113 protein-coding genes and 3 tRNA genes are annotated in these 110,875 nt (G+C 64.0%); 45 read left to right on the top strand and 71 right to left on the bottom strand.

What is annotated here, in order from left to right:
- Positions 1-61 precede the first annotated feature (61 nt).
- The 5 genes from Q0687_RS32865 to Q0687_RS32845 form a co-directional block, all read right to left on the bottom strand.
- Positions 62-1,249, bottom strand: coding sequence for an ABC transporter permease (locus tag Q0687_RS32865; RefSeq protein ID WP_298886093.1), 1,188 nt, complete (start codon positions 1,247-1,249; stop codon positions 62-64).
- A 4-nt stretch (positions 1,250-1,253) separates the two neighbouring features.
- Positions 1,254-2,414, bottom strand: coding sequence for an FtsX-like permease family protein (locus Q0687_RS32860; RefSeq protein ID WP_298886090.1), 1,161 nt, complete (start codon positions 2,412-2,414; stop codon positions 1,254-1,256).
- Entirely contained in the window at positions 2,411-3,091 is a 681-nt protein-coding gene (locus tag Q0687_RS32855; RefSeq protein WP_298886182.1) for an ABC transporter ATP-binding protein, read from the bottom strand. The genes Q0687_RS32860 and Q0687_RS32855 overlap by 4 nt, the downstream gene beginning before the upstream one ends.
- A gap of 49 nt (positions 3,092-3,140) precedes the next feature.
- On the bottom strand, positions 3,141-4,208 hold the full coding sequence (locus Q0687_RS32850) for an efflux RND transporter periplasmic adaptor subunit (RefSeq protein WP_298886087.1): 1,068 nt from the start codon (positions 4,206-4,208) through the stop codon (positions 3,141-3,143).
- Between the two features lie 64 nt (positions 4,209-4,272).
- Complete coding sequence (locus Q0687_RS32845; protein WP_298886084.1) at positions 4,273-5,436, bottom strand: helix-turn-helix domain-containing protein; 1,164 nt, start codon at positions 5,434-5,436, stop codon at positions 4,273-4,275.
- 298 nt (positions 5,437-5,734) lie between these two features.
- On the opposite strand from Q0687_RS32845, the gene Q0687_RS32840 reads away from it, so the two are divergent.
- The 6 genes from Q0687_RS32840 to Q0687_RS32815 all read left to right on the top strand — a co-directional run bounded on the left by Q0687_RS32840 (position 5,735) and on the right by Q0687_RS32815 (position 11,452).
- Positions 5,735-5,896, top strand: a complete 162-nt coding sequence (locus Q0687_RS32840) for a hypothetical protein (RefSeq protein ID WP_298886082.1) — start codon at positions 5,735-5,737, stop codon at positions 5,894-5,896.
- 370 nt (positions 5,897-6,266) lie between these two features.
- A complete protein-coding gene (locus Q0687_RS32835) occupies positions 6,267-6,953 on the top strand; it encodes a bacterial transcriptional activator domain-containing protein (RefSeq protein WP_298886079.1) in 687 nt (228 codons plus the stop codon).
- Between the two features lie 208 nt (positions 6,954-7,161).
- A complete protein-coding gene (locus Q0687_RS32830) occupies positions 7,162-7,410 on the top strand; it encodes a hypothetical protein (RefSeq protein ID WP_298886077.1) in 249 nt (82 codons plus the stop codon).
- Between the two features lie 61 nt (positions 7,411-7,471).
- A complete protein-coding gene (locus Q0687_RS32825; protein ID WP_298886075.1) occupies positions 7,472-8,839 on the top strand; it encodes a hypothetical protein in 1,368 nt (455 codons plus the stop codon).
- A gap of 12 nt (positions 8,840-8,851) precedes the next feature.
- The gene (locus tag Q0687_RS32820) at positions 8,852-10,705 is read left to right on the top strand and encodes a TIGR02594 family protein (protein WP_298886072.1); all 1,854 of its coding nucleotides are present in this window, start codon (positions 8,852-8,854) and stop codon (positions 10,703-10,705) included.
- Positions 10,706-10,735: 30 nt separating this feature from the next.
- Entirely contained in the window at positions 10,736-11,452 is a 717-nt protein-coding gene (locus Q0687_RS32815) for a hypothetical protein (RefSeq protein ID WP_298886070.1), read from the top strand.
- Between the two features lie 58 nt (positions 11,453-11,510).
- Here Q0687_RS32815 and Q0687_RS32810 read toward each other — a convergent pair.
- The 12 genes from Q0687_RS32810 to Q0687_RS32755 form a co-directional block, all read right to left on the bottom strand.
- Positions 11,511-11,586: transfer RNA gene (locus Q0687_RS32810), tRNA-Phe, on the bottom strand.
- A 183-nt stretch (positions 11,587-11,769) separates the two neighbouring features.
- Positions 11,770-11,952 (bottom strand): DNA gyrase inhibitor YacG, encoded by a 183-nt coding sequence (yacG, locus tag Q0687_RS32805; RefSeq protein WP_298886068.1) that lies wholly within the window; start codon positions 11,950-11,952, stop codon positions 11,770-11,772.
- A gap of 126 nt (positions 11,953-12,078) precedes the next feature.
- Entirely contained in the window at positions 12,079-12,708 is a 630-nt protein-coding gene (locus Q0687_RS32800; protein ID WP_188098821.1) for a Maf-like protein, read from the bottom strand.
- A 157-nt stretch (positions 12,709-12,865) separates the two neighbouring features.
- Positions 12,866-13,333 carry a low molecular weight phosphatase family protein gene (locus Q0687_RS32795; RefSeq protein ID WP_298886057.1) on the bottom strand — a complete coding sequence of 156 codons (468 nt, stop codon included), beginning with the start codon at positions 13,331-13,333 and terminating at the stop codon, positions 12,866-12,868.
- A 5-nt stretch (positions 13,334-13,338) separates the two neighbouring features.
- Complete coding sequence (locus tag Q0687_RS32790) at positions 13,339-13,836, bottom strand: UPF0262 family protein (protein WP_209965924.1); 498 nt, start codon at positions 13,834-13,836, stop codon at positions 13,339-13,341.
- Positions 13,833-15,128, bottom strand: coding sequence for a histidinol dehydrogenase (gene hisD / locus Q0687_RS32785; protein ID WP_298886050.1), 1,296 nt, complete (start codon positions 15,126-15,128; stop codon positions 13,833-13,835). Before hisD ends, Q0687_RS32790 begins: the two co-directional genes overlap by 4 nt.
- A 141-nt stretch (positions 15,129-15,269) precedes the next feature.
- Positions 15,270-15,719 carry a DUF2948 family protein gene (locus tag Q0687_RS32780; RefSeq protein WP_298886047.1) on the bottom strand — a complete coding sequence of 150 codons (450 nt, stop codon included), beginning with the start codon at positions 15,717-15,719 and terminating at the stop codon, positions 15,270-15,272.
- Positions 15,720-15,875: 156 nt separating this feature from the next.
- Positions 15,876-16,700, bottom strand: a complete 825-nt coding sequence (locus Q0687_RS32775) for an alpha/beta hydrolase (RefSeq protein ID WP_298886044.1) — start codon at positions 16,698-16,700, stop codon at positions 15,876-15,878.
- 131 nt (positions 16,701-16,831) lie between these two features.
- Positions 16,832-17,341 (bottom strand): hypothetical protein, encoded by a 510-nt coding sequence (locus Q0687_RS32770; protein ID WP_298886042.1) that lies wholly within the window; start codon positions 17,339-17,341, stop codon positions 16,832-16,834.
- Between the two features lie 196 nt (positions 17,342-17,537).
- Positions 17,538-17,846, bottom strand: coding sequence for an EthD family reductase (locus tag Q0687_RS32765; protein WP_100175035.1), 309 nt, complete (start codon positions 17,844-17,846; stop codon positions 17,538-17,540).
- Positions 17,847-17,965: 119 nt separating this feature from the next.
- Entirely contained in the window at positions 17,966-19,672 is a 1,707-nt protein-coding gene (locus Q0687_RS32760) for an FAD-dependent oxidoreductase (protein ID WP_298886179.1), read from the bottom strand.
- Positions 19,673-19,697: 25 nt separating this feature from the next.
- Positions 19,698-19,886: a hypothetical protein gene (locus Q0687_RS32755; RefSeq protein ID WP_298886036.1), complete on the bottom strand. Its 189-nt coding sequence runs from the start codon at positions 19,884-19,886 to the stop codon at positions 19,698-19,700.
- A gap of 315 nt (positions 19,887-20,201) precedes the next feature.
- Here Q0687_RS32755 and Q0687_RS32750 point away from each other — a divergent pair.
- The 3 genes from Q0687_RS32750 (at position 20,202) to Q0687_RS32740 (ending at position 21,900) form a co-directional block, all read left to right on the top strand.
- Positions 20,202-20,276: transfer RNA gene (locus Q0687_RS32750), tRNA-Thr, on the top strand.
- Between the two features lie 537 nt (positions 20,277-20,813).
- Positions 20,814-20,987 carry a hypothetical protein gene (locus tag Q0687_RS32745; protein ID WP_298886034.1) on the top strand — a complete coding sequence of 58 codons (174 nt, stop codon included), beginning with the start codon at positions 20,814-20,816 and terminating at the stop codon, positions 20,985-20,987.
- Between the two features lie 40 nt (positions 20,988-21,027).
- Positions 21,028-21,900: a dienelactone hydrolase family protein gene (locus Q0687_RS32740; RefSeq protein ID WP_298886032.1), complete on the top strand. Its 873-nt coding sequence runs from the start codon at positions 21,028-21,030 to the stop codon at positions 21,898-21,900.
- A gap of 217 nt (positions 21,901-22,117) precedes the next feature.
- Here Q0687_RS32740 and Q0687_RS32735 read toward each other — a convergent pair whose 3' ends face one another.
- From Q0687_RS32735 to Q0687_RS32720, 4 genes are all read right to left on the bottom strand, one after another.
- Positions 22,118-22,516 (bottom strand): hypothetical protein, encoded by a 399-nt coding sequence (locus Q0687_RS32735; RefSeq protein WP_298886029.1) that lies wholly within the window; start codon positions 22,514-22,516, stop codon positions 22,118-22,120.
- Between the two features lie 85 nt (positions 22,517-22,601).
- A complete protein-coding gene (locus Q0687_RS32730; protein ID WP_298886025.1) occupies positions 22,602-23,075 on the bottom strand; it encodes a cyclic nucleotide-binding domain-containing protein in 474 nt (157 codons plus the stop codon).
- A gap of 57 nt (positions 23,076-23,132) precedes the next feature.
- Entirely contained in the window at positions 23,133-23,699 is a 567-nt protein-coding gene (locus Q0687_RS32725) for a ferric reductase-like transmembrane domain-containing protein (protein WP_298886176.1), read from the bottom strand.
- A gap of 72 nt (positions 23,700-23,771) precedes the next feature.
- A complete protein-coding gene (locus Q0687_RS32720; RefSeq protein ID WP_298886022.1) occupies positions 23,772-24,275 on the bottom strand; it encodes a Twin-arginine translocation pathway signal in 504 nt (167 codons plus the stop codon).
- A 184-nt stretch (positions 24,276-24,459) separates the two neighbouring features.
- Here Q0687_RS32720 and Q0687_RS32715 point away from each other — a divergent pair, with 184 nt between their 5' ends.
- Positions 24,460-25,467: an LLM class flavin-dependent oxidoreductase gene (locus tag Q0687_RS32715; protein WP_298886174.1), complete on the top strand. Its 1,008-nt coding sequence runs from the start codon at positions 24,460-24,462 to the stop codon at positions 25,465-25,467.
- On the opposite strand, the gene Q0687_RS32710 is transcribed toward Q0687_RS32715, so the two are convergent.
- The 6 genes from Q0687_RS32710 to Q0687_RS32685 form a co-directional block, all read right to left on the bottom strand.
- Entirely contained in the window at positions 25,468-26,001 is a 534-nt protein-coding gene (locus tag Q0687_RS32710; protein WP_298886018.1) for a hypothetical protein, read from the bottom strand.
- Positions 26,002-26,173: 172 nt separating this feature from the next.
- The gene (locus tag Q0687_RS32705; protein WP_298886016.1) at positions 26,174-27,049 is read right to left on the bottom strand and encodes an amidohydrolase family protein; all 876 of its coding nucleotides are present in this window, start codon (positions 27,047-27,049) and stop codon (positions 26,174-26,176) included.
- A gap of 13 nt (positions 27,050-27,062) precedes the next feature.
- A complete protein-coding gene (locus Q0687_RS32700) occupies positions 27,063-27,455 on the bottom strand; it encodes a RidA family protein (protein ID WP_298886013.1) in 393 nt (130 codons plus the stop codon).
- A 121-nt stretch (positions 27,456-27,576) separates the two neighbouring features.
- Positions 27,577-28,437, bottom strand: a complete 861-nt coding sequence (locus tag Q0687_RS32695) for a fumarylacetoacetate hydrolase family protein (RefSeq protein ID WP_298886010.1) — start codon at positions 28,435-28,437, stop codon at positions 27,577-27,579.
- A gap of 55 nt (positions 28,438-28,492) precedes the next feature.
- Entirely contained in the window at positions 28,493-29,110 is a 618-nt protein-coding gene (locus tag Q0687_RS32690; protein WP_298886007.1) for a flavin reductase family protein, read from the bottom strand.
- Positions 29,111-29,113: 3 nt separating this feature from the next.
- A complete protein-coding gene (locus Q0687_RS32685; protein WP_298886004.1) occupies positions 29,114-30,079 on the bottom strand; it encodes a tripartite tricarboxylate transporter substrate binding protein in 966 nt (321 codons plus the stop codon).
- A 125-nt stretch (positions 30,080-30,204) separates the two neighbouring features.
- On the opposite strand from Q0687_RS32685, the gene Q0687_RS32680 reads away from it, so the two are divergent.
- From Q0687_RS32680 to Q0687_RS32665, 4 genes are all read left to right on the top strand, one after another.
- On the top strand, positions 30,205-30,996 hold the full coding sequence (locus Q0687_RS32680; RefSeq protein WP_298886002.1) for an IclR family transcriptional regulator: 792 nt from the start codon (positions 30,205-30,207) through the stop codon (positions 30,994-30,996).
- Between the two features lie 125 nt (positions 30,997-31,121).
- Positions 31,122-32,417 carry an O-acetylhomoserine aminocarboxypropyltransferase gene (locus Q0687_RS32675; protein WP_298886000.1) on the top strand — a complete coding sequence of 432 codons (1,296 nt, stop codon included), beginning with the start codon at positions 31,122-31,124 and terminating at the stop codon, positions 32,415-32,417.
- 4 nt (positions 32,418-32,421) lie between these two features.
- Complete coding sequence (locus Q0687_RS32670; protein WP_298885998.1) at positions 32,422-33,207, top strand: alpha/beta hydrolase; 786 nt, start codon at positions 32,422-32,424, stop codon at positions 33,205-33,207.
- A gap of 221 nt (positions 33,208-33,428) precedes the next feature.
- The gene (locus Q0687_RS32665; protein ID WP_298885996.1) at positions 33,429-34,160 is read left to right on the top strand and encodes an SDR family NAD(P)-dependent oxidoreductase; all 732 of its coding nucleotides are present in this window, start codon (positions 33,429-33,431) and stop codon (positions 34,158-34,160) included.
- Positions 34,161-34,318: 158 nt separating this feature from the next.
- On the opposite strand, the gene Q0687_RS32660 is transcribed toward Q0687_RS32665, so the two are convergent.
- From Q0687_RS32660 to phnG, 9 genes are read right to left on the bottom strand one after another with little or no spacing between them, the layout of a single operon-like run.
- Complete coding sequence (locus Q0687_RS32660; RefSeq protein ID WP_298885994.1) at positions 34,319-34,930, bottom strand: pyridoxamine 5'-phosphate oxidase family protein; 612 nt, start codon at positions 34,928-34,930, stop codon at positions 34,319-34,321.
- A gap of 22 nt (positions 34,931-34,952) precedes the next feature.
- Positions 34,953-35,549 (bottom strand): phosphonate metabolism protein/1,5-bisphosphokinase (PRPP-forming) PhnN, encoded by a 597-nt coding sequence (gene phnN, locus Q0687_RS32655; protein ID WP_298885991.1) that lies wholly within the window; start codon positions 35,547-35,549, stop codon positions 34,953-34,955.
- Complete coding sequence (locus tag Q0687_RS32650) at positions 35,546-36,703, bottom strand: alpha-D-ribose 1-methylphosphonate 5-triphosphate diphosphatase (protein WP_298885990.1); 1,158 nt, start codon at positions 36,701-36,703, stop codon at positions 35,546-35,548. The genes phnN and Q0687_RS32650 overlap by 4 nt, the downstream gene beginning before the upstream one ends.
- Before the next feature lie 6 nt (positions 36,704-36,709).
- Positions 36,710-37,408, bottom strand: a complete 699-nt coding sequence (phnL, locus tag Q0687_RS32645; RefSeq protein WP_298886171.1) for a phosphonate C-P lyase system protein PhnL — start codon at positions 37,406-37,408, stop codon at positions 36,710-36,712.
- 22 nt (positions 37,409-37,430) lie between these two features.
- Positions 37,431-38,228, bottom strand: a complete 798-nt coding sequence (gene phnK / locus Q0687_RS32640; RefSeq protein ID WP_298885988.1) for a phosphonate C-P lyase system protein PhnK — start codon at positions 38,226-38,228, stop codon at positions 37,431-37,433.
- Positions 38,221-39,129 carry an alpha-D-ribose 1-methylphosphonate 5-phosphate C-P-lyase PhnJ gene (locus tag Q0687_RS32635; protein ID WP_298885986.1) on the bottom strand — a complete coding sequence of 303 codons (909 nt, stop codon included), beginning with the start codon at positions 39,127-39,129 and terminating at the stop codon, positions 38,221-38,223. The genes phnK and Q0687_RS32635 overlap by 8 nt, the downstream gene beginning before the upstream one ends.
- Positions 39,126-40,241 (bottom strand): carbon-phosphorus lyase complex subunit PhnI, encoded by a 1,116-nt coding sequence (locus Q0687_RS32630; RefSeq protein ID WP_298885984.1) that lies wholly within the window; start codon positions 40,239-40,241, stop codon positions 39,126-39,128. The genes Q0687_RS32635 and Q0687_RS32630 overlap by 4 nt, the downstream gene beginning before the upstream one ends.
- Before the next feature lie 4 nt (positions 40,242-40,245).
- Positions 40,246-40,854, bottom strand: coding sequence for a phosphonate C-P lyase system protein PhnH (gene phnH, locus Q0687_RS32625; RefSeq protein WP_298885982.1), 609 nt, complete (start codon positions 40,852-40,854; stop codon positions 40,246-40,248).
- A gap of 4 nt (positions 40,855-40,858) precedes the next feature.
- On the bottom strand, positions 40,859-41,323 hold the full coding sequence (gene phnG, locus Q0687_RS32620; RefSeq protein WP_298885980.1) for a phosphonate C-P lyase system protein PhnG: 465 nt from the start codon (positions 41,321-41,323) through the stop codon (positions 40,859-40,861).
- Positions 41,324-41,430: 107 nt separating this feature from the next.
- Here phnG and phnF point away from each other — a divergent pair, with 107 nt between their 5' ends.
- Entirely contained in the window at positions 41,431-42,159 is a 729-nt protein-coding gene (gene phnF / locus Q0687_RS32615; RefSeq protein ID WP_298885978.1) for a phosphonate metabolism transcriptional regulator PhnF, read from the top strand.
- 165 nt (positions 42,160-42,324) lie between these two features.
- On the opposite strand, the gene phnE (Q0687_RS32610) is transcribed toward phnF, so the two are convergent.
- From phnE (Q0687_RS32610) to phnC, 4 genes are all read right to left on the bottom strand, one after another.
- A complete protein-coding gene (phnE, locus tag Q0687_RS32610; RefSeq protein ID WP_298885976.1) occupies positions 42,325-43,170 on the bottom strand; it encodes a phosphonate ABC transporter, permease protein PhnE in 846 nt (281 codons plus the stop codon).
- Positions 43,167-44,051, bottom strand: a complete 885-nt coding sequence (gene phnE, locus Q0687_RS32605; RefSeq protein WP_298885974.1) for a phosphonate ABC transporter, permease protein PhnE — start codon at positions 44,049-44,051, stop codon at positions 43,167-43,169. The genes phnE (Q0687_RS32610) and phnE (Q0687_RS32605) overlap by 4 nt, the downstream gene beginning before the upstream one ends.
- A gap of 76 nt (positions 44,052-44,127) precedes the next feature.
- Complete coding sequence (phnD, locus tag Q0687_RS32600) at positions 44,128-45,057, bottom strand: phosphonate ABC transporter substrate-binding protein (RefSeq protein ID WP_298885972.1); 930 nt, start codon at positions 45,055-45,057, stop codon at positions 44,128-44,130.
- A 57-nt stretch (positions 45,058-45,114) separates the two neighbouring features.
- Positions 45,115-45,924 (bottom strand): phosphonate ABC transporter ATP-binding protein, encoded by an 810-nt coding sequence (phnC, locus tag Q0687_RS32595; RefSeq protein ID WP_298885970.1) that lies wholly within the window; start codon positions 45,922-45,924, stop codon positions 45,115-45,117.
- Between the two features lie 174 nt (positions 45,925-46,098).
- Between phnC and Q0687_RS32590 the strand changes: the two genes are divergently transcribed.
- From Q0687_RS32590 to Q0687_RS32580, 3 genes are read left to right on the top strand one after another with little or no spacing between them, the layout of a single operon-like run.
- Complete coding sequence (locus Q0687_RS32590) at positions 46,099-46,755, top strand: chloramphenicol acetyltransferase (RefSeq protein ID WP_298885968.1); 657 nt, start codon at positions 46,099-46,101, stop codon at positions 46,753-46,755.
- On the top strand, positions 46,752-47,945 hold the full coding sequence (locus tag Q0687_RS32585) for an alpha-D-ribose 1-methylphosphonate 5-triphosphate diphosphatase (RefSeq protein ID WP_298885966.1): 1,194 nt from the start codon (positions 46,752-46,754) through the stop codon (positions 47,943-47,945). Before Q0687_RS32590 ends, Q0687_RS32585 begins: the two co-directional genes overlap by 4 nt.
- A gap of 18 nt (positions 47,946-47,963) precedes the next feature.
- Positions 47,964-48,662 carry a DUF1045 domain-containing protein gene (locus Q0687_RS32580; protein ID WP_298885964.1) on the top strand — a complete coding sequence of 233 codons (699 nt, stop codon included), beginning with the start codon at positions 47,964-47,966 and terminating at the stop codon, positions 48,660-48,662.
- Between the two features lie 186 nt (positions 48,663-48,848).
- On the opposite strand, the gene Q0687_RS32575 is transcribed toward Q0687_RS32580, so the two are convergent.
- From Q0687_RS32575 to Q0687_RS32555, 5 genes are all read right to left on the bottom strand, one after another.
- The gene (locus tag Q0687_RS32575; RefSeq protein ID WP_298885963.1) at positions 48,849-49,787 is read right to left on the bottom strand and encodes a dihydrodipicolinate synthase family protein; all 939 of its coding nucleotides are present in this window, start codon (positions 49,785-49,787) and stop codon (positions 48,849-48,851) included.
- Positions 49,788-49,900: 113 nt separating this feature from the next.
- Positions 49,901-51,982: a methyl-accepting chemotaxis protein gene (locus tag Q0687_RS32570; RefSeq protein WP_298885961.1), complete on the bottom strand. Its 2,082-nt coding sequence runs from the start codon at positions 51,980-51,982 to the stop codon at positions 49,901-49,903.
- 125 nt (positions 51,983-52,107) lie between these two features.
- Positions 52,108-52,878 (bottom strand): enoyl-CoA hydratase, encoded by a 771-nt coding sequence (locus tag Q0687_RS32565; protein WP_298885959.1) that lies wholly within the window; start codon positions 52,876-52,878, stop codon positions 52,108-52,110.
- 12 nt (positions 52,879-52,890) lie between these two features.
- Positions 52,891-53,352, bottom strand: a complete 462-nt coding sequence (locus Q0687_RS32560) for a MarR family winged helix-turn-helix transcriptional regulator (protein WP_298885957.1) — start codon at positions 53,350-53,352, stop codon at positions 52,891-52,893.
- 47 nt (positions 53,353-53,399) lie between these two features.
- Entirely contained in the window at positions 53,400-54,059 is a 660-nt protein-coding gene (locus Q0687_RS32555) for a TetR/AcrR family transcriptional regulator (RefSeq protein WP_298885955.1), read from the bottom strand.
- A gap of 90 nt (positions 54,060-54,149) precedes the next feature.
- Between Q0687_RS32555 and Q0687_RS32550 the strand changes: the two genes are divergently transcribed.
- The 3 genes from Q0687_RS32550 to Q0687_RS32540 all read left to right on the top strand — a co-directional run bounded on the left by Q0687_RS32550 (position 54,150) and on the right by Q0687_RS32540 (position 58,807).
- Positions 54,150-55,412, top strand: coding sequence for an HlyD family secretion protein (locus tag Q0687_RS32550; RefSeq protein ID WP_298885953.1), 1,263 nt, complete (start codon positions 54,150-54,152; stop codon positions 55,410-55,412).
- A complete protein-coding gene (locus Q0687_RS32545) occupies positions 55,354-56,979 on the top strand; it encodes a DHA2 family efflux MFS transporter permease subunit (protein ID WP_298885951.1) in 1,626 nt (541 codons plus the stop codon). The genes Q0687_RS32550 and Q0687_RS32545 overlap by 59 nt, the downstream gene beginning before the upstream one ends.
- 460 nt (positions 56,980-57,439) lie before the next feature.
- Positions 57,440-58,807 carry an ATP-binding protein gene (locus Q0687_RS32540; RefSeq protein ID WP_298885949.1) on the top strand — a complete coding sequence of 456 codons (1,368 nt, stop codon included), beginning with the start codon at positions 57,440-57,442 and terminating at the stop codon, positions 58,805-58,807.
- A 36-nt stretch (positions 58,808-58,843) separates the two neighbouring features.
- Here the strand turns inward: Q0687_RS32540 and Q0687_RS32535 are convergent, their stop codons facing one another.
- The 8 genes from Q0687_RS32535 to Q0687_RS32500 all read right to left on the bottom strand — a co-directional run bounded on the left by Q0687_RS32535 (position 58,844) and on the right by Q0687_RS32500 (position 70,937).
- The gene (locus Q0687_RS32535; protein ID WP_298885947.1) at positions 58,844-60,505 is read right to left on the bottom strand and encodes a tannase/feruloyl esterase family alpha/beta hydrolase; all 1,662 of its coding nucleotides are present in this window, start codon (positions 60,503-60,505) and stop codon (positions 58,844-58,846) included.
- A gap of 76 nt (positions 60,506-60,581) precedes the next feature.
- The gene (locus Q0687_RS32530) at positions 60,582-62,036 is read right to left on the bottom strand and encodes a GntP family permease (protein WP_298885945.1); all 1,455 of its coding nucleotides are present in this window, start codon (positions 62,034-62,036) and stop codon (positions 60,582-60,584) included.
- 3 nt (positions 62,037-62,039) lie between these two features.
- A complete protein-coding gene (locus tag Q0687_RS32525) occupies positions 62,040-63,059 on the bottom strand; it encodes a patatin-like phospholipase family protein (protein WP_298885943.1) in 1,020 nt (339 codons plus the stop codon).
- Between the two features lie 110 nt (positions 63,060-63,169).
- Positions 63,170-64,414, bottom strand: a complete 1,245-nt coding sequence (gene serA / locus Q0687_RS32520) for a phosphoglycerate dehydrogenase (RefSeq protein ID WP_298885941.1) — start codon at positions 64,412-64,414, stop codon at positions 63,170-63,172.
- A gap of 230 nt (positions 64,415-64,644) precedes the next feature.
- The gene (locus tag Q0687_RS32515) at positions 64,645-65,877 is read right to left on the bottom strand and encodes a rhodanese-like domain-containing protein (RefSeq protein WP_298885939.1); all 1,233 of its coding nucleotides are present in this window, start codon (positions 65,875-65,877) and stop codon (positions 64,645-64,647) included.
- Positions 65,878-65,969: 92 nt separating this feature from the next.
- Positions 65,970-67,259, bottom strand: a complete 1,290-nt coding sequence (locus Q0687_RS32510) for a DUF1963 domain-containing protein (RefSeq protein WP_298885937.1) — start codon at positions 67,257-67,259, stop codon at positions 65,970-65,972.
- A 103-nt stretch (positions 67,260-67,362) separates the two neighbouring features.
- Positions 67,363-68,598, bottom strand: a complete 1,236-nt coding sequence (locus Q0687_RS32505; RefSeq protein WP_298886168.1) for a PepSY-associated TM helix domain-containing protein — start codon at positions 68,596-68,598, stop codon at positions 67,363-67,365.
- An 8-nt stretch (positions 68,599-68,606) separates the two neighbouring features.
- The gene (locus tag Q0687_RS32500) at positions 68,607-70,937 is read right to left on the bottom strand and encodes a TonB-dependent siderophore receptor (protein ID WP_298885935.1); all 2,331 of its coding nucleotides are present in this window, start codon (positions 70,935-70,937) and stop codon (positions 68,607-68,609) included.
- A gap of 223 nt (positions 70,938-71,160) precedes the next feature.
- Here Q0687_RS32500 and Q0687_RS32495 point away from each other — a divergent pair, with 223 nt between their 5' ends.
- Entirely contained in the window at positions 71,161-71,316 is a 156-nt protein-coding gene (locus Q0687_RS32495; RefSeq protein ID WP_298885933.1) for a hypothetical protein, read from the top strand.
- 2 nt (positions 71,317-71,318) lie between these two features.
- Complete coding sequence (locus Q0687_RS32490) at positions 71,319-72,554, top strand: MFS transporter (protein ID WP_298885931.1); 1,236 nt, start codon at positions 71,319-71,321, stop codon at positions 72,552-72,554.
- Here the strand turns inward: Q0687_RS32490 and Q0687_RS32485 are convergent.
- Positions 72,551-73,435 carry a dihydrodipicolinate synthase family protein gene (locus Q0687_RS32485; RefSeq protein WP_298885929.1) on the bottom strand — a complete coding sequence of 295 codons (885 nt, stop codon included), beginning with the start codon at positions 73,433-73,435 and terminating at the stop codon, positions 72,551-72,553. The two genes, Q0687_RS32490 and Q0687_RS32485, sit on opposite strands and share 4 nt — an antisense overlap.
- A gap of 177 nt (positions 73,436-73,612) precedes the next feature.
- Here Q0687_RS32485 and Q0687_RS32480 point away from each other — a divergent pair, with 177 nt between their 5' ends.
- The 3 genes from Q0687_RS32480 (at position 73,613) to Q0687_RS32470 (ending at position 78,165) form a co-directional block, all read left to right on the top strand.
- Positions 73,613-75,025 (top strand): FAD-binding oxidoreductase, encoded by a 1,413-nt coding sequence (locus tag Q0687_RS32480; RefSeq protein WP_298885927.1) that lies wholly within the window; start codon positions 73,613-73,615, stop codon positions 75,023-75,025.
- Between the two features lie 8 nt (positions 75,026-75,033).
- Positions 75,034-75,711 (top strand): GntR family transcriptional regulator, encoded by a 678-nt coding sequence (locus tag Q0687_RS32475; RefSeq protein ID WP_298885925.1) that lies wholly within the window; start codon positions 75,034-75,036, stop codon positions 75,709-75,711.
- 432 nt (positions 75,712-76,143) lie between these two features.
- Entirely contained in the window at positions 76,144-78,165 is a 2,022-nt protein-coding gene (locus Q0687_RS32470) for a YgiQ family radical SAM protein (RefSeq protein WP_298885923.1), read from the top strand.
- Positions 78,166-78,182: 17 nt separating this feature from the next.
- On the opposite strand, the gene Q0687_RS32465 is transcribed toward Q0687_RS32470, so the two are convergent.
- From Q0687_RS32465 to Q0687_RS32445, 5 genes are all read right to left on the bottom strand, one after another.
- Positions 78,183-78,476, bottom strand: coding sequence for a DUF718 domain-containing protein (locus Q0687_RS32465; protein WP_298885921.1), 294 nt, complete (start codon positions 78,474-78,476; stop codon positions 78,183-78,185).
- Positions 78,477-78,738: 262 nt separating this feature from the next.
- Positions 78,739-79,545 carry an iron export ABC transporter permease subunit FetB gene (fetB, locus tag Q0687_RS32460; protein WP_298886166.1) on the bottom strand — a complete coding sequence of 269 codons (807 nt, stop codon included), beginning with the start codon at positions 79,543-79,545 and terminating at the stop codon, positions 78,739-78,741.
- Positions 79,542-80,138 carry an ATP-binding cassette domain-containing protein gene (locus Q0687_RS32455; protein ID WP_298885919.1) on the bottom strand — a complete coding sequence of 199 codons (597 nt, stop codon included), beginning with the start codon at positions 80,136-80,138 and terminating at the stop codon, positions 79,542-79,544. The genes fetB and Q0687_RS32455 overlap by 4 nt, the downstream gene beginning before the upstream one ends.
- 3 nt (positions 80,139-80,141) lie before the next feature.
- Positions 80,142-81,176 carry a Cj0069 family protein gene (locus Q0687_RS32450; protein WP_298885917.1) on the bottom strand — a complete coding sequence of 345 codons (1,035 nt, stop codon included), beginning with the start codon at positions 81,174-81,176 and terminating at the stop codon, positions 80,142-80,144.
- Positions 81,177-81,311: 135 nt separating this feature from the next.
- Positions 81,312-82,055, bottom strand: coding sequence for an alpha/beta hydrolase (locus tag Q0687_RS32445; protein ID WP_298885916.1), 744 nt, complete (start codon positions 82,053-82,055; stop codon positions 81,312-81,314).
- Positions 82,056-82,312: 257 nt separating this feature from the next.
- On the opposite strand from Q0687_RS32445, the gene Q0687_RS32440 reads away from it, so the two are divergent.
- From Q0687_RS32440 to Q0687_RS32430, 3 genes are all read left to right on the top strand, one after another.
- Entirely contained in the window at positions 82,313-83,665 is a 1,353-nt protein-coding gene (locus Q0687_RS32440; RefSeq protein ID WP_363324034.1) for an FAD-dependent monooxygenase, read from the top strand.
- Positions 83,666-83,873: 208 nt separating this feature from the next.
- On the top strand, positions 83,874-85,436 hold the full coding sequence (locus Q0687_RS32435) for a winged helix-turn-helix domain-containing protein (RefSeq protein ID WP_298885912.1): 1,563 nt from the start codon (positions 83,874-83,876) through the stop codon (positions 85,434-85,436).
- 183 nt (positions 85,437-85,619) lie between these two features.
- A complete protein-coding gene (locus Q0687_RS32430) occupies positions 85,620-85,919 on the top strand; it encodes a DUF1127 domain-containing protein (RefSeq protein WP_298885910.1) in 300 nt (99 codons plus the stop codon).
- A 77-nt stretch (positions 85,920-85,996) separates the two neighbouring features.
- Here Q0687_RS32430 and Q0687_RS32425 read toward each other — a convergent pair whose 3' ends face one another.
- The 4 genes from Q0687_RS32425 to styA all read right to left on the bottom strand — a co-directional run bounded on the left by Q0687_RS32425 (position 85,997) and on the right by styA (position 89,294).
- On the bottom strand, positions 85,997-86,320 hold the full coding sequence (locus Q0687_RS32425; protein ID WP_298885908.1) for a hypothetical protein: 324 nt from the start codon (positions 86,318-86,320) through the stop codon (positions 85,997-85,999).
- Between the two features lie 126 nt (positions 86,321-86,446).
- A complete protein-coding gene (locus Q0687_RS32420; protein WP_298885906.1) occupies positions 86,447-87,199 on the bottom strand; it encodes a hypothetical protein in 753 nt (250 codons plus the stop codon).
- A gap of 334 nt (positions 87,200-87,533) precedes the next feature.
- Positions 87,534-88,037, bottom strand: coding sequence for a styrene monooxygenase NADH-dependent flavin reductase subunit StyB (styB, locus tag Q0687_RS32415; protein WP_298885904.1), 504 nt, complete (start codon positions 88,035-88,037; stop codon positions 87,534-87,536).
- 6 nt (positions 88,038-88,043) lie between these two features.
- Positions 88,044-89,294 (bottom strand): styrene monooxygenase subunit StyA, encoded by a 1,251-nt coding sequence (gene styA, locus Q0687_RS32410; RefSeq protein WP_298885902.1) that lies wholly within the window; start codon positions 89,292-89,294, stop codon positions 88,044-88,046.
- A 106-nt stretch (positions 89,295-89,400) separates the two neighbouring features.
- Here styA and Q0687_RS32405 point away from each other — a divergent pair, with 106 nt between their 5' ends.
- Complete coding sequence (locus Q0687_RS32405; protein ID WP_298885900.1) at positions 89,401-90,330, top strand: LysR family transcriptional regulator; 930 nt, start codon at positions 89,401-89,403, stop codon at positions 90,328-90,330.
- A 30-nt stretch (positions 90,331-90,360) separates the two neighbouring features.
- The gene (locus tag Q0687_RS32400) at positions 90,361-91,383 is read left to right on the top strand and encodes an LLM class flavin-dependent oxidoreductase (protein ID WP_298885899.1); all 1,023 of its coding nucleotides are present in this window, start codon (positions 90,361-90,363) and stop codon (positions 91,381-91,383) included.
- Between the two features lie 87 nt (positions 91,384-91,470).
- Here the strand turns inward: Q0687_RS32400 and Q0687_RS32395 are convergent, their stop codons facing one another.
- Positions 91,471-91,929, bottom strand: coding sequence for a hypothetical protein (locus Q0687_RS32395; RefSeq protein ID WP_298885898.1), 459 nt, complete (start codon positions 91,927-91,929; stop codon positions 91,471-91,473).
- Positions 91,930-91,939: 10 nt separating this feature from the next.
- Entirely contained in the window at positions 91,940-92,158 is a 219-nt protein-coding gene (locus tag Q0687_RS32390; protein ID WP_298885896.1) for a hypothetical protein, read from the bottom strand.
- Between the two features lie 144 nt (positions 92,159-92,302).
- Here Q0687_RS32390 and Q0687_RS32385 point away from each other — a divergent pair, with 144 nt between their 5' ends.
- Complete coding sequence (locus Q0687_RS32385; RefSeq protein WP_298885894.1) at positions 92,303-92,701, top strand: VOC family protein; 399 nt, start codon at positions 92,303-92,305, stop codon at positions 92,699-92,701.
- A gap of 24 nt (positions 92,702-92,725) precedes the next feature.
- On the opposite strand, the gene Q0687_RS32380 is transcribed toward Q0687_RS32385, so the two are convergent.
- Together Q0687_RS32380 and Q0687_RS32375 are read right to left on the bottom strand one after the other, a co-directional pair.
- Positions 92,726-94,042, bottom strand: coding sequence for an aminotransferase class V-fold PLP-dependent enzyme (locus tag Q0687_RS32380; RefSeq protein ID WP_298885892.1), 1,317 nt, complete (start codon positions 94,040-94,042; stop codon positions 92,726-92,728).
- A gap of 271 nt (positions 94,043-94,313) precedes the next feature.
- The gene (locus tag Q0687_RS32375) at positions 94,314-94,910 is read right to left on the bottom strand and encodes a TetR/AcrR family transcriptional regulator (protein ID WP_298885890.1); all 597 of its coding nucleotides are present in this window, start codon (positions 94,908-94,910) and stop codon (positions 94,314-94,316) included.
- 87 nt (positions 94,911-94,997) lie between these two features.
- On the opposite strand from Q0687_RS32375, the gene Q0687_RS32370 reads away from it, so the two are divergent.
- The 4 genes from Q0687_RS32370 (at position 94,998) to Q0687_RS32355 (ending at position 98,323) form a co-directional block, all read left to right on the top strand.
- On the top strand, positions 94,998-96,308 hold the full coding sequence (locus Q0687_RS32370) for an MFS transporter (protein ID WP_298885888.1): 1,311 nt from the start codon (positions 94,998-95,000) through the stop codon (positions 96,306-96,308).
- Between the two features lie 73 nt (positions 96,309-96,381).
- Entirely contained in the window at positions 96,382-96,705 is a 324-nt protein-coding gene (locus Q0687_RS32365) for a type II toxin-antitoxin system RelE/ParE family toxin (protein ID WP_298885886.1), read from the top strand.
- A gap of 65 nt (positions 96,706-96,770) precedes the next feature.
- Positions 96,771-97,052 (top strand): helix-turn-helix transcriptional regulator, encoded by a 282-nt coding sequence (locus tag Q0687_RS32360; protein WP_298885884.1) that lies wholly within the window; start codon positions 96,771-96,773, stop codon positions 97,050-97,052.
- Positions 97,053-97,225: 173 nt separating this feature from the next.
- A complete protein-coding gene (locus Q0687_RS32355) occupies positions 97,226-98,323 on the top strand; it encodes a glycoside hydrolase family 3 N-terminal domain-containing protein (RefSeq protein WP_298885882.1) in 1,098 nt (365 codons plus the stop codon).
- Between the two features lie 17 nt (positions 98,324-98,340).
- Here the strand turns inward: Q0687_RS32355 and Q0687_RS32350 are convergent, their stop codons facing one another.
- Together Q0687_RS32350 and Q0687_RS32345 are read right to left on the bottom strand one after the other, a co-directional pair.
- Complete coding sequence (locus Q0687_RS32350; RefSeq protein WP_298885880.1) at positions 98,341-99,048, bottom strand: DUF2478 domain-containing protein; 708 nt, start codon at positions 99,046-99,048, stop codon at positions 98,341-98,343.
- Between the two features lie 25 nt (positions 99,049-99,073).
- Positions 99,074-99,940 carry a copper chaperone PCu(A)C gene (locus tag Q0687_RS32345; protein WP_298885878.1) on the bottom strand — a complete coding sequence of 289 codons (867 nt, stop codon included), beginning with the start codon at positions 99,938-99,940 and terminating at the stop codon, positions 99,074-99,076.
- 278 nt (positions 99,941-100,218) lie between these two features.
- On the opposite strand from Q0687_RS32345, the gene Q0687_RS32340 reads away from it, so the two are divergent.
- Both Q0687_RS32340 and Q0687_RS32335 read left to right on the top strand, forming a co-directional pair.
- Complete coding sequence (locus Q0687_RS32340) at positions 100,219-101,985, top strand: tetratricopeptide repeat protein (RefSeq protein WP_298885876.1); 1,767 nt, start codon at positions 100,219-100,221, stop codon at positions 101,983-101,985.
- A 59-nt stretch (positions 101,986-102,044) separates the two neighbouring features.
- A complete protein-coding gene (locus Q0687_RS32335; protein WP_298885874.1) occupies positions 102,045-102,986 on the top strand; it encodes a sensor domain-containing diguanylate cyclase in 942 nt (313 codons plus the stop codon).
- A gap of 12 nt (positions 102,987-102,998) precedes the next feature.
- Here the strand turns inward: Q0687_RS32335 and Q0687_RS32330 are convergent.
- Positions 102,999-103,075, bottom strand: a tRNA-Arg gene (locus tag Q0687_RS32330).
- A gap of 151 nt (positions 103,076-103,226) precedes the next feature.
- On the bottom strand, positions 103,227-104,705 hold the full coding sequence (locus Q0687_RS32325; RefSeq protein WP_298886164.1) for a HAMP domain-containing sensor histidine kinase: 1,479 nt from the start codon (positions 104,703-104,705) through the stop codon (positions 103,227-103,229).
- Positions 104,706-105,114: 409 nt separating this feature from the next.
- On the opposite strand from Q0687_RS32325, the gene rpmH reads away from it, so the two are divergent.
- From rpmH to Q0687_RS32290, 7 genes are all read left to right on the top strand, one after another.
- The gene (gene rpmH, locus Q0687_RS32320; protein ID WP_008542748.1) at positions 105,115-105,249 is read left to right on the top strand and encodes a 50S ribosomal protein L34; all 135 of its coding nucleotides are present in this window, start codon (positions 105,115-105,117) and stop codon (positions 105,247-105,249) included.
- A 28-nt stretch (positions 105,250-105,277) separates the two neighbouring features.
- Positions 105,278-105,697, top strand: a complete 420-nt coding sequence (rnpA, locus tag Q0687_RS32315) for a ribonuclease P protein component (RefSeq protein ID WP_298885872.1) — start codon at positions 105,278-105,280, stop codon at positions 105,695-105,697.
- A gap of 16 nt (positions 105,698-105,713) precedes the next feature.
- The gene (gene yidC / locus Q0687_RS32310; RefSeq protein ID WP_298885869.1) at positions 105,714-107,588 is read left to right on the top strand and encodes a membrane protein insertase YidC; all 1,875 of its coding nucleotides are present in this window, start codon (positions 105,714-105,716) and stop codon (positions 107,586-107,588) included.
- 70 nt (positions 107,589-107,658) lie between these two features.
- Entirely contained in the window at positions 107,659-108,312 is a 654-nt protein-coding gene (gene yihA / locus Q0687_RS32305; protein ID WP_298885866.1) for a ribosome biogenesis GTP-binding protein YihA/YsxC, read from the top strand.
- Complete coding sequence (locus Q0687_RS32300) at positions 108,312-108,677, top strand: DUF423 domain-containing protein (protein ID WP_298886161.1); 366 nt, start codon at positions 108,312-108,314, stop codon at positions 108,675-108,677. Before yihA ends, Q0687_RS32300 begins: the two co-directional genes overlap by 1 nt.
- 86 nt (positions 108,678-108,763) lie before the next feature.
- Entirely contained in the window at positions 108,764-109,651 is an 888-nt protein-coding gene (gene argB, locus Q0687_RS32295; protein ID WP_298885864.1) for an acetylglutamate kinase, read from the top strand.
- 161 nt (positions 109,652-109,812) lie between these two features.
- Positions 109,813-110,799: a DUF1036 domain-containing protein gene (locus Q0687_RS32290; protein ID WP_298886159.1), complete on the top strand. Its 987-nt coding sequence runs from the start codon at positions 109,813-109,815 to the stop codon at positions 110,797-110,799.
- Positions 110,800-110,875 lie beyond the last annotated feature (76 nt).

Here is a 110,875-nt window from a genome sequence, read left to right as displayed (position 1 = left end):
GTCCCAAGATCGTCTGCATGATGTTGCGCAGCTTCACGCCCTCATCAAATCGCGGACACGATCACCCATAAAGCCCGGCGACGATCGGCATGCGGGCGGCGCGCAGTGCCGGAAACAGGCCGCCGAACAAACCGACGGCGAGCGCGAGTAACAGGCCCTGTCCAATCAGGCGCGGCGTGAGCTGGAAGTTGAAAACAACTTGGCTGAAGCTTGCGCCCATGGTCGAGGCGGTGAAGCCGTCAAACACCAGATAGGTGGCTGCGGCCCCGATCACGCCGCCGATCGCCGCGAGGATCAGCGACTCCACCAGCGTACCGACGAACGCCGAAAAGCCGCCGAACCCGATGGCGCGCAAGGTGGCGATCTCGGTCGCCCGTGCCGCGACCGAGGAGTACATCGTGTTGAGCGCACCGGCGAGCGAACCGAGCGCCATCGCGATCGCCAGCGGCCAGCCGAGCTTCTGGATCAGGTCCGACGTATTCGAGGCCTGCTGGGCGAAATAGGCGGCCTCCGACATCACGTCGAGCTTGAGACGCGGATCGTTGTCGCTGTAGGCGCGCAGCGTCTCGATCGCTGCCGGGCTGGTCAGCCGCGCCCGCACGGTCTGCACGGAGCCGGCGCGCTTGAACAGGCTCTGCAGCACCGGCAGATCGGCCCAGATTTCCGATTCGAACACGCTGCCGTCGGCGGCGAAGATTCCGACCACGCTCCACCGCGTACTGTTGAACGTCACGGTCTGGCCGAGTTCGAAACCTTCGAATTCCTTGCCGAGCGCCCTGCCGACGATGATCTCGTTGGTGCCCGGATTGAACATCCGGCCCGCGGTGATGACGACGCCGCGTCGTAAGCCCGGCCCCAGCGGACCAAGGCCGCGCAGCGGCAGGCTCGCCTTGGTCCCGGTGCTGCGCTTGATTCCATTGACGGTCAGATAGAGTTCGCCCGAGGTCTGCGGTTTGCCGTCGGGTCCCCTCGCAATGCCGGGGCCGTCCTCGATCAGCCGGACCTGGTCGCGCAGGACCACGCTGTTGATCTCCGAGACGGCGCCGCTGCGCAGCACGACGGCGATATCCTCCGCACCGGAATCGGCGATGGTGCGCCGGAAGCCGTTGGCCATGGAGAGGAACGCCAGCAGGACCGTGACGACGAGCCCGACCGCGATCACGGTGGCCAGAGACAGCCACAGGCGCTGCGGCAGGCTCTTGAGATTGATGGCGGTGACCGCCAGGATCTGCAGGATGATCGAGCGCATCGGGTCAGCTCCGTCCCAGCGCGGTGACGATGTTGAGGCGCATCGCATTGAGCGCCGGCACCAGGCCAGTGATGATGCCGAATACGACCATCAATCCCACCGCCGCCGCCGCGATATCGGGGTAGAGCGAGAGCGCCGGAACGAAGTTCATCAGGCTGTCCCGCACCTTCGTGATCAGCAGCAGCGCGACGCCGAGGCCAGGCAGGCCGCCGAGCAGCGCCAGCAGAATCGATTCGCCGAGCACCATGCGCAGGATGCGTCCGCCGGAAAAGCCCAGCGTCTTCAGCACGCCGATTTCGCGTGTGCGCTCGCGCACCGTCATCACCATGGTGTTGCCGACGATCATCAGGATCGTCACGAAGGCCGCTCCGACCACCAGCTCGACTATCAAGGCGATGTTGCCGAGCTGGGCGGCGAACGCCTTGCTGAAGGCCTTCTCGCTGTCGGTCGTCGTCTCGTAAGGCGAGTTGGCAAACATCCCGTCGATGGCCTCTATCACGCGCTCGTTCGCGGCCACGGACGTGGTACGCAGCGCCAGCCAGCTGATCAGGTCCTTGCCGAACGAGCGGGTCTCGTTGAAATAGTCGTAGCCCATCAGCATGACGTTGGTGTCTGCCTGCGGAATGCGGGCGGTGAAGCTGCCGACGATGATGAAGTCCCAGGCGTGCGAGCCGCTCTTTTGCGACCAGATGCTGCTGGAGATCGGAATATGATCGCCGACCTTCCAACCCCATTTCTCCATCATGCGCGCCCCGACCAGAACGCCGGTTCGCTCGCGGATGAAGGCGGCGCGAGCCTCGGGTGAAAACACGAAGTCGGTGTCGCGAAGCTTCATCCAGTTCTCCGGATCGACCGCAAAGGCAGCGATGAAGTTCCTCGGCTCCTGGTAATAGCCTCCGAACCAGCTGAAGTGGGTGATCTGGGCGACCCCGTCGATGGCGGCGACGCGGTTGTAGTAGGAGATCGGCAAGGGCTGGGTGAAGTTGATCTTGTTGAGGACGACCAGGCGGTCGGGCGTGGCGCGGTCCTGGCCGGCGTTGAAGGCGCGCTCGAAGCTCGCCAGCACGGCGAAGATCGCAAACGCGATCAGGATCGAGACCATCATCAGGATGGCCCGCAATTTCCGGCGGAACAGGTTCTTGCGGATCAGGACCAGATCGTTCACGCCACGAGCTCCTTCTCGATGAAATGGCCCTTGTCGAGATGCAGCGACCGCTTGGCGTATTGCGCCGCCGCCGGATCGTGGGTCACCATCACGATGGTCTTGCCGAGATCGCGGTTGAGCACCTGCAGGATCGACAGCACCTCGTCGGCGGTGCTGCGATCGAGATCTCCGGTCGGCTCGTCGCACAGCAGCAGCGCCGGATCGGAGACGATGGCGCGCGCGATGGCGACGCGCTGCTGCTGCCCGCCCGACATTTCCTTGGGATAGTGCTTGACCCGGTCGGCGAGCCCGACCACGCCGAGCGCCGTCTCGACCCGCTCACGGCGCTCCTTGCGGCCGAGCCGCGTCAGCAGCAGCGGCAATTCGACATTCTGCGCCGCGGTCAGCATCGGCATCAGATTGTAGAACTGGAAGATGAAGCCGATATGGGAGGCGCGCCAGCGCGACAGTTCGCTCTCGGACAGCCGATCAAGCCGCTCACCGGCGACCTCGATCGCGCCTGAATCGGACCGATCGATGCCGCCAAGCAGGTTGAGCAGGGTGGTCTTGCCGGACCCCGACGGTCCCATCACGGCAACGAAATCGCCGCGTGGAATCGCAAGGTTGAGAGCATCGAAGATGGTGATGGTCTCCTTCCCCTTGGTGAAACGCTTGCAGAGATCGACGATGTCGATCATCGGGTCGATCGGGTCGGCTGGCGATAACATGGGTCTTACTCCCGCGTGCTCAGGGGGAATCGGGCCGCGCCGCGGCGGGCGTGCCGTCGTCCAGGAACGTCACCTTGATCGCCATGTCAGGCAGAATGCGTGGATCCTTCACGTCCATGCCGACACGGACCTTGACGGTCGCCTTTTCGCGATTGGCTGTGGGCACGATGGCGATGACGGCGCCCGGAATGCGCCAGTCCGGATAAGCATCGAGCACGGCTTCGACGCGGGTGCCGGCGTGCAAGCGGCCGATCGAGGCTTCGTTGACGTCAACCTCGATCTCGATCGAGTCCATGTCGACAATGGTGCAGATGCCGGTGCGGGTGAAGCCGCCGCCAGCCGACAGCGGCGAGATCATCTCGCCGGGTTGCGCGCTGCGGTCGACCACGACGCCGGCGAAGGGCGCGCGGATCCGGTGCTTGCCGAGCACCTCGCCGTAGCGCTGGGCCTCGAGTCGAGCCGCCGTCAGTTGCGCCTGCGCCTGGTGGAGCTGGGCCCGCAGCACGCCGGCTCTGGCCTGCGCCTTGGTCAGATCCGCTTCGGTCGCATAGTTCTTCCCCGACAGCGTCTGGGTTCGACCGAGGATCCGCTCGGCGTCGGCGAGGTCAGCGGCAATGGCGGCCATGGCCGCTTCGGACGCCTCGGCGCGCGCCTGTGCCAGCGCGTAATCCTTGTCGGCCAGGACATCGTCGAGCCTGGCGAGAACCTGGCCCGCCTGCACCACCATGCCCTCGTCGACCAGGAGCTCGACCACCTTTCCGGTGACCTCGGCCGCGATGGTGGCCTTGCGGCGCGCCACGACGTAGCCGGACGCGATCAGACTGCCGGTGCTACCGGGCGCAGGGGCCACGCTCTTCTGAACTGCGTTATCGGGCTGGACGACCTGAGGCGACGGCCCATCGGCGGCTGGCGCCAGCGCAGGCTGCATCGGGCTGCCGAGCCAAAACGCCAGACCGCTTCCCAGCACGATCAGGGCGATCAAGATCCCGACGGTCGGCAGCAGCCATCGTCGCGGCCGTGACGAAGGCCCGACCGGCGGGGACCGTTCGATCGTGAGCGAGCGGAGTGATCTCGTCCTGTCATCCATCTCCAAAGCTTGCCCGCTCCCGCATGCTCGCTCTCGCCCGATACAGAATTCGGCTAGCCGATTTTCAACGGGATTGGCCGATTCTGAAGTTTTCGTCGTTCTCCAATGCAATGGCCGCCGATCGGGCAAGTGCGTCACGACGGAATTCGGTCGGCGTCAGGCCGATTTCGGCTTTGAACGCGCGATTGAACGGACCAATCGACTGGAAACCGGCGTCCATGGCGATCGTCAGCACCGCGACGTCGCGTTGACTGGGATCGGATAGCGCCGCCTTGGCCTCATCGATTCGATAACGATTGAGAAAGGCATTGAAGTTGCGATAGCCGAGGCCCTCGTTGATGGCCTGGCGGAGCCGATATTCCGGCAAGCCGAGCTTGGCCGCGAGTCCGCCAATGGTGAGGCCCTCCTGCCGATAGACCCGTTCGACGGTCATCAAAATGTCGAGCCGACGCAGCAGCAACGACGTTGTGGCATCATGACCGCCATCGGCCGCCTTGATCGGGGCCGCGCGATCCGTCTTTTCGGACGCAGTTGCCGCAGCCATTGCGACTGCAGCGGGAAGAGCCGGCGGCGGATGGAACAGGCTCCATCCGGCCAGCGCCGCGATCGCCAGCAGACCGGCCGCGGTCGCCAGGCTGCCCGATATGCCGAAGCTATTGGCCGAGATCGACGTCAGGTCCGGGACGGACAGCAAGACCACAATGAGCAGCGCCAGAATCAGGACCGCGAGCCGCAGCCGGCGCCGGCCGGGGACGAGGTCGGCCTTCCACGTCCTGACGGTCTGAACGGCGGCCGATAATGCCAGGACGATCGCCAGGACCGACATCGATCGAACGCCCGCCTTGGCGAAGTCAGGCCATGTCGTCCAGGTGTATATCACCGAGAACCAGACGCCGACGACGGCCAGCCACAGCACGCCATGCCAGCGCCGAACCACGAAATCGTCGTCGAAATTCGCACGCGCCCATAACCAGACCAGCACCGGATTGGCGCCCAGAACCGGCATGATCCACCAAACCGATGCCTTCGGCACGAACGGTGCTGTTACCATTGCGTAGAGCGCGCCGGTGGCGGCCATGGCAACGCTGAGCCATTTGATCGTAGCCAGCGGGCGAACACGCCCGAGGGTGACGACCACCATCATCAGGAAAAGGCCGGCAACTGCGCCGCGCAGGCCGAGGTCAAGTGCGGTGGCTTCCATGCTGTCCGCGATTCGAACCATTCCCATCGGCGAACCCAAGACGCTGCACGTGCTGGCCGATTGTTGCCGTCGAAGCGCCGCTCCGCATCACAGGTGCAGACGCTACAACCTCAAGGATAATCGGACGGGCGTCTGCTAGCAAACCGGCGGTGTGCGGAGGGGAATGCCCGCTCCAAGCTTGGCACCGAAAGCCAATGGTGCGCCATTCAGAGCCAATTGCGAACTCTCATGTAATTGAAATTACTATGTAATTGCATTCGATTCAGCCACTGCTCTTTTGCTCTCCAAGCGCTCCCCCCCAACGCAACCGAGAAGATGTCCTGGCATGCGCTCCCTTGCGGAGTTCATCGACGGCTGGGGCCGCATCATGAACATCTACACTCTCGCAGACAGGACCAATCTCGAACAGCTCATCGCCGGCGATCAAAAGCGCCCCCTCGCCCTTCGCAGTTCTGTCAGCAAACGGCGATCGACGTTTGTTCAGTAGAAATCCTGCCGACTGGATTACACGCAGAAGTTTGGAGTGATTCAGGTTGCCCGTCGACAGAGCGAACGTAAGCCCGCTACCCCGCTACCACGCTAATGCCTGCAAAGCTCATCAGGGAGCAGCGAGCAGCAGCGTCGATTTGAAATCTTGACTCTGGGCAGTTTTTTGTCAGGCTACAATTTTAGGGCGAATTCTAAAAAGTTCTTTTGAAGCGTGCGTTGGGGGCAAGGCCGTGTTGACGATAAGCCTGCTCGGGTCCAGCCGAGTCGCGAGTGACAACGAACATATCTGGGCTGAACTCGGACCAGCCGGGCGGCGGATGGCCGGTTTTCTCTTCACTTTTCCCGATCGCCCTCATCGCCGCGAAAGAATGATCGACCTGTTTTGGCCGGACCTCGACGCAGAGAGAGGGCGCCGGGCCATGAACTCGGCGGTCTGGCGCCTGCGGAAACTGCTCGCGTCGTCTCGCGAATGCGAAAAGGACAACAATCTCAGAACCGTGGGCCCTGAGACGATCCTGGAGAAGTGCGCCTGGCTCGACGTCGATACCTGGGCTCTCCTTCACGCCGCCCAGACGACGCTCGGCGGCTCCGTGGCTGACCTCCACGCGCGCAGGATCAAGGAGATACTGACCGTCCTGTACCGGTATGAGGGTCCCTTCCTGGATGGAGAGGAGGCCGATTGGGTTCTGGAGGAACGCGAGCGGCTTCATTCCATGTTCGTCCAGGCCGCCCTTGTCCTCGTCCGGCATCTTGGACAGCAGGAGCGTCATCACGAGGCCATTCAACTCGCGCGTCACGCACTCCGCTTCGATCCCTACAGGGAAGAGTTGGTTCGATACCTCCTGATCGTGCTCGCGCTCGACGAGCGGCGCAATGACGCCATTCGATATTATGATCATTGGATTGGCCTGATCAGGAAAGAGCTTGGTATTTCGCCCCTTCCGGCCACACGGGCGACCATCGAAGAGATCAAGAACCTGCACGATGCCGAAACCTTGCAGCATTTGCGCGCGCGGTTGTTCGGCACCGATGGACGACAGCGCTCCCTGAGCTGAGCTCACTCTCACTGCCCAGAGCATCATGCGTAGTTGCTGCGGCCGGGTCGCCGGCGCTGCCCGCGCGGCTGCAAGTCATGCCGTGATCTCACCGTGATCGGCAGACCATCTCTCCGCGAGCCCGCCCCCAGCCGGCCGAGATCGGACACCGGCGATCCCGAGATCATCGCCGGATCGTTCCGAGTTCGGACCATGCCATCGTCACGGCATGAGCTTGCAAAGACCACCGGTTGATCCGGTTTTCATCCTGCGATTCTGGCGCGAAGCGCTCGACGGCAGCGGCTTGGCTCGCTGGCGGGTGCAGGTCCGCAACATCAACACGGGTCGCCGCGACGTCGTCGACGACGTCCAGAGCGCCTTCACGATCGTCACTGCCAATTTGAACGCTGCCGAGGAGAACTACGAGCGCTCCGAAGAGCCGAGAACCGGGACATCTGGCGATGATTTTGACGACTAGTCACTCTGCTGAGACGGGGACGTGGATGCGCTACGTTGTGAGGTGGGCGGCGTGTATCGCGATGGCGGTGTTTTCTGCCGGCTGCGACCTCAGTTCCAACCAGGGCGTCGGCACCAATCTCTATCCCGCCGATGTCGCGACGCAGACCGACCTGCAGAACGCCTACGTTGCCGCGATCTGCCAGCAAGCCGGAATCGTGCCGACGGCTTTCGATGGTGTGACCAGCTGCGGCCCCGATCCCTATGATGCGAAGACATGGTGGCTGTTCGTCCAGGCCGGCATGAACGATATCGACCAGCGCTGCGACGCCTATCTGGCCTGGCTCGACGATGCGCAGCGCACGCGCGAGCCGGTGCTCAACGAACTGGCTCTCGCCAGCGCGACGGCGCAGACGATCATGCTGGCGAGCGGGGTGGGCGCCAATCCGATCACCATCGTCGGTGCTGCTTTCGGGCTCGCGGCCGGTACTTTCACCAACGTCCAGTCGCGCCTGATCCTCACCATGCCGCACTCGACGATCCAGGCGGTCGTGCTCAGCCGGCAGAAGGAATACCGGGACCGGCTGATGGGTACGGCATCGACCAAGGCGGTCGCCATCATCAGCAGGCCGAATGCCCTTTATGCGCTGCGCTCTTATCTGCGCCTGTGCATGCCGATGACGATCGAGACCGAGATCAACAACACCATCGCCACGTTCGAGCGCAACGGCGCCGAGGGGCTGCAAAAGGACTCGTTGATTTCACCCAGGAGCGCGGGCGTGCCATTCACGCCGACGACCGTGGTGGTGAAGCCGGTGCGCAAGTTCGAGGCACCGCCCGATGCGATCGCACAGTTCTTTACCGAAAAGGGGCTGAGCAAGCAGGACGAGGAATTCGCTCTGAATGGGCTTTGCCTCGACAAGAACACCAAAAGCGGACTGCCCCAGGCGAAGTTGATCCAGATGCTCATCGACATCTACGAGGCGACGCGGAGTACGCCGAAGCCGACGGTCGATCACGTCATCGACAGGAATGAGCGGTTTGCCATCATCACCCAGCCGGATTGCGGCGATGCGATGAATTTCTTCGAGAAGTTCACCTTTGCCAATACGACAGTGCAGGACGTCAACGGCGGAAATCCCAGCGCCGGCAACCTGAGCGCTTTCATAGACCTGCTGAATGTGTCGGGTCCCAGCGCGGCTCTTCTCAACACGACCAAGCTTGGTGCGCCGGCGCTGCGCACCAAGATCGCGCTGGTTCGCACAGAGTTGGGACAGGTTGATCTGGTGGCTTCAGCAACCACCCAGGCGACCCCAGCCCTGGTGGCGAGACTCGTCAAGCTGCAAAGAGAGAAAGCAGCCGCAACTGCGGCTCCGGCTGCGACTCCAAATGCAGCTTCAAGTCCAAATCCAGAATTGAATGCGGCTCCAGCTGCGCCTCCGAAACAGTGATGAAGGTCAGCCATGACAGTTTATCTGGTTAAAGGTTTCCCCGACCTGCTCGATAAGCCCGACGGCAAGGCCATCGATGGCTTGACCGGAAACATGACCGTCGTCGGCACCGGAAACGTCTCGGGCGACTTTGTCGAGGTCAAGGTCGACGATGAGACCGGATGGGTGGCGAAGGGAAGCCTCGTCGTGAAGGGGCGCGACGTCCTCAGCGAAGCGGCCTTCGTTCGCGAATGCCTCGTCGCGGAGCGCGCCGTCAACGCGCTGGACCAGACCGCCCCTTGGTTCGTCTCGGCCGATTATGTGATTGCGCGGGCGATCTTCGAAACCCAGGATACCGGCCACAAGATGGTGAATGTTGGCCCCAAGATTCCGGGATCGGATGGCGTCGGCCCATGCCAGATCAGCACGGCGGAATGGCAGCGCTTCCTCGACAATGGTGGCACGCTTTCGGCCGGCTTCGGAACGGGGAGCGTGGATGACCCTCTGTCCCAGGCCTGGGGCGCGGCCTTCACGATGTTCACGGACGCCAAGGCGATCACGCAGGCGAAGCGGAGCGCCGGCCAGGGCAGCGACACCGAGCCGCCGCTGCCGAGCTATCTGGAAATCTTCCTCGCCTATATGACCGCCGGCCCGAAAGCGGCGATCATGCTCGCCGCGGCGGCTGCGACGCCGGCGGATATGGGGCAGGATCCGGCGACTGCGGCCCCGGCAGCTGGGTCCGACGGTACCCTCAAGCTCAATGATTTTCTCAAGAGCAAAGCGGGCCTCGCCGACGACCAGATTGCGGCCCTTTTCAAGGCGCGCCCCGGTCTGACGGGAACGAACGACGCGAACGCCAAGACCGTTACGGATTTCGTCAACGGCGTCAGCACGAGATTCGCCCAGGGGCTGAGCGACGCCTTCGATCTCATCAACAAGAACGCGCCGGAGACGATTGTCGCGGTCCTCGGCTCCGGCAAGGCGCCGTGGTTCGATGTTGCCAGGCAAGAAGAGGCCAAGAATATCAAGGAGGGCGTCGGAAATAGCGACGCCAGGATCCTCGAATATTTCAAGTCGATCAATTTCCCGACCGACACGTCGCAGACACCCTGGTGCGCGGCCTTCGTCTCATTTTGCATGAAGACCTGCAACAATCCGGTCGCCGCCGCCAGCGTCCCGAAAGACAATCCGGCAACGGCCGCATCGTGGAAGAGCTGGGGCGATCCGCTGCCGATCAACGCCAGCAATACGCCACCGGGCGCGGTCGTGGTGCTGGCGCCGACGGAGAAGCACGACACCACCGGCCACGTCGGCTTCTACGTCAAGGGCGACGTCAACACGATCACGCTGCTGGGCGGCAACCAGTCGGACCAGGTGAAGGAGAGCACCTTTGCGCGCTCGCGCGTCGCGGCGATCCGCTGGCTCGACGTGGCAGGGGCTACCGCCACCGGACCTGTTGCCACCGGCAACATCAACCTCCCCAAGGATTTCGGTCCCGATCAGAGGAAGAATGCCGATCTCATCATGAATGCCTTTGCCGCCGCCGGCTTCGGTCGGATCCATCAGATCACGGCGGTTGCCAATGCATGGAAAGAATCGACCCTCAAGGCCGACGCGAGAACCAACAATTCGATCGAAGACAGCGTCGGGCTGTTCCAGCTCAACATGCGAAAGGGTCTCGGGGTTGGTCATCAGCTGCCCGACCTCCTCGATGCGAAAAAGAATACCGATATCATCATCGGCGTTTGCAAAAAGGTGCCCAGCTTCGTCAAGGCGACAGATCTCGAGCAAGCCGTGACCGCCTTCGTGCGCTTCGTGGAAATTCCGGCAAATCAAACCGCAGAGATCGCCGACCGGCTGCACAAGGCCAATTCGCTCATGGCCTGATGCAGGATCCCCGTCGACCTGGAGGAAAAAATGGACGTCACCCAACCCACGAGCGTCATCCAAGCGCTGCTTAACGGCAGCGTGTCAAATCTTGCGAATCTCGTCACCGCCATCGGCGCGCTCGGTGGCGCGTCCATGGGATTGGTCGACACGACAAAGATGTTTCGCGGCGGACCGTCCAATTTCGGGTTCGGCTTCATCGAAGACGGGCTCGCCCCGTTCCTGGATGCGATCGCCTCGAACGCGGCGCCCTTCGGCAAGCACGCGATCCTGCGAACCCTGAAAGGCGACTGGTTGAACGGCGCGGCCAAGCCTGACCAGAAGGCCAAGGCCAAATCGCTCATTCAGCTCAGCCTGTCGCCGGCCAATGCAGCGGCGCTCGCCAATGTCGCGGCGGTCGATGCCGACGCGTTGCTGTCGGCGGCGCAGAGGAAAGCCGACGGGGTACCCGCTGCGGCCGAACACACCAGTGCTCTCGAGCAGTTCGAATCCGTGCTCACGGCCGTGATCGATGAAGCCTATGAGCGCGGCGATCAGAAATATCGCAACGCCGCAAAAACCCTCGCCATGGGGACGTCGGTCGTGCTGAGCGAAATCGCCGGCATGTCGATCTGGGGACACTCGCAGGAGAACCTGATCTTCTTCCTGGTCACCGGCCTCATCGCAACACCGCTGGCCCCGATCGCCAAGGACGTCGCGAGCGCGCTTCAGACGGCGGCAACTGCTGCAGGCGTCCTCAAGAAGTGACGGCAAAGGCAGGGTTTGTGTCAGCGCGCGGCGGCAGTGCCAGCTAACAAACGGGAGATGGTGCCCAGGGGCGGAATCGAACCACCGACACTGCGATTTTCAGTCGCATGCTCTACCAACTGAGCTACCTGGGCGTGCTCTGCGAAGGACCGAACGGCCATCGAGCGGGCGGTTTATAGTGGGCTCGCAGCGGCCTGTCTACCCACGCTTCGCCTGCGGCTTCACGGGGCACGGCCCGGCTGTGCACAAGGTGAGGCGCCGTTGCAATGGCTGAGGCACAGAAATTGGGCGGATCATATAAGATATTGATATTATTATCATTCCACGTCATCCACCTCGTCATCCCGACCGGGGATGACATAGGAGCCCTTCAGCCAGCGGTTCAAATCGACGTCGCGGCAGCGCGAGGAACAGAACGGACGGGTGGCCTGTGCTTGTGGCTTGCCGCAGATCGGGCAGGTTTTCAGGGGCCCAGCGGGCTTTTTGACGTGATCGTCCATGATCGGGGATAGCTGTACACGAGGTCGGGGCGTTCAAGGGTCCGGCGGCAAACAGATATTTCGTCCCGCGGCGCATCCGCTGCGCCGGCCGGTTCTACTGTGCATGGGGTTGTTTTCGCGGTTCTGTCAGACGGCGGTGGCGTTGAGCCAGCCGAAGCGGATCGGAAAGCCCTCGCCGCCGAGCAGCGTCGTTGTCTCGTAGAGCGGCAGGCCGACCACGTTGGTATAGGAGCCGACCATCTTCACCACGAACGAGCCGGCAATGCCCTGCACCGCGTAGCCGCCGGCTTTGCCGCGCCATTCGCCGGAACCGATATAGGCCTGGATGTCGTCCTCCGACAGCCGCTTGAAGCGGACGCGGGTTTCGACCAGGCGCTGGCGGAAGGCCTCGCGCGGCGTCACCAGGCAGATCGCGGTGTAGACGCGGTGGTTGCGGCCCGACAGCAGCCGCAGGCACTGCGCGGCTTCGTCCACCAGGTTCGCCTTGGGCAGGATGCGGCGGCCGACCGCCACCACAGTATCGGCGGACAGGATGAAGGCGCCGCGCAACTCGTCGTCGAGCTGCACGGATTTCAGCGCCGCATCGGCCTTGGCCCTTGCGAGCCGGTTGGCGCAGGCGCGCGGCAACTCGCCCCGCCTCGGCGTCTCGTCGACATCGGCCGGCCGGAGCGCATCCGGGTCGATGCCGGCCTGGTTGAGCAGCGACAGGCGCCGCGGCGAACCGGAGGCAAGAACGAATTTGGGGCGGCCAAGCATCAGGTGATTTTTGGGAGATTTGGCAGGGGGTGAATTGCGCGCGGAACCTATCGGAAGGGGGCTGATTTCACAACCCGGGAACCCGGACTTTGGTGATTCGAGGTTTCCGACATGCGTGTGCCCTTAGTCTGTGACGCGGGTGTTACGGGCTCCGATACTACCCACTCGCCGCGCCCACCTTGGCGAACCGCCGGCGGATCCGCATCAGGAGCTGGTCGCAGACATCGCGGTAGGCGGCGAGCTTCTGGTCGCGGCTGCCCTCCATCGTGGTCGGATCGTGCGTCGGCCAATATTCGACGTCGGCGGCGAGCGTGCGGGTCAGCTCCAGCGCCTTGTGGTGCGCCTCGGGCGACAGCGTGATGATGAGGTCGAAATTGAGCCCCTCCCAATCCTCCAGCTCCTCGAAGGTCTGCGGCTTGTGGCTGGAGATGTCCTGGCCGAGCTCGGCCATCACGGCCACGGCGAACGGATCGAGATCGCCTTTTCTCGCGCCGGCAGATTTCACGTAGAGGCCTTGCGGAAACATGTGCTGGAGCAGGCTCGCGGCCATCGGCGAGCGCACGCTATTCATCGCGCAGGCAAACAGCACCGATTGCGGATCGCGTGTGCGTGGCGGACCCGCCATCGCACTTAGCCCTTCCAATGCAGAACAGTGATGAGCGTGAACAGCCGGCGCGAGGTCTCGAAATCGACCCGCACCTTGCCCTTCAGCCGCTCCTGCAGCGTGCGCGATCCCTCGTCATGGATGCCGCGACGGCCCATGTCGATGGCCTCGATCTTGTCGGGGGTCGCGGTCCGGATCGCCTGATAGTAGCTGTCGCAGATCATGAAATAGTCCTTCACGATCCGCCGGAACGGCGTCAGCGACAAGAGATGCGCGACAACGGGCGTGCCGTCCTCTTGGCGAATGTCGAACATCAGCCGGTTGCCGCTGATGCCGATGTGCAGCGTGAACGGGCCCTTGCCGTCCGCGCCATCAGGCGCGAACAGGTTCTGCTCGATCAGGTCATAGATCGCGATCGCGCGCTCATGCTCGATGTCGGGGCCGGAGCGGCCGATCGAATCCTCGTCGAGGGTGACCGCGACGATGCGATTGGTCGAGTCGTCCTGTTCGGGCGGCTTTGTCATGACAGATTGAGGCGCAATCCAATCGAGCGCGAATGGGCGTCCAGCCCCTCCGCTTGTCCGAGCGTCATCGCGGCCGGTCCCAGCGCACGCAGCTGGTCCGGGCCGCATTTCAGGATCGAGGTGCGCTTCATGAAATCGGCGACCCCGAGCCCTGATGAGAATCGCGCCGAGCGCGCCGTCGGCAGCACGTGGTTGGAGCCGCCGACATAGTCGCCGATCGCCTCCGGCGTATGCGCGCCGAGGAAGACAGCACCGGCGTTGCGGATCTTTGCGGCGAGCGCGTCGGGATCGTTTGTCATGATCTCGAGATGCTCGGCGGCGATCGCGTCGGCGAGCGGAATGGCCTCAGTGAGGTTCTTCACCATGATGATGGCGCCGAAATCGGCCCAGGACTTGCCGGCAATCGCCGCGCGCGGCAGCGTCTTCAACTGTGCCTCGACCGCTTTCTCGACATCGGCGGCAAGGCGCGTGCAGTCGGTGATCAGGATCGATTGCGCGCTGGCATCGTGTTCGGCCTGTGCGAGCAAATCGGCGGCGATCCAGTCGGCATTGCCGGTGTCGTCTGCGATGACAAGCACCTCCGAGGGGCCGGCGATCATGTCGATGCCGACCTTGCCGAACACCAGACGCTTTGCGGCGGCGACGTAGGCATTGCCGGGGCCGACGATCTTGGTCACAGGCGCGATCGTTGCAGTACCATAAGCGAGCGCAGCGACGGCCTGCGCACCGCCGACACGATAGATTTCGGTGACACCGCCGAGCGAGGCGGCTGCCAGCACCAGCGGATTGAGCTTGCCGTCCGGCGAGGGCACCACCATCACGAGGCGCGAGACGCCCGCGACCTTGGCCGGCACTGCATTCATCAGCACCGAGGACGGATAGGCCGCAGTGCCGCCGGGCACGTAGAGGCCGGCGGATTCGATCGCGGTGTAACGCCAGCCGAGTTCGACGCCGAGCGGGTCGGTGAAGCGCTCGTCCTTCGGCAGCTGGCGCTGATGGTAAATCTCGATGCGGTCGCGCGCGAGCTTTAGTGCGTCCAGCGTCGCGGGTTCGCAGGCCTTTGTCGCGGCGTCGATCTCGGCAGCCGAGACGCGAAGGCCGGATGCATCCAGCGTGAGCCGGTCGAACTTGGCCGTGGCCTCGAGCAGGGCGGCGTCGCCGCGCCTCGCCACGTCGTCGACGATGGCGCGTGCGGCGGCCTCGACATCGGCCGAGACCTCGCGCTTGGCGGCGAGGAAGGCCGCAAATCGCTGGTCAAAATCGGCGCTGCTGCGGTCGAGACGAACGGGCATTTTTGGCTTGGCTTCTGCTGGTTTTGAGGGGGCGCGGTCCGGCTCACCGGCCCCCTGCTCAATGGCGCGGCGGGGAAGCTGCGTCAACCCTTGGGACGCTCGGCGACAACCTGAGCTGCTTCCTCTGGTATACCGGCCACCTCACCCCTCCCCCTCGATCCCCAATCCCGTTCCCATTTCGTCCGCCCCGAGATCGGTCAGTTCGCACTCCAGGCATTCGACGTCGAGGCGGATGGCGCCGCCCTGGGCGAACAGCAGCAATGCGCTACCACCGGGCTCCTCGTTGCGGCCCTCCTGGGGATGAAACTCGATGCCGACGAGGTCCAGCACCTTGTCTGGAGCGGCAAGATCGATGTTGCGCGACTTGCAGGCGAGCACGCGGTCGAAACGAAGCGCCGAAACCAGCCGGCGCGGCTCGGTCTCGCCTGCCAGCGTCTGCTCCCAGTCCAGCCGGCTCATGCCGACCACCAGGCGCTTCTCGCCCTGCCGCCAGATGATGTCGGACGGCTGGACGCGGGCGTCCTGGACGTGGGTCGAGATCACGGCGAGATCGTCGGCATCGAGCGCAATCAGTTTGAGCTGGGGAGACATCACCGACACTTCTCCTCGAGGGACCAGACGGGACTTAACGCACGCAGGCGCTGAAGTATCCATAGGGTTCGCGGCCGATGTGGCGGCCACGAACCCATTATACCGGTCAATGTCGCTGAAACATCCCCTCCTTTCCCGCGGAGGAGAGCAGGTCGTTTAACTCTTGAAGAACGCCAGCAGGTCCGCGTTGATGGTCTCGGCTTCCGTGGTCGGCATGCCGTGCGGAAAACCCTTGTAGGTCTTCAGCGTGCCGTTCTTGAGCAGCTTGGCCGACAGCGGCGCGGAATCAGCGTAAGGCACGATCTGGTCGTCGTCGCCATGCATCACCAGCACCGGCACATTGATCTTCTTGAGATCCTCGGTGAAATCGGTCTGCGAGAACGCTACGATGCCATCGTAATGCGCCTTCGCACCGCCCATCATGCCCTGACGCCACCAGTTCTGGATCACCGCTTCCGACGGCTTGGCGCCGGGGCGGTTGTAACCGTAGAACGGTCCGGTGGGGAGATCGCGATAGAATTGCGTGCGGCTGGCGGCGAGTTGCTTCTGGAGATCGTCGAACACGCTTTTCGGCAGGCCGCCGGGATTGGCTGCGGTCTGCACCATCAGCGGCGGTACCGCGGAGAGAATTGCGGCCTTCGCCACGCGGGATTCGCCGTGACGCGCGATGTAGTGCACGACCTCGCCGCCGCCGGTGGAATGGCCGACATGGATGGCGTTCTTGAGGTCGAGATGCGCGGTCACCGCCGCGAGATCGTCGGCATAATGATCCATGTCGTGACCATCGGCGACCTGCGCCGAGCGGCCGTGGCCGCGGCGGTCATGGGCGATGACGCGATAGCCGCGTGTGACGAAGAACATCATCTGCCCGTCCCAGTCGTCTGATGACAGCGGCCAGCCATGGCTGAACACGATCGGCTGCCCCGAACCCCAATCCTTGAAAAAAATATCGACGCCGTCTTTGGTGGTGATCGTGGGCATGGACTGCTCCGTTTCGGTAAAAATGATCAGGCGCGGCGCACGAACAGTCGCGCGCCGATGATCCGGATATGGTTTCGTGAGATCCCGAATGCGATGCCGCGGATCGATCCGGCACGGCGACAATCGTGTGATCAGGCAAATGCCATCGGTCTATAGCGGCGCCATGCGCCGATAGTCACCAGCACGAAGAACAGCAGCACGATGCCTTGCACCACGGCGAACACCGGGCCCGACGGCGGCGCCGGCGGCACGGCCGGTGCGAGCGCGGCCAGCGCCGGGATCTTCAGGAATGACTGGATGATCAGCACGAAGACGTTGAAATAGAGCGAGATCATCGCGGTCACGATGTAGACCGGCCGCCAGGCGCCTTTGAGCTTCATGCCGTAGAGCGCGATGCAGGCGATCGCGAGCAGCACCAGCGAGATGCCGGCGATGATGTAGGAGGGCAGCAGTTCCTTGAACGGGAACAGAAAGCCCGTCGCGTTGGTCAGGATGGTGAAGAGCAGGAAGATGGCGGTGAGGCCCGGCATCGGCTTCGAACCAAGCAGGCCGAACATCACGACGAGCCCTGCGGCGATAGCGATCAGGCTGATGATGACATGGACCAGTGTGAAGGCTTGCAGGCTCATCCCGAGAACCATGGCATCTCTCCTACTCTCTGCATTGAGATCGCAGGATTGATATTACGGTCCTCATCGGATTGCCACATGCGGCACGATCACACATGCGCGTCCAGCCATGCATCGTCGTGCGAATCGACAAATGCATGACTGAATTTTTTGCAGCGCTGCCACATCAGACGGCGGCTTTCGACGAAAGTCGGATCGGTCGTCGCCCTCAAACTTCCTTGGTGTCGAAGATCAGGAGGTCGGCGCCGCCGCTGGCGAATTTCGGCACGTCGCCGGCGGCCGCCTTGCCGGCTTCGCTGCCGAACGCCTTCTGGATGTCACCGACGCTGTCGAAAGTGAGGATGGCGACGAGGTGAATGCCTGAGGGACCTGCGGGCGAGCCGACCGCGCCGGTGCTGACGGCGTATTTCTTCAGGCCGGGAAGCTTCTTGGCAAGCGGAATGTGAGTCTCGGCATAATGCTTGTCGAAGGCGGCAGCATCCTTGGGCGTCTTGTAGAGCACGACGAGTTCGGCCATTTAGTCCTCCCGTTGAATCTTTGTTTTCGCGCGATTGATCGCGGCGCGGCGATAGTCAGGCATCACACGGCACGATGGCAAGCCGGATTCGACTTGCCATCTGCTTGTCTTATCGTTGACTAAAGCGCCGGTTTTGCGGCGTCGCCGAGATAGCCGTGCAGGGAGGCCACGACCTGCGCGCCTTCGCCGATGGCGCCCCCGACGCGCTTGACCGAGCCGGAGCGGACATCACCGACGGCGTAGACGCCGGGCACCGAGGTCTCGAGCGGCGCCACCAGCTTGCCCTGGTTCAGCTCGGACTGCGCGCCTGTCACGACGAAGCCGCCGCGATCGAGCGTCACGCCGCAGCCGTCGAGCCAGCCGGTGGCGGGATCGGCGCCAACGAACAAGAACAGATTCTTGATGTCGGCAGAATCCTCGTCATCGGACAGCCGGCTCTTCCAGCGGATCCGCCGCAGCAGCGAGGCCTCGTCGCCTTCGAGCGCCGATATCTCGGTGTTGAACAGGAGCTCGATGTTCGGCGTCGCTTCGATGCGCTCGATGAGATAGCGCGACATGCTGGCGCCCAGGCCGCCGCCGCGGATGATCATCAGCACTTTTTTCGCGTGGCCCGACAGGAACACCGCCGCCTGTCCCGCCGAATTGCCGGCACCGACCAGAGCCACCTCTTCGCCGGCACACAGTTTTGCTTCGACCGGGGACGCCCAGTACCAGACGCCGCGGCCCTCGAACTTGTCGAGGTTGGCGGTATCAGGCCGGCGATAGCGCGCGCCGCTTGCGACCACCACCGAACGGGCGCGCAGGGGATCGCTGCCGTCGAGCGCGACGGAAAATGCCCCGTCCTTGCGCGAGCAGTCGAGCGACTTCACGGTGACAGGAATCATGATGTCGGCGCCGAACTTCTGTGCCTGGTTGAAGGCGCGCGCGGTCAACGCGAGGCCGGAAATGCCGGTCGGAAAGCCCAGATAATTTTCGATGCGCGCGCTGGCGCCAGCCTGGCCGCCGAAAGCTCTCGTATCGAGTACGGCGACCGACAACCCTTCGGACGCTGCATACACGGCGGTCGCGAGCCCCGCCGGGCCGCAGCCGACGATTGCGACGTCGTAGATGCGGTCGTTGCGCGGGCCGCCGATCATGCCGATCGCGCGCGCGAGCTCGGTTTCACCGGGGTTGCGCAGCACCTCGCCGCTGGCGGCAACCACCAGCGGCCAATCCTCCGGCTTCGGCGAATAGCGCGCGATCACTTCGGCGGCGTCGCGATCCCTGTCGGGGTCGAGCAGATGATGCGGCTGGCCGTTGCGGGTGAGAAAGCCCTGCAACCGCACCACGCCGGCCGAATGCGAGGGACCGATCAGCACGATGCCGCCGACGCCGGCCTGAAGCAGATTGACCCGGCGCAGGATCAGCGCCCGCATGATGCGCTCGCCGAGCTCGGCCTCGGCGACCAGCAGCGCGCGCAGGCGCTCCGGCGGCAACAGCAGCGTCTCGACATCGCCTTCGGCACGGCCATCGACCAGCGCCGGGCGGCCGGAAAGCTGGCCGAGTTCGGCCAGAAATTGCCCCGGCCCCTGGTCGATCAAAGGCGTGACATTGCCGAGGCCATCGCGCTGGGTGATCGCGACATGGCCCTTCAATACGACGAACATGCCCGGTCCCGGCTTGCCGGTCTCGAACAGCAGCTCACCATCCCCATAGGTGCGAAGCTCGCCGAAGTTCCTGAGGCGCTCGATCTCGGCTTCTGTGAGCGCGGGGAAGGTCTGCTCGGGGCGGGTGAAACGTGCCATCTGCGCGTTCCCATCGGTCTGGTCTTGCTCGGTCTGCCCCATGGCCACAGTCACATACTCCAAATTCCTAGATGCCGGCTTTCCCGGCGGTTCCCTCACTTGGGGAGTCCTGTTCGTTTTGCGAGGGCTCGTCGCTTGCGGCGCGTTCGCGTGCCTGCGCCTTGCGCCGCTTCAGATTCTCCCGCAGCGCCGATTTCAGGCGGTCGTCCCGCGATCCCTTCGCCTGTCTCGTGGTCTTGTCGTTCTCGTCAGCCATCACGGGTCCATACTGCAGACGGCGCTAACATGCCCAGAGAATGCGGCAGCTCAAGTGGCGCTGATGGTCCCGATCGTGCGAAACTCAAAATGGGGCGAATCCGCCGCATCAGCCAACTGGCCAGTTGGTGGGGGAAATCGGAACCAGAATCGGCGGGAAGTCGACCATTTCGGTCAAAAACAGCCGTAATACCCCCGATATCGCCCCGATTTTCTCGTTCTGGCTGATCATGCAAGCTTGCACAGCGGGGAGGCCTGTGGCAGATATCGGCCCGCTTGGTAGGGCCCTGTGGCGGCCGATTCTTATCCCAGCATTGCTGCCGTAGCTCAGTGGTAGAGCACTCCATTGGTAATGGAGAGGTCGACAGTTCAATCCTGTCTGGCAGCACCATTTCATCTTCTCACGGAATTCACCGACACTGCGCCGGTTGGCGCCCATGCCGCCTCCGCAAGACTTGACCGTAGCAACGACGGCCGGGCCCCCACGGTCTTGTCGTACGCAGCCGCGCGGCTCCGCCAAGAGGCTTCGTCGCACTACGACACGGCTTTTGCCGGGATCACGGGGTTCGGGCGCAATCCTCTCCCCGCTCCGCCCTCACATCCGCGCCGGCGCTGCTGCATCCACCGCTTCCCCAACCCACAATCGTGACGACGTACGATCGCCCCTCTCCGACGGGCCAGGACGGCCGCCGCAGCAAACCTATCCACTCCATCCGAATTGCTGGGGCAGGTTGGGAAGTCCGAACTTCTCGCCGAACATGGGTATAGCGACTGGCGATACATCATCGCAACAGCGATAACCCGAGTCGGGGTAGTTCTGATCATAGTCTTCCTCGTACAAACCCTGATGGGCCTGTACCGGTATAACACCAGGCTGATTACGTATTATAACTCGCGCCGTGATCTACTGACCTTGTGGGAAGGAGACTTGAAATCGTTGAGGGCTTTGCAAGATGTGATGTCGCCGCCAACCTTTGACTTTGGCAAAGATCCCAAACATCTGATCGAGGATGTAATCCGAGCGTTTGGCGCGCAGATGAGTAAAGCCGCGAGTGGTGCCTCTTCTCACAACGAGGAGAAGTCTAAAGGCAAAGACGATTGACCAGCTTGTAGGCGCACTAAATTGAGTCAGTGGAGCGAACTTGCGTACCGCGATCATCAAACATCTCATCCTGACCATTCTCGCAACGTTTGAACTTCCAACCATCGCCTCCGCAAGCGAGCTGGTGAAATTCGACAATGCGCCCGTCATCATGGGGCGAATCCAGCAGCAGCGTGCGCGCGAGCGCGGCGACACGCCGGCCAACGCTCCGGAGACGATCGAAGGCTATCTCTCCAGGCCCGAAGGACCCGGCCCTTTTCCCGCGGTCGTCTATCTCCACGGCTGCTCCGGGCTGCTGGACAAGACCCGCGACCGGATGGCCGAGCTGTTGACGGGCTGGCGCTACGTCTCGCTCATGGTCGACAGCTTTACGACCCGCGGCATCGAACACGCCTGTGACGCGGAGACAGTTGTCCGGCAGGGAGTCTTGCTGGCCCGGCAACGGGACGCGTTGGGCGCGCTGAGTTATCTGGCCAAGCTCGCTTATGTCGATCCGAAGCGGATCGCCGTCGTCGGGTCGTCGCAGGGTGGCATCGTCGCGTTGCAGACGGCCTCGACCCGTTCGGGCGATTATTTTGCCGTTCCGGACGGTGTGAAGTTCAAGGCCGCTGTCGCCTACTATCCCCTATGCGGCTTTGCCACCGACCAGTTGACCATTCCGACCGCGATCCTGATCGGTGCTCTCGACGATTGGAGTCCGGCCAGGGATTGTGAACGCCTGATGGAACGGCGCGCGGGCAAGGGAGCACGCGTCAGGCTGGCGATCTATCCCGGCGCCTATCACGCCTTTGATGCGCCTGATCTCGCCGAGGGAACGCGGCTGTTCGGCCACTGGCTGAAATACGATGCGAATGCAGCGTCGCTTTCGATCCGGGACATGCATGATTTCCTGGCAACCGAGCTGAACGAATAGACCGTCCAGGTAAGGTTAATTCTTCCTTTCGATTGTCGGTAAAATTTTATCTATTACCGTGCTCGTCATTCGAGACGAACCGGGGGCTTCCGATAGTGTTTGCGTTTTGCCTGATTGTGACTGGGACTGCTTTGCTTCTCTCCGGCCTGGTTGCCCTCGGCCTTCATCGAAACTCGCTGCACTCGTTGGCGCTGCTGTAGCCGCGCCAGCCTGGCTGTCACCGAGTGTTTGGCGCATCGCCGCAGACCAATTGATGCACCTTCGCTTCAAAGATTTGGGTGCGCTTCAGGTCCATGTTCGTTAGCACCTCGACGACCTTGGGGGCGCAGTCGAAGTGAAGCTCGAACAGGTTACTCTTGTTGAAGGTGTCTCCATCGATGATGTAGGCGGCGGCGTAACGAGCGGACTTCCTGCTCAAATCAACGGCGAATTTGGCGCCGTCATCGACGCTCATGATCTGCCAATCCGGCCTTACGAGCTTGCCCCGCCAGTTGATGTAGCCATCACGCCATAGAAGTGGCGGCGTCCGTGGTGTCGTGCGATCTGGTGACTGAGCCCAGATGTCCGACGGCAACGTCGCTAGAACAACAATGAGGGCCTTGATACCGGACTTCATCGAGTGCACTCGCGTGGCAGCAAGACTTTCATGCTCGTAGCTGGCATGATGGGTTTCGCGAGGGCTCAACCTGTCCTAAGCAACGTCAATCGTCGCCCGACTGATGTCCCGTGATGCGATTGTCGGCGCGGCGCAGCCGTCGGCACAGTTCGCGATTGATGTTTTGCAGCACGATCACATAGGCGTGGATGTCGGCCTTGTAGCAGGCGTAGAGTTTTTGGGCGGTCAGCTCGTACAGCACGGTTTCGCTCTCCGCAACGACAGTGGCGGAGCGGTTTTGCATTTCGATCAGCGTCATCTCGCCGAAGAAGTCGCCTCGCTCCAGGACGGAGATCGGGATGACACTTCCCGAACTGGCCCGCTTGCTGACCGCGAGCCGGCCGGACTGGACGATGAACATCGAGCGTCCCGGTTCGCCTTCCGCCACGATGGTGGCGCCGGCCTCGAAGCGGCACTCGACCAGCATCGTAACAAGCAGATCGAGGCTTGCGTCGGTGAGGCCGCCGAAGAACGGCGTCGCGAGCAGGAATGCTTTCAGATCGGGGCTATTGGCAGTCATTGCGCGAAGATACGCCCCGGCTTTACCCGCGACAAGCAGGGCACAGATCGGCCGGGTTCACTGCTGCGCAATGCTCTCGCCGCGCAAGGCGCGCCTCCGCCAGAGATCGACCATGACCTTGACGGTCGCGACAACGACGAGCACGCACAGCGCCGCCTTCGAGACGGTCTCCATCGTTCTCTCGATCAGCAGGCAATGCACCACGCTGCAGGCGACGATGACGATCGCGAGCGGGATATGAATGAAGCGCCAGGTGCGCAGGCGCAATCCCAGGCGCCGGCGCAGGGCCGCCAGCAACGCGACCGCGAAGATCGCCCACATCGCGATCACGCCGAAGGGGGAGAACGGCGTCGGCGATGAGAAGGTCAGCGCGTCGATCATGTCGGGCGGGCTGGTGAACCAGAGGCCGGCGACATGGATCACGATCGCGAAGGCGAGCGCGCCGCCGATCCACTGATGGATGCGCCTGCTGCGATACGCCGATAGTCCGGGCAGAACGCCGCCGATCAGCAGCGGCTGCACCAGCACGAGACCCAGCGCGATGATGCCGGCGAAGCCGGCGAGGATGTAGACCGGACCGCGCCATGCGAGCTGCTCGCTTGTCGCTGCGAGCGCAATCGGCATGCCGATGGCCACTGCAAGGGCGGCCCAGATCAGGAATCTCTGTTGCCCTTGCACGTGCACCTGCAACGCGGGTCAGGCCGGCTGAAGCACGAAGTGCGCCTTGAGGCTGGTGTCCTTTGCGCTTCGCATGATCGGCCGCAGGAAGACAGTCTTGAACTCACCGCTGTCATAGGCGAGGTGGCCATGCGGCTGGCCGAAGATCGGGATGATCTGCGGCATCTCGAGCCGGAACGCGCCGTCCTTGTCGGTGAGCGTGGCGCCGTGGCTTTGCGGCTCGTGCTCCTGGCCTTCGACCGTGTGTGCCCAGATCTGGATGCGCTGGCCGGCCAACGGCGCCCCATCGCCGGCGCGGCGCACGGTGCCGCTCATCCAGAAGCCGCCCTTGCCGATCCGTTCCACAATCGGCGCGCCCTTGCGATAATTGTTGGCGCCGCCGGTCATCGATTCCGTCGGCGTGAGACCTTCCGCGCGCGCGGGCAGCAGCAGACCGGAGGTGCCGGCTGCGAGGACGCCTGATGCCAAGACCGAGCCGCCGGCAATGAGGAGGTTGCGACGATTGAGTGCGAGAGGGGTCATGTCTGTCCTCCTGGCGATGGTGGCGCTGCAGGGAAGGTACTACAACACGCGCGAAACGCCCAGCTGAGACGAAGGACCCCATGGGGCGCCATAACAGGGTTGTGAAGGGTGCTCTACCCATCCTGCGCCGTGACACTACATGTTGCTGTTCAACGCGCAGAATCCCCACTTCGGCAGCTCCCACATGATCCCCTTCTCCGTGCTCGACCTCGCGCCCATCAAACAGGGCTCCGACGCCGCGCAGGCGTTCCGCAATTCGCTCGATCTCGCCCAACATGCCGAACGCTGGCGCTTCAAGCGGTTCTGGCTCGCCGAACATCACAACATGACGGGGATTGCGAGCGCGGCGACCTCGGTGGTAATCGGACACGTTGCGGGTGGCACGAAAACGATCCGCGTCGGGTCCGGCGGCGTGATGCTGCCGAACCATTCGCCGCTGGTGATCGCCGAGCAGTTCGGCACGCTGGAGTCGCTTTATCCCGGCCGGATCGATCTCGGCCTCGGCCGTGCGCCGGGCACCGACCAGCTCACGGCGCGGGCGATGCGGCGCGACCTTGCGACGGCGGCTGAAAACTTTCCGCATGACGTGCTGGAATTGCAGGCGCTGCTCGGTGACGTCAAACCAAACCAGGCGATCCGTGCCGTGCCCGGCATGGGGACGAAGGTGCCGCTGTGGATCCTCGGCTCCAGCATGTTCGGCGCGCAGCTTGCGGCCATGCTCGGCCTGCCTTTCGCTTTCGCCTCGCATTTCGCGCCGCAGATGCTGATGCCGGCCCTGCGCGAATACCGGGCGCGGTTCGAGCCGTCGGCGCAGTTGGCAAAGCCCTATGCCATGGTCGCCGTCAACGTGTTCGCCGCCGACAGCGATGCCGAGGCGCAGCGCATGTTCACCTCGCTGCAGCAGCAGTTCATCAATCTGCGCCGCGGTATGCCCGGACCCTTGCCGCCACCGGTCGACGACATGGACGCGCTGTGGTCGCCGGCCGAGAAGGCAGGCGTCGCGCAGGCGCTGGCGATTTCGGCCATCGGCTCGCCCGGAGTGGTCGAAGAGAAGCTAAAGGCGCTGATCGCCGACACCGCGGCGGACGAGCTGATCACCACAGGCCAGATCTACGATCACGCCGCACGGCTGCGCTCGTTCGAGATCGCGGCCGACGTGCGAGATCGACTGGCGGGACAGACGGCGCTGTGATCATTGGCCGAACACGTTGCCCTGGCGGACCTGGCAAGACGTGTTGATCACCTCGATGCGAACGAGTTCGATCGGCCGATGGGACGTCAGTCCGGGATAACGGATCGGCCCGCGGCCTTCCTTGCCGTGAATGACGCGAAGCGAGCAGGAGGACGCATCGTCGCCGAACGAGACGACGATGCGCCTTGCACCGGAGCCTGCGAACTTCTGGTCGGCAGCGATGCTGCGTCCTTCGAAACGCCAGTTCAGCACCGACCTTCCCTCGCCCGAGACGGCTGAATTGACCAGTCGGTTGTTTTTGCCTTTCGCGACCCTGTTGAAGCGGCTGAAGAACCGGCCCTGCTCGCTGATGTAGAGCTGGATCTGCGATGTCTGATAGCCCGGCTTTTCCGCACCGGTATCCAGGAATTTTTCAACTCGGTTGTCCGTCCAGGAAAGATCGACGGAAATACCACGCAGAGGTGCCGGTGCGGCCGAGGAAGGGCTTCCCGTCGGAGACAACAGCCCCAGACATGCGACAACCAGCCGTGCCATCCACTTCATCACCTTGCCCCTGTCCCACGATATCGCGCGCCGGCGGCGACGTCCTGTCACAGCATTGCTGCAACGCCTGGTTGAAGCGGGCACAATCGCCGAAACCTCGCGCTGGGGCAAGTGCGTTCAGCGGTCGATCGTGAGGATCGGCGCTGCGTCCGCGCGTCGCAGCTCAATCCGGAAAGCCGAACAACTTCGCCGGATTGTGCACCAGGATTTTCTCCAGGGTCGCCTGGTCGGGCGCGTAGCGATACATCAACTCGAGTAGATCGGCATCGTTCGGCGGCTGCTTGACGGAGACCGGATGCGGCCAGTCGCTGGCCCAGACGCAGCGATCGACCGCGGCCTCGATATAGGCGCGCGCAATCGGGATCACGTCGTCATAGGGCGGCCCCTGCTGCGAGGTCTTCTCGCCGAGCGACAGCATGACCCAGAAATTACCCTTCGTGAGCAGCTCCAGCATCTTGCGCAGGTTCGGATCGTCCTTGCCATGCGAAGGCACGGGCCGCGCCATGTGGTCGATCAGCACCGGCACGTCGAGATTTTCGTATTTCGCCACACTGGAGACGATGCCGTCTTTCTCCGGCTGGATCTTGACGTACCAGCCGAGCTCGCGGATGCGCGCAATCGCACGGGCGAAATCGGCGTCCGACAGCACTGCGCCGAGCTCCTGGCGAAAGCTGAAACGGGCGCCGCGAACGCCCGCGTCGTGCAGCTTGGCGAGATAGACATCGCTCGCTTCCGCAAACACCAGGGCGTTGGCACAGCCGCGATAGTTCGGACCCATCGCAGCGAGGCCGTCGAGCACGACGGAATGGTCCGCACCATAGGTCGTGGTCTGCACGATGATGCCGCGCTCGATGCCAAGCGCTCTGTGCATGCGCAATGCCGCTTCCCAGGTCGCTGATGGCATGCGGTAAGCCGCCCCCGGACGCTCCGGATATTTGTCCACGGGACCGAGCACGTGAAACTGGCTGTCGATGGTTTTGGGGGGCGGCGGCTTGCTCGGGCGGCGCGGGTTCAGGTCGAACGGCAGATAGGTGGGCATGCGCAGCGCTCCCTCAGTCGATCACGGCGGTGAAGTCGCACTGGACCAGCGCGCCGCCATCCATGACGTCCATCGGCAGGGCGTGACGCGCGGGCCGCGAGTGCTCGTCCGGAAACATCTTGAGCCATTCGACATTCACCGGGCCGCGTTGCGAGCGGTCCTTCAGCCACACGGTCATCTTGATGATGTCGTCAGTGGTGCCGCCGGCCGCCTCCACCGTCGCCTTCATATGCGCGAACATGTTGACGCATTGGGCATCCAGGTCTTCGGGCATCACGCCGGCCGCGTCGCGGCCGAGGATGACGCCTGACATCACGAGATTCCCGATCCGGCAGGCATTCGGAATCGGATTGGCGTGCTTGAAGCCGCCGATATGGATGCTCCTGCGCCGCGTTGAGCCCGTCATGGTGCGCTCCCTCTTATTGTTGATTCAAACAAACTGGCACGACACGGAGCCGAAGGCTGGTGCGCTCGGCATCATCGAGGCGTGCGGCAAGGCGCTCAATCGTGGCAGCATCGAGCATGGTCTATTGCTCCGCGGCCACAGTGTTGCGCAGCACGCCGATGCGGCTCGATTCGACCTCGACGACATCGCCGACTCGCAGCCAGCGCGGCGGATCGAAGCGGGCGCCTGCCCCCGTCGGCGTGCCCGTCACGATCATGTCGCCGGGCTTCAGCGTCGCAAACGTCGAGAGATAGGCGATCAGGAAATCGAACGGGAACATCAGCCGTTCGGTCGTATCCTGCTGCCGTACCTCACCGTTGACGCGCGTGATGATATCATGCGGTCCGCGCGGATCGAGCTCGTCGGACGTGACGATCCACGGGCCGATGCTGCCGGAGCGGTCAAAGTTCTTGCCCTGGGTGACGTTGAACTTGCCGTGGCGCAGCCAGTCGCGGATTGTGCCCTCGTTGCAGAGCGTCATGCCGAAGATGTGCGACCACGCCTGTTCGCGCTTGATGTGACGGCCGCCCTGCCCGATCACGATGACGAGCTCGCCTTCATAATCGAGCTGCTCGGAGACCTCAGGCTTCTCGAGCGGCTGGCCGGAGCCTGTCATCGACGACATGCTGCGGACGAACAGGCTCGGATATTTGGGCAGGTCCGAATTGTCCTTGTATTCGGCATTGCGCTCCGCGTAGTTGACGCCGATGCACCAGAGCTTCTCCGGCGCCAGCACCGGCGGCAGCAGCGTGAGCTCGTCCAGCGCATAGTCCGGCTCTTGGCCAGCCACGGCCTGCTGCGCGTTGGCAAGCGCATTGGCGGCGATCAACGCCTTCACATCGCGGAAGTCACGGCCGATCCGTTTGGTGAGATCCACCACGCCGCCTTCGACCAACGCCCCGTAGCGCGGCTCGCCGTCCAGCAGATAACTCAGGAGTCGCATTGTCATTTCCTCCGATGATCTCGACGCGGCCCGGCCGACCAATGCCCCCGCGCACTCAGTCTTTCGACTTGGGCGTCTGGAACACGGTATTCAGCGTCACGATCTCGCCGAGGCGGGCATAGCGCGGACCGCCGATGCGGGCGATCGGGTCGAGCGCCTTGGTGTCGACCTTGCCGTCGTTCACGAGGCCATCGCGGATGTGGAACATCACGACCTCGCCGACGATCAGCCGGCTCCTGGCATCGCCGAATTCGAGACACTGACGGAAGTGGCACTCCATTGCGACCGGCGCGGCCGCGAGCCGGCGCACCTTGATGCGCTCGCACGGCAACGTCTCGAGGCCAAGATGCTCGACCTCGCTGATCTCGGGCGGGTGCTCGACGGAGCTGTCGTGCACCGCTGACATCAGCGGCATATCGGCGATGTGGATGACATATTCCTCGGTGTCGAGGATGTTGTGCGCGGTGTCCTTGTAGTCGGCGCCCTTGCGGCCGACGCTGATGGCCAGCATCGGCGGCTTCTGCGAGACGAAGGTGAAGGCGCTGAACGGCGCAAGGTTGAGTACGCCGGAGCGCGACAGGCTGGTCACCCAGGCGATCGGACGGGGCACCACGATGCCGGTCATCAGCCGGTAGATGCGCTCCGCGCCAAGCTCGGTCGGGTCGATCTGCATCGTTCAGTCAGCCTTGATGTTGGCCTTGCGCACGATCGGAATCCATTTGGCGTCCTCGCGCTCGAGATAGGCCCTGAACTCGTCAGGCGTCATCGCGACGGCTTCGCCGCCAAGCTTGTCGAACCTGTCGATCACGCCGGGATCCCTGAGGATCGCAACCAGCGTCTCCTGCAGCTTCTCCACGACAGGCGCCGGTGTGCCCGCTGGCGCGAACAGGCCGGTAAAAGTCTGGGCGTCAAAGTCCTTGTAACCGAGTTCAGTGAAGGTCGGCACGTCAGGCAGCGACGTCAGGCGATGCGCGCTGGTGACGGCGAGCGCGCGGAACAGGCCCGCCTTGATGTGCTGGAGGCTGACCGTGAGCTGGTCGAAGGCGAACTGCACCTGGCCGCCGAGCAGATCGTTGATCGCGGGCGCATTGCCGCGGTAGTGCGCGGTGACCCATTGCAGATCGAGACTCGACTGCATCAGCTCGCTGAGCAGATGGTTGGTGGTACCGGGACCGGGCGAGGCCATGGTCAGCTTGCCGGGCTCGCGCTTGGCAAGATCGACGAACTCCTTGAAGGTCGTCGCCTGCACCGACGGATGCACCTCGAGCACCAGCGGCGTCATCGAGATGGTGGAGATCGGCAGGAAGTCCTTCTTCCAGACATAAGCGGCGCGCTTGTTGATTTCGGGCGCGAACAGCACGGGACCGTTGGCGCCGACGAACAGGGTATAGCCATCAGGCGCCGATTTGGCGAAGGCCTCACCCGCGATCATGCCGCCGGCGCCGGCCTTGTTCTCGATGATGAAGGGCTGGCCGAGCTTTTCCTGCAACTTGTCGGCAATGATGCGCGCGGCGCTGTCCACATTGCCGCCGGCCGGATAAGGCACGATCAGCTTGACGCTGCGCGCCGGCCATTGCTCGGCCGATGCGGGCCCCGCCAGCATCGCCGTGATCGCGGCCACCGCCATCCAGAGCGATCTCATCCCAACCTCCCAGCGCTTCCAACTCCAGGCCGGGTGCCGTGACGTCGCGCACAGCATCCCTGACGGAGCCATCTTCAGATGCACCCTTTACCAGTCCAGCGAATTGTGGCGTTCTTGTCCATATTATGGACAGGACATCCCCGAGAGCGCGGGTTAGGGAACCGCGACAAGGCGCGCAGGCGATCCGGCGCGCATTGTCGGTGCTGCGTATTCTTGCCGCAGGGCGCGAGGACGGGATACCATTGGCCGAGGTGGTGCGGACAACCGGTCTGACGCGGCCGACCGTGCATCGCATCGTCCATGTGCTGATCGAGGAAGGCATCGTCGAACGGCACGACAAAACCGGCCGCTACGCGATCGGCAACCAGGTGCCGGAGCTGGCGCTCGCACGCCCCCGCCCCTCGCCGCTTTTGGTTGCGGCAGGGCCATCGCTGCGCCGCGCCTCCGCCGAGATCGGCGACACGCTGTTCCTGACGGTGCGGACCGGCAACGACACGCTGTGCGTCGATCGCAGGATCGGCGCCTATCCGATCCAGGTGCTGTCGATCGAGGTCGGCGCGCGCCGTCCGCTCGGCGTCTCCAGCGCCGGCGTCGCCATCCTCGCCGCGCTGCCGGCGCCGGACGCGCGCAAAATCGTCGCGGCGAATGAAAAGCGGTTCGAAGGCTATCGCACCGATGTCGCGACGGTGCTTGGCGAGGTCACCGCTGCGCGACGGCTGGGATACGGCATGCGGGAGATCGGTCTGGTGCAAGGCACGAAATCGATCTCGACCTGGATCAAGACCCCGGACGGACGGCCCGCGGCGGCGATGACCGTCTCGGCCGTTCGAACGAGACTCGGGCCAAGGCGCGAGCAGGAGGTCGCGGAGATTCTGCTGCGCGAGACGCGCGTGATCGAGCAGGCGATTCGCGGTTAGTTCGCCTCTCCCGTAAGAACGGGGCAAGGGAGCGCACCGTCCTCGCCGCGCTGTCAATGGCTGACTTCCAACGCCATTCTGTGGCACAAGAACCGCCATCCGACGACCGACCAACGAGGCCATGCATGCCCGCGCCAAAACCGCCCGCCTTCGAGACCCTGAGCCTGCATGCGGGCCAGCATCCGGATCCCGCGACCGGGGCACGCGCCGTGCCGATCTACCAGACCACGTCCTACGTGTTCCAGGACTCTGACCACGCCGCGGCGCTGTTCAACCTCGAGCGCGCCGGCCACATCTATACGCGCATCTCCAATCCGACCACCGGCGTGCTGGAGGAACGGCTCGCAGCGTTGGAAGGCGGTGTCGGCGCGATCTGCACCGCGAGCGGCATGGCCGCGCTGCATCTGGCCATCGCGACGCTGCTCAATGCCGGCGACCATATCGTGGCGTCGAGCTCGCTCTATGGCGGCACCATCAACCTGCTGGCACATACGCTGCCGCGCTTCGGCATCACCACGACTTTCGTGAAGCCGCGCGATCATGAAGCGTTCCGAACGGCGATCAAGCCGAACACGAAGCTCGTGATCGGCGAGACCATCGGCAATCCCGGGCTGGAAGTGCTGGATATCCCCAAGGTCGCCGCGATCGCGCACGAGGCCAAAATTCCGCTGCTGATCGACAACACCTTTGCGACGCCCTATCTCAGCCGTCCGATCGAGCTTGGCGCCGACATCGTCATGCATTCGGCGACCAAATGGATCGGCGGCCACGGCATCGCCATCGGCGGCGCCATCGTCGATGGCGGCCGGTTCGACTGGCGCGCCTCCGGAAAATTCGGCGTACTGACCGAGCCCTATGCAGGCTATCACGGCATCGTCTTCGACGAGCAGTTCGGCACGGCCGCCTTCATCATGCGCGCCCGCACCGAGGGCCTGCGCGATTTCGGCGCCTGCCTGTCGCCGACCAATGCGTTCCAACTGCTGCAAGGCGTCGAGACGCTGGGCGTTCGCATGGACCGGCACATGCAGAACACGCATCTCGTGCTGGAGGCGCTGAAGTCCAACAAGGCGGTCGACTGGGTGCTGCATCCCTCGCTCGAGGATCACACGGATTATCAGCTTGCCAAGACGTTGCTGCCGCGCGGCGCAGGCTCGATCATCTCCTTCGGCATCAAGGGCGGCCGGCCCGCGGGCCGCAAGTTCATCGAGTCCCTGCGCATGATCAGCCATCTCGCCAATGTGGGCGATGCCAAGACGCTGGTGATCCACCCCGCCTCGACCACGCATCAGCAGATGGACGCCGAGCAGCTCAAGGCCGCCGGCATCGGCGAGGAGCTGGTGCGGTTGTCGGTCGGTATCGAGACGGCCAGCGACATAATCGACGATCTCGCGCAGGCGCTGCGCATCTCGCAGAAGGTCTGACGCCATGAAGCTTTCCGTCAACGGCACCGATGTTTTTGCCGCAACCGGCGGCCGCGACTTCGACAAGTCGCTGCCCACGGTCGTCTTCCTTCACGGCGCCGGCTTCGACCATTCGACCTGGGCGCTGCATACCCGATGGTTTGCCCATCACGGATTTGGCGTGCTGGCGCCTGATCTGCCCGGCCACGGCCGCTCGGCCGGCCCCTCGCTCGGAAGCATCGCGGAGATGGCGGATTGGACCGCTGCGCTGCTCGATGCTGCCGGCAGCGCCAAGGCGCATCTCATCGGCCATTCCATGGGATCGCTGATCTCGCTGGAGACCGCGGCGCGCCACCCGGGCAAGGTCTCGGCGCTGAGCCTGATCGGCACGGCGGCGACCATGACGGTCGGGCCGGATCTGCTGAAAGCCGCCGAGGCGAACTCGCAGGACGCCAACGACATGGTCTCGATCTGGGGCCTTGGCTTCAACGCCGAGCTCGGCGGCAGCCTCGCGCCGGGCCTGTGGATGCATGGCGGAGCGCAGGCGGTGCTGCAAGCTTGCGAGCCGGGCGTGCTGTTCAGGGATCTGTCAGCCTGCAATGCGTATGCAAACGCGCTTCAAGCGGCTGCGAGCGTGAAGGTGCCGACCACCCTGATCCTTGGCGAGCGGGACATGATGACCCCCGCGAAATCAGGCAAGGCGCTTGCGGCGGCAATCCCGCACGCGAAGACCGTCGTGGTGCCGGGCGCCGGCCACATGATCATGGCCGAACGCCCGGATGAACTGCTGGCGGCATTGACGGGCCGATAGGATCCATCTTCCGCTTGCGCGTTGCGCTGCAAAGAAGGCGGCATGCACCACTGCGCGCCGCAAGGGTTGATCCGCCTCACCGCTCGCGCTCAGATACGAAAGACAGAGCATTCGCGCACGCAGCAGCAGGCGGATTCATCTCGCGATGAGTTCAACACCGCCCCTCAGCCGACCGTGATACGCTTTGATCGACCGCGAGCAGAACAACGGGAGATCAGGAGATGACCAATGATCTGAAAGGCCGCGTGGCGCTTGTCACCGGCGGCTCCCGCGGAATTGGCGCTGCCGTCTGTCGCGCGCTGGCCGCATCAGGCGCCGCCGTGGCGATCAATTGCCGCGAGCAGATCGGGCAAGCCGAGAAGCTGGCGGGGCAGATCGGCCAGCAGGGCGGCCGTGCCATCGTCGCCGCCGCTGACGTCTCGCAAGCCGGGGCCGTGGCCGACATGGTCGAGCGCGTCATCGCTGGGCTCGGGCCCATCGACATCCTCGTCAACAATGCCGGCATCGCCATCACCCGCGGGATCGACGATCTCACCGAAGACGATTTCGACCGTACCATTCTGGTCAATCTGAAATCCGCTTTCCTTTGCACTCAGGCCGTGCTGCCGTCGATGCGTGTGCGAAAGTGGGGCCGCATCGTCAACATCTCCTCCGGTGCTGCGCGCGGCGCCGGCTCGATCGGCCCGCACTACAATGCCTCCAAGGCCGGCATGGAGGGCCTGACGCGAGGCTACGCTGCGCGGCTGGTGAAGGAGGGCATCACCGTCAATGCGGTCGCGCCGTCGCTGATCGAGACCGACATGATGAGTGGCCAGCCGCAACTCGTCAGCCGCATCCCGATCGGCCGCTTCGGCACGGCTGACGAGGTGGCGAAGGCCGTGATGTTGCTGGTCGACAATGCGTATATGACGGGGCAGACCATCGCGCTCAGCGGCGGGATGGCGTTTAATTGAGGGCGGCACGTTCTTCCTTCTCCCCTTGTGGGAGAAGGTGGCGCGAAGCGCCGGATGAGGGGTTCTCGCCGCGCGAATATTTTTCGTGAGGAGACGTACCCTCACCCGTCGCGCCGCTTTGCGGCGAGCCACCCACAAGGGGAGAGGGTAAGGCGGACTCACCACATCGTCGCGGCGGCGCGCTCCGGCCACGTACGATCATACCCCGCGCCGCCGACCTTGTTGTCACTCATCTCCGCGAGGATCTGCCCCGGCGTCGGCAAGCTCTTCGGATCGACGCGTCTGTCGGGATTCCAGAGATCGGCGCGGACGATGGCGCGGGCGCACTGGAAGTATATTTCGTCGACCCTCATCACCATGACACTGCGCGGCGCCTTGCCCTCGACCTTGAACGAAGCCAGCAACGCAGGATCGACAGACAGATGCGCTCGGCCGTTGGCACGGACCGCGTTGCCGGAGCCGGGGATCACGAACATCAGAGACACGCGGGGGTCACGCACGATGTTGCGCAGGGAATCGATCCGGTTGTTGCCGCGGCGATCCGGCAGCATCAACGTCTTGGGGTCGTGGATGCGGACAAAGCCGGGCAGATCGCCGCGCGGCGAGCAATCGATCCCGTCGGGGCCGATGGTGGCGAGCGCCGCAAACGGTGCCTTCTCGATGAAGATGCGGTAGAGCGGAGTGACATGGTCGGCGACTTTCACGGTCGAGGCGTCGTTGGTGGCGCCGTAGATGGCTTCCAGCTGTTCAACCGTTTCGATCACCGACATTCCAGTCTCCTTGTTGTGCCGGCTATTCGTGCCAGCCTTCATTCCTGATCACGCGCACGAGCTGACGACCGTGATACTCCGCGCTCCCGGCGTTGAGGATCATGACATCGGCCTGAGCCGATGCAGCGTCGACGCTGCGCGCGAGCCGGTCGGCGATATTGCCGTCGCTGTTCCGTGCCCGCGCCGCAAGGCGCTGGGCCAGCACATCAGGCGGCGCTGTGATCGCGACCACCACGACATTGGCATAAGCCTGGCGCAAGGCTGCGATCACGGTGCGCGAGACGTTCACGACGACAGCGCGCCCGGCGCGGATGTCGTCGTTGATCTCCTGAGGCAGCGCATAGGAATGTCCATGCGCATCCCAATGCACAGCGAAATCGCCGTGCTCGCGGGCGCGGGCGAATTCGTCCGTGCTCACCGCGATGTTGTCCTCGTCAGCCGAGGACGCCCGCGTCACGACACGGCGCGGGAAGACGACGTCGGGATCGTCGGTACAGGCCGCCCGTGCCAGCCGCAACAGCGTATCCTTGCCGGCGCCGCTCGGCCCAACCACGAGCACGAGCCGGCCGGGACCAATCGCACCGGTCTTCTCCTGCGCCATGGCCGTGGTCTCGCTCATGCGACGCGGCGCCCTTCGCGCCAGACGCTGCGCACCACGGGAACACTGCCCGCAACATGAACACGGATCAGGTCGGCGCGCTTGCCGATGGCGATCTCGCCGCGATCGGTGAGGCCGACCGCATCCGCCGGCGCCTTGGTCACGGTGCGAACGGCCGCCGGCAGGCTGATGTCAGGCGCGTGCTCGGGCAATTGCAGCGCGCCCATCAATAGGCTCGATGGGATGTAGTCCGACGACAGGATATCGAGCAAACCTTCGCGGGCGAGGTCGACCGCGGCGATGTTGCCGGAATGCGAGCCGCCGCGCACGACGTTCGGTGCGCCCATCAAGATGTCGATGCCGGCCTGGTGCAGGCCGCGCGCGGCCTCGATCGTGGTCGGGAATTCCGCCACCGCCACGCCGTCACGCACGGCGTCGGCGACGTTCTCCTCGGTGGTGTCGTCATGGCTCGCCAGCGGAATCCTGTACTGATGTGCCAGCGCCACGATCTCGCGCATGTTCGCCGCGGCGTATTTCTGCTGGTACTCGAAGCGCTTCGCGAACAGCTCGTCGAGCTCGGCATCGGTCTTGCCGCCGCCCTTGCCGCGGTAATAGTCGCGCAGCTTGACCTCATCGCGGAACTGGCGCTGGCCGGGCGTGTGGTCCATCAGCGACATCAGCTTGACGTCGGGACGATCGATCAGCTCCTTGGCCTCCTCGACCACGCTCGGCATCGGGATTTCGCAGCGCAGATGCAGGAAGTGGTCGGCGCGCAGCAAGTTCGAGTCGCGCGCGGTGGTGATTGCTGCGGCGAGCACGCCAGCGCGGCCATCGACCTCCTCGGCGCCGTCCTCGCGCCAGACCCGGAGCGAATCGAACACGGTGGTGATGCCCGAGGTCGCCAACTGGCCATCATAGGAGATGACGGCGGCGACGGGATTCCAGAACACCTTTGGGCGCGGTACGTAATGCGCTTCGAGATGATCGGTGTGGAGCTCGATCAGGCCGGGCATGATCAGATCGCCGCCGGCGTCTTCGCTACCTGCAGATGCCTTGCCCTCGCCGATTTCAGCGATGCGTCCATCGGCAAGCGCGAGCCAGCCCTGCTCGATCACCCGGTCGGCCAGCACGATCCTGGCGTTGGCGATGACGGTATCCTTCGGCTTCATTTCCATCTTCCTTCAGGCCGCGGCGGCAAAGCTGGTGACGTCGACGATGCGGTCGGCAATCAAATGGCGGATTTCGTCGTCATGGACAATCGCGACCATCGCAACGCCCTGGCGTTTCTTCTCGGCTACCAGTTCGACCACCACAGCGCGGTTGGCGGCGTCGAGCGAGGCGGTCGGCTCGTCCAGGAGCAGGATCGGCAGGTCCGAGATGAAGCCGCGTGCGATGTTGACGCGCTGCTGCTCGCCACCGGAGAAGGTCGCGGGCGGAAGCTGCCAGAGTCTTTCAGGGATGTTGAGGCGATGCAGCAACTCGCCGGCGCGTGCCTGCGCATCGGCGCGGGTCATGCCGCCAGCGATCAGCGGCTCCGCGACAACGTCGATGGTCGCAACCCGCGGCACCGCCCGCAAAAACTGGCTGACATAGCCGATGGTCGCGCGACGGACGTTGAGCACTTGCCGCGGCTCGGCGGTGGCGAGATCGATCACCTCGCCACGGTGGCGGATGCCGATACGGCCGGAGTCGCAGCGGTAGTTACCAAAGATCATCTTGAGGATCGACGATTTGCCGGCGCCTGACGGCCCCGATAGCACGACGCACTCGCCGGGCTCGACGCGGAAGGTCACGCCGCGCACGACAGGTAATTCGATGCCGCCCTGCAGGTGCATCGTGAACGTCTTGCTAGCATCAGTGACGTCGATCATGGCGGTCATAGGCGTGCTCATATTGAAAAGCTCATGGCGGCAGAATCGAGGAGACGAGGAGCTGGGTGTAAGGCTCGCGCGGATCATCGAGCACCTGGTCGGTGAGACCTGTTTCGATGACGCGGCCACCCTTCATCACCATCACGCGATGCGACAACAGGCGCGCGACCGCGAGATCGTGGGTGACGATGACGACGGCGAGATGCAATTCGGCGACGAGATTGCGCAGGAGATCGAGCAGGCGCGCCTGAACCGACACATCAAGTCCGCCGGTCGGCTCGTCCATGAACACCAGCCGCGGCCCGGTGACGAGGTTGCGCGCGATCTGGAGGCGCTGGCGCATGCCGCCCGAATAGGTGCGCGGCGCATCGTCGATGCGGGCGACGTCGATCTCGACGCGGGTCAACCAGTCGGAGGCGGACTCGCGAATCTGGCCGTAGTGATTCCAACCCACCGCCATCAGCCGCTCGCCGACATTGGCGCCGGCCGAGACCGCCATGCGCAGACCCTGCGCCGGATCCTGGTGCACAAAGCCCCAATCGGTGCGGTACAGCAGGCGCCGCTCGGCCTCGCCGAGCGCTGCGAGATCGCGGGTGACGCCGTCACGCATCCGGTACGACACCTGTCCGCCGCTCGCCGCAAGCTGCCCGGAGAGCATCTGCAACAGTGTCGATTTGCCGGAGCCGGACTCGCCGACGATCGCCAGCACCTCGCCCGGATAAAGCGAGAACGACACGTCACGGCAGGCCCCGATACGGCCGTAGGACTTGCTGAGGGAATTTGCGACCAGCAGCGGCTGATCGGTTTCCAGAAGGTCCTGATCAGCCATTTTGCTTCCCCTGAACTTCTCCCTGCGCCTTGTCCTTGTAGGGCGCGGCGCTCAGGGCACCGTGGTGGCCGGCGGCCTGACGGCCCTCGCAATAATCGGTGTCCGAGCAGACGAACATGCGGCTGCCCTGGTCGTCGGTGACGATCTCATCGAGGTAGGAATTTTCGGCGCCGCACAGCGCGCAGGGCGCGTTGAACCGATAGGGCTCGAACGGGTGATCCTCGAAATCGAGCGAGACCACCTGGGTGTAGGGCGGAATCGCATAGATGCGCTTCTCGCGGCCGGCGCCGAACAACTGCAATGCAGGGCAATTGTCCATCTTGGGATTATCAAATTTCGGCGTCGGCGACGGATCCATCACGTAGCGCGCGTTAACCTTCACCGGATAGGCGTAGGCCGTCGCGATGTGGCCGAAGCGGGCAATGTCCTCATAGAGCTTCACATGCATCAGCCCGTATTCGGCAAGCGCATGCATGCGCCGCGTCTCGGTCTCGCGCGGCTCGAGAAAACGCAGGGGTTCCGGGATCGGCACCTGATAGACCAGCACCTGGTTCGCATGCAGCGACGCTTCAGGAATGCGGTGACGGGTCTGGATCACGGTCGCCTCACCCGTCGACGTCGTGGTCGCGACGCCCGCGGTCTTGGCGAAGAACTTGCGGATCGAGATCGCGTTGGTGGTGTCGTCGGAACCCTGGTCGATCACCTTCAACACGTCCTGCGGTCCGAGGATCGCGGCCGTCACCTGCACGCCGCCGGTGCCCCAGCCATAGGGCATCGGCATTTCGCGGCTGGCGAACGGCACCTGGTAGCCGGGGATCGCGATCGCCTTCAGGATCGCGCGGCGGATCATCCGCTTGGTTTGCTCGTCCAGATAGGCGAAGTTGTAGGCGGGCGCGTTCATTCCGCGGCCTCCTTCATGGCATCGGGAGCTCTGGCATCGGTCGAGGCTTCGGCAAATTCCTTGCGCAGCTTGCGCAACAGGCCAAGCTCGGACTGGAAGTCGACATAGTGTGGCAGCTTCAGATGCTCGACGAAGCCGGTCGCCTGGACGTTGTCCGAATGCGACAACACGAATTCTTCATCTTGCGCCGGGGCTCCGACTTCTTCACCGAGCTCGCGGGCACGCAAAGCACGATCCACCAGCGCCATGGACATGGTCTTGCGCTCACTCTGGCCAAAGGCGAGACCATAGCCGCGCGTAAAACACGGCGCTTCGGTCGCCGAGCCCTTGAACTGGTTGACCATCTGGCACTCGGTCAGCTCGATCGAACCGAGCGGTACGGCAAAGCCGACGTCTTCGGCTGTGAATTCCACCTCGACCTCGCCGAAGCGGATCTCGCCGGCGAAGGGATGATTGCGGCCATATCCGCGCTGGGTCGAGTAGCCCATCGCCAGCAGAAAGCCTTCGTCGCCGCGGGCGAGATTTTGCAGGCGCAGGTCGCGGTCCGCCGGAAAGTTCAGCGGCTCGCGCGTGAGATCGCCGACGCTGGCGCCGTCTTCAGCCTGCGGCGATGATTCGATCAGCCCGTCGCGGCCGAGAATGTCGGTCACGCGCGGCGTCGGTGCCGTGGACGCTTCGGCCACGGCCGGGGCTTCCGGCACAAAGCCTTGGGCGAGCGAGGGATCGAGCAGGCGATGAGTATAGTCGAAGGTCGGCCCGAGGATCTGGCCGCCCGGAATGTCCTTGAAGGTCGACGATACTCGCCGCTGCACCCGCATCGCGCCGGTGTCGACCGGCTCGGTGGCGCCGAAGCGCGGCAAGGTGGCGCGGAAGGCACGGACCAGGAAGATCGCCTCGATCAGGTCGCCGCGCGCCTGCTTGATCGCGAGCGCCGCGAGTTCGCGGTCATAGAGCGAACCCTCGCTCATGACGCGGTCGACGGCGAGCCCAAGCTGCTCCGAGATCTGGTCGAGCGAGACTTCCGCAACGCTTTGATCACCGCGCCTGGCATTGGCAAGCAGGCGATGCGCGTTCTCGATGGCGCGTTCGCCGCCTTTGACTGCGACATACATGCCTCTAGCCTCCCTTGCTCATGACACGCGTGGTCCGCGGGATCGCGACCACGGCATCATCGGCGACCAGAACCACGTCGATGCCGCGCGGAAACAGCGTTTCGTTGAAGCGCAACTGCTCGAACAGGTCGAACGGCTTGAACGAGGCCTGCAACATCGCGACGCCGTCGATGCCGGGGCCGCGCAGCTCGAAGTTCTGCCCTGAATCCAGGCTCTCGACCTGAATGATGACAGTGGTCGAACGGTCGGGATATTCGTTGGTGCCGAGCGCAAAGCGCTCGAGCGGCGGCAGCAACACGCCGTCGCTGATCAGCGCGAAAGCTGCGATGGAGGAATCCTGAATCACTGGCGCACCGGTGTGGAATTTGAGCCACTTCAGGACGTCGGTGCTCTCGGCCATGCGCGGATCGAGCCACAATGGTGTGTCGTGATCGAACAGCGTCAGCGCAATCGCGGCGGTTCCGCGCATCATGGACCCAGCAGTTCCCGCCATCGGCACGATGCGCTGGACTGCGCCCGGCCGCGCCATCGCGTCCATGACCGAGCGAAAGGTCGATTGCGCCGACAACACCTTGTCGGCGAACCCCGGCGGCAGTTCCGCAATCGTTGTCATGGCCTCACCCTTCACCGCGCACCATGGTGTAGAAATCAACCTTCGTCGCAGCCGTCTCTTCGGCCTGCTGCTTGCGCCTGACCATAAGCCGCTCGCGCAACGGCGCGATTACGTCGCGCTCGACGGCGACGCCAAAATCACGCGACTGCACCAGCGCGTCGCACAGGGCAATCAGCCGCGCCTTCTCACTATCGCGACCGAGCGTGTAGCCGAAACCGACCTCGCCGCTCGCCAGCCGCACCGCGGCGCGCGACACGGTCGCCTCGCCCAGATTGAACGGCGCGCCGTCGCCGCCGACCCGGCCGCGCAGCATCACCAGACCATTCTCCGGCGCGCGCAAATCCTGATGGCCGGGCAAGGGAATCGTGCGGAGACGGGCGGCGATCTCGCCCGCCTCCGCGTGCGCCAGCACGGCCATGCCGGCCTGGCGCTGGGCTTGCTGGTTACTGTGCTGGCTCACCGAATCCACCGAACTTGCCGAGATGAAGTTGTCTATGATACTAGACAACTTCATACGGAAGCGCCATGACTGTTTCGTGACAAGGATGTGATTTCCGGGCTAGGCTGGTCGTCGACATGAGCATGCAGGACACCGCTTCTTCTGGCGTTGCGCTGTGGCGACTCGTTGCTGATGGCATCGAGCGCGGCATCGCCGACGGCCGTTTTGCCGCCGGCGACAAATTGCCGGGCGAGATGGAGATCGCCGAAACCTATCGGGTCAACAGGCACACCGTGCGGCGCGCGCTGGCCGCGCTTGCCGAACGCGGCATCGTGCGGGCCGAGCGTGGTAGCGGGACCTATGTCGAGGCGCAGAAGCTCGCTTATCCCTTGCGCTCACGCACGCGCTTCTCGGAGATCGTCGGCGCCGAAGGCCGGGAGCCGCATGGCCGGCTGATCGAGGCGTCAGACGACGTCGCAACCCGCGAACTCGCGCGGGAGCTGGGATTAAAGACCGGCGCGCCGCTGGTGCGGATCGAGGCTATCAGGCTCGCCGATCGCACACCGATCTGCGTCTCGACGACCTGGCTGTCGGCGGAGCGATTTCCGGGTGCAGGAACGGTGTTTTCAGCCACGCGCTCGATGACCAAGATGCTCGAGCATTATGGGATCCGCGACTATCGCCGCGGCGCGACAAGGATCACTGCGGGCATCGTTGACGCCACCGATGCCGCACGGCTCGATCTGCCGCTGGGGCGGCCGATCCTGGTGGTGGACGCGACGGACCTCGATCTCGAGGGCAAGCCGCTGGTGACGAAGCACTCACGATTTGCGGCCGAGCGGGTGGAGTTCGTCGTGGAGCCGTAGACTCTTCCCTCTCCCCTTGCGGGAGAGGGTGGCTCGCCGCGGGGCGGCGAGACAGGTGAGGGGTTGTCTCCGCGAGTCCAACTCACATTTGAATGCGCAGGGAGAACCCCTCATCCGGCGCTTCGCGCCACCTTCTCCCACAAGGGGAGAAGGAAGAAAGCAAGCTCAGGCCACAGCCCTGCGCCCGATAATCGCAAAGCGCAGCTTGCCCGAGATGAAATCGATCGCGGCGACTGCGACCAGGATCATCAGGATCAGGAACGACACTTTCTGCCATTCCAGCACACGGATCTGCTCGGCGAGTTGGAGACCGATGCCGCCGGCGCCGACGATGCCGATGATGGTGGCGGAGCGCGTGTTGGATTCGATGAAATACAGCACCTGACCGGCGATGACGGGCAGCACCTGCGGCATCAGGCCAAACCTGATCTCGTGCAGCGCGCTACCGCCCGAGGCGCGAATGCCCTCGACCTGCTTCTGGTCGGCGCTTTCGATCGCCTCCGAGAACAGCTTTCCGAACGCGCCGAAATCCGACACCGCGATGGCGAGCACGCCGGCGAACGGACCGAGCCCGACCACGTTGATCCACACCAGCGCCCAGATCAGCGTATCCACGCCGCGGATCGAATCGAGAAACCGCCGCACCGGAAAGCGGACGATCCCGGGTACGATATTGCGGGCCGCAAAAAGGCTCACCGGCAGCGCGAGCAGAGCGGCAAGCGTGGTGCCGAGCAAGGCGATCGACAGCGTCTCGCCCAGTGCCTTCAGATACAGCGGCAGCGACGAGCCGGGATCGGGCGGCATCATCATCATGCTGATCCAGCCGAGCTGGCTCAGCCCCGAGATGAAACGCGACGGCGAGAAGTCGAGATCGACCAGGCCGAACACGAAGATCGCAAGCGCCCCGGCGAGCATCGCGGGCGTCGCCAGGCGCGACGACGCCGGACGGTTGAAGACATGGGGATAGCGGGCGCGGAGCTCCGCGGTGTCCACATCCTGCGGCCTGCTCATGTCCGCGCCTCCTTGCCGAACAGGCGGCCGCGCACCCAGCCGGTCGTGATGTCGATCAGGAAGACCGTGACGATGATGGTCACGAGGATGGCGCTGACGTCTGAATAGTAGAACTTGCGGATCGCGACGATCAGTTCCTGCCCGATGCCGCCGGCGCCGACAAAGCCCATGACGGAAGCCTCGCGGACGTTGATCTCGAAGCGCAGCAGCGCGTAGCTGGCAAAGCCCGCCGAGACCTGCGGCAGGATCGCAAAGCGCATGCACGAGAGCCAGCTCGCACCGGTGGAACGGATGCCCTCGACCGGCTTCATGTCCGCATTCTCGACGATCTCCGAGAACAGCTTTCCGAGCGCGCCGGTGGAGTGAATCGCAATTGCGAGCACGCCCGCCACCGGGCCGAGGCCGAAGGCCATGACAAAGATCAGGGCGAACACGATGCCTGGCACGGTGCGCGCGAATTCCAGCAGGCGCCGCACCGTGAAAAGCAGCCAGGGAGCGGGCGAGGTGTTTTCAGCGGCGAGGAAATTGAGCCCGAAGGCGAGGACCGCGCCGATCAGTGTGCCGACATAGGAGATCAGCAGCGTCTCGCCGAGCAGCTTCAGCCACTTATGCAAGCCCCAGAACCACTCGCCAAAATTGGTCCAGACCCGCTGGCCGCTGTCGAGGGTGAGGATGCGGTCGAAATAGCTGACGAAATTGCCGAAATAGGTGAAGAGGGTGCGCAAATTCACCTCGGCGCCGATCGAGGCCACGACCAGCGCGGCGACGAAGACGGCGAAGCCCGCCAAGAGGCGCAAGCGCTTGCGCGCGACCGCCTTGCGATAGGTCGCGTTGAGTGCAGCAAGCTGCTGCTCGGGGAGAATCGAAACCGCAAGTGTCATGAATTCAGGGGGAAGGATCCATCAAGAAAAAGAGCCGGGTCCGTCGACCCGGCTCCAGTGCCTCGTCCCGACGAGCTCAGGACGCCTTCTTACGCAGATTGTCGACGAACTTAATCAGCTCGATGGTCTTGTTGTAATCGTCGTTGGCGACCGGCTGCCACGGCTTGTTCTTGCCGTCAGAGAGCTTGTTGAACGCCTCGGGGTCCTTCGTCGCCGCATCGAGGAAGGCCTTCTTGATCGCGGCCTTCATATCTTCAGGCAGATCGCTGAGATAGGCGTAGGGCGAGTTGATGATGAGGTCGGACTTCACGATGATGCGGAAATCTTCCTTCTTCATCGGCGTGCCGTCGGCCGACTTCACCATGCCCTTGTTGAGCATGCGGGTCAGGTTGGAATCGTCGTCGGCGTTCCACCAATTGGCGGCGACGTCGACAGTGCCCTGGGCCAGCGCCAGCACGGCATTCTCGTGGCTGCCGGTGAAGACGACCTTGGAGAAATAGGCATCGGGATCGATGCTCATCGCGTTCAGCTTGAAGCGGGGCATGTTGTTGCCCGACGTCGAGTTCGGATCGACCAGGCCGAGGTTCTTGCCCTTGAGGTCCTCGATCTTCTGGTACGGCGACTTCGCCAGCACGTAGAACACCGAGTAATAGCCCTTCGAGCCGTCGGAGTTGACGTCGATCACGAAGGCGTCGGTCTTGACGCCGGTGAGACGGGCACGCGCAAAGGAAGCCGGACCGTAATAGCCGATGTGGATGTTGCCGGCGCGCTGGCCTTCGATGAGGGCCGCATAGTCGTTGGCGACGCGCAGCGTCACCTTGATGCCGAGCTCCTTCGACAGATAGTTGATGAAGGGGCCGTAGCGCTCGGTGACGCCCGAACCGTTCTCCGCCGGAATCGCGGCGAAGGTAATCTCCGGATATTTGGTCTTCCAGTCTTCGGCGGAAGCGGATCCGGCAAAGGTCAGCGCGGCGACGCCGGCGAGAATCAGTCTGCGAGTGATCATGTTAGCCCTCTTCCCAGGTTGAGGTCGGTTGAAGCGAAAGTAGCGATGGACAGCGGCTCAGGCCGCCGCGGCCGTTCCGAGTGCCGGGACGCCCTCGGGCACCGGCGCTGGCACGCCGCCCATGACGTCGGCGGCTTCGAGATCGTAGAGCTCACGCGCAACAAGGTCGGTCAGCGCGGACGGCGCGCCATCGAACACCACGCGGCCCGCCGCCATGCCGATCAGGCGATCGCAATAGCCGCGCGCTAGGTCGAGCGAATGCAAATTGCAGAGCACGGTGATGCCGAAGTGCTTGTTGATGCGCAGCAGCGCATCCATGACGATCTTGGTGTTGCGCGGATCGAGCGAGGCGATCGGCTCGTCGGCGAGGATGATGTCGGGCTGCTGCACCAGCGCCCGCGCGATCGCAACACGCTGCTGCTGGCCGCCGGAAAGCTGGTCGGCGCGCTGGGCGGCGAGCGCAGCGATATCGAACTGTTCCAGCGCCGACATCGCCAGCGCCTTGTCCTGCTCGGGCCAGATCTGCGACAGCGAGCGCCAGGCCGGCATGGTGGCGAGACGCCCCATCAGCACATTGGTCAGCACGTCGAGCCGGCCGACCAGGTTGAACTGCTGGAAGATCATCGCCGACCGCGCCCGCCACTGCCGCAATTCCTTGCCGCGCAACGCGGTGACGTCGAGGCCGTCGAACACGATGCGACCCTGCGTAGGCGTCACCAGACGATTGATGGTTCGCAGCAGGGTCGACTTGCCGGCGCCGGAGCGCCCGATCACACCGACGAAGCCGCCGGGGGATATTTGAAACGAAGCGTCATCGACCGCCGCTTTTGCGCCGAAGCGGCACGTCAGACCTTCAACCACCAGCATGCAGGGCTCCATAGTAGCTGGAGCCCACCGCTATCCTCCGCGGTTGACACTTGTGTGACATGCGCAATGCAGTGCGGCGATCCTACACACCTCATCCCCTGTCATCGCGTCGTCATGATAATGTCATCGAGCCGCTCGAAGAGATGCGCCCGCCCTCGAACTTTCGGATCCAACATGGCCAAGGTGCTATCGGTCGAGCCGACCATCGATCCTTCGGCGAAGTTGCACGAGGTCAAACTCGGCGCCTATACCGAGGTCGGTGCCCGCACGGTCCTGCAAGAAGTCGCGATGGGGAACTACTCCTACGTCGTCAACGACGCGCAGATTACCTACACGACCATCGGAAAGTTCTGCTCGATCGCGGCGATGACGCGCATCAATCCCGGCAACCATCCGATGCACCGAGCCACGCAGGCGCATTTCACCTATCGCTCCAGCGCCTATTTTCCTGGCGAAAGCGACGACACCGATTTCTTCGACTGGCGGCGCCGACATCACATCCGCATCGGCCATGACGTCTGGATCGGCCATGGCGCGATCGTGCTGCCGGGCCGCAACATCGGCACCGGCGCGGTCATCGCGGCCGGCGCCATCGTCACCAAGGACGTGCCCGCCTATACCATTGTCGCCGGCAATCCCGCGCGGATCGTGCGTCGCAGATTCTCGGAAGAGGTTGCCGGACGGCTTGCCAGGCTGGCATGGTGGGACTGGGATCACGACAAATTGCGTGCGGCGCTGCCCGATTTCCGCAAGCTCGCAATTGAAGATTTCCTTAGGGCATACGAAGCAGAGGCACGTTCCTCCTCCAGCAAACCAACCGCGGTCGCGTGACAGACATTTTCATCGAGGGTGGCCGGACCCTTGTCGGCTCCGAGCTCACCGAAACATCGCTCTCAATATCCGGAACCGACATTGCGCAGGTCGATGCGACGTGCGGCCGCGCGCGGCTGGCGATCGATGCGCGCAATCTGCTGGTGCTGCCCGGCATCGTCGATCTGCATGGCGACGCTTTCGAGCGGCAGATGATGCCGCGCGCCGGCGTCGACTTCCCGATCGACGTCGCGCTGGATGACACCGACCGCCAGGTCATCAGCAACGGCATCACAACGGTGTTCCACGCCACCACATGGTCGTGGGAGCCGGGCTTGCGCAGCGGCGACAATGCCAGGCGCCTGCTCGAGGCGATCGAGCGGCAGCGTCCGCACTTCGCCGCCGACACGCGCTTTCATCTGCGCCACGAGACCTACAATCTGGATGCCGAGGACGAGATCGGCCAGTGGCTCGCCGAGGGCCGGGTCGACCTGTTCGCTTTCAACGACCATATGGGCGGCACGATTGGCGACATGGCGAACCCACGCAAGCGCAACCGCATGGTGGAGCGCACTGGCTTGTCGAGCGAGGAGTTCGACAAGCTCGTCGGGCATATCGTCTCGCGCGCGGCCGATGTTCCGGCATCGATCACCCGGCTCGCGGCCGTGGCCCGCGCGGCTGAGGTGCGGATGCTGTCGCATGACGATCAGACGCCGGCCATGCGCCGGGATTTTCGCGACATGGGCGTGAAGCTCGCCGAGTTTCCTGTCAACGAAGAGACGGCGCGCGAGGCCGCGGCCGCTGGCGATGCCATCGTCTACGGCGCACCGAACGTCGTGCGCGGCGGCAGCCACACCGGCTGGACCAAGGCCTCCGACATGATCGGCAAGGGGCTCTGCACCGTGCTGGCCTCGGACTATTACTATCCGGCCCCGCTGCTCGCCGCGTTCCGCCTTGCCGCCGACGGCGTGCTGCCGCTGACGGAAGGCTGGACGCTGATCTCGTCGGCGCCGGCAGAGGCCACCGGCCTGACCGATCGCGGCACGCTCGCCGCAGGCCGTCGGGCCGACATCCTGCTAGTCGACGACAGCCTGCCGCTGCGTCCGCGGCTGGTCGCGGTGATCGCAGCCGGCAAGCTCGTGCATCTCACGGAGGCGACGCGGCTGCATAGCACGGCAGCGATGTCGCGCGGGACTGTCGTTGCGGCCTAAATTGGCTATGCTTTGCTAATGACAGATTTTCCCCGCTACGCGATCTATTTTGCCGCTGGCGCCGACCACGCGCTCTCCCGCTTCGGCGCCGAGCTGCTCGGCTATGATGCCTATACAGGCGATGAGCTGCCGTTCCCAAACGACGCTCTACGCGCTGCGCCGGACTGGCGCGACATCACCGCAGATCCCCGCAAATACGGGTTTCACGGCACGCTGAAGGCGCCGATGGCGCTGGTCTCAGGCAAGACCGAGGCCGAGCTGGTGGCAGCCTGTGCAACATTCGCCGGCAAGGCGCGCCCGATCCCGGTGATCCGCCCGATCGTCGATTCCATCAGCGGCTTCATTGCCGTGATTCCGGCCGAGCCGGTCGACGCGCTTCAAGAGCTTGCCGCCGATTGCGTCCGCGACTTCGATTCGTTCCGTCCACCGCTGACGGCGCAAGACCGTGCGCGGCGCAGGCCCGAGAAGCTCAGCGAGCGCCAGCGCGAATATCTCGATCGCTGGGGCTACCCCTACGTGATGGAAGAATTCCGCTTCCACATGACGCTGACGGGGCGGCTGGACTCGGAACGACGCGGGCCGATTCTGGAGATGTTGCGGGCGCGATTTGCGGGGCTTGGTCTCGAGACTCTCGATATCGATCGCCTTACGCTGTTCAAGCAGGATGATGCGAAGGCAAGGTTTCGCATCATCGGCGAGTGGATGCTGATTGGTTAGCCCGCATCGCGCGTCACATTCATTGTCGTCCCGGCGAAGGCCGGGACCCATAGCCACTGAGAGCAGTTGTGACGCGAGGTCGGTAACCCCGAGTCTTCGCAAAACTCTTGCTGCGGCGTATGGGTCCCGGATCTGCGCTTCGCTTGTCCGGGACGACAGCCGAGGTTTTGGTCGGTGGCGCTAGCCCTACTTCCCCCACCGCAGCGCCAGTGCGTCGCGTTCCTTGGCGAGCTCCAGCAATCCAGCCTTCGTCGCCGGATGCAGCGGTTGCAGCGGATGACGCACCGCGTCCGACTTGATCACGCCGCCGGCTTGCATCATCGCCTTGCAGGCGATCAGGCCGCACTGGCGGTTCTCGTAATTGATCAGCGGCAGCCAGCGTTCATAGGCGGCCTTCGCCTTCTCCCGATCGCCCGCGAAATAGGGATCGATGATCTGCCTGATGCCGTCGGGATAGCCGCCGCCGGTCATCGCACCGGTCGCACCCGCGTCGAGATCGGCCATCAGTGTGATCGCCTCCTCGCCATCCCAGGGGCCCTCGATGTCCTTGCCGCCCGCCTCGATCAGGCTGCGGAGCTTTGATGCCGCGCCGGGCACTTCGATCTTGAAATAGCGGATGTTGGAGAAGTCGCGCGCCAGGCGCGCCAGCAGCTCGACCGACAATGGTGTGCCCGCGACCGGCGCATCCTGGATCATGATCGGGATGTTGATCGCGCCCGACAGCACCTTGAAGAATTCGACGATGCCCTTCTCCGGCACGCGGAAGGTGGCGCCGTGATAGGGCGGCATCACCATCACCATGGCGGCCCCCGCGGCCTCGGCCTGCTTGCTGCGCGCGGCGCACACGGCCGAGCTGAAATGGGTGGTGGTCACGATGACGGGCACGCGGCCGGCGACCTGCTCCAGCACCGCATGCATCACGCTCTCGCGCTCGGCATCGGTGAGCACGAATTGCTCGGAGAAATTGGCGAGGATGCAGATGCCGTGCGAGCCGGCATCGATCATGAAATCGATGCAGCGGCGCTGGCCCTCGAGGTCGAGCTCGCCGCGCTCGTCGAAGATGGTGGGGGCGACCGGAAACACGCCGCGATAGGGGCGCTGGGCCTTGTCTGGGGTGACCGGCATCGAAATTATCTCCCTGTAGTCCCGTCGTTAGAGCATGGTACCGCTACCATTTACAGGGCGCAGGCAGGCGCGGCAATGCCGATCCGCGTGCCGTTGAACAGAGATTGAACGCCTTAAGCGGACTTTACGGCACCGAGGAAGCCTTCGACTGCGACGCGGAGGCGGTCGGCGTCGGCCGACATCTTGGTCACCGACTGGAACAGCACCGTGCCGGCATTGCCGGTCTCCTGGTTCAGCTTGGCCACGCTCCCGATAGTGTCGGTGACCTCGCGCGTGCCCTGGGCGGCATGCTGGAAGTTGCGCGAGATCTCGGTGGTGGCCGCGCGCTGCTGTTCGACGGCGGCGGCAATGGCGGTCATCTTCTCGTCGATGCCGCTGATGGCGCCGCCGATCGAACGGATGGCGGCGACCGCCTGGCCGGTCGCGCCCTGGATCTCCTCGACCTGGCGCGAGATTTCTTCCGTCGCGGTCGCGGTCTGCGACGCAAGGCTCTTGACCTCGCCGGCAACCACCGCAAAGCCGCGGCCGGCCTCGCCGGCGCGGGCCGCCTCGATGGTGGCGTTCAAGGCCAGCAGATTGGTCTGACCGGCGATGGCGTGGATCATCTTCACGACTTCGCTGATGCGGCCTGCCGTCTGGTCGAGGATCTCGACGGTGGCGTTGGTCTGTTCCACCTGCGACACCGCTTCGCGCGCATCACGTGCGCTGGACTGCACCTGTGCGGAGATTTCGCCGACGGAGGCCGAGAGCTCCTCGGTCGCAGCCGCGATGCTCTCGAGATTGTTGGTGGCCTGTTCGGCGGCGGACGAGACCGCCGCCGTCTGGCTGCTCGATTCCGTGACCAGCGTACGCACGTCGGTCGCGGTGGCATCGAGCTCCTTGGCTGATGCCGCGACGCTGTGGATCACCGCCTGCACGGTGTCGTCGAAGCTACGGCACGCCTCATCAACGGAGCCGGAGCGAGCGAGCTGCAGCGCCTGCTGCGATTCGCGTTCCTTGCCGAGACGTTCGGCGGTCGCCGCGCTCTCGCGCAGGCTTTCGAGCGCTGCGGCCATGGTACCGAATTCGTCGGGATAGCGGGATTGCGGAACCGGCGTCGCGTAGTCGCGCGCGCTGATCCCCGCGATCGCGTCGAGAATGGCGCGCACCGGGCGCATCAGGCGGTTGCGCACGACGTAGACACCAGCGAGGGTCACGGCGAGCGCCAGCAGGAACGCGAGCGACTGCACGACCAGGTTGGTCAGCGCTTTGGCCTGCACGGTCTCGGCGCGCAAGATCGACTGGTCGAGCGCCTTGTTGGCGACGGCGACGATGAGCGGGAACGGCGACTGGCACAGCGTGTTCCAATCCGCCGCTGCCATCGCGGGCTTGCCGCTGCCATCAAAATTCTTGGTGAGATCGCCGATCTGCTTGAGCACGCCGTCGGTCTTGGCCTTTGCTTCGTTGGCCGCGGTGACCAGCTCCGCCGTGGCGTCGGGCGCCGCAAGCAGCTCGGCCATGCCGGCCCAGCCGGAAGCAATCGTACCGTCCCATTGCGCCAGCAACCGCTTCTGGTTGTCGTCGAGCGGCTTGTTGCTGTTGACGTTCGAGCGCAGCACCGAACAATGGATGCCATAGCGGTCGCGCACCTGCCAGGCGAGGCGGCGGACCTGGATCATCCGGGCAATGAAGGGGTCGTTCATCCAGGCGCGGTTCGACACCGCGGTGGAGGCGAGGTTCGCCGTGTCGATGACCTTGGTGACGGCATCGTACCAGGAATTGGTTCGCTCGATCTTGCGCTCGGCACGCGGACGCTTGGCCTCGTCGTAGAACAATTGGAACTGCGGTGCGGCTTCGGTCCAGCGCTGCTTCAGCGTGTTGGCAAGTTCGTCGCGGCGGGCGAAATCGATGGTAGCGAGTGCACCGCTGATTCCGTCATAACCGCCCTGCTCGGCCTTCTCGGCTTCGGCAAGCTTCGCCTTGGGATCGTCCTCGCCAAGGATGGCGCTCTGCGCGTCGCCGCGATTGTTGCGCAGCGCCAGCACGCCATGGAAGATCGCCTTGTCGGCGGCGGCAAGCCGCGCGGTCTCGAGACTGTCGTTGTAGCGACCGAAGGCCCCCACCATCTGGATCGCCGTCGAGGCGAGCGCACCGGCCGCCAGCAGGGCCATCAAGGTCAGGAGAAGCGAGCTTACCGATTTCTTAAACATTGCCATGGGTCACAAGGGGCCTACTTCAAGGAAGTGGCTAACCTTGCACAGCGACATGCCAATGTTCCGTTAAGGTTTTAGTCAAATGCCGGGAAATCCCGATTTGCCAAACCTTTAACGGAGCCCCGTCGTCACGAAACCTTCGTAAAATCAGGCGGACGCCGCTCGGCAAAGGCGGTGAATGCCTCGCGCGCCTCGGCAGTGCGCAGACGCTTCGCGAACTGCTCCCCCTCGGCCTGCATTTGCGCCACCAGCACCTCGCCATTGCGCATCAGCTTCTTGGTCGCGATGAGCGCGCCGGCCGGCTGCCGGGCGAGACGCTGAGCGAGCGCCAATGCCTCGCTATCGAGCTTGTCGAGCGGCACCACGCGGTTGGCGAGGCCCCATTCCAGCGCCGCCTTTGCCGAGACGGTCTCGCCGAGCGCGAACATCTCGTAGGCGCGGGCATAGCCGATGCGCGCCGGCATCAGCAGGCTGGAGGCGGCTTCCGGCACCAACGCGAGGCTGACAAAGGGCGTCGACAGCTGAGTATTCTCGGCAAGCACGACCAGATCGCAATGCAGCAGCATCGTGGTGCCGACGCCAACGGCGCGGCCCTGCACGGCAGCGACGAGAGGGCGCGTGCAACGCGCCAGCGACTGGATGAAGCGTCCGACATTGCGGCTGCCTTCGGACGTGCCCGATGCGACGGCCGCAAACTCGCCGACATCATTGCCGGCGGTGAACATATCGCCCTCGCCGCGGATCAGCAGCACGCGCACGGACGGATCGGACTCGGCAGCTTCGATGGTGTCGGCGAGCTTGCCGTACATCGCGTCAGTCAATGCGTTCTTCTTGTCGGGGCGCGCCAAAGTGAGCGTGAGAATTCCGCCGTTGTTCTCGATCCGGACATGCTCTGTCATGGGTGTCTCCTGTCAGTCCTCTGGGTCTCTTGTTGCGTCTCTTGGAAACTTGTCTTGGATACTCGTCAGCCAACGCGCGACGATGTCGATCTCCGCAGCGCTAAATCCTTCGATCAGCGCCGCATTGACCGCAGCCGCGTCGGTCTTCGCCTGGGCCAGCACGCTGCGCCCCTTCGGCGTCAACCACACGCGCCAGGCGCGGCCGTCCTCGCGATCAGCGCGTCGCTCAACCAGCTTCGCACCAGTGCTGCGATCGACCAGGCCCGAAATGCCGGCCGGACCGAGATCCAGCGCTGCGCCGACCTCGCCGATGAGAGCCCCATCCTGCTTGCCGAGAATGAACAGCAGACCCGCCTGCGCCGGCGTCACCTCGCGGGCGGGCTGCGCCGCCATCCAGCGCTGCAGGCGGCGTTGCGCGACGCTCAAGAGATAGATCAGTCGATGATGCCTGGCCTCAGGCAATTTATCTCGCATGCGAAACATATAGCCAGGCGACGGCTGTTTGTCAAAGCCCGCCGTCGCTACCGCGACGCCCCCCGACAGCCGTCGAGCAGGATTGCGGCGCATGCCTGCGCCCGCCGTTCGATCTCCGTGCGCGAGGGCAACGTCACGCTTGCGTAGATCGCTGCGCGCTGCGGCGCCGACACCATCATGCCGATCATCATGCCGGCGGCTTCGTCGGCATTGTCGAGGGCGAGGCGCTTCTTCCTGACTTGATCGCGGAGCCAGCCCGCCAGCGCCGCCGCGGTGCGGGCAATGCCATCCCTGTAAAAATTCGCGGCAAGATCAGGGAATGTCGCGGACTGCTGCAGCACCATGCGTTGCAGCGCCACGACCTCCGGATCGAGCGCGAGATCGGCGCAGGCGACCAGCACGGCAGCCAGGCTCGTTTCGATGTCGGCCTGGTTGTTGGCCTGGAGATTGACGTCGGAGAGCAGCCGCTCGAGCCTATCAGCGCACATCGCCTCGAACAGCGCCGCCTTGCCGGGAAACAGCCGGTAGAGCGTCTTGGTGGAGATGCCGGCGCCACGCGCCAGCTCTTCGGTGCTGGTTGCTGCGTAGCCGTCGACGGCGAAGGCGTGGCGTGCCGCTTCGAGCACGATCTTCTTCGTCTCGTCGTTGCTGCGAACCGGCGGCCGCCCGCGCGGGCGGCTTTCTGATGACGGTTTTGTCTGAGCCATGTTTTTAGATGATGCCTGTCATTCCATTGACAGTCCCAAAGCTAGTCCTATTTTGGAAATCGTCAAGTTTCCTAATTCAGGGAGGCGGCCGTGACCGTCCACACCAACCCGTCCAAGACTGACGCCACCGTGGTTCCACCTCCCGGGCTGGAGGCCGTCCTGCCTGCCCCGTCGCGTCAGGCGCGACGCCAAAAGCTGAATCTTCGCAAGCTGTTGCTGGTGGGTGTGGCCGCTGCGGCTTTGGCCGGCGCAAGCTGGTATGGCTACGATTACTGGACCGTCGGCCGCTTCCTCGTCTCCACCGATGACGCGTATGTAAAGGCCGACAACACCACCATCGCGCCGAAGGTCAGTGGCTATCTCGACCGCGTCCTGGTTGGCGATAACGAGCATGTGAAAGCAGGCCAGGTGCTGGCCCGGATCGACGACCGCGACTTCCGCGTCGCGCTCGACCAGGCCAAGGCTGACGTCGCGGCTGCGAATGCGACGATCACCAGCAAGCAGGCGCAGCTCCAGGTTCAGGATGCGGTGATTGCCGCGGCCAGGGCGACCATCGATGTCGACACCGCCGCAAAGACTTTCGCGCAGCAGGAGAACAAGCGTTACACCGATCTCGCCGCGACCGGCTATGGCAGCGTTCAGAACGCGCAGCAGGCGCAATCCCGCAACGCCGGCGCCGAGGCCGCGATCCAGCGCGACACCGCCAATCTCGCCTCCGCCCTCAAGCAGGTCGAGCTCCTCAAGGCGGAGCTCGCCCAGGCTAACGCCGCGGCAGCCCGCGCCGCCGCGCTTCAGCATCAGGCCGAGCTCAATCTTGGCTACACCACGATCGTCGCGCCGATCGACGGCGTCATCGGCAACCGCACCTTGCGCGTCGGCCAGTTCGTGCAGGCCGGCACGCAGCTGATGTCGATCGTGCCCACTGAGGGCGCCTATGTGGTCGCCAATTTCAAGGAGACCCAGCTCACCCATGTTCGCGCCGGACAAGCGGTCGAGATCGAGTTCGATACGTTCCCGGGGCAGGTGATGCATGGCCACGTCGATTCCGTCGCGCCGGCGAGCGGGCAGGAGTTTGCCCTGCTGCCGCCCGACAACGCCACCGGCAACTTCACCAAGATCGTGCAGCGCATTCCCGTGAAGATCGCGCTCGATGCCGAGACCGCGCCTGCGATCGAGCTGCGGCCCGGCATGTCCGTGATCCCGACGATCGCAACCCGTTCAGCGCCGACCGCGCAAGCGGCAACGACGCCCCAAGCCGCGCCTAAAGCGAAACTCGTTTCCGGAGGGTCGTGCCATGTCAAACAGCCTCACAATCTCGACGCCAGCGCCCGCAACAACGGCCGCGACGCCTGATCGCGTCGCATCCGATCCCAACAGGGCCAGCGCCACGGTCTGGATCGCCGTCTTCGCGGCGATGATCGGCGCCTTCATGGCGATCCTGAACATCCAGATCACCAATGCCTCGCTGCTCAACATCGAGGGCGGCATCGGCACCGGGGTCGACAACGGGTCCTGGATCTCGACGTCCTATCTGATCGGCGAGATCATCGTGATTCCGCTGACGGACTATCTGTCGCGGGTGTTCTCGTTCCGTAACGTCATGCTGTGCTTTGCCTCGCTGTTTGCGGCGTTTTCGGTCGCCTGTGCGTTCACGCACGATCTTCCCTCGATGATCGCGATGCGCGGCTTCCAGGGCTTCTTTGGCGGCGTGCTGATCCCGATGGCCTTCACGCTTGTTTTCACCAAGCTGCCGAAGGGCCAGCAGCCGATCGGGCTTGCGATGTTCTCGCTGGCCGTGACGTTCGCGCCCGCGATCGGCCCGACCATCGGCGGCTATCTCACCGAAAATTACGGCTGGCAGACCATCTTCTTCGTCAACGTGCTGCCGACTGCGGTCATGGTGAGCATTCTGTTCCTCACACTGGAACGTGCTCCCTTGAATCTCGGATTGCTGCGTGAAGGCGACTGGTTCGGCATCGCCACCATGGCGGTCGGCCTAGCTTCGCTCCAGGCCGTGCTCGAGGAAGGCAACAAGGACGACTGGTTCGGCTCGCCCTTCATCGTGCGGCTTGCGGTGATCGCCGCGGTCAGCCTGACGCTGTTCATTATCAACGAGCTCGTGGTCGAAAAGCCGCTGCTCCGCCTGCGCCTGCTGACGCAGTGGAATTTTGGCGTCGGCACCATCGCGGCGGTGTTTCTCGGCTTTGCGCTGTTCGGCTCGGTCTATCTGCTGCCGGCCTATCTCGGCCAGGTGCAGGGCTACAATGCCGAGCAGATCGGTAACGTGCTCGCCTGGACCGGCCTGCCGCAGCTGCTGCTGATCCCGCTGGTGCCGAAGCTGATGCAGCGCTTCGATGCCCGCTACATTGCGGCCGTGGGCCTGCTGCTGTTCGCGGCGAGTTCCTTCCTGAACATCGAGATGTCGCTTGATTACGCAGGCGACCAGTTCTTCATTCCGAACGTGGTCCGCGCCATCGGCCAGGCGTTGACGCTCGCGCCGTTGTCCGCGCTCAGCCTCGGCAGCGTCGCACCGCAGGACGCGCCCGCCGCCTCCGGCATCTCCAACATGATGCGCAATCTCGGCGGCGCGATCGGCACTGCGGTGCTTGCGACCATCGTCACCAAGCGCGAGCAGTTCCACTCCAACATCATCGGCCATTCCGTCACGCTCGCCCGCGAGGAGGTCCGCACCCGCATCGCGCAGATGACGGACTATTTCATCGCCCACGGCGTCCCCGACCCCAACGCCGCGCGCGAGCAGGCCATCATCGCGCTCGGCAAGACCGTGAAGCGCCAGGCGCTGGTGATGGGCTTCTCCGACACCTTTGCCGTGATCGGTGTGGTGCTGGTGCTCGCCGCGATCGCGGTGCTGCTGACGCGGCGAGTGAAGGCGGCCGGCGGCGGAGGTGGCGGCCATTAGGCACTCAGCTATCGATTGAATTTGTCGCGGCCGTCGCTTGACGGCCGTTTCTTTTTATGTTCCTTTTTTGTTCTTATCGACTATAAGTTGCGTAAAGGGATTTTCCATGAGCGATATTCAGGTCGCCGACTTGCCGGCTCAGCTTGTTCTTCATGGCGATGAAGATACTCCGCGTGAGTTCATCGTTGACCTCCTGCGTCGCGTCTTCGGCAAGTGAGAGAGCGAAGCCGACACCATTTTTGCCGACATCGAAAGGCTTGGCGCGGCAGTCTGTGGCCCCTATCCGTCATCCGTCGCTGGTGCTCTGCTGGAATCTGCGCATCGGCGTGTCGCGGCCGCCGGCCACCCGCTCCTGATCACGGGCGAAACGGCGAAGCCTTGCTGCGAGCTTTGTGGTCAGCCTAAGGCGCAGTCGGAAGCACAATTGGTGAATCGTACAGCGTGGCTGTGCGCAGATTGCGTGCTCGCGGCAGCAAGTGCGTCGAAGGATCTGCCCTCGGAGGAGTTCAACTACACGTTCGGTGTCTTGAACTGGCACTTCGCCGACGTCTCGCGGAGCGAGCTCGTGACGACGGTACGCCAGTTTCCAGGCCACATGCGGGCAGACGTCCAGGCCGCCCTCGACCGGTTGTTCGCGTCACCGGTCCGGCTGTTGGGTATCGCCGAGGACCGCCGTTACGAAACGCTGTCCATGTCGAGATTGATGCAGAACGACGGTTTCGCGGCCGCAATCGCACCGCTTCAGTACAATGACGTTGACGTCGGCGAACCGATGCCGGCCAAATGCCTCGACAATGGTCTTTGGCTTTGCGTAACCTCTGGCCTTCGCTACGCGGTGCTTCTGGCCATTCATCGGGAATACGGCCGCGAGACCGGCGTACGGATCGAAATCATGGCGCCGGCCGGGGCCGCAGGCTCGGCTCTTGTCCAGCAGTGCTTCAGTGGGTTGGAGGACGCCGTTCAGGCCGCGCGCACCTACCGCGGCAAAATTCTCTCTCTCGATGCCGATTCCGATTACCGCGGGCGCTCGCGCGGGATCACGGTGCACCGGCTTCCGTCGGTTGGTCGTGATCAGGTGATCCTGCCTGAACGGACGTTGCGGCTACTTGATCGTAACGTCCTGAACTTCGTGGGCACGCGGGACATGCTGCGCCGCCTCGGGCAATCGACCCGAAAGGGTATCTTACTCTACGGCCCACCGGGCACGGGCAAGACGCACACCATCCGCTATCTCGCAACCCATCTGCCCGGTCACACGACGCTAATCATCACGGCGGAGCAAATCGGCTTGCTCGGCGCCTACATGAATCTCGCCCGCCTTCTACAACCTGCCATGGTTGTGATCGAAGACGTCGATTTGATTGCACGACAACGCGAGAGCATGAGCGGCTGCGAAGAACCGCTGCTCAATCGGCTTCTCAACGAGATGGACGGCTTGAAGCAGGATGCTGACATCCTGTTCGTGCTGACCACCAATCGGCCTCAACAACTCGAAAGTGCGCTCGCCGGCCGGCCGGGCCGCATCGATCAGGCGATCGAAGTGCCGCTCCCTGACGAGGCCGGCCGCGGCAAGCTGATCCGCCTCTACGGCAAGGGATTGCCGCTCGACGAGGCGGTCGTCGCTGAAGCGGCTCGCCGCAGTGACGGTACGAGCTGCGCGTTCATCAAGGAATTGATGCGGCGGCTGGCGCAGGCGAGCCTCGCGCGCGACGGCGGCAACTCTGTCATCTCAGCCGATATCGACGAGGCGCTCGACGACATGCTGTTCTCCGGCGGGCGGCTCAATGCGCAATTGCTTGGCGGAGCACAGGCCATGGCGGCGGGATGAGACCCGCCACCATAGCGATCTGCTCCAGCTCACATGTTACGGCGCGCAGCTGAAGCTCGCGGCTGCCGTCACCGGGCCGGTCTTGTAATGCGGCCAGGCCGGCCAGCGGCACAGCGGCATCGCGCGCGCGACCGGGAATGACGGTGCTTCGACCTTCTGCTCGGTGACTTCGAGATCGCCGGGCGCAGCGCCCTTCTCGACCCAGTCGACCAGCACGCTCAGCATGTCGACATTGGCGGGTGCGCCGGAGCCGACATGGTCGACGCCGGGTGCGGTGTAAAGCCGCGCGAATTCCGCGGTCTCCGCCTTGCCGAGCTTGCGCTCGACGCTCTCGAAATAGCGGATGCCGGCATAGGGGCTCTGCGCGTAGTCGGCCATGTGCTCGAGCATGATCAGCCGGCCGCCGCGGGCGCGGAAGCGGCTGAGATCGGGGTCGGTCGAATCCATCAGGCTCGACACTTCCAGCAGCCGCGCCTTGTGGTCCTCGACGTTATAGGTGGTGACGTCGAGCTTGGGGTCGCGCGCGAACACATATTGAATGCCGCCGGCACCGTAGATCCAGGCGATGCCGTTGTTGGGCGCAGGCGGCTGCGCCGGCGCCGCGGTGCCGAGCCACCACGCCATCCAGCCGCCGGTCGGCCCGATCGCCGGCGTATCCTCGCCGGACACGCCCCATCCCGGATAGTCGTCGAGGCCGTTGGCGAGCGTAAACGGGAACTTGTAGGTGGCGTGCAGCGTGTCCACGGCTTTGATCTGTGCATCGGTGAGACATTGATCGCCGCTCTTGCCGTCGGCGCAACGCAGCGTCTCGACCTTGAACGCCGCCTTGCAGCCGACGGGATCCTGCACCAGCGCGTCGTCTGACCCGTCGGCCTTGTCGCAAGCGGCTCGCACGGCCTCGCCGACCAGCTTCACTTGCGCCGGATTGATCCAGCCCGCGCCCATGGTGACGAGGCCGGAGCGGGTGCCCGCATGCTGCAAGCCGACCCAATTGATGACGGGCACGCGCGCGAAAATGCCGTCGAAATCATCGGGATAGCGCTGCGCCATGGTGAGGGCTTCGCGGCCGCCTTCGGACGAGCCCATGAAATACATCTTGTCCGGCTTCTTGCCATAGGCGCGCTGCATCAGCGCGACCGCGGCGTCGCGCACCTTCTTGTAGGCGCGGTGGGCAAAATTCTCGAACGCTTCGTCGTTGAGTGCAAACAGCTGCGGCGGCTCGCCCGGCTTGGACTCATGACCGGAATCGGTGCCGTAGGTGACGAAGCCGCGCGCGAGCGGCGACGGCTTGTCGAAGGGATAGGCCGGCGGCAAGCCGAGGCCGGTGATCAGCACACCGTTAAAGCCGCCACCGCCATATTGCACCGAGCGGCCGTTCCATTCGACCGGCAGGTTGACCTCGAATATGACCGGTGGCGCCTTGGGATCGGTTGGCTCGATATGACCAAGCACCTTGCAGAACGCGGGATTGGCCGGCGCGATGCGGCCCGCCGGCGTCGGCCCGCGCTCGGCGACGGCTAGTTGCGACGGCGCCTGCAACGTCGCGGAGTCGATCTTGACGGGGTCGGCACCGCCGACGAGCCCCTTGCAGACGGTGTCCGCATCCTCCGCCAGTGTCGCCGCGACTGCGCGGGTCGCGCCCAGCACAGCTGCCACACTCACGAGCATCGCGCACAGCTTCGCGCTCTTTCGCGTCATTGTTTCCACCCGGTCTCTTGTTTGTGTCCGACAGCCGTCTGCATTCAACGTAACCTTCGCGGCGGCGTCAATCGCCTCAGAACGATCCCAGCACACTGCCCAGGGCGATCACGGCCACCAGTGCGAGCAGCGACGTCACGATGCCGACCATGACGATGTCGAAATAGCTGTCGCGATGCGTCAGGCCGCAGATCGCGAGCAAGCTCACCACCGCGCCATTGTGAGGGAGGATATCGAGCGTGCCCGAGCCGATCACCGCCACGCGATGCATCAAGGCCAGGTCGATGCCGGTCCTTGCGGCGAGATCAACATAAGTGTCCCCGAGCGCATCGAGGGCAATGGTCAGGCCGCCTGACGCAGAGCCGGTCAGCGCGGCAAGGATGTTGGTCGCGACCGCCAGCGAAACCAGCGGCCCGCCTTCGATCGCGAGCACCCAGTCACGCACGGTCGTGAACGCCGGCAGCGCGGCCACGACCGCGCCGAACCCGACCAGGCTCGCGACGCTGAATGCCGGCAGCACCGATGCGTTGGCTCCCGCATCCATGGTCTGCCGCAGCGCCGACAGGCGAGCCCAGTTCAGCGCTATTGTCGTGACGATCGCCGCGGTCAAGGCGACCGCGACCGACCACACGCCCGCGACGGCGGCAAGCGACGTACCGCCAAAGCGCTGCTCGGCAAGATAGGAAACGTCCAGGCGCGGCAGTACGCCAAGCGACATCACGAGATTGACCGCGACAACCACGACCAGCGGCAGGATGGCGCTTGCGACCGGCGCCGGCTCGCCGCTGCGATGGCCGCGCGTCAGCTCCGCCGGATCGAACTCGCGCGCCGTCGTGGCACGCTCGCGCACGAGCTCGTCAGCGGCGGCACGCTCGGTCGCATCATCGAGATCATCGCCATAACCCTCGCCGGCGCGCCGCGCCGCAGCTTCAGCGCGATGCAGCCACCACAAACCTGTCACGAGCATGATCAGGGAGGCGACGATCCCGAGGCCCGGCGCGGCAAAGGGCGTCGTGCCGAAGAACGGCATCGGGATTGCATTCTGGATCGACGGCGTGCCGGGCAAAGCCGACATGGTGAAGGTCGACGTCCCCAGGACGATTGCAGCCGGAATCAGCCGGCGCGGAATTTCTGCCGCGCGAAACAGCGAGCGGGCCATCGGCACGATGACGAAGAACGCGACGAACAGGCTGACACCGCCATAAGTCACCGCGGCGCCGGCCAGCACCACGGCGAGGATGACGCGACGCTCGCCGAGACGTTTGGCCATGAAGCCGGCAACCGACGTCACCGCGCCGCTGTCATCCATCAGCTTGCCGAACACGGCGCCCAGCAGGAAGATCGGAAAGAACTGCGCCAGAAATGCTGCTGCATTGGTCATGAAGACCTGGGTGAGATTCGCCAGCAACGGCTCGCCGCCAAACCACGCGGCCACCAGCGCAGCGAACGGGGCGAGCAATAGCACGCTCCAGCCGCGAAAAGCGAACAGCACCAGCAGGCCGAGCCCGACGAGCAGGCCGAGAAGACCCATGCCTCAACACTCCGCCAGGAGGACATCAAGATCGGCGGTGGATTGCCGGCCGAGATCGGCGCCGTGCTCGTGGAGAAACGCATCCGCGGCCAGGCGCCCCTCGGCGCGGAGCATCGAGACGAATTCCCATTCGGCATTGAGCTTTGACGACGCCCCGAACTTCGCCAGCATGTCGCTCTTGACCCGGTGCGTCCGCATTTTCGCCCAGCGCGCACCCTCGCCGCTGCCGGGATCGGCCGCTTGGCGTAGCAGCGCGATCATGCGCAGCTCTTTCATCAGCGGCGAGTTGAAGGAAATCTCGTTGAGCCGGTTGAGGATCTCCGCCGCCGTTCGCGGCTCCTCCGGCCGCTCCGTCGGGTTGATCTGGACCAGAATGGTGTCGTGCGCATCGCTCTCGCGGACCAGCGGCGTGATGGTCGGATTGCCGGCAAAGCCGCCATCCCAGTAAGGCTCACCGTCGATCTCGATCGCGCGAAACATGGTCGGCAGGCAGGCCGAGGCGAGCAGCACGTCGGCCGTGATCTCGGCGTTGCGGAAGATTCGTCCGCGCCCGGTGCGCACGCGCGTCGCGGTGATGAAGAGCTGGATCGGCGAGCGCGCGAGGCGCTCGAAATCGATGCTCTCGGCCAGCACCGCGCGCAGCGGATTGTAGCCGGTCGGATTGAGATCGTAGGGTGACAGCACCCGCGACATCAGATCGGTGAAGATGTAGAAGGGCGAGCTATCGAGCGTCCAGCGTCCCATCAGCCGGTCGAGCGGTGAGCGCTGCAACGGGCTGAAGGCGGCAGCCCGCGAGACACGGCGCCAATATCGTTCCAGCGCCTCGCGCGCGCCCTCGGCGCCGTTGTCGGTCCAGCCGTCCGCCAGCACTGCCGCATTCATCGCGCCGGCCGACGTGCCGGAGATCGCAGCGATGGTGAGCCACTTCTCCTCCAGCAGGCGATCGAGCACGCCCCAGGAGAAAGCGCCGTGCGAACCGCCGCCTTGAAGAGCAAGATCAATCAGTACAGCGTCCCGTTCCATAGCGGACACTCACGCAACTGAAGCTCAAATTCGACGTGACTGGAACACGTCGATGACGCCACAGTTTAGAGAGCTTAAGCCCGACAATGCAACCGGAACGTGACGGCGAGCTAGTGCTCGAACACCAGCCGCGCGCCGACCGTGCCTTCGAGGCTGCGAATCTGCGCCAGCAGCGCGCCAGAGTCCTGGCCGCCGAGATCGGCGTCGAGCACGACATAGCCGAGGTCGCCGGCGGTCTCCAGATATTGTGCGGCGATGTTGATGTCGCGCTGGAGGAAGACTTCGTTCAGCCGGCGCAGCATGCCCGGCACGTTGCGGTGGACATGGCTGAAGCGGGCGCCGGACGGGCGCAGATGCAGCTGGACCTCGGGGAAATTCACCGCGCCCATCGTCGAGCCGGTGATGAAGTAATCGACCAGCTTCCGGGCGACCTCGCCGCCGATCCGCTCCTGCGCCTCTTCGGTCGAACCTCCGATATGCGGGGTGAGGATGACGTTGTTGAGGCCCTGCACCGGGCTCTTGAAGCGCTCGGAGTTCGAAGATGGCTCGACCGGGAACACGTCGATGGCGGCACCGGCGATGTGGCCGTCGCGCAAGGCGCCCGCGAGCGCGTCGAGATCGACCACCGTGCCGCGGCTGTTGTTGATCAGGAACGAGCCGGGCTTCATCGCGCGCAGCTCCGTCTCGCCGATCATGCCCGCGGTCTCCGGCGTCTCCGGCACGTGCAGGCTGACGACATCGCTCTGCGCCAGCAACTCTGCCAGCTTCTCCACCGGCTCGGTGTTGCCGTGGCGAAGCTTGTCGGTGCGATCGTAATAGATCACCCGCATGCCCATGGCTTCGGCGAGCGTCGAGAGCTGCGAGCCGATATTGCCATAGCCGATGATGCCGAGGGTGCGACCACGCACCTCGCGGCTGCCGGCGGCGGACTTGTCCCAGCCCCCCTCATGCGCCGACACCGAGCGCGGAAAGATCTGCCGCAGCAGCATCACGATCTCGCCGATCACGAGCTCGGCGACGCTGCGCGTGTTGGAGAACGGTGCGTTGAACACGGGAATGCCGCGCTTGCGGGCCGCCAGGAGATCGACCTGGTTGGTGCCGACGCTGAAGCAGCCGACCGCAAGCAGCCCGTCGGCGGCTGCCAGCACCTCGTCGGTGATCTGGGTGCGGGAGCGGATGCCGAGCAGCGACACACCCTTGAGCGCCTGACGCAGCGCCTCGCCATCCAGCGCCTTGGTCAGACGCTCGACATTGGTGAAGCCGGCACCCTTGAACAGATCCACGGCACTGTCGTTGACACCTTCAAGCAGCAGCGCCTTCGCGCTCCGCTCAGGGCTTTGGCCTGGGGCTGGCATGGAATCTCCTGAAATGACGGCTTTGCCGCAGCTCTTAGACCGTGGACGCGGCCGAGCACAATAGGGGTTGGATACGGGGGGAAGATGGCAGATCCGTCATCCTGAGGTGCGAGGCCTGCGGTGCGAAGCACCGCAGGGGAGCCTCGAAGGATGAACGGCCCGATGCAGCCGGGCCGTCGTCCTTCGAGGGCCGCCAAGAGGCGGCCACCTCAGGATGACGGATAACGAACTCAGATCACGTAAAATCCGTGCGTGCCATCGCGCCGGAGCTGTTCGACCAGGCCATATTCCCAGTCGAGATAGGCCTGCATCGCCTTCTCGGCAACATCCGTGCCCTCATATGGCCTGCGGTAGCGATGCGCCGGATCGGGCTTCGGCAGCACCAGCGGCGGGCTGGCCTCCAGCGTTCCGCCATAGCCGCCCTCGAGGACATAGACCTCCCAGCCCATCTGTGCGAGCCAGGATGCGGTCATATCGGCGCGTACGCCCCTGTCGTCGGTCAGCACGATGCGCGCGCCGCGCACCGGCGCTGCGATGTCGGTCTCCTGCACGAGCTGGCCGCCGGGATAGTGGCGAAAGCCCGGAAGATGACCGGCGGCATATTCCTCGGCATCGCGCACGTCGAAGCGATAGAGCGTGCGACCGGTCTCTGCGACCAGCGCCGCCAGCTCGTTCTCACTGACGTGGCGGACGCCGGCGCGATAGGCTACCTCGCGGGCATTGGCCGGGCCGCCTTCGAACGACCCGATCGCGCCGCGCCTGTCGGCGCCATGGTTGAGGGTGTGCCGCGCCAGCGTCCAACCGATCGTGCCGTTGCGCAGCGCCCGCACCTTGTTGGGCACGCCGGCATTGATCAGGGACTGGGTGCCGATGATCGAGCGGGTGCGGCCGGCACAATTGACGATGATGGTGGTGTCGGGATCGGGCGCGGCCTGACCGGCGCGCAACACCAGCTCCGCACCGGGCACGCTGACCGAGCCCGGAATGTTCATGGTCGCATATTCGTCGAAGCGGCGAACGTCGAGGATGGCGATGTTGGCCTTGTCCGCGATCAGCTTTGCCACTTCATCTGCGCTGAACGAAGGCGTATGACGACGTGCCTCGACCAGTTCGCCGAACGCTTTTGAATAGGAATTGACGTCCTCGAACACCTCATAGCCCGCCGCACGCCAGGACTTCAGCCCGCCATCGAGCGCCCGCACATTGCCGTAGCCGAGCGCGGCAAGAGATTCGGCGCCTGAAGCGACCAACCCCTCGCTATCGTCATAGATCGCAACAGGCACATCCTTGCGCGGCAGGCGCACCGCGGCCTCGATCGCAATCCGGTCGACGGCCATGTTGGCGGCAAACAGCGGATGGCCGGTAGCGAAGGCGGCTTCATGTCTGAGATCGAGCAGCGCGATTTCTTCGCGCAAGAGCAGCGCACGGCGAATATCGGCAGGGGAGACGGTCGAAAGCGTCATGGCGTAAACCCTGAGAAGAGTGCCAGAGGCTTTTGAATGATTGTTGCGCCGTTGGCTAGTCGTGCCCGCGTGTGGAAGCGAAAAGCCACGACCTAGTCACATTGAAGTGTTGCGACCACCCGAGAAAAGTCGAGTTGCGCAAGAGCGTCCCGGTCAATCCAGAAATGGAGCATGCATCCGATGTTGGAGTGCCAATCCAAAAAGGCCAGCTCACCTTGCATTTGAAGTAACAGCATGTCCTCCAAATGCTCTTCGGTCGCATCCTGCGGCCCACTCCCATATCCCAGCATCTGATGAAGTGCCGTGCGGAAATGGCGATACTTCCCGTCTTCCGCTGTTGGCGTCTTCCAATGATTCTGCTGCGCAAGATTCGCAACATAGCTTCGAGGGGCATCGTCAAAAGCATCGTTATCCTGGGTCACCATACAACGGATCGTATGATTGATCGCGTTGCCCAGGTCCGCCGATATCGTGCTCACGTATGTGCGAACCTGCCCGTCCATCGTCTTATAGGTGCGCACGACATCGAGCCACCAGGACCTAAAAGCCGTCTTTGTGTCCGCATCGACGTCGTCCAAAGGCGTCAGTGCCCGGCAGCGTTCAAGCCATCCGATCGCTCCGACGCGTAGTCGCTTCAGTTCTGCGGCAGCCTCGTCGGGAAGTGGCTTGTAATAGGATCCGGGCGTCAGATCACGCACGACATGCGACAACACGGATCGAACCACATAATTGATCAGGAGCCAGTTGAAAGGCCAGTCCTCGTCCTTCTCGTACTCAGCCAGCGTTCGGAACTCAAGCAAGTCATGTTGCTGCGGCTCACCAGGGCCTAGCACCCTGCACAATTCTTCGATCATGAGTTCGCCCCCAACGGCATCCTTGAGGAAGTAGAAGTCGCGGAACGGGAGGAACGAAAGTGGGTACTTGAACTCGACCTTGGAATGGAAATCGAGCGCCGGATCGAGCCATTTGACCTGGGCGTCTCCGTCATTACCTGCCAGCGGCATGAGATTTGGCGGGGGCGCACGGTCTGGATACGCGGTGCCATGGGTCGGACTATAGAGAACGCGACAAGGTGGATGCCCTTCACCAACAAACACGGAACTGCAGAAAAAATAGAGCGTTCCTTGCTTCGGAAGCGGCGACCAGCCTGAACCTGGCACTTCAGCCAAGTCGATCTGGGCGACGAAGGTCAGAGCCACCGCCTCCGGCGTCTCGTTGGCCCTAACTTCCGCCACCGGCCATTCGAGCTGCGGAGGAAGCTTTGGAAGTCCGCCAAAAAAACTTCGCGCTGGATGAGCAAGCGGCACGGGTAGATCGCTGCGCCTGACCAGTATTGCCGGCAGTGCTGACTTATTCAGTTCGTCTCGTTCGGACGGCGCCATCAAGCCTCACCACTTCAGCGTGCATTAGCTGAATCGATGCCATTTCGCGAAGCCGCCGACAAGCGTTTCTTGCCGCCTCGCAGATTCGCTTGGCTGTTAGCCGCTATGATGGATTACCGGGCACCCGAAGGACCGTCGGCCGAGCGCTTTGCGATCCCTCGCCCGAAACAAGCCGACCGAGCGGTGGCTGCACTAGGCCTCGCAGCCTCCGGCGCGACAGGTACAGGAGCACGCCCGTAACCGCGAACAGCGGCATCAGGGCTGCAGCGATCATGAATGCAAGCTTGCCCGGCCAGCCCAGGATCGCGCCGCGATGGATGTCGAGAACGCTCGCAATGGCCTTCTCGCCCAAATTCTTGTCGGCATAGCGCTCCGCGGACATCACCTCGCCTGTCGCGGCGTCGATGCGGAATTCGTCGCGCTCGCTTTCCAGCGTAGAGTCCTTTGGCCACGACCGGATCCGCATCACCGTGCCAGACCCCGCTGGGAGCGTGAGTTGAGCCCTGGCAAAGCCGCCGCTCTCCTCACGCAGGAGGGTCGACCATGCACGATCGAGCGCGAGATCCTGAGGCGGATCAGGACGGCCGGTCGCACGCGGCTGCTTCGGCTGCATCTTGGCCGCCGTCGCATGGGGCCGTGCCAGCAACCAGACGGCGCCGTCCTTGTACCAGTCGAACGAGTACCAGAGCCCGGTGATCGCCATCACGAGATAGACCGGCAGCACCCAGGTGCCGATGACAGCATGCAGCGAGCGATGCAGGCCGCGACCGCTGAGGCGGAGATTCGGCTTCAGCCACACCTTCACGCTGCTCGTGCGAGGTGGCCAACGCAGCACGAGGCCCGAGATCAGCATCACGATGAGGCCGAGCGCGCCAATACCCGTGATCTGGCGTCCCCACCCTCTTGCATCGCCAGGAATCAGCAACCAGCGATGCAGCCGACGCACCGTGGCAAAGAACTCCTCGCCGTGCGGCACGCCGAGCGCGTGACCATCATAGGGATCGACATAGAGCGATGACGGCCGCTCACCCTGCTCGTCGCGCGCAAAGCGGATGTGCACGGCGGCCGATGGATCGCTCGACAGCGTGATGCCCGCGACCTTGCCGGCATCCGGCACGGTCTTCAGGCGTGCGACCAGTTCGTCCGGCGACAGCGCCGACCTCGCCTGCGGCGCGACCTGCATGATGTCTGCGTTCAGGTGCTCGACGATCTCGTCCTCGAAGCTCATGATCGCGCCGGTCAGCGCGATCAAGGAAAGCAGCAGCACGAGCACGAGGCCGGCAATCGAATGGACCTGCAACAGTGCGGCCCTGATCTTGTGCCCGACCCGACGTCGCATCGCCATGACTAGAACTTCACCGTTGCCGACAGCGAGATGCGGCGACCATCACCCATCGCGACATTCAGGGCGTTTCCGGTGGTGGAGGTATAGTAGACCTTGTCGAACAGGTTCTTGACGTTGAACTGATAGGTCACCGGCAGCTTGTTGACCTTCGTATCGTAGGTCGCAAAAATGTCGGCAACCGTATAGGCCGGCAGGAAGAACGTGTTGGCGGAGTCGCCGGGCCGATCGCCGACATAATGCGCCCCGCCGCCGAGCCGCAGACGTCCGGGCAGCCGGTCTCCGAAATCGTAGACAAGATAGAGCGATGCCGTGTTCATCGCAGCGTTCAGCAGCTTTGCATTGCCGACGACGGGATCGTTGATCAGGCTCGCGTCGGTATAGCCGTAGCTGCCGATCATGCTCCATTCATCGGTCAGCCGGCCGGTGACGTCGAGTTCGACACCGCGCGACCTCGCCGCGCCGGACGCGCGTCCTGTCGACTTGCCGTTGCCGAGATCATCCAGCACCAGCACGTTCTTCTTCTGGATATCGTAGACGGCAAAAGTGCCCGACAGCCGCTTGCTGACGTCGAACTTCAGGCCGGTCTCCCACTGCGTTCCCTCTTCGGGCGCGACCGTTGAGTCCACGACGAAGCCGCTGGTGAAGGCTGCAATGGTCGAGGTGGGCTTCAGCGACTGCGTATAGCTGACGTAGTAGGAGAGCTCGTCGCTCAGCTTGACGATGACCCCGCCGAGCGGCAGCACCTTGTCGCCCGAAAGGTTGGTGTTGGTGATGAAGACAGGCCGGCCCTTGCCGGCGAGCTGCTTATATTGCATCCAGCGCACGCCGCCGACCACCGACAGCCAGTTGGTGAGATGGAAGGTGTCCTGGGCAAACAAGCCGCTTGTGCCGAGCTTGTCGGTCTGCTCGCTGTCAACGGCCGAGACGGTCGTGCCCGGCGTGACCAGTCCGTAGACGGGGCTGTAGAAATTGAAACTCGGCGTCGCCTGACGGATCAGGTCATGGCGATCGATGGTGCGATACAGTGCCTCGCCGCCGAACAGGATCTCGTTGCGGAAGCCGCCGACCCAGACGTCGCCTTGCATGTAGGAAGTGCCATAGCTGGCGTTGCTGAGCGAGTTCTGGGTGCCGTCATTGCTGCGGGTCTCGACGCCGGTCTTGGCGTTGACGCCAGTAATGCGGAGCTGGTTGGCGCTGTAGGTCTCGGTGTTGTAGCTGTAGGCCGCCGTGACCTTCCAGCTATCGTCGAGCTTCTGCTCGACCGAGCCCTGCACCAGGTCGGAGGTCCCCCACATGTTGTTGAAGGGTTCGTCGAGCCGGCGCGTCGCCGGAATCGCCAGCGGGGCGTCGTTGACGAACGCCGTGCCGCGGTCGAACGGCGTGATGAATTCGCGGTGTTCATAGGAGAGCTGAACCGTCGTGGTCTCGCCGTACCAGGCGAGCGACGGGTTCACCAGCATCTCCCGATGACGGCCGAAATTGCGCCAATAGTCCTCGCTGACACCATAGCCGATGAAGCGATAGGCGAGGCCGCCGTCCCCAATCGGGCCGGTGACGTCGAGCGTGCCGTCGGCGCCGCTGCGATTGTTCGCGTAGCTCGAACCCAGCAGCGTGACTGAGCCGTGCTGGTAAAGCTCCGGACGCTTGCTGATGGTGTTGACGATGCCGCCAGGGTCCATGATGCCGTAGAGCAGCGAAGCCGGCCCTTTCAGGACCTCGACACTGTCCACCGCGGCAGTCAGGCTGCGCCCCTGCACCAACGGCATCCCGTTGCGCATGATCGAGCCGTCCCTGTTGTCGCCAAAGCCGCGGCGGATCACGGCGTCCTGGGTACCGGCGAGCGTATTGGTCTGGGTGATGCCGCTGATGTTGACCAATGCATCGTCGATGTTGCGCGGCAGCTGGTCCCTCAGGACCTGCGCAGGCACGACGTTGACGGATTGCGAGGTATCGAGCGGGGACGCGCCCGAGCGCAACGTGCTCGCGCTCGGCATCGCGCGATAGCCGAGCCTTGCCGCCTGTTGCGCGGCGGCGTCGGCTGCGGCGCGTTCCGACAATGTCGGAGGCGCAGGTGGAACAACCGTTGCGCTGCGGCGCGCAAGTGCCTGCGCGCGTCGTTGAGATTGCTGCGACGCGCGCGACGGCTTCGGCCGCTGCGCTGGTGCGTCCACATTCACCGGCGGCAGCGCCGTTTGTGCTTCCGCGACGGTGGCGCTGGACGGATATTCGGCGAGCAGCACGGCCGCACCGATGAGCAGGCAGGTGCGGCTCTCGCCGCGGCGAATTCGATGACCTTTGGCGCGATGGTCATCCACTAGGACACGCACTTTCAATTCACTTCCGAGTCTGACTTCCAAGTCACGGCATTGACGTCGGGGCATCTAGCAGTGACCGCGAATGAAGAGAACCGGAGGCGGGCTTGAATAGCTCTAGTGTCGAAGCGTTCTAAGAGGAGCTGATCAGAACAAGTTGGCCGCTGCTGCCGCGCTGCTCAAGCGGCTCGTTGACGATTGACGCAGGCGATCATTACAATTTGGCCACACGGAGTGTGCAGGAATGAACTGGCTTCATCTCGTTTCCTATTTTTGGGGCGGCGTATTTTTGACCAACACAATTCCACATCGTTTTAGCGGCCTGCGCGATCAACCGTTCCAGATCCCGTTCGCACGGTTCGGCCGATTCCACGGCGGCAACGCGCCCACGGGGGCGTGAGCGTGCCGAGGGCCGGCACATTTCGCTCACTGCGGAACTACAATTACCGCGTCTGGGCTGCGGGCGCGCTGGTGTCCAACACCGGGACGTGGATGCAGCGGGCCGCGCAGGACTGGCTTGTTCTCACCGAACTGACACGACACAATGCGCAGGCCGTCGGCATCGTGATGGCGCTCCAGTTCGGACCGCAGCTCCTGCTGATGCCGTGGACGGGATTTGCCGCCGATCATTTCAACCAGCGGCGGTTGCTGGTCGCGACCCAGGCAACGATGGGACTGCTGGCGCTAATGCTCGGCCTTCTCACGGTCAGCGGCCTCGTGCAGCTCTGGCACGTCTATGTCTTCGCTTTCCTGTTCGGCTGCGCCGCCGCCTTCGACGCCCCGGTACGCCAGACATTCGTGGCCGAGCTCGTCGGGGATGGCGAGCTCTCCAACGCGATCGCGCTGAACTCGACGTCTTTCAATGCCGCGCGGATGGTCGGGCCCGCGATCGCGGGGATCGTCATCGCCTCGATCGGCACCGGCTGGGCTTTCCTGCTCAACGCCGCGTCCTTCATGGCGGTGCTCTGCTCGCTTGCCTTGCTGCGCACGTCGGAGCTTCGTCCAAACGCGCGGGCGCACCGGGCTCCGGGCGGCATGACGGAAGGGTTTCGCTACGTTTGGTCGCGCAGGGATCTCAGGGCGATCATGATCATGCTGTTCCTGATCGGCACGTTCGGGCTGAACTTCCCGATCTTCATCTCGACCATGGCGGTCAGCGTCTTCCACACCGACGCACGCGGCTTCGGGCTGCTGTCGTCGACGATGGCTGTCGGCACGATCTCCGGCGCGCTATTGGCCGCAGGGCGGGCCCAGCCGCGGTTCATCTCGTTGCTGATGGGAGCCGCAACGTTTGGCGCCGGATGCACGCTGGCTGCGCTTGCGCCGAGCTCCTGGCTGTTCGCGGGCACGCTGGTCCTGATCGGAGTCGCGGCACTGACGGTCACCAATACCTCGAACGCCATGATGCAGCTTTCCACCGAGCCGCATATGAGGGGGCGGGTGATGGCGCTGCGGCTCGGCGTTGCGCTGGGCGGTACGCCGATCGGTGCTCCGATCGTCGGATGGGTGGCGGATCATCTCGGCCCGCGCTGGGCGCTCGGCGTGGGAGCGGCGGCCGGCTTTGCGGCGGCGCTGGTCGTGGCCCGCGCCATGTCGGCGCGGCCCGCGGACGACCACAGCGACGAAGCGCGCGCTTAGGCGATCGCAGGACTGGTCAGCTCGTCCAGCTTCGCCTTCAGCGCCGCGCCGTCGGACAATGCGCGCAGCGGCGGACGCACGCGCAACCAGCCGGCATCGCCGGTCTGCGCGGCGAGGATGGCCTTCAGCGTCGTCAGGAAAGAAGGCGACTTCACCACGATATCGACAGCGGCCTGCATACGCGGCTCGACGTCCTTACCGTCGATCATCGCCTTGACCAGCTCCGGTGCGATGTTTGCCATGCCGCAAATGGTGCCAGCACCGCCGGCAGCGATGGCGCGCGCGATGTCGGTTTCGTTGCCGACGGTGATGGCGAGCTCGGGCGCCGCTGCACGAAACGCCTGGAACTGCTTGAAGTCGCCGCTGGAGTCCTTCAGGCCCGCAACCGTTTTGCCGTAGCGCCTGCGCAGGTTCGCGGCGACGCTGGTCGGAATCGCGACGCCTGAGATCTGCGGGATGTGATAGAGATAGGCACGCAGCCGATCATCGGCGACGCCGTCGATGATCGCGGCGAAGGCATCCTCGATGCCTTCAGGCGTGACGCTGCGATCGAAATAGGGCGGCAGGATCAGAACGTGCCGCAGGCCGAGGCCGAGCGCGGCGCGCGTCAGCGCGATGCTGTCGCTGATGGCGGGGAAGCCGCCGCCGATGCCGATGCGTTCCGCCGGCACGCCCGCCTTGATCACGGCTTCGATGGTCGCGATCCGTTCGGCGACGTTGAAGGAGGTGCCCTCGCCTGTGGTGCCGAACAGCACGACGCCGTCCACACCCTTGCTGAACAGCTGCTTGGCATGGGCGGCAAGCTTGGCGGAATCCACGCCGCCGTCTGCCGCCAGCGGCGTCGCCGATGCCACCCAGAACCCGCGAATTGCCTCCGTCATAGCACCACCCGATGTTGCGGCTCCCGGATAAGCCCCTGATCCCTAACGATCTTCGGGGGGCACCGGCAGCTTGATTTTACTTTACTTTTCATCTTGTACCTTACATACAAGGCGGATGCAATTCCCTGTCGGATGGTCCGCCACGGGCGCCCCGGCCAGATCTGCAAGAGGTCTCACATGGACATGGCGACGCCCGCCGGACATCCCGGTTCATTGCTCGCAGCGCTGCGCGACAAGCTCGGCGCTGCGGCCGTGCTGACCGGCAGCGATGTGCCTGCACGCAACTGCAACGACTGGAGCGCGAGCCTGCCGCAAACGCCGCTCGCGGTGATCCGCCCGCTCGACGCGCAGGGCGTGGCGGATGCGATCGGGACCTGCCGGCAGGCGCGCCTACCCTTCGTGCCGCAAGGCGGCTTGACGGGACTCTGCCGCGGGGCCGCGCCCGAAACGGGCTGGGTCGCGATCTCGCTGGAGCGCATGACCGGCATCGAGGAGATCGATCCCGCCTCGATGACGATGACGGTGAAATCAGGCACGCCGCTGGAGACGATCCAGAAGGCTGCAGACGAGGCCGGCTTTTTCTTTCCGCTCGACCTCGGCTCGCGCGGCTCCTGCGCCATCGGCGGCAACCTCTCCACCAATGCCGGCGGCAACCGCGTGATCCGCTACGGCATGACGCGCGAACTGGTGCTCGGCCTCGAAGTGGTGCTGCCCGACGGCACCATCATCACCAGCCTCAACAAGCTGATGAAGAACAATGCCGGCTACGATCTGAAGCATCTCTTCATCGGCTCGGAAGGCACGCTCGGCATCATCACCCGCGTGGTGCTGAAGCTGTTTCCAAAGCCGCGCTCGACCATGGCCGCACTTTGCGCGCTCAAGGACTATGCCGCCGTGATCGCGCTGCTCGATGCCGCCCGCAGCGGGCTCGGTCCGCTGCTCTCGGCGTTCGAAGTGATGTGGCCAGACTATTGGGAGGTGATCACGACCCGCGCCGGCGTCAAGCCGCCGGTCGCCGCCGGCCAGGGTCTCTATGTGCTGGTCGAGGCGCAGGGCACCGACGAGAACGTCGATGCGCCGCGCTTCCAGGCCTGGCTCGAAGAATTGATGGAGCGAGGTCTGCTGGTCGATGCCGCCGTGGCGCAATCGCTCGCGCAGACGCAGGCGTTCTGGCGCGTGCGCGACATCTGCGCCGAGTTCGGCCAGGTGCTGGGGCCGCACATCTCCTACGACATCGGCCTTGCGGTGGCGCGGATGGACGAGTTCGCCACGCGCTGCAAGGCCGCGCTGGCCGACGGCATCAACGGCGGCGAGAGCGTCTATTACGGGCATATCGGCGATGGCAATCTGCACCTGGTTTCCTGGGTCACGGGCCTTCCCGTCGAGCAGCAGCCCAAGGAGGAGATGGACACGATCATCTACGGCCTCGTGCGCGACATGGGCGGCAGCGTCTCGGCCGAGCACGGCATCGGCACACTGAAGAAGAAGTGGCTGGGACATGCCCGCAGCGAGGCGGAGATCGCCTTGATGCGGACATTGAAGGCCGCGCTCGATCCCGATCATCTGCTCAATCCCGGCAAGGTCATCTGAGAACGCCGATGCGCTCACTCAAGCTCGATGCGCCGAAATCGCTGTCGCAGCGGGTGATGCTGCGGCTGCGGCAGGCGATCATCGACGGCGAGTTCGCGCTCGGCGCTGCCATCTCCGAGGAGATGGTGGCCAATTCGTTCGGCGTCAGCCGCACGCCGGTGCGCGAGGCCATGGGCCAGTTGCAGGCGCAAGGGCTGGTGGTGATCCGGCCACAGGTCGGCAGCTTCGTGTTCACGCCGAGCGCCGAGGACATCAATGCGCTCTGCACCTTCCGCATCGCGCTCGAACCCAAGGCGGCCGAGCTCGCCTTCCGTCATGACCGCGATGGTGCGATCGCGACGATGAGCGAGGCCATCGCGGCGATGGAGCCGGCGGTCGCTGCGCGCGACAACATTGCCTATGGCCGCGCCGACGCCGCCTTTCACGAAGGCCTGTTCGCGCATTGCGGCAATCGCTATCTCGCCGAATCCTACCAGCTCGTCTCGGGCCGCGTCGCCGCGCTGCGCACCAATCTGACATCGCCGATCGACGTGCGCACCCGCTCGTCGTTCGACGAGCATCGCAAGCTGCTCGATTTGTTCGCGCGCGGCGAGTTTGCCGCCTTCGAAGCGGCGATGACCACGCACATCACGAATTCGGGCGTTGTCTACGCCAAGGCGTTGAAGGTGGAGACGTCGGCCAATTGAGCGGCTCTATTGCCCGCCCCTCGGTCCCGGCCTGTCCAGAAAATCCAGCGCCGTGTTGATCTGTTCGAGCTGATGCTCAATTTTGTCTCGGTCCTCGACCGACTGCGCCTTCTCGAGCTGTTCGACAAGCTTCTGCTTCCGCGACAGCAAATTCTCTATGACTGTACTACTCACAGTTCCCCCATCGCCCGAGGCGAATATCGAGGCAGATCCCGGGCACGGGCGCGCGCAAGCCGGGCTCGCCACGATCCCTTGAGGAGAATGTGCGCGGAGCCGGATGGTTCCTGCGAATGAACCACCCTGCGGCGGCGAGCCGGCCGGAGTCCGGCTGGCGCTCGCAAAGGGTTAATGCGCCCGAGCGACTACGGAATCGGCATCATTCACGCGTCCGTCGGTTGTATTCGCGGGCGCGGAGTCTTATCCCTTGGCCCCATGGACATCCAGATCATTGCCGCCGAAAAGCCCCTGATGGCCCAGGCGCGCCCGCGCAAGCCGGCGCCGTTCCTCCCGATGAGCCGCGCCGAGATGGACGCGCTCGGCTGGGATGCCTGCGACATCGTGCTGGTGACAGGCGACGCCTATGTCGACCATCCGAGCTTTGGCATGGCCATCATCGGCCGCCTACTGGAGGCACAGGGTTTTCGCGTCGGCATCATCGCGCAGCCCGACTGGCATTCGGCCGAGCCGTTCAAGGCGCTCGGCAAGCCAAAAGTGTTCTTCGGCGTGACCGGCGGCAACATGGACTCCATGGTGAACCGCTACACCGCGGATCGCCGGATCCGCAGCGACGACGCCTACACGGCCGGCGGCGAAGGCGGCAAGCGGCCGGACCGCTGCACCATCGTCTACGCCCAGCGCTGCCGCGAGGCGTTCAAAGACGTGCCGATCGTGCTCGGCGGCATCGAGGCCTCGCTGCGCCGGATCGCGCATTACGATTACTGGTCGGACAAGGTGCGCCGCTCGGTGCTGGCCGACGCCAAGGCCGATCTGCTGCTCTACGGCAATGCCGAGCGCGCCGTGGTCGAAGTGGCGCATCGGCTCGCCGGCGGGCAAGCGCCGCGTGAGCTCGACGACATCAGGGGCGTCGCGCTGTTCCGCCGCGTGCCCGAAGATTACTCCGAGCTGCACGCCGACGATCTCGATTCCGCCGACGAAGGGGCGACGCGCCAGAAGGGCGCGACAGTCATCCGTCTGCCGGCGCTGGAGCAGGTCGAGCAGGACAAGGAAGCCTACGCCCGCGCCTCGCGCGTGCTGCATCGGGAGAGCAATCCCGGCAATGCGCGGCCGCTGGTGCAGCGTCACGGCGATCGCGATCTCTGGCTCAACCCGCCACCGATCCCGCTGACATCAGAGGAGATGGACGCGGTCTACGATCTGCCTTACGCCCGCGCGCCGCATCCCTCCTATGGCGAGGCCAAGATCCCCGCCTGGGACATGATCAAGTTCTCGGTGACGATCATGCGCGGCTGCTTCGGCGGCTGCACCTTCTGCTCGATCACCGAGCATGAGGGCCGCATCATCCAGAACCGCTCGGAAGGCTCGATCCTGCGCGAGATCGAACTGATCCGCGACAAGACGCCGGGCTTCACCGGCGTGATCTCCGACATCGGTGGCCCCACCGCCAACATGTACCGGATGGCGTGCAAGGACCCGAAGGTCGAGGCCGCGTGCCGACGGCCGTCCTGCGTCTTCCCCGAGATCTGCCCGAACCTCAACACCTCGCATGACGATCTCATCCGCCTCTATCGCAAGGTGCGCGAGACCAAAGGCATCAAGAAGGTGATGGTCGCCTCGGGCGTGCGCTACGACCTCGCGGTCGAGAGCCCCGAATACATCAAGGAGCTCGTCACCCATCACGTCGGCGGCTATCTGAAGATCGCCCCTGAACATACCGAGCGCGGCCCGCTCGACAAGATGATGAAGCCGGGCATCGGCGCCTACGACAAGTTCAAGCGGATGTTCGATGCGGCGGCAGAGCAGGCCGGCAAGAAATATTATCTCATTCCCTATTTCATCGCGGCGCATCCGGGCACGACCGACGAGGACATGATGAACCTCGCGCTGTGGCTGAAGAAGAACCGCTATCGCGCTGATCAAGTGCAGACCTTCCTGCCCTCGCCGATGGCGACCGCCACCGCGATGTACCACACCGGCGTCAATCCGCTGCGCGGCGTGCGCCACGGCGGCAGCGACAAGGTCGAGGCGATCAAGGGCCTGCGTCAGCGCCGCCTGCACAAGGCCTTCCTGCGCTACCACGACCCTGACAATTGGCCGGTGCTGCGCGAGGCCCTGATCGAGATGGGCCGCCGCGATTTGATCGGCTCGCAGCCGCACCAGCTCGTCCCCGCGCATCAGCCGCCCGGCACCGGCAAGGCCGCCGGCACCAGGCGCCCCGTTCGATCAGGCGGCAAGACGCAGAAGTTCACGACCAAGGGCCTGCGGGTGATGAAGTAGCGGCCGCCTCGCGGCCGCTAGAGATCGAGCACCACCGCCCCCGACACGGCATCCGTGACGCCGCGCCCCGGGCCCTGGTCCTCGAGCATTGACCTGAAACTGTCGAGCGTCTTGATCATCGCAGGTCGCGCCGCGATCATCGCGTCCTGACTGGCCCATGTGCCGATCAGGCAGAAACTTTGCTCGCCGGTCTTGATGATGACGCCATGCTCGAGGCCCGGCCATTTCGCCTTGCCGCCACGATGCGCATCGAGAAAGGCGGTCTCCTCACCCTGCTTCACCCTGAACTTCACCACATTATAGACTTGCATGACGTGCCTCCTGAAAATGGATCGATCAAAAGCAAGCGCCGGACGAGGTCCGGTTCAACCGCACCATTTTGCACCCCCAAGCACAAAAGTCGAAAACAACCCCATGCACAGTAGCGGGGTTAGCGAAATCAAGGGCTTGCAGAGCAGCGCGATCGGAATGCCTCGTTCAACGCAAAATTTCTGAAAAACAGCAATATCACTTGTTGCGTCGGGCAAAACAGGCGTATGGTGACATCATCGCAGGATCCTGCAGGCGCAGAGCCTAAGCCGGCTCTCCGGTCGAAATGCGATCGAGGCGCAGCCGGTGTCGCTGGTCGGTCAGCAGATGTGCGCCACCGAGGACGGCGGCCAGCGTTCCCAACCCCGTTCCGCCTGCGATCAGGAACATGATCAATAGCTGATATTTTGCCGCGTCGACCGGCTCGACGCCTGCGAGAATCTGGCCGGTCATCATTCCCGGCAAGGAGACGAGGCCGATGGCCGCCATGCTGTTCATGATCGGCGTGAAGCCGCTTCGCAGCGCGTCCCGTACGACCGGCAGCACGGCTTGATACCGGGTGCCGCCCAGTGCGAGGCAAGCTTCGATGGCGGCTCGTTCGCGCACAAGGCCGGTGATCAGGACGTCCAATCCCAGACTGATCCCCGTCATGGTGTTGCCCAGGATCATGCCCAGCAGCGGCAGCGCGTAGCGGGGGTGATACCAGGGCTCGGGGCGCAGCTGCGTCAGAAGGGCGAACATCGTGACGGTACCGGCCGCGAGCAGCGTGCATCCGGCGCCCAGGCCGTAGCTCCAAACGCCGGGAAGACGCCGTTTCTGCCGCGCGACGATTTCGCGCGAAGCGAACAGGACCATGACGAATGCCGCCAGCGCGGTCCAGAGCGGCGAGACAGCGGCGAACAGGAAGGTCAGAACGTATCCGACCAGCACGAGTTGGACCACCATCCTGATAGTGGCGACGACCAGTTGCTTTTCGAGCTTGAGCTGGAGAACAAGCGAGAGCGCGGCGTCCATGACGACGAGGAGCGCGGGCAGGACAAGGTCGCCGTAGGCCAGGGGGATGTACGTCACGACCGGCATTCCTCGATCCCGCCGCCGGTGTTCATCCGCAAAATCCTCGACCCGACCCTGCGGGCTTGGGCATCGTCGTGCGTGCTCCAGATCACGCTCGCTCCCTCCGCCACCCGCTCGGCGATCACGGATTCCACGGCCGCAACCGATGCCGCGTCGAGCGCAGAGGTCGGCTCGTCCAGCAGGAGCACGCGCGATTGCAGCACGAGCGCCCGCACCAGCGCCAGTCGCTGTCTCTCGCCCGTCGAAAGTCTTTGGATCGGCCAGGAGCCGCAGCTGTCCGGCAGCCGCAAGCACTTGACCAGCGGCAGGGCATCATCCCAGGTCGTGAAGTGCTTCTGCACCGTATCGGACCACCAGCCGGGCTCGGCGGCAAGGTAGGTCACTTGCTTTCGCCAGGCGGGAGCGGGCATCGTTTCCCTGAGCCTTCCGTCCAGCTTGACCGCTCCTTCGTTGGGATCAAGATCCGCGATGGAGCGGAGCAGCAAGGTCTTTCCCACGCCGGAAGGCCCTTGCAGGACGACGCATTCGCCGTCCTGCAAGTCGAATGATACCCGGATGTGCAATCGCTTGAGACCGCTCACCGTCAACATGCGTCAAGGCTCGCGCTGCAGTCGATCTGCGACACACCTGGCGATCTCGCCCGCCGCCTCTTGCGGATAGGGATGCACCGAACTGACATTGATCTCGCCGAGCACGTAGCTGTCGCTGCCGTCGGCCCGAACAGGGCCGAGCATGAAGTCGGCGTCCCAGATCGCGGGCAAGTCATCTCGCGCGATGTCCAGCAGCGAGACCAGCTGTGGCGTCCACTCATCCTCCATCATCAGACGCAGCCGCTGGAAGCGGGGATCTGCGTTCGAAGTGTAGAGCCGCGGTCCCGCCGCGGAACGCGCGGCCGGCGACTCGACCAGCGCTTTCACTTTGTGATGACCGAAACCGGCGCAGCGATCGCCGGCCATGTAGCAGCGCACCACGCCCTCGCTCAGGCGAGGCTGGAATGCCTGATCGATCACGCTGCCGTTCTCGAAATACGCCGCGCACCGCTGGATGAAATCGTCGAGCGACAATTCCTCCGGCGCTTCCTTGGTCGCATCCAGCACTTTCACCATGGGCGACGCTTGCTGCTTCTCGACCTTCCAGACGCCCTGACCGCCATTGCCCCGGCTGCGCTTGATGACACGCGGACCGGCAGCAAGCCGCGTCGGCAGCTCGGTACGCATCGCCTCGGCGGTCCGATACAGCGCCGTGTCTGAGCCCCAGCTCATCGAGCGGGTATGATAGAGGACATCCTTCGTGCCCATCTTGAGGATGACATCGGGATGCGCGCTCACCCATACGCCTTGCGCGGCGACGTCGCGGAGCAGGGCGTCGAGACCGGCACGGTTTCGACCGTCTTGAATCGGGTTGACCCAGACGAGCACGCCATCCACATCGAGCAGTTGTTCGCGGACGGCTTCCGCGAAGCTCTCGTCGTAAATCGCTGGGTGAGCTTCGATGCCGAGCGCGGCGAGCGCCTCGAAGACGTCGACGAAGCGACCTTTCTTCGAGGTGGCGTCTCGACGGGCGACCGCGTCTCCTCGCGAGAGGATGGCGACGGCAGGGCGGGAGGAGGATTGTCTTTCAGTATCCATGCGCAAGCTCCACGTGTTGCGTGCTGCGCAGAGCTTGGACCGAAGTCTCAGCGGGAGTCTGCCTGATCCCGCTGAGGGTAGTCTATGTGATGTCGCTTGGTCCGATCAAGTGCAACTGTCCCGACGGAACGGTCCTCAATTCAAACTCGCCACGAACGCGTCGATCGCGTCTGCCGCCTGCTTCGGCTGCTGGCACATCCACCAATGACCTGCGTTCAGGATCGCGACCCTTGCGCCGGCGCGTTCGGCGGAACGGCGGGCCAGTTTCTCTCCGCCGCAATATCCATCCTCCGTTGCGATGACGGCCAGGCCCGGCTTCGCTGCGGCATCGTGCAATCCACGTCCAAAATCGCGCATGACGGGCTGCGCCGCCGATCGGTACAGGGTCAGGATGGCCCGGCCCAGTCCCTCATTGGTACCCGCGACCACGCGAGCCGCAATCGCCGGCGTCATGCCGAGGCTGACGAAACGATCGATGCGCGCCGCGGCAGGCACGCTCGCCATCTCCGCAAGCGCCTGTTCACCCAGCTGCTCCGTCTGCCAGACCTGCGCAAGGTCATGCCAGACGTAATCGGGATCGAAGCATCCCAGAATGTCGCTGCTCCACGACCGGATCAGGTCCGGACGCTCCATGGCAATTCGCACGACGTGGCCGCCGCCCCAATCATGGCCGATCAAATCGATGGGTTGCGGAAGCCTGGTCAATTCACCGGCCAGCCAGTCCCGATAAGCGCCGGTGGTACATGCGAACCCCGCGGGAATCGGGGAGCCGAACCCGGGAGGCGACAAGCGAACGACCTCGCCGCTGCGAAGATGTGGCACCAGATCGTCCCAGATGGCCGCGGTCTCGGGGTTTCCGTGAACAAGAACAATCGTCATCGAACACATCCCTTCTTTGGAAATGACGGCCGGGGCGCGCGAAGCCTTGAAGACGGCACCTTATCGGCTCGACCTCCCCAGGAATAGCCAGCAAGCGCGTTCCGAACGGATGCGCCTGATAGGGCGTCCTTGCGGTGAGCTCGTCTCCCGATCACCCGCTCCGATTGACATCGTCCGGAAGGTGCATCAACCTGAGAGCATATTATCGATCATTATCCGGCTGCGCACGAAGGCGCGGGCGCACCGCCTATTTTTAGATGGAGATTGCAATGTCCAGACTGTTGGGCACGCACGCCGTTGTCATTGGAGCAGGCATCGGCGGCCTCGCGACGGCAAAACTGCTGTCATCCTATTTCACTGATGTCACAGTGCTGGAACGCGATGCGTTTGCCGATCGCGCCGAACCACGCGTAGGCACGCCGCATTGCCGGCAGGCCCATGTTCTGCTGAAGGCGGGGCTGCTGGAGCTGCTCAACGTCTATCCCGAATTGGAACGCGAGCTCGAGCTTGCAGGCGCGGTTCGGGCCAGGACCGCGGTCGACATCATGATCGAGACGCCAGGGATCGATCCATGGCCACAGCGGGATTTTGGATTCGATACCTTGTGCATGACGAGGCCTCTACTCGAATTCGTCGTGCGGTCACTGACGACGAGAGAAGCCAACATCGATCTGCAACCGCAGTGCCGGGTCACAAAACTTCAACTCTCCGGCGGCCAACGCGTCACCGGGTTGACCTATGAGCAGACTGGCGCTGCCAGAGAGATCACCGCGGACCTCATTGTCGATGCGTCCTCGCGCGGCAACATGACGCTGGAGACGCTCGATGCCTGCGGTATTGCCCGCCCCGATGAAACGGACATCGGCGTCGACATCGTCTACGGAACGGGCCTGTTCCGGCTTTCAGAGAACGCGTCGCGCAAATGGCGCGGCGTCATTCATCGGCCGGCCGCAGCAAGCGGTCGCGGCGGTTTCGTTTTCCCGTGCGAGAACGACAGCTGGCAGGTGACCCTGAACGGAATGCACAACGACGGTCCGCCGGACGACCTGCCCGGGTTTATCGCCTTTTCCAGGACGTTCCGGACCTCGACGATCTACGACGCGCTTAGGGATGCGACCCCGCTCGGGACCATCAACCGCTTTGCCTTTCCCAGCAGCCGGCGTCGACGCTTCGAAGCACTGACCGCCTTCCCCGAAGGGCTGCTTCCGATCGGCGACGTCATTTGCCGGTTCAATCCGGCGTTCGGACAGGGGATGACAGTGGCCGCGCAGGAGGTCAGTGTCCTCCGGCGGCTGCTCGACGAGCGGGTCGGCGCGGCCGCTCCACTCGAGGGTCTGGCCGGCGCATTCTTCAAAGCCATCCAGAATGTCCTGGCCGCACCATGGTCGTTGGCGGAGAGCGATTTCATGTACGAGAAGACCCGCGGCGCGCGCCCTGCGGACTTCGCGCAGCGCATGCAATTCACCGGCGCGCTGATGCGCCTCGCCGTCGAGGATGCGGGCGTGCACCGTTTGCTGACCGAGGTCAATCATCTGATGGCGCCTCCGACCGTGCTGCGAGATCCAGCGATCGTCCAGAAGGTGACCGCACGGATAGCCGCTTCCACCTGAATGCCAGGCGACCTGGCGCTTCATTGCGCAGGATGGGTCGAGCCTTGGCGAAACCATTCATGCTTCGTCATAGGCGGATCAATGGTGGGGTTTCGCTGGCGCTCCACCCTTCATGCGAGTTGCTGGATCAACAGCTCGCTTACATTTTCCTCATTGGCAGCCTATTCTCAGAGTTCCAGAGAGGGTGGTCACCGAGAGGGAATCCAGCTTGCGTTTTCTTTTTGAGGATTACGCCTTGGATACCGACAGGCGCGAGCTGCAGTGCGCAACGGGAATGGTTGTTGTCGCACCCCAAGTGTTCGATCTACTTGAATACCTGATCCGAAACAGAGAGCGCGTCGTCAGCAAGGACGATCTCATCGATGCCGTTTGGAAAGGCCGTATCGTCTCGGACGCTGCGCTGACGACTCGCGTGAATGCCGCCCGGAGCGCAATCGGCGACACGGGTGAGAAACAGCACTTCATCAAGACTTTGCCGCGCAAAGGTTTCCGCTTTGTGGGTGCAGTGCAGGAAGCCCGGGGGCCCGCAAATGAGACGGCGGGCCCAGTCGAGCGAACCGCCGACACGCCGCCGCGCCTCTCCATCGTCGTGCTACCCTTCGCGAACCTCAGCGGCGATCGCGAGCAGGACTATTTCGTGGATGGTGTAACAGAGAGTTTGACCACCGACTTGTCGCGCATCGCTGGTTCATTTGTCATCGCACGGAACAGCGCCGTCTCATACAAAGGCGGAGCAGTCGATGTACGGCAAGTCGGCCGCGAATTGAACGTTCGCTATGTGCTTGAAGGCTCGGTGCAACGCAGCGGCAAACGGCTTCGGATCAACGTGCAGTTGATCGATGCCGGGAACGGCCAGCATCTTTGGGCCGAACGCTTCGAGAAGCCTGTCGTCGACCTGTTCGACATGCAGGACGAAATCGTATCGAGGCTCGCCAATACATTAGGTCGCCAGCTCATCGCGGCTGAAGCGCGACGAGCCGAACGTACGTTGCATCCCGATGCGATGGACTTGTACTTCCAAGGCCGGGCCTGGTTGATGAAGCGGATCAGCCTTGAATGCGTGAGGCAAGCACGGAGCTTCTTCGAACGCTCTCTGGAGCTCGACCCCGGCAACGTCGAAGCAATGATTGGCCTGGCAAATGTTGATGCGACAATAGGAACCAGCTTTACAACGGATGATGGGCCAGCGCGGCTAGCAGCGGCCGAGGCGATGGCGAACAGGGCATTGTCGATCAATCCGAACCATGTTTCGGCTCACCTGGTTCGGGGTTACGTCCAGATCTTTACGAACCGGGCCGCTCAAGGCCTTCGTGAATTCGAGCATGCGTTGGCGCTGAATCCGAATGGGGCCCCTGTTCATGCGGCCCTTGGTCTCGCCAAATTCTGCATGGGTCGCTCTGCCGAGACCGAAGGCCATATACTCGAGGCGTTCCGTCTGTCCCCTCGCGACATCGAAGCTTACCAATGGACGTGTTTTGTGGGCGTGGCCAAGCTACAGCTTGGTTCGGACGTCGAAGCCGTCAGTTGGCTACGACGAAGCACTGAGGCGAACCGCAACTTTCCGCTCGCTCATTTGTCGCTCGCTGCTGCGTTGGGCCTGATCGGCGCGCTCGATGAGGCACGAACTGCCGCAAGAACGGGACTTGCGCTCAACCCGGGTTTCACCATCCGTCGCTTCCTCGCGGCTCAACCAAGCGACAACCCGATTTACCTTGCTGGGCTCGCGCACGCGTGTGAAGGCTTCCGCCTCGCTGGCGTGCCGGAAGGGTGATGAGCGCTGCGGGCTAAAGGCAAACTCATGCATTGCGGCACCTCAAGCACTTGGCCCGCCCTCGCCGGACATCGAAACAATAATCTGCCGGTGGGCAAAATGTAAGCCGCCGGTCAAGCGTATGCGTTCAGCGTGCGGCATCCTCGTGGCGGTGAAAGAGCACCGTCCGAAGGAGGCACCGCAATGAGCACGACGCGCGGCACGGCGTGGCTGGGACAGCAGACATCAGGCTCGACCCGGCGTGTTGCCAGCTTCATCTGGAAATACTGGGATGCCTTTCAGGCGCGCCGTGAACGCCAAAGATTGCGCGCCACGATGTCCGGTCTAAGCGACCGGGAGCTGATGGACATCGGCACCTCGCGGAGCGAGATCGACTACGTGGCCTCGCACCGAGGTATTGCCCAGCGAAGCATCCGATCCGGCGAATGGCTGCGATACCTGCCAACGATGGATGGCCAAATCGGGCCCACTGATTTCCGATAGGGTCAGTTGCGTCGTTTCATGATGCCGGAGCTCACTGCCCGCTTCGGTCACAAGCCCGGCGACGAACCTTGATGGATTCATGTCATGCTGCCCGGCAGGAAGCAGCGGACGCGTGGATGACCATCGATATAGTACTTCCATATCATGGTGGGGCCAGCGCGGTTCGGCTGCTTCAAAACCGCACCATCAGGAACCACGACCCATTCGCCTTCGAGGCGAACGCGGAAATGCCCATGATCTGACTCCCAATCCGCGTCAAAGACGATGTGCCCATCGGCGTTCGTACAGCACTGCCCAAACTCACTCTGCAAGCTTTCGAACCATGGCTTCAGCGGCGAATTTGCGAAACGCCCATCATCGCGGGCGAGCACCGGTGTGGTCAGGAAGGCCAGGCTGAGCATCGCGACTGCCGTTCTCCCTAGCATTCGCTCCTCTCCACGGTCTTGCCAAAGGGCTGGTGGACGCATGCTGTGTCTCACTCTTGTCCGGGACTGAGAAACGAAGCGCCGCAAGTCGGATGGCACCTGCTATCTGCCGAATGCAGCAGGCTGAGTGGAGGTGAATGCATTGGGCCGAACGAAGACAAGGCGGGACGTCACCGGTATTTCCATGTCGTCGTGGCCGTCCTGGCCAATGAGGATGAGGCCCGCCCCGCCATTGGCCACCGTGAAGATGACTGGCTCATCCGCCCATGTCCTGATCGGCTCCATTGCAATGATGAGAAACTCGCCGATAGGCTGATCCAAATATTGAAGCCTTAGCTGCGGCGCGACTTCAGCAGGTGCGAGCTGAAGTCCCAGCCGCTGAGCCTGCGCAAAGATGTTCCGCAGCGTCGCCGTTTCACCTTGGAGCCCCAATTCGGCCGGCGATACAACAAGCAGCTCAAGTTCGCTTTTCTTGTCGCTCAGGACAAAGGCTGGCCGCGAGAGGGCCTCGTCCGCCAAGTTTCCAGCGCTGCAACCGATGGCAGCCAGAGCGTTGCGAAGGGCAAACAGGTCCCTGAAGGTCCCGATAGCAATCGTTTTCCACACCGGAAACTCGGCGAACGACCCGGCTGAGGTCCGCGAGCCGAGTGACGGCCGAGCCGTCTTGAGTGCCAAGTGATTGCGCAGGACATCCTGCGCCGTGCATTGAGCCTTGGTCTCCCGAGTTGGCACCATCGCAAAGCAGCAGAGCAAGACGACAGCAAGCCAACTGCCGTTGTACCTGTCTGGCGAACGAGAGAGCCTCACGATTTTTCGCTGCGAAGAGAGATGCTCGATCTCATGGATCACGCCCATCGGCCACCCTTTCGGCGCCAATTTTTCCCGTAAGAGATCTGGAAAAGGTGCGAAGTGGTTTCGGAGAAATCATGCGCCGACAGCAGAAAGCGCGACGATGATCCGTTCCAGATCTCATTGCGCTTTAGGTGTCACGGCAGCGCCTGCGACGCTTGACCTGCGGCTTATGTTTTCCTTACCGGCGGCTTTTTTCTTTGGGCCCCCGCAAGGTTCGCCGGCGAACTGGGCGGGAAGTCCGTGAGGGACCGGCATGCACGATCGCTTCGAAAATTTCGCATTCGACACCGACCGGCGACGGACGATTGGAATGGTTGCGCGTGAGGAGAGCACCCCCTCACCTCTCCACCGGCGCCCCCGCCCCGCGATGATATCGGCTGGAGAAGAACACCAGGGGCGCGATGTCGCGATAGTCGCAAGCCGAGACTTCGGCAATGATCAGCGTGTGATCGCTGACGTCGACGTGGCGCGTGACCTCGCAGGCGAACCAGGCCATGCATCCCGCAAGGCGCGGCAGGCCGTCGACGATGTCGTAGTCGGGCGTTGCACCATTGTGCGGCTGGCTCGCGAAATGCCGCGACAGGTCGCGGCCGTGATCCGGCAGGACGTTGACGCAATAGCGGCCTGTTGCCGAGATCGCCCGGTGCATGCGGCCGGGCATGACCGAGACCAGCACCGTCGGCGGCGACAGGCTGACGGTCACAAAGCTGTTCGCGGTCATGCCGCAGACGCGTCCGTGCTCGTCGAGCGCCGTCAGCACCGTGACGCCGGTTGCAAAGCGCGACGCGGCTTCGCGGAATGCGGCAGGATTGGCGCGCGGCATCTCAGTCCCTGCTCGCATCGCTCCTCACGCAATCGCCCTGACCGGCTCTGATGGAGCCGACAAGCGTTCGACCCAGGCCTGGATACGCCGTGGCGTGGAGATGCGGTCCCACTGCCGGTCCGGATAGTTGAAATTCTCCGTGAACTCGTTGGCAAGCGCCTGGTTCTGGCTCATCGCGCCGATCAGCATACCCAGCGCTTCGGTCGGCGGCTGCAGCATCACGTTGGTCCAGCGCGATGCCGCCAGCACGCGATCCTGCCGCTTCAGGTCGATGGTTTCGCAGAGGCGCGCGTCGAGCGCATCGGCTTTGACGATCTCCTCGCCGAGCACGAAGGCGGCATAGGAAGCGACATTGGCGCCCTGCCCCATCATGGGATCGACGATGGCGTGGACGTCGCCCAGCGCGATCGCGCATTTGCCGTCGTCGAACTCGACCAATGTGTTGCGCACCGTCGGGACCACACCGCCCTGCAGCAGGTCCTGCGGCTGCGCGAGATCGAAGCGTGCGGTGTCGATGCGGTCGTAGGTGGTCGGGTGATGCTTCTCCAGCTTGCCGAGCAACACCTTCAGGAAGTGCTTCGGATTGTCGTCGTAGCTGAGCGTGGCCAATTCCTCCATGTCGCCTCCAGGCACGTTCTCCATCAGCAGCGCGTTGGCGATGCCGCCGAAGGTGATGGTCGGAATCACGATCATCTCGCCATGGCCTGGCGAAACCGAGAGCGTGACATTCATCGGATCGGGCTGCCGCACGCCGGTGTAGAGCCCGACGCAGAGCCGGCGCTGCGGCTGCTGATAGGGTGAGTGCTCCGGACGGTAGGTGAAGAGCTGGCCGAGCGGGCCCTTGCCTGTGGAGACCACCAGCAGATCAAACCTTGCGACCAGCGGACGGACATCGCGCTCCTCGATGCGGCGATACTCGATCTTGCCACCCCGAAGCATGAAATCCTGCATCAGCGCGGGAAGATAGATCCGGTAGTCGACGGCACGGCTCGGCTTGGTGAAATCACCGCGAAAGCTCAAGGGCTGCGGAAAATTGAAGACGTGATCGTGGTAGTAGTAATGATCCCCAGGATCGGTCCAGTGGTTGACGCCGAGATAGTCCTCGCGCGCGATCGTCACGTGGTGATGCGCAACCGTGTTGAGCAGCCGGATGTTGCGGTACTCCTCAGGCGGCCGGTCGGTGATGATGGTGGCGTCCACGCCATGCTTTTGCAGGTAAAGCGCGAGATGCAGGCCGGCGATTCCAGCGCCGACAATTCCGATATGGCGTGCCAATTGATCTCCTCCCCTGTGATTGCTTGTTTTGAGGAAAGCTACCGGCCCGTCGGGTTGCACACTAGGGAATAGACGAGATATAATTTATTCCAATTAGGAATGAATTATGGACCGGATCGATTGCCTGCGCGCTTTCGTTCGCACCCTCGAGGGTGGAAGCTTTTCGGCTGCGGCCAAGGAGCTCGGCATCGGTCAACCCGCCATCAGCAAGCGCATCGCCATGCTGGAGACCGAATTCGGCACCCAGCTGTTTTCGCGCACGACGCGCACACTGAAGCCGACGGCCGAGGCGCACCGCATCTACGATCTCGCGCGGCAGATCCTCGACAGCTTCGACATGGCGCGATCGAGCGTCAAACAGGCAGCGCCCCGCCCCAGTGGCACGCTCCGGATCGGCGTGCCGTCTTCGTTCGGACGACGCTACATGATGCCTGTTATCGCCGACTATGTGCGGCTCTATCCGGAGGTTCGCGTGGACATCCGTTTCAGCGAGCGGTTCGTCAATCTGGTGGAAGAAGGCATCGAGCTGGCGCTGCGGATCGGACACCTGGAGGCAAGCACGCTCGTCGCCCGCCGGCTCGGCACCGTGCAGCGCTATCTCGTCGCGACACCCACCTATCTGCACGGCCGTCCACTGCCGCGAACGCCTGACGATCTCGGCGCGCATCAGTGCATCGTCTATTCCAGGATGTCGCCGCCGCACCAGTGGGCCTTCGAGTCCGAGCATGGCCGCCACGTTGCATCGATCAACGGACCCATTCATGTCGATGACGCCGATGCGATGCAGGAGGCGACGATGCAGCATCTCGGCATCGCCATCCTGCCCGACTGGAACGCTGCGGACGGGCTGCGCAGCGGCGAGCTCGAGCACGTGCTGCCGGATTACAGCATCGCCGCGCTGCCCCTGCATGCGGTCTACCCCGAGACGCACTGGATGTCGCTGCGCGCGCGAAGCTTTCTGGATTTGCTGGTCGAACGCGCCGGGCATTTTGTGCCGGCCCCGATGCATACCCAAGCCGCCGGCGCCGATGGTTGACGCCGTCGCCGCCAGGATTAAATGTCGCCCATGAAGAAAATCGGATTCCTGTCCTTCGGACATTGGACACCCTCGCCGCAATCGCAGACCCGCTCGGCGGGCGACACGCTGCTGCAATCGATCGAGCTTGCGGTTGCGGCCGAACAATTAGAGGCGGATGGCGCCTATTATCGCGTGCATCATTTCGCGCGGCAACTGGCTTCGCCGTTTCCACTGCTCGCGGCGGTCGGCGCCAGGACCAGTACGATCGAGATCGGCACGGCCGTGATCGACATGCGCTACGAGAACCCGCTCTACATGGTGGAGGACGCGGGAAGCGCCGATCTCATCGCCGGCGGGCGGCTCCAGCTCGGCATCAGCCGCGGCTCGCCCGAGCAGGTGATCGACGGCTGGCGCTATTTTGGCTACCGGCCCGCCGAAGGCCAGGACGATGCCGATATGGGCCGGCGTCACGCTGAAGTCTTCCTCGACCTCTTGCGCGGCGAAGGATTTGCCGAGCCCAATCCGCAGCCGATGTTCCCGAACCCGCCGGGACTGTTGCGCCTCGAGCCGCATGCCGCGGGCCTGCGCGAGCGCATCTGGTGGGGCGCCGGCTCGAACGCCACGGCAGTGTGGGCGGCAAAGCTCGGCATGAACTTGCAGAGCTCGACGCTGAAGAACGACGAGACCGGGGAGCCTTTTCACGTGCAGCAGGCCGCGCAGATCCGCGCCTATCGCGCCGCGTGGAAGGAGGCCGGGCATACGCGCGAGCCTCGCGTGTCGGTCAGCCGCAGCATTTTTGCGCTGATGGACGATCGCGACCGCGCCTATTTTGGCGGTGAGCGCGGCGGCGAGGATCAGATCGGCTTCATCGACCCGCGCACCCGGGCGATCTTCGGGCGGAGCTATGCGGCAGAGCCGGATGCGCTGATCGAGCAACTGAAACAGGACGAAGCCATCGCCGAAGCCGACACGCTGCTGCTGACCATCCCGAACCAGCTCGGTGTGGATTACTGCGCCCATGCGATCGAGGCGATCCTGAAGCATGTGGCGCCGGCACTGGGGTGGCGGTGAAGTGAGCCTGGCTGCGCAACTAAGCAGACTTGACGTCACGGCCTGCTGCTCGATGTGATCGGGGAGCCCTTTTTGACGAGATCCAGGTCAGCCGCCACTCAGGCTGTGGCTGATACGGGTCACCACCGCGTCCCATTGCCGTTTCTCTGCCGCGGGATAATTGATCAGCACGCAATGCACGAAACGGCTGGTGAAGTTGCAGCGGTCGTACCAGATCTTGTCGCGCTTGATGCTGGAGACGACGAAGAAGCCCGGCGCGATCCGCTTGTAGACGATCCCCGACGGCGGCTGCTTCGCGGCAAGGAATCCGGCGGGCGACATCCCCTGTTGCCGGGGTACGGCCTGCACGGTGAGATCGGCACTGCCGTCGGACGTCCGAAATCGCTGGCCGAATCCGTCGGGCTTTCCGGCCTGTTCGGTGAAGATCGAGGTGGGAATGTCGATCGATGTTCCGGACTGGGGGATGCGATAGGTCGTCCAGTCGTCGGCCCGGGCGACGGACGATGTGACCGCCAGCGCAACGACGATGCCAGCAGATGTCTTCATTTCGACCTCTTCAGTTGCGCGCCGCCAGTTGCAGCTCCATCAAGGCAATCCTTTGCAGGTTCAAGATGTCGCGTTCGCCCGCGCCTGCGGTGCGCAGGATGGATTCGGCGAGCGCGTTGACGTGCGAGGAATGCACCGGCTCCGGCAGGGTTGCGACCGCAGCTTCCAGGGCGATGGTCATGAGATCGATCACCTCCGGGGAAAATTCTGCGTTGGCAAAGTTCTTCATTTCACGAGCCGGCCGCTTGTGCGCGCCGCCGGTCTAACGTCGGGAAAAAATGGAAGTTCCAGCGAGCAGCCTGCGCGGCCTTGCCGATGCCATGCTAGCCTCATATTCCCGCGGCGCGCTTGCCGCCATCAGCCGGACCCCGCGATGAACCAGCATCTGTCCCTCGTGAGCATCGTGGTCGCGGACTATGATGAAGCGATCGCCTTCTTCACGCGCGCCCTGAATTTCGAGCTTTGCGAGGACACGCCGCTTGGCGGCGGCAAGCGCTGGGTGGTGGTGCGGCCGCGAGGCGGTTCCGGCTCGGGCCTGCTGCTGGCGCGCGCGGACGGTCCGGCACAGACGGCGCGCATCGGCGACCAGACCGGAGGGCGCGTGTTCCTGTTCCTGGAAACGGACGATTTCGAGCGCGATCACGCCCGCATGATCTCAGCCGGCGTGCGCTTCGTTCGACCGCCACGGCAGGAAAGCTATGGCACCGTGGCGGTGTTCGAGGATCTCTGCGGCAACCGCTGGGATTTGATCCAGTCGATCAAGCGCAGTTGACGCAAGCGCCGCCGCGTGCGCCGCTCACCCCGCCTTCGTTCCGGTGACGATGGCGAGCGCCTCGACGAGGCGGTCGAGATCGGCCTCGTCAGTGAAGAGAGCCGGCGTCACGCGGATGCATTGGCCCCTGGCGACGCCGGCGCGGCGCACCGTCATGATCTTGTGGCTGTCGCGGAGCTTCACGACGATCGCCTCGTTGTCCGCCTTGCTGGTCTTGCCCGCAAGGCGGAACGAGGTGATTGCGCCATAGGAGCCGGCTTCGTCAGGCGTCAGGATCTCAAGGTCCTTGAAGCCGCGGGCGCGGCTCACCCAATAGTCGCGTAAATAGCGCAGGCGCGCCTGCTTGGCCGGAGCGCCGATCTGCCGATGCAGCGCCACGGCGGTCGGCACCGTCAACACGGTGGCGAAATTGACCGTGCCGGTGTGAACCCGCGAGCGGATATCGTCTTGCGCAAAATCCTCATCGCCCATGGCGCGGTCGATGTCGGCGAGGCGATCCTTCCTGATGTAGAGGAAGCCGACGCCGAGCGGCGCGCCGATCCATTTGTGCAGGTTGAAGCCGACGAAATCGGATTCGAGGTCGCCCACGTGGAAGTCGATCTGCCCCCAGGAATGCGCGGCGTCGACGATGGTGTCGATGCCCTTCGCTTTTGCCATGCGGGCAATCTCGGTCACAGGCATGACGAAGCCGGTGCGGTGGCTGACATGGGTCAGCAGCAGCAACCTCGTCTTCGGGTTGGCCTCGATGGCGTGGGCATAGGCATCCAGCACCGCCTGGCGGGTGGCGGGCTCCGGGATGTCGAACTTGACGACGTCGACGCCGCGGCGCGCCTTCAGGGCGTTCATCGCATATTGCATGGAATCATAGTCGAGGTCGGCGTAGAGCACGGCATCGCCGGGCTTCAGCCTAATATAACCGCCGATGAGGAGCTGCAGCGCCTCGGTCGCACCACGCGTCAGCGCGATCTCCTCGGGCGCGGCCCCCACCGCCTCCGCCACCTTGGCGCGCACGGCCTCGAAATCCGCCCCGACACGCTGCCGCGCGTAATAAGTGTTCTGATAATTGACCATGTCGGACTGGTGGATGAACTCGCGCCTGACGGGCTCGGGCATGATGCCCCAATAACCGTTCTCGAAATTGACGATGTCGGGTGTCACGGCATAGAGGCCCTTCACCGCGGCCCAATAAGTCTTGTCGGTGGCGATCGCGGCGGCCGAACCGGTCGGCGGCGGCAGGCCCTCGGCGGCCATCGCCGGTGCCGCCAGCGACGTGACGGCCGCGGCCGCGAGGCCCTTCAGGATCGACCGGCGGTCGGACGAAAGTGTCTCAGTCGGATTCATATCGGCCTCTACGGATGTGCGGCGAAGGAGCCGCAATCAATAGAGCGCGAATGACGGGGCTGTGACACTGGGATGATGCGCACCTCTTGCGGCCATCCTTCGAGACGCCCGCCTTGGGCGGGCTCCTCAGGATGAGGATGGAGTGCGCGGCGACTATTTCAAAGGCCACCGATGCAGATGAGCCTCACCCTGAGGAGACCGCGAAGCGGTCGTCTCGAAGGGCGAGGCGCGCTCAGGTCGTTCCAAAAGGCTGTGCGTGATTGCCCTGCCCTCACCCCGCCTTCACGCTCGCATCGATCAGCAACTTCGCCGCGGCGAGCGCGGACTGCGCGGGGCCGTCTTCGGATTGCTGGCCGGTGACGTAGATGCCCTCGATCAGCAGCAGCAGCGCATCGCCGAGCACGTTCGGCTGGCGCGCGCCCATGGCGCCAGCGAGTTCGCGCAGACGCTTGCGAAACACCTTCTTGTGCGCTTCGGCGACTTGCCGGGCCGGATTGTCCCGCGACGGATACTCCACCGCGGCATTGCTGAGGCCGCAGCCGCGATAGCCTGTGGCCACCGCGCGCGACGCGAGCTGGCCGATATAGGCGAGCACATGGTCGCGCGCATTGCTGTAGCTCTTGCCGCCGGGGCGCTCGAAATTCTCCCAGAAGTTTTGCTCGTAGTCGCGCAAATAAGCGGCGGCGAGATCGTCCTTGGAGGCGAAGCTGCGATAGAGGCTCGGCTTTGTCACCCCCGCGCGGTCCACCACCTCGTCGACGCCGACGGCACGGATGCCCTCGCGATAAAACAATTCGCTGGCGGAGGCTCTGATCCGGTCGGCGGCGCGGAGCGGGGCCTCAGTGGGTTTTTCTGCTTTTTTCGGCATCTGGCTCGGTTGCCTCTCGGACAGGCTTGACAATGTTACTGACCGGTACGTACTAATGCGACATCGCAATACGTACCGGTAAGTAACATGCCCCCATCCGCCGTTCAACCCGCCTCCGCTCAACCCCTCCCCGTTTCCCGGCGGCCATTCGGCCAGAAATACGCCTTCGTGGTCGTTGCCGTGATCTTCCTGGCGCTCCTGGCCTCCGCCGGCCTGCGCGCGACGCCGGGCGTCCTCATGCTGCCGCTGCAGAAAGCCTTTGGCTGGGACGTCAGCGTGATCTCGTCATCGGCTGCGGTCGGCATTTTCCTGTACGGCCTCGCCGGCCCCTTCGCCGCGGCCGTGATGCAGCGCTTCGGCATCCGCCGCACCGTGCTCGGCGCCTTGATGCTGATGTCAGTCTCGACGGCCATCAGCTATTTCATGACCGCGCCGTGGCAGATGTTCATGAGCTGGGGATTGCTGTCAGGCATCGGCTCGGGCGCGGTCGCCAACGTGCTCGGCGCTACCATCGTCAATCGCTGGTTCACCACCAACCGTGGTCTCGTGATGGGCCTTCTGACCGCGAGCACCGCCACGGGCACGCTGATCTTCATGCCCGGCCTCGCCTCGCTGGTCGAATATGGCGGCTGGAAGCCTGTGGTGCTGACGGTCGCCGCCTGCTGCGCGGCGCTGATCCCGCTGGTGTATTTTCTGGTGCCGGAGCGGCCCGCCGCAATCGGCCTGCGCTCCTATGGCAGCACGCATGACGATCAGCCGGCCGCGCCCGCGCAAGGCAATCCGTTCGTCGCCGCGATCGGCAACCTCGTCCGCGCGACCAAGGTGCCGACCTTCTGGTTCCTGTTCGCCACCTTCTTCATCTGCGGCTTCACCACCAATGGCCTTGTCGGCACCCATCTGATCGCGTTCTGCGGCGATCACGGCATCTTCGAGGTGCAGGCCGCGAGCCTGCTGGCGCTGATGGGTTTCTTCGACCTGTTCGGCACCACGCTATCGGGCTGGCTCACCGATCGCTTCGATCCGCGCAAGCTCTTGTTCCTCTATTACGGCCTGCGCGGGCTGTCGCTGATCTATCTGCCCTACTCGGACTTCTCCCTCGTCAGCCTGTCCGTGTTCGCCGTGTTCTATGGGCTCGACTGGATCGCGACCGTGCCGCCGACCGTGCGCATCGCCACCGAGGCGTTCGGCGACAAGAACGCGCCGCTGATCTTCGGCTGGGTGGTCGCCGGCCATCAGCTCGGCGCGGCCTGTGCCGCCTTCTTCGCCGGCTTCATGCGCTCGTCGCAGGGCGATTATCTGCAGGCCTTTATGATCGCCGGAGCAACCGGCATCGTCGCGGCCGTGCTGTCACTGATGATCGGCCGTCGGCCGGTGCAGCCACTGCTCGCGACGGCGTGAGCGCGGCGCGCCGGTCGCACCACACGAGTCTCGTGTCTTGCCTATATCTCAAAAATGAGATATAGGTGGGGTCGTGCCCTGGCGAGTTGATATCCTCAACGAAACCGTTGTCGCTGAGATAGCTGCCCTGCCGGCCGACATGCAGGCGCGCTTTCTGCGGCTTGCGGAACGCATCGCCTCGACCGGCCTGGAAAGCTTGGGCGAACCTCACGTCAAGCACCTTGAAGGGAAGCTCTGGGAGCTACGCTTAACAGGGCGCGACGGAATTGCCCGTGCCCTCTACGTCACCGCGATCGGTCGGAGAGTTATCGTCGTGCGCGCCTTTGTGAAGAAGACGCAAAAGACCCCGCGCGCGGAGATCGAACTCGCTCTACGGAGAGCAAACGAGATCATATGACGATGGTGTTCAAATAGCTGTTGACCGTCTCCCGCGTGATCGTACGCAACTGAAAAGAAAATCACATGACAATTCCATTCGACAGGCTCAAGACTCGTCTTCTGGCCAACCCAAAGGTCAAGGCCGAGTATGACGCGCTCGCTCCTGAATTCGAGATCGCCGCTGAATTGCTGAGAGCGCGCTTGCGGGCTGGATACTCGCAGTCCGAGTTGGCTGCGCGAATGGGCACTAGTCAGTCCACGATCGCCCGGCTTGAAAGTGGGCAAACGCTACCGAGCACAAAGACACTTTTGCGCTATGCCGAGGCAACCGGCAGCAAGTTCCGGGTGCGGCTCTCGGCCGCCTGAGGCCGCCACCGGATCGATTGGAACGCCAAACGATTTGGCGATTGATTCCGTTAATGAATTTGAAATATTGTCATGACGACTCGCGTGGCTCGCAGCTCGCGCAGGGGCCGAGTGGTCGCGTTGCGTCCGGCTCCATCTCCATCAACCAAGACAATCCGTGGCGGTTTCGGCGAATGAGCGATTCCCTCCTTGCAACGGTCGGCGACCATTTCTTCATTGGCCTGCGGCCATCAAGCGTCCTCGATGACCGCGACCGCGCGCTGCTGCGGGATCTCCGGCCTGCCGGCGTCATCCTCTACAAGAGCAATTTCCGCCACGATCTTCCCTACCGGGACTGGCTGTCGGTCCACCGCGACCTGATCGCCGCGATTCGCGACGCCTCGCAGCGCGACAAGCAGTTCATCGCGATCGACCATGAAGGCGGACGCGTGTGCCGCACGCCGGCGCCGATCACGCGCTTCTCTTATGCAGCGCGCTGGGCTTCGACCTCCGAGCAGGTCGGCGACGCCATGGGCGCCGAGCTTGCGTCGCTCGGCTGCAATCTGAATTTTGCGCCGGTGCTGGATATTCACAGCAACCCCGCCAACCCCGTCATCGGCGAGCGCGCCTTCGGCCGCACCGCCGACGAAGTCATCAAGTCGATGCTGCCGTTCACCAGGGCAATGGAGCGCCGGGGCGTGCGAGCCTGTGGCAAGCATTTCCCGGGGCATGGCGACACCCAGGTGGATTCGCATCACGAATTGCCGGTGCTCGATCTCGATCTCGAGCAGATCAAGGCGCGTGAGCTGAAGCCGTTTGCCGCCGCCATCGAGGCCGGTATCGGAATGATGATGACGTCGCATATCCTCTACCGGAAGCTCGACCCCAACGATCCCGTGACGCTGTCGCGCGCGATCACGCATGGATTGTTGCGCGAGGCGATGAGGTTCGACGGCGTGATCGTGTCCGATGACGTCGGCATGCGCGCGATGGCAGGCCGGCTCGATGCGCCGGACGCCGGCGTGCGCTTCATGGCCGCCGGCAACGACATGCTGATGATCTGCTCGCATCTGACCGACACCGAGCGCGCACGCTTCCTCGCGCAGTCGATCATCAACGGCGTCGATTCCGGCAAGCTCGATCCGGCGCTGCTGAAGGCGTCAGCCAAGCGCGTCCATGCGATGCTTGACAGTACCGCGCAAAACACTGTTAGCGAGCTCCCAGGCGAGGAGCTCGCCCGCCATCGCGGCGCCGGCACCCAATTCGAAGCGGCGACCGTCGAAGTCGTCTAGGGCCCGCCCGGCGCATTTCATCGACCGATCAAGAGTCCGATAGCAACGTCAGGTTGCTTCGTGCTCGGGAGGTTGCCGCCCGGGACGCCAGACCCGGTGGCGGCCGCCGGCTCGGGTGATAGGTTTGAACGTGAAGCGCGCAGCAACGGCCAGGACGCGACCGCAGGCACCATGCGGTCCAAGCTTTGCGCCCATCGTTCGACCTCGCCAATGTCTGCGCAAAGCTCCGTTGCGAGACCGCCGGCGAAGCTGCGCCACGCGAGTAGATTGCCTTGGGGCACACCGATCACCACGGCGATATTCCGATCGATGGCCGAAGCAATGAGGTCGAGCAGTCCCTCCCCTTCGCACTCCGCCTTGCCGAACTTGTTGAGAACCAGGACGTCTGGCGACGTCTCGAGGCTTTTTGCGATGTTAACCGCGACATCCGCGAGCGCTGCTTCATCGAGCCGGCAACCGGCAGCGCCACCGCCGCGATCTTCAAAGATCGGCGTGTGGCGACCCGTGGCCAGATCTTCGAGCACAATTTCGCAGCGCCGCTCCGGCGTGGCATCGACGACATGCTGCAGCACACCGGCAAGCGAGAGGCCGCGCCCTCGACAGGCCGTCACGAGCGCCTCGAACACTGACGCCGGATACTTGTTCTGGGGATAGACCAGCGCGGTCAGCAGCGATGCTGGCCGCGGCGCTGGATCGGAATGGAGAGGGAAAAGCGAAGCAGGCATCGTAAATCGTTTCCAGAAGTCGGTGCTATTCGATCAGGATCGGCGCGGCGATATCTATGCGGTCGTCCTTCTTCATGTCGATGCCGAGTGCCAGAGACCATGTCCCGCTTGCCGCGGTCGTCATGCTGACGCGCCATTTGTCGGCCGCTATCCGCTCAGCGGATGCGGTCACCGGCGCGATGTCCTTGTCCGGATTGGCCAGTGTCACCGACAGCGCGTCGACACTCAGCGGCTGCTCGTCGCCGTCATAAAGTTGAACCATGACTTCGACGGGCCCGCTGCGGCCGGGCGTGATGGTCACATCGGCCATCACGCGCGTGCCGCAGAGATGCGTGAAGAAGGGCTCGCCGGTCGGTGCAGAGACGTTCGCCTTCTGTGGTGAGGGCGCTGCCGGCGGCACAGCTTCGGTCGAGGCGATCTGGAGCCTGGGGCCCTTGGCGCCGACGCTGCCGACGTCAAAGGTCGCCTCGACCGTTCCCGAACGCTGGAAATTCAGGGAAACCGGAATCCGCTGTCCTTCCTCGAAGGGCGCGGTCAAGCCGATGAACATGATGTGGCTGCCACCGGGCGCGAGCGTGACGATCTCGTCCGGCGGAATCATCAGACCCTGATCGAGCGGACGCATGGTCATGATGCCATCCTGCATTGTCATCTGATGGATTTCGACCGTGGCGGCGGCCGGACTGGAGGCCGAAAGCAGCCGGTCCGGCGCGGTGCCGCGATTCTCGATGGTGAGATAGCCAGCCGCGACCTTCGCGCCTTTCGGCGTGGCCCTGCTCCAGGCCTGACCGACGACGATGTCGGAATGATCGGCGGCGAGACCAGGCGCAGAACCGACAAAGGCCAGACTGGCCGCGAGGATCACGGCAAGAGTTCCGAATTTCTCGAACATGACGATCTCCGACCTGCGCGATACGTCCGCCCTCGCCGCTGAACTGGAGACGCGCCGGGCCATGACGAACAGCAGCTTTTGTCTGCCCACAAGCTACGGCGCCATTCGCGTGGCGTCCTTGATCTCCGACAAAGAAGCTGCCGCTCATACCGAATTTCTTTCGAAGCGATGCGGGCGGAGAACCTGCCCCGCAAGACTCGCGCAAGCTCCCCTTGCTGAAATGGACCGACCGTTGCCGCCCCGAGGTGGATGCGTGCCATGAACGGGACCAAGCAGCGATGAGCACAGCAGCCGCCTTCTGCGAAGCGGGCCTTACGCATTTCAGGGATGGGCGGCATCTCGACGCGCGCGCGTGCTATCAACAGGCCCTCGCGATCGATGGCGAAAACACCGACGCCCAGCATCTGATGGGGCTGCTGCATCTTGAGGCCAGGCAATACAACGATGCCCTGGAATGGATCGTCCGCGCGATCCGGCGTGCCCCCAAGCCGGAATATCTCGCGAGCTTCGCAACCGTGCTGCAGCAGCACGGACGCTGCGACGAGGCGCTCGGCGTCCTCGACAAGGCGATCGAGCTTCGGCGTGATGATTCCGACCTGTGGTGCCAGCGCGGCGACATCCTGGTTCAGCTGGCGCGGCTCGATCAAGCGCTGCCGAGCTTTCAGCAGGCGCTGAAGCTCAATCCCCGGCATTACGACGCGCTCCACGAAAGTGGGATCGTCCTGCACAAGCTCGAGCGGAACGAGGAGTCCCTTGCGCGTCTCGATGAGAGCAACAGGCTGTGCCCGGACCATGCCCCGACGCTGCGAGCGCGCGCATGGGTGCTCTATTGCCTGAAGCGGTATGAGGAGTCCGCGACCGAAGGCGCGCGGGCGCACAAGCTCGATCCCTCCAATGCCGAGATCTGCAACAATCTCGGTCTTGCGCTCAGGCGGCTTCGCCGCAACGAGGAGGCGCTTGTCTGGTTCGAACAGGCCATCGCGCTTGCGCCTCGCTTTGCCGACGCCTTCGACAACAAGCTCGTCGCGCTGTTTCACCTGCATCGTTTCGACGAGCTGTTCGCGCTGTCCGATCGCATGACATCGCTGGGCCTAGGCAATGAGGTGACCGCGTGGAACGTGTCCCTGGCCCAGCTCCTGACCGGCAATTTCGAAGCCGGCTGGCGCGGGCACCAGACCCGGTCAAAACTGGCTTCGTCGAGATATCCCCGGTTTCCGCAACCGATGTGGCTTGGTGGGGAACGCGTCGAAGGCAAGACGATCCTGATCGCGGCCGACGAAGGACTGGGCGACACCATTCACTTCGCCCGCTACATCCCCCTGCTTGCCGCGCGCGGCGCGCGTGTTCTCCTTGCCGTCCAGGACCCGCTGCATCGGCTGATGTGCAATCTTCGCGGCGCATCCGTTTGCGTGCCGATGTCGGCCATGGGCACACTGCCTGATTTCGATCTGCACTGCCCGATCTCCAGCCTTCCGCTTGCTTTCAAGACCCGCCTCGACACGATTCCGTCAGGGCCGTATCTGCCCTCCCCTCCGGATAGTCGCGTTGAGGCCTGGGACAGCAGGCTGGGTCCTCGCACCAGGCTCCGCGTTGGTCTCGTCTGGTCCGGCGATCCCGCGCATGTGAACGACGAGACGCGCTCGATTCCGCTGCGAGCGCTGTCGCGCATCCTCGACGTCGACGCCAAATTCATCAGCCTGCAAAAGACCCCGCGCCCTGATGATGCGGCGGTGCTGCGGGAGAAAAGCGACATCGTCGACCTGACCGCAGATCTCACCGACTTCACCGAAACCGCCGCCTTGATCGCCTGTCTCGATCTCGTGATCACCGTCGACACCAGCGTCGCCCATCTCGCCGGCGCCCTCGGCCGACCGACCTGGATCCTGCTGCCATGGACGCCCGACTACCGCTGGCTGCTCGATCGCACGGACAGCCCCTGGTATCCGAGTGTGCGACTGTTCCGCCAGACCGACACGCGTGACTATGAGATCGTGCTTGATCGGGTCCGGGGCGAACTACGGAGGCGGGCATATAGAATTCGTTAACGCAGCGGCCCTAGCCTTTAAGGACTTGGGCAAAATCGCGACACGCTGCCGGATCGTCGATGACAGAACACCATGCTGCCTCGACCCTGCCGGACGAGGTTCGCGTACGGCTCTATGATCAGGCTCTCAATGCCGCGCGCATCGGCGCGTGGGAATGCGAGCTGGAGACCGAGCGCCTGAGCTGGACCCAGGGCGTCTACGACATCTTCGGCTATCCCGAGAGCAATCCGCTGCGGCGCGCCAGCATCGTCGATCTCTACATCGACGAATCCAGGCGTCACATGGAGCTGGCGCGCGCCGAGGTGATCCGAAGCGGCGCGCCTGTCACGCTCGATACCGAGATCAGGACCTGGCGCGGCGAGAAGCGGTGGATGCGCCTGTCGATCAACGCGGTGCGCGAGGACGGACGGCCGCTGCGGATCTTCGGCTGCAAGCAGGACGTCACCTCCGACCGGCAGGCGATCGAGAGCCTGCGGCAGCAAGCCGAAACCGATCCGCTGACCGGGCTCGCCAATCGCTCCGTCTTTCAGGCCCGCTATCGCGAGGTGGTCAACGACGGCCTGAATCATGGCTTCGCCTCGGCCCTCGTGCTGATCGACCTCGACGGCTTCAAGCTGCTCAACGATAAATTCGGCCATCTGGCCGGAGACGCATGCCTGTGCGAGGTCGCGCAGCGCTTGCGACGGGCCTTCCACAATGCCGGCCTGGTCGGCCGGCTCGGTGGCGACGAGTTCGCGATCATCCTGCGCTCGCCTGTCGACCCTGCGCGGATCGCACGCGTGCTGCAAAAGACCGTCATGATGCTGAGCCGCCCGCTGTTCTGGAACGGCCTGCGCCTCGAGGTCGGCGCCTCGATCGGAGCGGCCCTGATCGGCCGCCCGCACCGCCGGCCGATCGCCGAACTGTTCGCCGAAGCCGACATCGCGCTCTATGACGCCAAGGCCGCCGGCCGCAACCGGGTCCATCTGATCGGGGATGAGAAGCAGGGCCTTGCCGCTTAGGGCAGGTAGAAATGGCGCGCCCGGAACGATTCGAACGTCCGACCCTCAGATTCGTAGTCTGATGCTCTATCCAGCTGAGCTACGGGCGCGTTTTTCGCATGACAGCGGGCTTTAGCCCGCAAGCAGCCTCCTGCCAGCGCCGGAGGGGTGCGAAAGAGCGCTCTGACTAACCGCTCTTGCCGGCGTTGGCAAGGTCCGGGATGGGGAGGGATGACGGTTTTTGCGTCGGCCGCTGGCCTATTACGCCCGCGCCCGCTCGTTGCGGATGGAGAGGAGTTCCACGGGGCGGTCCGGGATGACGATCCGGAACGTGGCGCCGATGGTGCCTTCGACCAGATGGATGTCGCCGCCATGGGCGCGAACCAGCTCGGCGGCGATGGCAAGGCCGAGCCCGCTGCCGCCGGGACGGCCGGAGGTCTGGAACGCCTCGAACAGATGCTCCCGGGTCTTTTGCGGTACGCCGGGGCCGGTATCGGAGACTTCAAGGATCGCGACCGCGCCTTCGCGTTTTCCGGTGATCCGGATCTGCTGCGGGCCGCCGTCGCCGGAGGCGTGGCTCTCCAGCGCCTGGGCGGCGTTGCGCACGAGATTGAGCAGCACGCGGAACAGTTGGTCGGGATCGGCATCGACCGCAAGCCCGCGCTCGATGGCGGCGACCCAGGCGATCGTGGCGTCGTTGGCAAGGCCGGCAGTCTCGCGCACCTCCAGCACGACAGGCTCGATCATCATCATGCGGCGATCGGGCGCGGCTTCCTGGGCGCGGCCGTAGGACAGCGTCGACTGGCAGAAGGCGATGGCGCGCTCGAGCGAGCGCACGAGTTTTGGGGCGAAGCGCTGCACCCTGGGATCCGGCACGCTGGCAAGCTGGTCCGACAGCAGCTGCGCCGAGGCCAGCAGATTGCGCAGATCGTGATTGATCTTGGAGACGGCAAGGCCGAGCGCGGCCAGCCGGCTCTTCTGATGCAGCATCGACATCAGGTCGCGCTGCATATCCGACAATTCGCGCTCGGCGACGCCGATCTCGTCGCTGCGCTGGCTCGGCACGATGATCCGCGCCGAGCTTTCCGGATTCTCGTGGAACCCGACCAGGCTCGCGGTCAGCCGCCGCATCGGCCGCACGAACAGATAATGCAGGGCGAGATAGACGAGACCCGCGGTCAAGACGCCGATGATCAGCGCGACCACCACGACGTTGCGGGAGAAGCGGTACATCGACTGCCGCAGCGGCTGCTCGTCGGTGACGATCTCGACGAACTGGGCGTTGCCGACACCGGGGCCGACGATGCGGATCGGCTGGTTGCCGGTCTCCAGCATCATCTGGAACGAGCCGGTGATGGCCTCCCACACCGTCATGTCGCGCAGATCGACGTCATGCTCGATCGCGGAGGGCAGATTGTCGCTGGCCAGCAGCCGGCGCTGCTGGCCCATCTTGATGGCGACGGCGCGCGCATTGATGCTTTTGAGGATTTCCCGCGACAGCGAATCCGGCACCATGCCGAGCGGCGCCGCGTCGAGCACCAGCGCCGCGGTGTTGGCCGCCGCGACGCGGTCGTTGAGGCGATTGACCCAGAAGTTGGCGATCGCAGGCACATAAAGCAGCACGGCCGCGATCATCACCAGGGGGAGGGTCAGCAGCAGCAGCTTGCCGGACAGCCCAAGCCCGCCCGGGCCACGGGACCGCGTCACCGGCGTCTCCGGCTGGTCCTCTGGCCTGTCCAGATCGCGATCAAGATCCGGGGTCGGCTGCTGAAGGTCCGTCGCTGCCACGAAATTCGCCCCTGCTGGCCTTCTGAGAGAGGTTCGCTGATGGAAGATGCGACCCGCCCCCGGGGGTGGTCAAATTACAGATCGCTAATCTGCCGAGGTGGGATGTAGGCGCTAATATCGCCATCCGCCACCTCAAGGGTTAAAACCCCAAGGAAACAACGATATTCACCGGAACTGGGCGATCCTGCGGCGTTGACGAAAACAAGACGCTCCCTTATAAGCCGCGCAAATTGTCCGCGATGACCCGGTGCGACTCCGGGAGCGGCTCTTCTGGGGCCGGAAATGGCCCATTTTGGGCCGCATCTTCCGGACTTTATCATCAATTCTACAGGCAAATTGCCCGGTCAGCGGAGAAAAACCCGTGAAGCGGACTTATCAACCCAGCAAACTGGTGCGCAAGCGCCGTCACGGTTTCCGTGCTCGCCTCGCCACCGCCGGCGGCCGCAAGGTTCTCGCCGCTCGCCGCGCCCGCGGCCGCAAGCGTCTGAGCGCCTGAGCCGGACCCCCTTTTCCGGGATTTCATTATGGATCGGCTGAGGCAGCGAGCGGATTTCCTCGCCGTTGCCAATGGCGCGCGGGTGAACAGTCCCGCGTTCGTCCTGCAAAGCCTTGACCGACGAAGCCTTGGTCGCGACGACCTGGGTCCTGTCCGGATCGGCTTCACCGTTACCAAAAAGAACGGCAACGCCCCCGAACGCAATCGCATCCGGCGCCGGCTTCGCGAACTCGTGAAGCGGCTCGATCCGGCGTCGATGCAACCCCATCATGATTACGTGCTGGTCGGCCGCAGGGACGCGCTCTCGCGCGACTTCACGACCATGCTCGACGATCTGCGCATAGCGTTCACGAAGCCCGCGCGGCATACGGCCAGGGACTCCACCAAGGGACGCGGGCCGAGGCCAAATCTAGGGCCCTGCCCCGCCGCCAGCCGCAAACCGGATTGATGACGAGACCATAGTGATGACTGACAATCGCAATACCATCCTCGCCGTCATTCTGTCCGGCCTGGTGCTGATCGCCTGGCAGTACTTCTACAATGTGCCGGCGATGGAGAAGCAGCGCGCCCAGCAACAGGCGCAAGCCGAGCTGCAGAAGACCAACTCGCAGCCGACGGCCTCCGCAACTCCGGGCGCCACCGCAACACCGGGCGCCACGCCGCAGGCCGGGACGACGACGCCCACCACCGCGCCGGGCGCGAACCAGCAGGCCCAGCCGGTCGTCGCCCGCGACACAGCGATTGCTTCGAGCCCGCGCGTGAAGATCGAAACGCCGCGCCTTGCCGGCAGCATCTCGCTCAAGGGTGGCCGCATCGACGACCTCGCGCTGCTGCAATTCCGCGAGACCGTCGACCCGAAATCGCCGCCGATCATCCTCTATTCGCCATCAGGCACGGCAGAACCCTATTACGCCGAGTTCGGCTGGGTCGCCGCGACGGGCGTAACGGCGAAGATGCCTGATGCCCAGACCGTCTGGCAGCAGGACGGCAGCGGCAGCCTGACGCCGACGACGCCGGTGGTGCTCAAGTGGGACAATGGCGAAGGCCTCACCTTCCGCCGCACCATTTCGGTCGACGACCATTATCTCTTCAGCATCAAGGACGACGTGAGCAATGTCGGCAACGCGCCGGTTACGCTCTATCCGTTCGCGCTGATCTCGCGCCACGGCACGCCGCAGGTCTCCGGTTATTACATCCTGCATGAAGGCCTGATCGGCTATCTCGATGGCCTGCAGGAATATGCCTACAAGAAGATCGACGAAGCCAAGTCGGTGAACTTCAAGGCCACCAATGGCTGGCTCGGCATGACCGACAAGTACTGGGCCTCGGCGCTGCTGCCCGACACCAGCGCGCAGCTGCAGGCGCGGTTCTCCTCGAACCTCAACGGCAACGTCCACACCTACCAGACCGACTACCTGCTCGACCCCGTCACCGTCGCGATCGGCGGCACCGCGACCGCAAACGCGCGGCTGTTCGCGGGTGCCAAGGAAGCCGGCGTCGTCGGCGTGTTCCCGTTCGCCGGCCTCGGCGGTTACAACAAGGCGCTCGGCCTCAACCATTTCGATCTGCTGATCGACTGGGGCTGGTTCTACTTCATCACCAAGCCGATGTTCCTCGGCCTCGACTTCTTCTATCGCTTCTTCGGCAATTTCGGCATCTCGATCCTGCTCGTGACCGTGATCGTGAAGCTGTTGTTCTTCCCGCTGGCGAACAAGTCCTATGCCTCGATGGCGAAGATGAAGTCGATCCAGCCGCAGCTTCAGGCGCTGAAAGAGCGCTATCCCGACGACAAGGTGAAGCAGCAGCAGGAGATGATGGAGATCTACAAGAAGGAGAAGATCAATCCGGTCGCCGGCTGTCTTCCCGTGGTGATCCAGATCCCGGTGTTCTTCTCGCTGTACAAGGTGCTGTTCGTCACCATCGAAATGCGGCACGCGCACTTCTTCGGCTGGATCAAGGACCTCTCGTCGCCCGATCCGACCAATATCTTCACGCTGTTCGGCCTGATCCCGTTCGATCCGACCACGCTGCCGATGTTCGGGCACTATCTGCATCTCGGCATCTGGCCCCTCATCATGGGCATCACGATGTGGTTCCAGATGAAGCTGAACCCGACGCCGCCGGATCCGACGCAGCAGATCATCTTCAACTGGATGCCGCTGATCTTCACCTTCATGCTGGCGGGTTTCCCGGCGGGCCTCGTGATCTACTGGGCCTGGAACAACACGCTCTCGGTGCTCCAGCAGAGCTTCATCATGCGCCGTAACGGCGTGAAGGTGGAGTTGTTCGATAACATTCGAAACGTGTTCAAAAAAAAAGTAACGACTGAGGCGACGTAGGTCCCTTCTCCGTCATTCCGGGATGGTGCGCAGCACCCGACCCGGAATGACAGCAAGCAAAGAGCTTCGCATGACCGATGAAACCGATGCGAAGCTGATCGAAGCCGGCCGAAAGCTGTTCGCGCGCGACTGGCAGTTCATCTGGGCATCGCCCTCGATCCAGACGCTGCCGCCGATGGCGGGGCTGGAGATCGCCTTTGCCGGGCGCTCCAATGTCGGCAAGTCCAGCCTGATCAATGCGCTCACGGGGCGCAACGCGCTGGCGCGCACCTCGCATACGCCGGGCCGAACCCAGGAGCTGATCTTCTTCGAGGTCCCCGGCAAAGGCGACCTGCGCCTCGTCGACATGCCCGGCTACGGCTATGCCAAGGCGCCGAAGAGCCAGGTCGCATCCTGGACCGAGCTGATCCACACATTCCTGCTGGGGCGGGCCTCGCTCGCCCGCGTCTATGTGCTGATCGACGCGCGGCACGGGCTGAAGGATGTCGATCTCGACGTGCTCAAGACGCTCGACCGCTCCGCCGTCAGCTATCAGGTCGTGCTGACCAAGGCCGACCAGGTGAAGGCCTCCGAGCTGGCCTCGCGCATCGCCGAGACGGAAGCCGCACTCGCCAAGCATCCGGCCGCGTTCCCGAACGTGATCGCGACATCCTCGCGATCATCGACCGGCATGGCCGAGCTGCGCGCCGCGATGGCGAAGCTGCTGGAGGAGCGAAGCAAGTGATGCCTCGCCTGCTGATCGCCCTTGCCGGTCTGATGGGCGCCGCCGGCGTCGCCCTGGCTGCCGCCGCGGCCCACGGCACGGATGCCAGTCGGCTTGCCTCCGCCAGCGCCATGCTGCTGTTTCATGCAACTGCCATATTGGCGGTGGTCGCTTTGCTCGCGCGCGGCCTTCTGCATGGCGGAATTGGCCTGGTCGCCGCTTCAGGCTTCGTGATCGGCGCTGCGCTGTTCGCGAGCGACCTCACCTTGCGGCAATATGCGGGGCACGCGCTGTTTCCGATGGCCGCACCGACGGGTGGAACGACGATGATCTTGAGCTGGCTGGCGGTGACGCTGGCGGCGGTGCTGGCAAAGCGCAGCCCGTAGCGGCGGCATGCCAGTCACACTTTGCGCTGCCCCCGCCAATCAGATAGAACGCTGGCCGCGTTAGTCCCGCCAGCGAGATCCGCCTCATGACCGAAATCTCCCCGCTCGACCAGGCCCGCATCCTGTCCGAAGCGCTGCCGCACATGCAGCAGTACGACGAAGAAACCATCGTCATCAAATATGGCGGCCATGCCATGGGCGACGAGGAGACCGCGAAGAATTTTGCTCGCGACATCGTGCTGCTCGAGCAGACCGCGATCAATCCTGTCGTGGTGCATGGCGGCGGCCCGCAGATCGCGACCATGCTCAAGCGTCTCGGCATCGTCTCGGAATTCGCAGCCGGCCTGCGCATCACCGATGCCGCGACCATCGAGATCGTCGAGATGGTGCTGGCCGGCTCCGTCAACAAGCAGATCGTCGGCTACATCAACGAGGCCGGCGGCAAGGCTGTGGGCCTCTCCGGCAAGGACGGCAACATGGTGAAGGCGTCGAAGACGACGCGCACCATCATCGATCCGGACTCGAACATCGAGAAGGCGATCGATCTCGGCTTCGTCGGCGACCCCGAGAAGGTCGATCTGACGCTCCTCAACCAGCTGATCGGCTACGAGCTGATCCCGGTGCTGGCCCCGCTCGCGACCTCCAGGGATGGCCAGACGCTCAACATCAATGCCGACACTTTTGCCGGCGCTGTCGCCGGTGCGCTGAAGGCAAAACGCCTGTTGCTGCTGACCGACGTGCCCGGTGTGCTCGACAAGTCGAAGAAGCTGATCCCGCAGCTCTCGGTGAAGGACGCGCGAAAACTGATCGCCGACGGCACCATTTCCGGCGGCATGATCCCGAAGGTCGAGACCTGCATCTACGCGCTGGAGCAGGGCGTCGAGGGCGTCGTCATCATCGACGGCAAGATGCAGCACGCCGTGCTGCTCGAGCTCTTCACCAACACGGGCACGGGAACGCTGATCCACAAGTGATGAGCGAGCACGACCAGCGGAAAAAGGTCGTCATGCCCGGGCTTGCCCCGGGCATCCACGACGCTCCGCGGGTGGCGCCGCACGTGGATGGCCGGGACAAGCCCGGCCATGACGAGGCGCGAACACGGCGCCGTCGCCGCTCGCCCCTGACGCGCCTCCTGATGACGCTGCCGGCAGCGGCCGTCTCGTTTGTCTTCTCCTCCGCACCTGCCTTGGCCGACCTGAAGATCTGCAACCGCATGTCATATGTGATCGAAGCCGCGATCGGCATCGACGACAAGGCGGCGACCGCGACGCGCGGCTGGTTCAGGATCGATCCGGCGACCTGCCGCGTGGTGGTGCAAGGCACGCTCACCGCGGACCGCATCCTGCTCCATGCCCGCGCGCTCGGCGTCTATGGCGCCTCGCCGATCCCGCAGAATGGCAACGACATGCTGTGCGTGGCGCAGGACAATTTCGTCATCGCGGCTGCACGGCAATGCCGCAGCGGCCAGACCCAGGCGGCGTTCACGCAAGTGACGCCGACGCAGGCCGACGACGGCAATCTCGTCGCCTATCTCGCCGAGGATTCCGAATACGACGACGAGCAGGCGCGGCTCGCCGGCATCCAGCGGCTGTTGGTGATCGCCGGCTACGACATCGGCGCGATCGACGGCGTCGACGGGCCGAAGACGCAGGCCGCACTCGCTGCGTTCCTGAAGAGCCGCGGACTGTCGTCCGACTTGGTCTCCTCGCCGAACTTCTTCAAGACCATGGTCGATGCGGCGCAGACGCCGTCCACCAGTGGTCTCACCTGGTGCAACGACACTGCGTACAAGGTGATGGCGGCGGTCGCGACAGATGACGGCAAGTCCGTGACCAGCCGCGGCTGGTATCGCATCGATCCCAAGACCTGCCTGCATCCTGATGTGAGCGGCCAGCCGAAGCAGGTCTTCAGCTTCGCGGAAGCCGTGGATGCCGACAACCGCGCCGTCAAGCTGAAGGACAAGCCGCTGAACTGGGGCGGCGACAAGCAGCTCTGCACCCGCGAGACCAAGTTCGAGACCGTCGAGCAGACCGATTGCGGCGCCCGCGGATTTGCAGCGACGGGTTTTGGCGCGGTGGATATGAGCAGTGGCGGCAAGACGCTGCGGTTTGCGGCGCCGTGATGAGGGGCAGCATCTTCCGCCGTCGTCCTGGCGAAAGCCAGGACCCATATGTGGACGGCCCCCGTGGCACAAGAGC

Origin of the sequence: uncultured Bradyrhizobium sp. (assembly GCF_936928535.1) — a bacterium.
In the GTDB taxonomy this organism is placed as follows: Bacteria; Pseudomonadota; Alphaproteobacteria; order Rhizobiales; family Xanthobacteraceae; genus Bradyrhizobium.
This window is presented reverse-complemented; position numbering and strand designations above follow the sequence as displayed.

Excerpts from the sequence above, each read along its gene's own strand:
- Q0687_RS32865 (WP_298886093.1), bottom strand. The coding sequence starts at position 1,249 with ATGCGCTCGATCATCCTGCAGATCCTGGCGGTCACCGCCATCAATCTC.
- Q0687_RS32855 (WP_298886182.1), bottom strand. The coding sequence starts at position 3,091 with ATGATCGACATCGTCGATCTCTGCAAGCGTTTCACCAAGGGGAAGGAG.
- Q0687_RS32850 (WP_298886087.1), bottom strand. The coding sequence starts at position 4,208 with ATGGATGACAGGACGAGATCACTCCGCTCGCTCACGATCGAACGGTCC.
- Q0687_RS32845 (WP_298886084.1), bottom strand. The coding sequence starts at position 5,436 with ATGGGAATGGTTCGAATCGCGGACAGCATGGAAGCCACCGCACTTGAC.
- Q0687_RS32840 (WP_298886082.1), top strand. The coding sequence starts at position 5,735 with ATGCGCTCCCTTGCGGAGTTCATCGACGGCTGGGGCCGCATCATGAAC.
- Q0687_RS32835 (WP_298886079.1), top strand. The coding sequence starts at position 6,267 with ATGATCGACCTGTTTTGGCCGGACCTCGACGCAGAGAGAGGGCGCCGG.
- Q0687_RS32830 (WP_298886077.1), top strand. The coding sequence starts at position 7,162 with ATGAGCTTGCAAAGACCACCGGTTGATCCGGTTTTCATCCTGCGATTC.
- Q0687_RS32825 (WP_298886075.1), top strand. The coding sequence starts at position 7,472 with ATGGCGGTGTTTTCTGCCGGCTGCGACCTCAGTTCCAACCAGGGCGTC.
- Q0687_RS32820 (WP_298886072.1), top strand. The coding sequence starts at position 8,852 with ATGACAGTTTATCTGGTTAAAGGTTTCCCCGACCTGCTCGATAAGCCC.
- Q0687_RS32815 (WP_298886070.1), top strand. The coding sequence starts at position 10,736 with ATGGACGTCACCCAACCCACGAGCGTCATCCAAGCGCTGCTTAACGGC.
- yacG (WP_298886068.1), bottom strand. The coding sequence starts at position 11,952 with ATGGACGATCACGTCAAAAAGCCCGCTGGGCCCCTGAAAACCTGCCCG.
- Q0687_RS32800 (WP_188098821.1), bottom strand. The coding sequence starts at position 12,708 with ATGCTTGGCCGCCCCAAATTCGTTCTTGCCTCCGGTTCGCCGCGGCGC.
- Q0687_RS32795 (WP_298886057.1), bottom strand. The coding sequence starts at position 13,333 with ATGGCGGGTCCGCCACGCACACGCGATCCGCAATCGGTGCTGTTTGCC.
- Q0687_RS32790 (WP_209965924.1), bottom strand. The coding sequence starts at position 13,836 with ATGACAAAGCCGCCCGAACAGGACGACTCGACCAATCGCATCGTCGCG.
- hisD (WP_298886050.1), bottom strand. The coding sequence starts at position 15,128 with ATGCCCGTTCGTCTCGACCGCAGCAGCGCCGATTTTGACCAGCGATTT.
- Q0687_RS32780 (WP_298886047.1), bottom strand. The coding sequence starts at position 15,719 with ATGTCTCCCCAGCTCAAACTGATTGCGCTCGATGCCGACGATCTCGCC.
- Q0687_RS32775 (WP_298886044.1), bottom strand. The coding sequence starts at position 16,700 with ATGCCCACGATCACCACCAAAGACGGCGTCGATATTTTTTTCAAGGAT.
- Q0687_RS32770 (WP_298886042.1), bottom strand. The coding sequence starts at position 17,341 with ATGGTTCTCGGGATGAGCCTGCAAGCCTTCACACTGGTCCATGTCATC.
- Q0687_RS32765 (WP_100175035.1), bottom strand. The coding sequence starts at position 17,846 with ATGGCCGAACTCGTCGTGCTCTACAAGACGCCCAAGGATGCTGCCGCC.
- Q0687_RS32760 (WP_298886179.1), bottom strand. The coding sequence starts at position 19,672 with ATGGGGCAGACCGAGCAAGACCAGACCGATGGGAACGCGCAGATGGCA.
- Q0687_RS32755 (WP_298886036.1), bottom strand. The coding sequence starts at position 19,886 with ATGGCTGACGAGAACGACAAGACCACGAGACAGGCGAAGGGATCGCGG.
- Q0687_RS32735 (WP_298886029.1), bottom strand. The coding sequence starts at position 22,516 with ATGAAGTCCGGTATCAAGGCCCTCATTGTTGTTCTAGCGACGTTGCCG.
- Q0687_RS32730 (WP_298886025.1), bottom strand. The coding sequence starts at position 23,075 with ATGACTGCCAATAGCCCCGATCTGAAAGCATTCCTGCTCGCGACGCCG.
- Q0687_RS32725 (WP_298886176.1), bottom strand. The coding sequence starts at position 23,699 with ATGCCGATTGCGCTCGCAGCGACAAGCGAGCAGCTCGCATGGCGCGGT.
- Q0687_RS32720 (WP_298886022.1), bottom strand. The coding sequence starts at position 24,275 with ATGACCCCTCTCGCACTCAATCGTCGCAACCTCCTCATTGCCGGCGGC.
- Q0687_RS32715 (WP_298886174.1), top strand. The coding sequence starts at position 24,460 with ATGATCCCCTTCTCCGTGCTCGACCTCGCGCCCATCAAACAGGGCTCC.
- Q0687_RS32710 (WP_298886018.1), bottom strand. The coding sequence starts at position 26,001 with ATGGCACGGCTGGTTGTCGCATGTCTGGGGCTGTTGTCTCCGACGGGA.
- Q0687_RS32705 (WP_298886016.1), bottom strand. The coding sequence starts at position 27,049 with ATGCCCACCTATCTGCCGTTCGACCTGAACCCGCGCCGCCCGAGCAAG.
- Q0687_RS32700 (WP_298886013.1), bottom strand. The coding sequence starts at position 27,455 with ATGACGGGCTCAACGCGGCGCAGGAGCATCCATATCGGCGGCTTCAAG.
- Q0687_RS32695 (WP_298886010.1), bottom strand. The coding sequence starts at position 28,437 with ATGCGACTCCTGAGTTATCTGCTGGACGGCGAGCCGCGCTACGGGGCG.
- Q0687_RS32690 (WP_298886007.1), bottom strand. The coding sequence starts at position 29,110 with ATGCAGATCGACCCGACCGAGCTTGGCGCGGAGCGCATCTACCGGCTG.
- Q0687_RS32685 (WP_298886004.1), bottom strand. The coding sequence starts at position 30,079 with ATGAGATCGCTCTGGATGGCGGTGGCCGCGATCACGGCGATGCTGGCG.
- Q0687_RS32680 (WP_298886002.1), top strand. The coding sequence starts at position 30,205 with ATGGACAGGACATCCCCGAGAGCGCGGGTTAGGGAACCGCGACAAGGC.
- Q0687_RS32675 (WP_298886000.1), top strand. The coding sequence starts at position 31,122 with ATGCCCGCGCCAAAACCGCCCGCCTTCGAGACCCTGAGCCTGCATGCG.
- Q0687_RS32670 (WP_298885998.1), top strand. The coding sequence starts at position 32,422 with ATGAAGCTTTCCGTCAACGGCACCGATGTTTTTGCCGCAACCGGCGGC.
- Q0687_RS32665 (WP_298885996.1), top strand. The coding sequence starts at position 33,429 with ATGACCAATGATCTGAAAGGCCGCGTGGCGCTTGTCACCGGCGGCTCC.
- Q0687_RS32660 (WP_298885994.1), bottom strand. The coding sequence starts at position 34,930 with ATGTCGGTGATCGAAACGGTTGAACAGCTGGAAGCCATCTACGGCGCC.
- phnN (WP_298885991.1), bottom strand. The coding sequence starts at position 35,549 with ATGAGCGAGACCACGGCCATGGCGCAGGAGAAGACCGGTGCGATTGGT.
- Q0687_RS32650 (WP_298885990.1), bottom strand. The coding sequence starts at position 36,703 with ATGGAAATGAAGCCGAAGGATACCGTCATCGCCAACGCCAGGATCGTG.
- phnL (WP_298886171.1), bottom strand. The coding sequence starts at position 37,408 with ATGACCGCCATGATCGACGTCACTGATGCTAGCAAGACGTTCACGATG.
- phnK (WP_298885988.1), bottom strand. The coding sequence starts at position 38,228 with ATGGCTGATCAGGACCTTCTGGAAACCGATCAGCCGCTGCTGGTCGCA.
- Q0687_RS32635 (WP_298885986.1), bottom strand. The coding sequence starts at position 39,129 with ATGAACGCGCCCGCCTACAACTTCGCCTATCTGGACGAGCAAACCAAG.
- Q0687_RS32630 (WP_298885984.1), bottom strand. The coding sequence starts at position 40,241 with ATGTATGTCGCAGTCAAAGGCGGCGAACGCGCCATCGAGAACGCGCAT.
- phnH (WP_298885982.1), bottom strand. The coding sequence starts at position 40,854 with ATGACAACGATTGCGGAACTGCCGCCGGGGTTCGCCGACAAGGTGTTG.
- phnF (WP_298885978.1), top strand. The coding sequence starts at position 41,431 with ATGAGCATGCAGGACACCGCTTCTTCTGGCGTTGCGCTGTGGCGACTC.
- phnE (WP_298885976.1), bottom strand. The coding sequence starts at position 43,170 with ATGAGCAGGCCGCAGGATGTGGACACCGCGGAGCTCCGCGCCCGCTAT.
- phnE (WP_298885974.1), bottom strand. The coding sequence starts at position 44,051 with ATGACACTTGCGGTTTCGATTCTCCCCGAGCAGCAGCTTGCTGCACTC.
- phnD (WP_298885972.1), bottom strand. The coding sequence starts at position 45,057 with ATGATCACTCGCAGACTGATTCTCGCCGGCGTCGCCGCGCTGACCTTT.
- phnC (WP_298885970.1), bottom strand. The coding sequence starts at position 45,924 with ATGCTGGTGGTTGAAGGTCTGACGTGCCGCTTCGGCGCAAAAGCGGCG.
- Q0687_RS32590 (WP_298885968.1), top strand. The coding sequence starts at position 46,099 with ATGGCCAAGGTGCTATCGGTCGAGCCGACCATCGATCCTTCGGCGAAG.
- Q0687_RS32580 (WP_298885964.1), top strand. The coding sequence starts at position 47,964 with ATGACAGATTTTCCCCGCTACGCGATCTATTTTGCCGCTGGCGCCGAC.
- Q0687_RS32575 (WP_298885963.1), bottom strand. The coding sequence starts at position 49,787 with ATGCCGGTCACCCCAGACAAGGCCCAGCGCCCCTATCGCGGCGTGTTT.
- Q0687_RS32570 (WP_298885961.1), bottom strand. The coding sequence starts at position 51,982 with ATGGCAATGTTTAAGAAATCGGTAAGCTCGCTTCTCCTGACCTTGATG.
- Q0687_RS32565 (WP_298885959.1), bottom strand. The coding sequence starts at position 52,878 with ATGACAGAGCATGTCCGGATCGAGAACAACGGCGGAATTCTCACGCTC.
- Q0687_RS32560 (WP_298885957.1), bottom strand. The coding sequence starts at position 53,352 with ATGCGAGATAAATTGCCTGAGGCCAGGCATCATCGACTGATCTATCTC.
- Q0687_RS32555 (WP_298885955.1), bottom strand. The coding sequence starts at position 54,059 with ATGGCTCAGACAAAACCGTCATCAGAAAGCCGCCCGCGCGGGCGGCCG.
- Q0687_RS32545 (WP_298885951.1), top strand. The coding sequence starts at position 55,354 with ATGTCAAACAGCCTCACAATCTCGACGCCAGCGCCCGCAACAACGGCC.
- Q0687_RS32535 (WP_298885947.1), bottom strand. The coding sequence starts at position 60,505 with ATGACGCGAAAGAGCGCGAAGCTGTGCGCGATGCTCGTGAGTGTGGCA.
- Q0687_RS32530 (WP_298885945.1), bottom strand. The coding sequence starts at position 62,036 with ATGGGTCTTCTCGGCCTGCTCGTCGGGCTCGGCCTGCTGGTGCTGTTC.
- Q0687_RS32525 (WP_298885943.1), bottom strand. The coding sequence starts at position 63,059 with ATGGAACGGGACGCTGTACTGATTGATCTTGCTCTTCAAGGCGGCGGT.
- serA (WP_298885941.1), bottom strand. The coding sequence starts at position 64,414 with ATGCCAGCCCCAGGCCAAAGCCCTGAGCGGAGCGCGAAGGCGCTGCTG.
- Q0687_RS32515 (WP_298885939.1), bottom strand. The coding sequence starts at position 65,877 with ATGACGCTTTCGACCGTCTCCCCTGCCGATATTCGCCGTGCGCTGCTC.
- Q0687_RS32510 (WP_298885937.1), bottom strand. The coding sequence starts at position 67,259 with ATGGCGCCGTCCGAACGAGACGAACTGAATAAGTCAGCACTGCCGGCA.
- Q0687_RS32505 (WP_298886168.1), bottom strand. The coding sequence starts at position 68,598 with ATGCGACGTCGGGTCGGGCACAAGATCAGGGCCGCACTGTTGCAGGTC.
- Q0687_RS32495 (WP_298885933.1), top strand. The coding sequence starts at position 71,161 with ATGAACTGGCTTCATCTCGTTTCCTATTTTTGGGGCGGCGTATTTTTG.
- Q0687_RS32485 (WP_298885929.1), bottom strand. The coding sequence starts at position 73,435 with ATGACGGAGGCAATTCGCGGGTTCTGGGTGGCATCGGCGACGCCGCTG.
- Q0687_RS32480 (WP_298885927.1), top strand. The coding sequence starts at position 73,613 with ATGGACATGGCGACGCCCGCCGGACATCCCGGTTCATTGCTCGCAGCG.
- Q0687_RS32475 (WP_298885925.1), top strand. The coding sequence starts at position 75,034 with ATGCGCTCACTCAAGCTCGATGCGCCGAAATCGCTGTCGCAGCGGGTG.
- Q0687_RS32470 (WP_298885923.1), top strand. The coding sequence starts at position 76,144 with ATGGACATCCAGATCATTGCCGCCGAAAAGCCCCTGATGGCCCAGGCG.
- Q0687_RS32465 (WP_298885921.1), bottom strand. The coding sequence starts at position 78,476 with ATGCAAGTCTATAATGTGGTGAAGTTCAGGGTGAAGCAGGGTGAGGAG.
- Q0687_RS32455 (WP_298885919.1), bottom strand. The coding sequence starts at position 80,138 with ATGTTGACGGTGAGCGGTCTCAAGCGATTGCACATCCGGGTATCATTC.
- Q0687_RS32450 (WP_298885917.1), bottom strand. The coding sequence starts at position 81,176 with ATGGATACTGAAAGACAATCCTCCTCCCGCCCTGCCGTCGCCATCCTC.
- Q0687_RS32445 (WP_298885916.1), bottom strand. The coding sequence starts at position 82,055 with ATGACGATTGTTCTTGTTCACGGAAACCCCGAGACCGCGGCCATCTGG.
- Q0687_RS32440 (WP_363324034.1), top strand. The coding sequence starts at position 82,313 with ATGGAGATTGCAATGTCCAGACTGTTGGGCACGCACGCCGTTGTCATT.
- Q0687_RS32430 (WP_298885910.1), top strand. The coding sequence starts at position 85,620 with ATGAGCACGACGCGCGGCACGGCGTGGCTGGGACAGCAGACATCAGGC.
- Q0687_RS32425 (WP_298885908.1), bottom strand. The coding sequence starts at position 86,320 with ATGCTCAGCCTGGCCTTCCTGACCACACCGGTGCTCGCCCGCGATGAT.
- Q0687_RS32420 (WP_298885906.1), bottom strand. The coding sequence starts at position 87,199 with ATGGGCGTGATCCATGAGATCGAGCATCTCTCTTCGCAGCGAAAAATC.
- styB (WP_298885904.1), bottom strand. The coding sequence starts at position 88,037 with ATGCGAGCAGGGACTGAGATGCCGCGCGCCAATCCTGCCGCATTCCGC.
- Q0687_RS32405 (WP_298885900.1), top strand. The coding sequence starts at position 89,401 with ATGGACCGGATCGATTGCCTGCGCGCTTTCGTTCGCACCCTCGAGGGT.
- Q0687_RS32400 (WP_298885899.1), top strand. The coding sequence starts at position 90,361 with ATGAAGAAAATCGGATTCCTGTCCTTCGGACATTGGACACCCTCGCCG.
- Q0687_RS32395 (WP_298885898.1), bottom strand. The coding sequence starts at position 91,929 with ATGAAGACATCTGCTGGCATCGTCGTTGCGCTGGCGGTCACATCGTCC.
- Q0687_RS32390 (WP_298885896.1), bottom strand. The coding sequence starts at position 92,158 with ATGAAGAACTTTGCCAACGCAGAATTTTCCCCGGAGGTGATCGATCTC.
- Q0687_RS32385 (WP_298885894.1), top strand. The coding sequence starts at position 92,303 with ATGAACCAGCATCTGTCCCTCGTGAGCATCGTGGTCGCGGACTATGAT.
- Q0687_RS32380 (WP_298885892.1), bottom strand. The coding sequence starts at position 94,042 with ATGAATCCGACTGAGACACTTTCGTCCGACCGCCGGTCGATCCTGAAG.
- Q0687_RS32375 (WP_298885890.1), bottom strand. The coding sequence starts at position 94,910 with ATGCCGAAAAAAGCAGAAAAACCCACTGAGGCCCCGCTCCGCGCCGCC.
- Q0687_RS32370 (WP_298885888.1), top strand. The coding sequence starts at position 94,998 with ATGCCCCCATCCGCCGTTCAACCCGCCTCCGCTCAACCCCTCCCCGTT.
- Q0687_RS32360 (WP_298885884.1), top strand. The coding sequence starts at position 96,771 with ATGACAATTCCATTCGACAGGCTCAAGACTCGTCTTCTGGCCAACCCA.
- Q0687_RS32355 (WP_298885882.1), top strand. The coding sequence starts at position 97,226 with ATGAGCGATTCCCTCCTTGCAACGGTCGGCGACCATTTCTTCATTGGC.
- Q0687_RS32350 (WP_298885880.1), bottom strand. The coding sequence starts at position 99,048 with ATGCCTGCTTCGCTTTTCCCTCTCCATTCCGATCCAGCGCCGCGGCCA.
- Q0687_RS32345 (WP_298885878.1), bottom strand. The coding sequence starts at position 99,940 with ATGTTCGAGAAATTCGGAACTCTTGCCGTGATCCTCGCGGCCAGTCTG.
- Q0687_RS32340 (WP_298885876.1), top strand. The coding sequence starts at position 100,219 with ATGAGCACAGCAGCCGCCTTCTGCGAAGCGGGCCTTACGCATTTCAGG.
- Q0687_RS32335 (WP_298885874.1), top strand. The coding sequence starts at position 102,045 with ATGACAGAACACCATGCTGCCTCGACCCTGCCGGACGAGGTTCGCGTA.
- rnpA (WP_298885872.1), top strand. The coding sequence starts at position 105,278 with ATGGATCGGCTGAGGCAGCGAGCGGATTTCCTCGCCGTTGCCAATGGC.
- yidC (WP_298885869.1), top strand. The coding sequence starts at position 105,714 with ATGACTGACAATCGCAATACCATCCTCGCCGTCATTCTGTCCGGCCTG.
- yihA (WP_298885866.1), top strand. The coding sequence starts at position 107,659 with ATGACCGATGAAACCGATGCGAAGCTGATCGAAGCCGGCCGAAAGCTG.
- Q0687_RS32300 (WP_298886161.1), top strand. The coding sequence starts at position 108,312 with ATGCCTCGCCTGCTGATCGCCCTTGCCGGTCTGATGGGCGCCGCCGGC.
- argB (WP_298885864.1), top strand. The coding sequence starts at position 108,764 with ATGACCGAAATCTCCCCGCTCGACCAGGCCCGCATCCTGTCCGAAGCG.
- Q0687_RS32290 (WP_298886159.1), top strand. The coding sequence starts at position 109,813 with ATGACGCTGCCGGCAGCGGCCGTCTCGTTTGTCTTCTCCTCCGCACCT.